We start from the raw sequence: 82,941 nt of genomic DNA, 5'->3' as shown, positions 1-82,941 counted from the left end.
CCCGCTTCTTTTTATAAGGTTGTTAGCTATTCATGACATAACACATCCCCAAAATACTTGAAATAATGAAAAAACATCCGGGAATAAATAAACGAACAAACAATCTTGTCAATTGCATTTTTTGCTCGACAAACATTGCATCATTATCCAAATTATACCAAACCGTAACTTTATCACCTATATGAAAATCTTTCGGGTAATATGAAAATTGTGTGATATCCTCCACAATAATATTGGGATTGATAGACCGACAGCATTTTTCACCCTCTCCTTCTAATGTAAATTCAACAGACGGGCGCATAAGAAGCTTTCCATCCTTCACATAAGTATCAACATCCACTACTATTCCATCTATCTTCTTAATGTATTTCGTTTCGACTCTCTTGATTAAAAGACAAAACATTCTCATCTTAATGATCAAACCAAGTCCATGGCCAGCCAGCAAAAGTGCTAGTATACAAACAATTGTTCCCATTTATTTTTTATGTCGGTTAGCTCTCTTTTTCCGAATATCCGCTTTCATCTTCGCGGCTCCGGAACCATGTTGTCCACGAATATAAGTCGCTTTCTTCGCTTTCGTCTTCACTTTCTCCTCCTCCTGGGGCTTATCTTTCTTACCTTTAAAGACGATTCCACCCATGATTGCATCTTCTATACTCATATATATTATATTGTTAGCATTCACATTTCTGATGCAAAGATAAGCCTTTTCTACGGAATTGTTTATCTTTGGCGGATAAAACAATACATAATCACCAAAATGGCAACAATAACCCTTTCCGCAGAAAAGGACCCGATGGGAGCTGCAATCTCCGATTATTTCAATCATCACAGGGCTGACCGCTTGCGAGTATTCTCTTCTCAATTCGAAGAAGATGAAATCCCCGTTAAGGAATTATTCCGAAGTATACAGTCCATGCCAGTCCTCGAACGCACTGCTCTGCAAATGGCTACGGGAAGAATATTAGATGTAGGAGCCGGAAGCGGCTGCCACGCATTGGCACTTCAAGAAATGGGAAAAGAAGTTTGCGCCATTGACATCTCTCCGCTTTCCAACGAAGTAATGAAACAACGCGGCGTAAAAGATTCCCGCCTCATCAATCTCTTTGACGAAACATTCACCGAAACATTCGATACGGTTCTGATGCTGATGAATGGTTCGGGCATCATAGGAACACTAAATAATATGCCTGCCTTCTTCCAACGGATGAAACGTATCCTACGCCCTGGCGGATGTATTCTGATGGATTCAAGTGATCTGCGCTATCTTTTCGAAGAAGAAGACGGCAGCATGCTTATCGACCTGGCAGGCGATTATTATGGGGAAGTAGATTTCCAGATGCAATACAAGGATGTAAAAGGAGATACATTCGATTGGCTATATATCGATTTTCAGACTCTTAGCCTGTACGCCTCCGAATGTGGATTCAAAGCGGAATTAATCAAAGAAGGAAAACATTATGACTATCTGGCAAAGCTGAGCCTTGCCTGACAGCGTATTATTTTAATCAGAAAAAGCCCTATTCAGGATAGTGACACTATCACATCGGAATAGTGTAACCATACTAACGATATAGTGTCACCATCCCAGTGTGATAGTGACACTATATCTATTGTGCCCGCATCCGGTTCAGAGACCGGCAATAAGCACTTATTTCAGCATTTCATTGATCTGCTGAACCAGTGAAGCAAACTCTTCTTCATTATACAGACGAGTCAGTTTTACAATCTTTCCTTCCCGGTCTATCAGCACATTCCGTGTGATTCCGGCATCACGCAATGCATATTTTGCAAAAATATCAGCTCCCGGATCCAGTCCCAGCGGGTAAGTCACTCCGGTAGACTTTGCGAAGGCAAGCACTTTTTCAAGCGGTTCGTCACGGTCTATTCCAATCAGTGCAAAGTCTGCATTATCCTTATGCTTCAGCCAAATGTCTTTTTCTATAAAAGGCATTTCCTTACGGCATACTCCGCACCAACTTGCTGTAAACTGCAACATGACAACCTTCCCACGAAGAGAAGACAAAGTCACTTGTTTACCATCCGTCAATGTAATCGTAAAATCAGGGGCCATTTCCCCTATTCTGACAATATATCCTGTACTATCAGCTTGTGCCGACATCGCTTCAGTAGCCACTTTCACTGTGTCTGAAGCGCTCTCAGCAGCTTCTGCTCCTTTCTTCTGACCGGAACAAGCCAGTAAACTAACGGCTAATAAAGCCACACCACATACATTCATAATTTTCTTTTTCATCTTCTTGCAATCATTAGTGAGACTGCAAATATAAAAAAAGAACATGATGTATTTGCATTTTTAAAATAAATTCATACCTTTGCACCCGCAAAACAGAAAACGCCTCTTTAGCTCAGTTGGCCAGAGCACGTGATTTGTAATCTCGGGGTCGTTGGTTCGAATCCGACAAGAGGCTCTCCTCAAAATTCAAATGCCGCTATATGCGGCATTTTTTATATCCTTTTCATTCGATGTTCACGAAACACAACCATGCTTACACCCTCAACAGGCTCAAAGCAAACACAACTGCCAAATCCTTTCTTTTCAACCGAAAGTCACAGCCGGAAAATAATCCGAATATGATTAACACTACCGAAGCTGTCCCCCAACGATAAGAAAGTACTTCGAAAGCTGAAAAACCGATCAGCAATAAAGTGATGAAAAAAACGGAGCCAGCCCAAAAGTGAAAGAGGAAACCGACGCATATAGTATGCCTTTGATACGATTCATGAATATATTCGACTAAAATCCGATATTTATGACTGCAAAGATATAAATATAAATCCAAGAAGATATCAAACAAGAAGAATAATAGATTTGCAGATAAAAAACCTTCCATTTATTATTTGTTTTTAAATAAAAGAATGTATTTTTGAATCCAAATATATAGCTAATATTATTATATATATCATTAATATACTATGCATCAATATTTTAATATTAAATTTTATATATAAATTTATATCTTATAAAACAAACACTATTTTCAAGAAGCAATAAATAACCAATTAAAAGACAAAGATTATGGCATTATTTGTAAATCCCGGCAAAGATTGGGAAAAGAACATGAGTGAAGAAGACATCGCACAAATGGAATCACAAGGTTATGATGTAACAGAACTACGCGCCAAACGCGCAAAATCTGCAGAGGAAGAAGAAAAAGAGCGCCTCCGCGAAAAAGAAGAGCGGGAAAACTTCAAGAATCCAACTAACCTGAACAAACTCGCCCCTTACCTGCAGACACCACGTGACATGAGCACTTCTTTTTTCAAAGCTATGGCAGGCAGCGCCCCCTGGCTATTCAAAGATCGTTGGAAAAGAAAATATACCGAGGCTCCTATTGTTTATGCCGCGGTAGTGCAAGCTAATACCGCCCTATGGATGCCCGGTAATAACGATTATTATCCTGCCGTATTTGTTTTTGCACTTGATCAAAAACACATTCACGACACCGAATGGCTAAAACAAATAGCAGAAGAAATAAATGTATTGCAAGATGCCGACCAAATCCCCGGTGATTGCCGCAAACTAATACAGACATTACGCGATGATACCAGCGAATTCTGTTTTCGTATCGGCAAAAGTGTATGTGGTGATGCCAACGCATGGTGTGCCACCTATAAATTCGACAAACAGACAGCACTGCCACGCAAGGCTTTACCATCCGATGGAATCGTCCCTTTTCTATTAAAGTCCGCCCCGGTAGAAAATCAATTTGTTGATTTCAAACTAATCCCGACTGAATTTTATATCGGCTAAAAATAGATAAGCAGAAATAGGCAAACCGAAAGTAAACAATATTTTTTTTCATCATTTATAATTATATCTCACATAAGGAATATGCATGCATACATTATCCAACAACTAACAAGAATTATATTGTTTATCACTATCGGTTTGCCTATAGGACTAAAAAGTTTTGCCCAAGAAACAAAACGTTTCTATATGGAACTGGACACTCCCCGCAATGGAGCCAAAGCAGGACAAGAGCTTGAATTAAAATACATCAGCACAGCCGATTTCGATTCTGTATCTCCACCCGACTTCGGAACGCTTATAGAAACAGTTGAAGGAGCAACACCACACAAAGCCGGTCATACAGTAAAAAACGGCATATTGACAGATATCTACGAGCAGGGATTCAGCTACCGCATACGTTTCAAGAAGCCAGGAAACACCAAACTACCTCTGGCATCCATCAAGGCAAACGGAAAGGAATACGAAACACCTCTGACCAGTGTATGGGTACATCCGGTCGATACCAATATCGACAGTGTAAAATGCAGCATTCAGCTGGAGGATTCTTATCGCAAAGGAGTTTTCACTGCCATCGGGATCTGTCTCTTAATCGCCTGGTTATTGATCCGCTTATCGTTTCAGAAACAAAAAAATAAAGAGACAGGATAAATAAAACAGAGAATAACCCTATCTCATTAATCCATCATTATCTGCATCTGCTTATTTATTTTTTAAGTATTCTCTTTAAATGTTCGACATCTAAAAGTAAGTTCACTGTTTCAAAATTTCCTTTATAAAAAACGCCCCAGTTATTGAAAACACAAGGCAGGTCTTTCGCTTTTTGGAGTGTATCCACTTGAATTAAAGATACAGGAACGTTATTTGTATCACAATACTGTTTTACCATTTCAATCTTTTGATAAATATAAGGGCATTGCATATCATAATAAATAGTCAGATCTTCGCTTTCAATTTTCATTTTTTTCGCGTTTTGCGCAAATTTCGGCATTGTCCCGTCAAAAGAAAGTGCAAGCAGTTCATATCCATTATCAGTCGCATCAACAACTTCAAAACCGAATTTCTTCGCAAACGATTGGTCAGAAAGCCAGTTCTTCTGCTTCTTTGAGCCAAGCATACAAACACCGGATTTGCCTTTTTCTTTGGCGTCTGTCAGGCAATATTCCATCAAAGCTCTTCCATACCCATTCCCCTTAGGACTTCCTAAGACCCATAAGCAATACAGATAATAATAGTTATCACCAATGATGGGAACCCAAGCTGTCTCAAGAGGTGCATACTCAATAAAAACCGTAGCTTTTGCATTTAGCTTTCTAAAAACATGACCTTCATTTAGTCTGTCGGAAAGCCATTGCCGCTTCGCGTCAATACCTGCATGAGGCTTTTTACTGCGAATAATGCAGCATAGATGCTCATCACTGAGGTTTTCCTTTGTTAAGTTTACAAAATCTGTATTCATATACGCATTCGTTTTAAATTAGATATCATCAATCAACCGATCTTAACGGTGCACTCTGCCATTTTGGCTGAATATAATAGTTATAGTTTCATAAGAGATAGTGATTTAGTATTAAAATCCTCTTTAAATCTTTCTCTCTGCCAAAAAGAGATAAGATTCTTTTTTGCTCTTCTATAGTTGGTATCTTGATAATTAAATTCCCAATGAATATTTCCTCATATTCTTTTACACAAACAGACTGCCAAATATCGTTTTTCTTAATTTGAAGATCCCCCATGACCTCAATATCCATTAAAGGAAGTTTGAATCTGGCAAAATTAGAACGAAACAAATCATCCTCTTTTGTTTCCGGAGATATTTCCATATATGTTTTTAGCAAGTGTTGCAATTTGCATGAATTCATTTCGGTAGTCAAAATATCGATATCAGCAGTTTCTCCGACCTCTATACCTGATAAAATCATAGCAGATGCACCTATAACATAAAAATCAGGACTTATTTCCTGTAATTCAACAGTTATACTTGCAAGACTCTGAGTTATCTTATCTTTAATTTTCATATCTCCAATAATATATAACAAAAATACAAAATATATTTCAGAAAGGTAAAAGAGCAGGCTTTAATAATACCATTAATGAATGTAATGAGAGCAACTATCGACAAAATTCCTCTTTTTCTATGTAGCTCTAACCTCCTGCAAATTTCATCAATCGCCTTATTATAACAACTACAAGGTTCAGTACTACGATATTCCAATGTCAGGGTTTGATAAAAAATATTAAGAGATTGGTCGCTTCCTATCCTTGGTTGCATAATCTTTACGCATTTTAATTCTAAATATTGCCTCCATATTAGCAAATCCTTATTTTGCCCTAGCAAACTTTTGACACCTCAACAGCATAAACAGTATTTATGGGATAATTTTAGAAAAGCTGAAACGAGTAAGCAAAGAATTATTCTATTTCCTTAATTCGTTCAATCTGTCTATCCAGAAAATAATCAGTATATAGGCTGTAGTCTTCCATTTCATAAAACGCTATCAGTCCTTTTCTGTAATTCAGTATATCCGAATCTTTGACAGGATATACGGGAATGATGCCAACATTCATCAAAGAAATACTTTCTATCATTCTTGCAGTCCGTTTGTTCCCGTTTGAAAATCTCATCAAACGACAACTGAAAGGCCATGACATACATCAAACATCATCCCGGCCGGATTGCACTCATTTTGCTAAATACAGGAAGCGATCTATAGCTTATTGTCGAAGATATGTTACAAGAGAATGTATATATCCTGCGATCTGGTGAAGCGGAAGCCCAGGAACCGGGTTATAGTAGACAGAGTGGAACTAAAGCTATGTACACACTGCGAGAAAACTCTTCCGTTACACCGGTTTTACGCTGGCAGGATATATATGGTCAATTTTAAACATTATAGTAATGCCATGAGGAATAAATATGGATACAATAAGAGCAATTGAAGGAGAGTTACCGATACAAAACTTCAAGAAGATATTAAACATATATAAATAAGACAGGATTATTTTTTTTACGTCATTTTTTTATCTATATTAAAGGTCAGAGAATAAACCAACAATTTTAAATACTTTAAAGAGATCCAAGCAAATAACAAAAACATATTTTACACAACGCCTTAAAGTCTGAAAAATAGTAACATTATTTAAAATCCAGTAGTTATGAAAACAATTAATTATTTTTCCGACTCATTGCTTGCATTATTATTTTATGCACTATTTGCTGCATGTAATAATGATTTGCAAACTATTGCTGTCACTGAAATAAAAGGAATAGAACAAACTCTCTTAAACGAAAGCAATACTTTAATAAGTTCAGATGTAGCAACAGATAGTACTATGCTTGGTAAAGACAACACAATATCCAACTCAACGTCTGCTACTAATACATTCTTCACTAAACAAGAATATGAAGAGGGGATGGATTGGTGGAAAGATAGAGAAGGTGCGCTACCTGCTCTATATGAATATCAGGTATCCTGTCGTGATTTTCCTTCTGGACATGGTCCTGATACTTGCATATATTATATGACCATTATTTGGACTTGTTATCCTCCTATTACAGAAGCTAATTGGATGGATTATCAATATATGCAAGTACAACATAGGCTAATAAGTGGTACTACTGCATTTCCTTGGCGTTATTTAGGTGAAGGGGGCCCGGGGAATTATAATTATGGAATAGTGAAAGTCAATGGATTTCAAGATCCTATGGATTTAAATGCTACACATTTGCCTACTAGAGTTCAGCTTAGATATAGATTGTTGCATAAAGATTTCCCAGGGAAAGCAGATAAAAGTATTAATGATAAAGAAAAATGGTACAATAAAAACCTTGCAACTGGATGGTATTATAAAGATTACAATCAGCCAACTTATAATAACCCTTATGGTTATAATTCACAGGATTTCAACAATATGGAATCACTAAAATTCATAATTAATGATCCTAAGTGTGGCTCATCTTTTTCTGTAAGAGTGCTTGTTGATGGATATTTAGTTTTTCCCCAATTAGTAGGCGGAAGATATGAAGTTACTGTTCCAAAATTTAGGAAGACTGGAGAATATCTCATAACAGCTGAATACGCAGGCAATGTTTCGGAAGAATTTAAAACTGCAGTGCGACACGGTATCTATCAAGAATATACAAGCAAAGAAATTTATATCATGTTTAGTTGCAATGAGTTTAGCTATGATTAACAACCTTACATATCACAATAATGAAACGAATACTTTTAATTCTATTTTGCAGTCTACATAGCATTTTGTTTCTCCGTTCACAAAACGCTAGCAGCGACATCATCTTCAAACAGTTCTTCGATAATGCCGTTGCTTTTGCTGACACATACCCACGTGAGAAGGTATACTTGCATTTTGATAATAGTAGTTATTATGTAGGAGATACTATATGGTTTAAAGCCTACACGGTATATGCTAAGAACAATATGCCAAGCACCATCAGCAAACCCCTTTATGTAGAAATGCTCGACCAGACAGGGCATATTACCCAACGCCAAATCATTGAATTGAATAGCGGTGAAGGACATGGACAGATAATCCTGAATGAAAGTACCATGTCCGGCTATTATGAAATCAGAGCTTACACCCGTTGGATGCTCGCATTCAGCGAACCTTCTTACTTCTCACGTACATTCCCGATCTATCAGTCTGCACAAGGAGAAAGACCAGAACGGAGGATTTCGACCTATAATCTGAATCCTTCCATGAAACAGCGACCGAAAAATGTGACAGATAAACTTGCTATCCAATTCTTTCCCGAAGGAGGAACACTCGTGAAAGGCATCTCTTCTCGTGTGGCATTTAAAGCTGAAAGTAGAGAAGATGGTAATGTTATCCTTGAAGGTGCCATTTATACGAAAGACGGGGAAAAGCTGACAGAAATAAAAACCCTACATGACGGAATGGGAATATTCACTTATACACCCGAAGAAAAACCAGCAGTAGCTAAAGTAACTTATAAAGAAAAAGAATATAAATTCAATCTACCGGACGCCCTTTCCGCCGGATATGTATTGAACGTGAATAATTCAAGCGGAGCTATTGTAGGTAACGTATTGAGCAATGAGAATACCCCGGATGCAGACATTGTAGCATTCATAAGTCATGAAGGTCGCCCCTATTCGTATTGGATACTACGAATGAGATCAGGTGGAAATCAAACTTTCTTACTTAAAACGCGCGATCTTCCCGGAGGCATATACCAAGTCAGTCTACTAGACAAAACCGGGAATATGCTGTGCGAACGATTTACATTTGTGCAACCCAATAAATTGAATTCAATACAATTAAATGGAATTAAAGACATTTACCGGCCTTTCGAACCAATTCGCTGCGAAATACAAGTAACAGATCAAAAAGGAAATCCTTTACAAGGTTCTTTATCCATATCAGTAAGAGATGCTATACGTTCGGATTATGCAGAATATGATAATAATATATTTACAGATATGTTATTAACATCCGGTTTAAAAGGATATATTGATAAACCGGGGTATTATTTTGCAGATATTACACTTCGCAAATTGCAAGAACTTGATGTTTTGCTCATGGTTCACGGTTGGCGTCAATATGACTTATCACAACTTATTTCCGGTAAAAATGAAAAGCTACTTCAACAGTCAGCTGAAAAAGAGTTGTTACTACAAGGACAGATTCGTTCTTATCTATTAAAAAAAGAAATGAAAGATATGGAGGTAAGCGTCATGGCTAAAGTGGACAATACATTTGTAGCAGGAAATACGTTTACAGATGAAAACGGCAAATTTCAACTTCCGGTTACTAGTTTTGAAGGAGAAGTAGAAGCGGTATTCCAGATACGCCGTAGGGGATCTAAACATAAGAAAGATGCTTCTGTTATGCTCGACCGTAACTTCGCCCCTACCCCACGCGCCTTCAGCTATGAAGAAGAACATCCACAGTGGATGGACAAAAACTCATGGATCACCCTTTCCAACCGTATAGACTCGCTATATGTAGATTCTATTAGCAAAACTAACAACACCTATTTATTGAGCGAAGTGGAAATAGCAAAAAAAAGAAAAAATAAGAACATCACTACTCAAGTATTCGAGAAAAGCGTAGACGCATACTATGATGTAACGCGATTGGTTGATGAATTACGCGATCAGGGAATAGTAATTAATACTATACCCGACTTGCTTAGTAAAGTGAATCCTAACTTTTCATACGATGTGCAAGACGGAAGCTCACGATATAAAGAGAAAACAATCTGTCTCATTGTTGGCAAACAAGTACTTGATACTTTAACTGCTTGGACATTGTGGAATGAGATAGATGGTATAAAACAGATTATGATATGCGAAGGAAGCAATTCGTATACTAATGAAGTGCTTAATTCAATACACGGTTCAAATATGACAAAAGGACAAAATGTAAAAGACATGATGACAGCAATGAATCCCCCACGTACCTTTGATGACAGTTTCTATCTTTATGGAGATGCTGCAAAGAAAAAAATATCGTTAGACGATACTGAAAAGGCCAAATCAGAACCCCTTTTTAGAAAGAAATCATCAGGAATCAACAATAATGTAAACGTCAATATCGATTTTTCAAGATTCGGACAATATGCTTTATTCTACATAACTCCGCATTTTGACTCCAATTATAGCAGATTAACGCAAAAGTCAATGAAGGCTGCCCATGGAACACGTCGTACAATAATCCAAGGATATTCTCGCCCATTAGCTTTCTATTCTCCTGTCTACAAAGACAAAATACCGACTGCAAATGTCAACCATCGTCGCCGTACACTTTATTGGAATCCTACTATACAAACTGACAAAAATGGTAAAATTAGCATAGAATGTCAGAACGGTATGTATGCCAATCCGGTCATTATCCACGCAGAAATGCTGAAAGGTGGAATCCCATGCAGTATTACGATTATTGGAGAGAAGAAAAAAAATAAACCAGTAAATATCTCCAAAGTCCCTTTTAGGATTTCAATTTAGATGAAATACCGCCATTTCCGACAAATTCCCCTAATGATGTCAAGGGTCGGTCAAGGATAAAAACAATAGTGAGACAATTGGAATACATGAAACAGATATTTAATGAAGAACAAATAAATAAAGCTGCATTCATCATCGAAAGCCCTTTATCAAAGCTTTCTGAGCTTTATCATAGCGAAGTTAAGAATCTTGCTATTTTAATGTCTTGAACTACAAGAAAGGATTAATATCTTTTTGCGAAACTGGAGAATATTCTCTTTATACTGATTACTTCTTGAATAAACAAATCGAAAGAATAAAAGAAATAGAAGAATAAAAAACAGCCTTCCTCTCAAAACACCATCCTTATATCATGGTATTAACCAAAAGCTGGGAACAAAGTGGGAACATTTTGGATTAAGAGAAAAGAAAAACCCTCTCAGAAATCATCTGAAGGGTTTTATGAGGTTCCTGGCGGATTCGAACCGCCGTACACGGTTTTGCAGACCGCTGACTAAGCCACTCATCCAAGGAACCATTTTTTTCTCGTTTGCGGTTGCAAAGGTAGTACAAATTTTGAAACTACCAACTATCCGCAGCAATTTTTCTTTGTACTTTTTTTCTTTACACCGCACTCTTGACGTTTCTTCTCCATCATATCCTTTAAATCACAGCCACTTACGCAGCTATCACAAGGATTCTCACTTTCTCGCGTACGACGAAAAAAAAGATAAATTCCATATATTACACGGGCAATGCAGAGTACAATCAGTACTCCGACTACCCATTCCTGCCAATTATTCATACAAACATTCCTCCAATCTGATAAACTGAAAATGCCACCAGCCAGGCCAGCCCTGTGGTATAGCAAGCTGCAAAGAGCGCCCACTTCCAACTGCCGGACTCTTGCTTAATAGCCGCCAATGCCGCAATACAAGGGAAGTAAATCAGCACAAACAGCATATAACAGAACGCCACTAAAGGAGTTATCGGAATCCGTTCCGCCAGGCTAGCCTCATCGACCTCCGGATCATCCACATACAAAACACCCAGCGTACTAACGACCAGCTCTTTTGCCCCTACTCCGGAAATCAAACCGATACCCAACTTCCAGTCAAAGCCCATCGGCTTTATCACCGGCTCTATAGCCCGTCCTAACTGACCGATATAAGAATTTTCCTGTTGTTCAGCTACTGTCTCATACGCCTCATGGTTCGGATAATATCCGAGGAACCAGATGATAATAGAAGCAATCATAATAATCCCTCCCATTTTTTTCAGATACTGCGCTCCCTTCTCCCATGTATGACGGAATATGGATTTTGCCGTCGGCATTCGATAAGGAGGAAGCTCCATCACAAAAGGAGTATCATCACCCTTTACCAAAAACTTGCTGAACAGACGCGCCAACAGCACAGCCAGAAAAATTCCGATCGCATAAATACTTAACAACACCAAACTCGCATTGTTCGGGAAAAAAGCCCCTACCAACAAAAGATAAATGGGCAGACGCGCGCTACAAGACATCAACGGGTTAATCAACATCGTAATCAAACGGCTTTTCCGGTTCTCAATAGTACGGGAAGCCATGATAGCAGGCACATTACAACCGAATCCCATAATCAACGGAATAAACGATTTTCCGTGCAAGCCCATCTTATGCATAATTTTATCCATTATAAACGCTGCACGGGCCATATAACCGGAGTCTTCCATCAGCGAAATACAGAAATACAGAATCAGAATATTGGGCAGAAAGACGATAACACCGCCTACACCGCCTACGATACCGTCAACCAGCATATCCTTCAACGGCCCCTCCGACATATTATTGCGAATCAGGTCACCGATTTGCCCCACCAGCCATTCAATTCCCATCATCGGATATTCGCCGAGAACAAACGTCCCCTCAAACATCAGGTACATGAAAAGGAAAAAGATAGGATACCCCCAGATACGATGGGTAACGATAGCATCCAGCACCTTCGTCGTCTGCGCCTGCTCCAGATGATTGTCAGTAAATGTCTCTTTCAGCGCACCACTGATAAAACCGTATTTGGCATCCGTTATGGCGGATTCGCAATCCTCGTTCATCGTTTCCTGAACGCGCTTGGCCATCTTGTCGCGGATACGGAAAATCTCTCCCGCATTGGGCAGCGTCCGCACAAAGTTCTCTATATCGGGATCGTTTTCCAGCAACTTGATAGACAGAAAGCGGGTAGAATATTTATGGCGGATAAATTCATTCTTGGATACTTCCTCTTTTACAGCGTCAATCGCTTTTTCCAGATCGGGACCATGATTGATATGGATATGACGGAATACACGCCCTTTCCTTTTATGTTCGCGCACGTAATCCTCCAGATGTTCTTCCTCATGATTCTTCCGGTCTTCCAGAGAATCATGCCATTCGGTCAAGTCTTTCAGAACTTCCGGATTCATATTTCCCTGCTTGTCAAAGAAATCGACCCCTTCATAAAGGTTGATTACTACATGAAACAAGGTATCCAGTCCACGATTCTTCTTGCTGACAGTAGGCACCATCGGCACTCCGAACAATTTACTCAACAAATGATAATCCAATGTATTACCGCTAGATTCCAGCTCATCGTAAATATTCAAAGCCACTACCATGCGGACATTCATGTCAATCAGTTGGGTAGTCAGATACAGATTTCGTTCCAGATTTGAAGAATCGACTACATTGATAATTACGTCCGGTGTTTCATCAACAATATGACGGCGGACATAAATTTCTTCCGGTGTATAAGCTGACAGTGAATACGTTCCCGGCAAATCGACAATACGGAAATGATAACCTTCGAAATCGAAATATCCTTCTTTGGCATCTACAGTTACACCGCTATAGTTTCCTACATGCTCATGGGCACCGGAAGCCAGATTGAAAAGAGAAGTCTTGCCTGAGTTCGGATTCCCGACCAGAGCAACGTTGATGGTACGGCGCTTACCTAACGCCAACCGTTTCATTTCTTCTTCTTTTACAGAAACATCTTCGGGCAGACCTTCGTGATATACAGCTTTTTCGGCTTGTTTTTTTGCTTCTTCCTCGCTGACTACTTCAATCATTTCCGCTTCCTGACGACGAAGAGATATTTCATAACCTAAGACTTTATATTTAATCGGGTCTTTCAGTGGAGCATTCAACAATACTTCAACAGTTTTACCTTTGATAAAACCCATCTCCACAATACGTTTACGAAAGCCTCCGTGTCCCAAGACCTTAACGATGACACCTTTTTCACCTGTTCCTAATTCGGATAAACGCATAACTATCTAAATTTTCGGCAAAGATAATTCATAACTTCCGAGCACGCAAATTATTTAGAATGTTTTTAAATAGCAGGATTTTCGTATACTGACGGTATCTAAATAAACCCATCAAAAGTCCAAGTCACAACAGGTAACTAATTCCCTGCCTACATCTATTGAATTTACATGCAACAATTAGTTCGTGCCACTATAGTGGTACGCAAGAAGTACTATAGTTCCCCTTACGTCCTACTATAGTGGCACGAAAGAGGAACTATAATAGGACGAATTAGAAATCGCTAAAGAAAAAAATAATTTATGGGAGTTTTTTCCTTAGTCAGTCCGATAAAAACAATTAGCATTCACTTGAGATACCTCAATAAACTATTATCTTTGCAGATATGATACAACAACGGGTTATACGATATATAGAGAAAGAGCATTTATTCTCGCCGAACGATAAACTTCTGATTGCCCTGAGTGGCGGAGCCGACTCGGTGGCCTTGCTACGTGTACTCCACACAGCAGGTTATCAATGCGAAGCTGCCCACTGCAATTTCCATTTACGCGGTGAAGAATCAAACCGTGACGAACAGTTTGTCCGGCAACTTTGCCAAAAATACGGCATCCGCCTGCATACCATCGACTTCAACACGACTCAGTACGCAACTGAAAAACGGATCTCGATAGAAATGGCAGCCAGGGAACTCCGCTATAACTGGTTCGAAAAGATAAAAGAAGAGTGCGGAGCCCATGTAATCGCCGTAGCTCACCACCAGGACGACAGTGTAGAAACGATGCTGCTCAACCTCATTCGGGGTACAGGCATCACCGGCTTATTAGGAATCCGCCCCCGAAACGGGGCAATCGTACGTCCGCTGCTCTGCATCAACCGGGAAGAAATTATCCGCTACCTGCAACAGATCGGACAAAACTTCGTAACAGACAGTACCAATCTGGAAGACGAATATACCCGCAATAAAATCCGCCTCAACCTACTCCCACTGATGCAGGAAATAAATCCATCGGTCAAAAACAGTCTGATAGAAACAAGCAATCACCTGAATGATGTCGCTGTTATATATAATAAGGTAATAACCGAAGCCAAAACACGGATTATCACTCCGGAAGGTATCCGAATCAATGCTTTACTAGAAGAACCCGCTCCCGAAGCTTTCTTGTTTGAAACATTGCATCCACTGGGATTCAATTCGGCACAAATCAAAGATATAGCCAATTCGCTTCATGGGCAGTCGGGGAAACAATTCGTCAGCAAAGAATGGCGAGTCATTAAAGACCGGAATTTGCTGCTATTGGAAACCATCCGGCCGGAAGACGAATCTACCCTTCCCTATCAATTAATAAAAGAGGAAAGAGAATTCACACCCGATTTCCGGATTCCACGGGAAAAAGAAACCGCCTGTTTCGATGCAGACAAATTAAATGAGGAAATTCACTGCCGCAAATGGCAAGCGGGAGATACATTCATCCCCTTCGGCATGACGGGCAAGAAAAAAATAAGCGATTATCTGACCGACCGCAAATTCTCCATCAGCCAAAAAGAACGCCAATGGGTTCTCTGCTGCGGTGAACGCATTGCATGGCTGATAGGCGAACGGACAGATAACCGCTTCCGGATAGACGAAACGACTAAACGAGTGATTATCTACAAGATAGTCTGAGGCAATTTCTGTTTCTTGAAACACTCGGACAGCAAAGAAGCGAAAGGAGTATCATATTTCCTTGCCTTGTTTGCACATGCTTTCACACAGGCGCAGCATTTGATGCATTTTTCAGCATTCGTGTTCAGTTCATCCCCTTTGGTGATCGCTCCTGCCGGACAACGAGCCGCACAGATACCACAATGAGTACACAAGCTCTCATCTTCTATCCAAGGGGTACGGGGAAGCGGAGTACCACTTTTGCGCAGCTTGATTACCTTCCTCAAAAAGCGGAATAAGGGGAAAAACGGCTGACTGGGGCGTTTAATGGCACGCACATCCACCTGGTAAAGAGTATCGGGTCCGTCAGCTGCCTGAATTTTCTCCATTATCTTTTTTCCGAAATCTTCCGCATAATCCAAATCAGATTCATTCGGACGACCGTCTGCGATGGGACATTTATCGGTGCTATATGAATGTTCACCTATGAAGGTTGCTCCGGCAATCACCTTCAATCCGTGAGGGATGGCAAAAGCGTCCAGTTCCATCAACGCCTTCTCGTAGGCACGGTTTCCGTAAACCACGACCAATACGGCAGGAGTATCCAGACCGCGAATACTTTCCAGACGTTCCATAGCCAAAGGAGCCACATGACCTCCATATACAGGCACTACGATAACAGCTAATGCAGACGTAGGAATAACAGTTTCCTCGACAGTCTGCAATGTGAGATTCATCGAAACGACATTTTTTATACCGGTTCCGTGAACAATTGCTTCGGCTACTTGTTTTGATGTGTGTGTAGGCGAAAAATAAATTAAACGAGCTTCATTTACTGTCATACTATTTTCTTTTATACAGCAAAGATACGTTTTTACGCTGAAAAAAGTGTTTGATTGTTCATGAAACCAAAAATATTTATTATCTTTGCCCCGTTGAAACATTCTACGATTCAACACATACATCCCTAATTCATAATTAAAAACAAAACATATGCTCGCATATCTGCGGTTATTACGCTGTAGTAATGCTGTCCATATTTCATCAAGACAGAAATTTTAATAACTTACCATACTATATGTATAACATTATCCAATTGAACGACAAAAATCTGTCGGAACTTCAAGTTATTGCCAAAGAGCTAGGCATCAAAAAAGCAGACTCATTTAAGAAAGAAGAACTTGTTTACAAGATTCTTGATGAGCAAGCCATAGCCGGAGCCACTAAGAGAGTTGCCGCAGAGAAATTAAAAGAAGAACGCAAAGGAGATAAAAACAAGCGTTCGCGCACAGCCGCACCTAAAAAAGAAGAGAAAGTAGCACCTGCAGCCAAAAATGCGGAAGTTACTAAAAATAAAGAAAATGCTCCTGCAGCCAAACCTCAGCAACAGCCTAAAGAAGAGGCTGCCAACAAAGCCAAAGAAGCTCCCGTTGCTGAACCGAAGGCAGAGAAAGCTGCTCCTAAGCGCAAAGTAGGCCGTCCACGCAAAGACGCCAATATCGCTGAAAAAGCAGAAAACAAGGAGGTGGAAAATGCAAAACCGATAGTGAAACCAGCAGAAGAAAAAGCTGTTGCGGAAAAACCGGTAGTTGCACCGGCGACTGAAAAAGCGGCTCCGACACAAGAGACGGAAAAGAAAGTAAAAGAAAACAAGCCTGCCGTTGCGGAAAAACCGGTAATAGCCAAACCGCAAAAGAAATCGGCACCGGTGATCGACGAAGAAAGCAACATCTTGTCCAGCGATGACGATGATGACTTTATCCCAATCGAAGACCTGCCTTCTGAAAAAATAGAGCTTCCGACCGAACTCTTCGGCAAATTCGAAGCGACCAAGGCAGAAACAGCACAAGCCGCCCCCGAGCAAGCTCCACAACCACAGCAACAACAGCATTCACAACCGCAACAACGCCAGCGCATTGTCCGCCCGCGCGACAACAACAATAACAACGCCGGCAATAACAATGTAAATGCTAACAACAATAATAATTTCCAGCGTAATAATAACAACAACCAGCGTCCTCCGATGCAACAACGTCCTGCACAACAGCAGAACAACGCTGCCGAGAACCTTCCGCCTGTACAACAACAGCCGGAACGCAAAGTGATCGAGCGTGAAAAGCCTTACGAATTCGACGATATTCTCAGCGGAGTAGGCGTACTGGAAATCATGCAGGACGGATACGGATTCCTCCGTTCTTCCGATTACAATTATCTCTCTTCTCCGGACGATATTTATGTATCACAGTCACAAATTAAGTTGTTTGGTCTTAAGACCGGTGACGTGGTAGAAGGCATCATCCGTCCGCCAAAGGAAGGAGAAAAATATTTCCCGTTAGTAAAGGTGTCAAAGATCAACGGACGTGACGCAGCTTTCGTTCGCGACCGTGTTCCTTTCGAACACTTGACTCCGCTCTTCCCGGACGAGAAATTCAGACTCTGCAAAGGCGGTTATTCAGACTCCATGTCTGCCCGTGTTGTAGACCTTTTCGCTCCTATCGGTAAGGGACAGCGTGCACTGATCGTAGCACAGCCGAAGACAGGTAAGACCATCTTGATGAAAGATATCGCCAACGCCATCGCAGCCAATCATCCGGAAGTATATATGATTATGCTGCTGATCGACGAACGCCCGGAGGAAGTAACCGACATGGCACGCAGCGTCAACGCAGAAGTAATCGCTTCTACTTTTGACGAACCGGCAGAACGCCACGTAAAAATCGCAGGTATCGTACTTGAGAAAGCAAAAAGACTGGTAGAATGCGGACACGACGTAGTGATCTTCCTTGACTCTATCACTCGTCTGGCACGTGCTTACAATACTGTATCTCCCGCATCCGGTAAAGTACTTTCCGGTGGTGTGGACGCCAATGCACTTCACAAGCCCAAACGCTTCTTCGGTGCTGCCCGTAACATCGAAAACGGCGGTTCGCTGACTATCATCGCTACCGCACTGATCGACACCGGTTCCAAAATGGACGAAGTTATCTTCGAAGAATTCAAAGGTACAGGTAACATGGAGTTGCAGCTTGACCGCAACCTGTCCAACAAGCGTATCTTCCCTGCTGTCAACATCACCGCATCCAGTACTCGTCGCGACGATCTGCTGCTTGACAAGACAACACTCGACCGCATGTGGATATTACGCAAATACCTTGCAGATATGAATCCTATCGAAGCAATGGATTTCGTAAAAGACCGTCTGGAAAAAACAAGAGACAACGACGAATTCCTGATGAGCATGAATAGCTGATCAAGAATAAACGATCATAAATAAGGAACGGTGAATATACTGGACGATGAATAATCGCAGTTTATTCACCGTTCTTTTTATGATTTCCATTAATTCTTTTCATTTATTATTCATCGCGGTCTTCGCTGTTCCTCATGAATCGTTCATCGCATATTTCATTTTTGTACAAATTACTTTCATTTACGTCCAAAACCACTCCCCCGCCCTTTTTTGCTTTTTGTTTTTTCCTACTTTTGCTACCCAATCAATTACTTAATTCTAGCCAAGAATGAAAACAATTTATCCATTCATGGGATTAGCCCTTTGTGGCGCAGCAGCCCAGGCACAAGAAAAGCCGAACTTCCTGATTATCCAGTGCGACCATCTCACACAACGTGTCGTAGGCGCTTACGGACATACACAAGGCTGCACACTTCCCATTGACGAAGTAGCATCAAGAGGAGTAATCTTCTCTAACGCTTATGTAGGCTGCCCCCTCAGCCAACCTTCACGCGCAGCATTATGGAGCGGCATGATGCCTCACCAGACCAATGTACGTTCAAACTCCAGCGAACCCGTCAACACCCGCCTGCCGGAAAACGTGCAGACACTGGGTAGTCTCTTCTCCGAAAGCGGTTATGAGGCCGTACACTTCGGCAAGACTCACGACATGGGCTCACTGAGAGGCTTCAAACATAAAGAACCGGTAGCCAAGCCATTCACCGATCCCGAATTTCCGGTCAACAATGACAGTTTCCTGGATGTAGGAACCTGCGAGGATGCCGTTGCCTACCTCAGCAATCCTCCGAAAGAACCTTTTATTTGCATTGCAGATTTTCAGAACCCGCATAATATCTGCGGATTCATCGGCGAAAACGCAGGAGTACACACCGACCGGCCGATCAGCGGACCACTGCCCGAATTGCCGGACAACTTTGACGTGGAAGACTGGAGCAATATTCCGACTCCCGTACAATATATATGTTGTAGTCACCGCCGCATGACACAGGCTGCCCATTGGAACGAAGAAAACTATCGTCACTACATCGCCGCCTTCCAGCATTACACCAAAATGGTGTCCAAGCAAGTAGACAGCGTACTGAAAGCCCTCTACTCCACCCCTGCCGGAAGAAACACGATTGTCGTAATCATGGCGGACCACGGCGACGGCATGGCATCCCACCGCATGGTGACCAAACATATCAGCTTCTATGATGAAATGACCAACGTTCCGTTTATCTTCGCCGGTCCCGGCATCAAACAGCAAAAGAAACCTGTAGACCATCTGCTGACACAGCCGACATTAGACCTCCTGCCCACCCTTTGCGATCTGGCAGGCATCGCCGTTCCGGCAGAAAAAGCCGGTATCAGTCTTGCACCGACTCTAAGGGGAGAGAAACAAAAGAAAAGCCACCCTTACGTTGTCTCCGAATGGCACAGCGAATATGAGTACGTTACCACTCCCGGACGCATGGTGCGCGGGCCGAGATATAAATACACCCATTATCTGGAAGGCAACGGAGAAGAACTGTACGATATGAAAAAAGATCCGGGTGAAAGAAAAAATCTTGCCAAAGACCCTAAATACTCCAAAATACTCGCCGAGCATCGTGCTTTGCTGGACGATTACATCACACGTTCCAAAGATGATTACCGCAGTTTGAAGGTAGATGCCGATCCCCGGTGCAGAAATCATACTCCCGGCTACCCCAGCCACGAAGGCCCTGGGGCACGGGAGATCCTCAAAAGAAAATAATTCTATAAAAAAGAGTGAAGATTGCTTGCCAGTCTTCGCTCTTTTTATTTCTTTTGCACATCACCATACGAGCAAACAAAATAGTGAATAGTAATTTACAGCATATAATAGCACTCATTGCAGCCATATTCATATCGGCGGCTCTCCATGCAACAAACCTAAACAAAGAACGACTTACCTTACTCCAGCCACTTGTCGAGCATGATCTTTCTTTCAATACAAATATCGATATTACAACGGACAGCATCATCTTATGGGAAAAGCTCTTAAGCCCCGAACTGGAAAAACAGCAAGAATATCATATTCTGTTTCCACTGAAAATGATGGCAGTTCAGGCATTAATTACGGAAGGAAATATCAGTCTGGCAATCAACAACGCCAACTCAATGTATCAGCAGGCCAAAGCTATAGATTATCCTTTCGGAACAGCACTGGCATTGCGTGCCCTTGCAGACACCTACCAAAGTTCGGGAAATCCCCAGTCTGCTATGGAGTCTTATGAGGAATCTCTGAAAATAATGAAAAAAATTCCGGCAAGTATTCCGTATCTTAAGACGAGCATGTTTTATTTGATCCTGAGCAAACTCAAATCCAGGCAAATGACAGATATCGAAAAAGATTTTGCCTATCTGGAGTCTCTTTACCATAAAGAATCAGGTTTGCCCGATGACTTCTATCTGCCTTGCAGCTATGCCTATTATTATATACAGACAAACGATCTTCCCAAAGCACTGGAGTACCTGAAACAGCTGGACTCCATCTACGAAAAATATCCGTATCCCTACTATTCTTCAATCAGCAACTATATGTATGCCGGCTATCATATTGAGTCAAAAGAATATGATAAAGCGCTGAAAGAATATGAAGAATTACTCACCATAACAAAGAAAACGGCTTTATTCAGACATGTTCAGTTATTGCAGGAACGCGCCAAAGTGCTGGCACTTATGGGTGAAAAACAAGAGGCATGCAAGGTTTACGAAGAGATTAATCATCTCAAAGATTCATTAGACGCCCAAAGCTATCTCAGCCAGATAAACGAACTACATACCCTGTATCAGATAGATAAAAGCGAACTTAATTATATCAACATACAAAAAAATCTCTATTATTGGAGTCTGTCTGTTATCCTAGTGATCGTAGTACTGATCATCATTGCCATTTTCCGCATCAAGCGCACCAACAATCGTCTTCTGCAATCACAACAGGAACAGGAAAAAGCCAAGAAACAGGCTGAAAAGTCTATCCACACCAAAAGCCTTTTTCTTTCCAATATGAGCCATGAGATTCGTACTCCGCTCAATGCTTTATCGGGTTTCTCAGCCATTCTGACAGAAGAATCCATCGACAACGAAACGAAACAACAGTGCAACGATATCATCCAGCAGAACTCGGAGCTACTGCTCAAACTGATTAATGATGTAATTGACTTATCCAGCCTTGAAATTGGAAAAATGCAATTCAAATTCAACGAGTGTGATATTGTAGCGCTATGCAGAAATGTCATCGACATGGTAGAGAAAATAAAGCAGACTCAAGCGGAAGTACGGTTTTCCACCTCTCTCAGTTCACTGAAGCTGACCACGGACAGTGCCCGCCTGCAACAAGTACTGATCAATCTGCTTATCAACGCCACAAAGTTTACTGCACAAGGCACTATCACCCTGGAACTGGTGAAACAAACGGAAGATACGGCCCTTTTCTCCGTTAGTGATACCGGTTGCGGAATCTCCAAGGAGAACCAGAACAAGATATTCAACCGCTTCGAAAAGCTAGATGAAAACGCTCAAGGCACAGGACTCGGATTATCTATCTGCCAGCTTATCATCGAGCAACTGGGAGGCAAAATATGGATCGACCCGGACTATGACAAAGGAGCACGTTTTCTGTTCACACACCCGATTTGCCATGCGCAGATAAAGAAGGAGGAAACACGATGAAACGACTGATATTACTGATCATCACCTGCTATGGCCTACTGTCGGGCTATGCAAACACCGATACAGCCTCAGACAGTCTGCTGCAAGTGTTGCAAACGCTGCCGCATGACACCACACGCCTCTCTACCCTGAACGACATTATCAAGATAGAGCAGAACAACTACAAATGTATCCAGTATTCGGATTCGCTGATGCAGGAAGCGTTAAAACTGAAAAATGACAAGTATGCCAGTTTAGCCGCTTATTATCATTTGTTGTATTATTACAACCGTTGCGAACAAGATAGTGTAGCCAAATGGATAGTCAAGATGGAACCGTTGGTACAAAAATCCGGTTTATGGGATTATTTCTTCGACGCCCGACGCTTTCAGATTGACCTATACACCTTTACCGAACAATATGAGCTTGCCATCAGCGAAGCAAACAAGATGAAACAGAAAGCCCTTGATATTGACAATAACCGTGGAACGGTAGCTGCTTATCAGTGCCTGTCCAACGCATATATCGGCAGCCAGCGCTGGGACGAGGGGCTCAAAGCATTGGAAGAAGCCTACAGGCTGCTTCCAAAGAATGGCAATGCGGTAGTCCATATCTCCGTCCTGTCACAGCTCATATCCGTAACCAAAGAAATGAAGGACAATAACAGACAACTGAAATACCTGCAAGAGTTGGAAAATGTACTCCGTAAATTCATCATTGACAATCCATCTCTAAAAGACGGATTTGCAGACGTATTCATTTTCAATGAGATTTTCTATGCGCATTATTATCTGAATACCAATCAGCCCCAAATTGCTTATTCACATATAGAAAAGTCTAAAAAGTATCTGACTGAAAATACCTATTTCATGTATAAGGTGCTCTACTACGACATCTATGCGAAATACTATCAGAGTATCAAACAATATCAGCAGGCATCAGCCTACATCGACACGACATTAACTATGCTCAAGAAAGATTTCACCAGCGACTATGCCGAACAACTGCTGAAACAGGCTAAAAATATGGGTGGAAGCCGGAGATAATAACAGAGCGACAACTCTCTACCAACAGGCACTGGCCATCAAGGACTCAGCTGCCATGGCACTCTCCAACACCCAAATGGAGCAAATCAAAAAAAGCTATAATCTGGACAAGATAGAACTGGAACAACAAAAGCAGACCAACCAAATACGTCTGATCAGCCTGATCGTAATCAGTGCCATTCTGATCGTATTATTTATTTCCCTATTCCGGCTCTCCAAAATCCGCAAAGCCCTAAAATATTCCGAGAGCGAAATACGCAAAGCAGCGGAAACGGTACGGGTAACCAACGAAATAAAAAATCGCTTCCTGTCAAACATGAGTTATAACATCCGGACCCCGCTCAACAACGTGGTAGGTTTCTCCCAACTCATAGCCAGCGAACCGAATATAGATGAAAAAACAAGAGAAGAATACTCGGCGATCATCCACCAAAGCTCAGAAAGATTAATGAGACTGGTCAATGATGTACTCGACCTGTCTCGTCTGGAAGCCAAAATGATGAAGTTCCAGATACAAGACTATGATGCCGTCGCACTTTGTAACGAAGTATGCTACATGGCACGCATGAATAATGAAAAGACAGGCATTCAAGTCCGCTTCACTCCGGAAGTCGAGTCACTGTCCCTTCGCACAGATACCACCCGATTGGGATACGCTCTGCTCAGTACCCTGACCTATCCGCATGAACATGAAACGGAGGGACAACAGGAGGAACGGATTATCCGCTTTACATTAAGCCGGAAAGGCGAAATGCTTTATTTCCGCATTCTCAACTCTCCATTGGCGGACGAGGCTTTCACCTCACAGGAGACCGGCATCAGGCATGAGATCAACCAGTTATTGCTGGCTTACTTCGGAGGAAGCTATCAGGTAAACGCCCGGGGAACGGAAGGTCCGGAAATTGTTTTCACCTATCCCATTGCTTCAGAATCGGAATAAAGCGCTATCTTTGCAAACTGTAAACTTAAACGCTTAATTATGTATACCAACAAACAGATTTGGAGTGTCAGTTACCCGATACTACTCAGCTTGCTGGCGCAAAATGTCATCAATGTCACCGATACCGCATTCTTAGGACACGTTAGTGAAGTGGCCCTGGGAGCTTCGGCTATGGGCGGACTATTTTATATATGTATATTCACCATCGCTTTCGGATTCAGCACAGGATCACAGATTGTCATTGCACGACGCAATGGAGAAGGACGTTACAGTGATGTAGGTCCTGTAATGATTCAGGGAGTCATGTTTCTCTTGTTGATAGCTATATTGATGTTCGGCTTCACCAAAGCGTTCGGAGGAAATATCATGCGGTTGCTGGTTTCTTCCGAATCCATCTACGAAGGCACTATGGAGTTTCTGGACTGGCGTATTTACGGGTTCTTCTTCTCGTTTGTCAATGTCATGTTCCGTGCCCTGTACATCGGTATCACACGTACAAAGGTATTGACCATCAATGCTGTCGTTATGGCATTAACCAACGTCATACTGGACTATGCACTGATTTTCGGTAAATTCGGTCTGCCGGAAATGGGAATCAAGGGAGCTGCCATCGCCTCTGTGCTGGCGGAAGCCTCTTCCATTCTTTTCTTCCTGATCTATACATATATCAGTGTTGATTTGAAAAAGTATGGCCTGAATCGTCTGCGCTCGTTCGATCCGGCATTGCTGATGCGTATTCTCAGCATCTCTTGCTTCACGATGCTTCAATATTTCTTATCAATGGCGACCTGGTTCGTATTCTTTGTTGCCGTAGAACGGTTGGGACAACGGGAACTGGCCATTGCCAACATTGTCCGTAGTATCTACGTCGTACTGCTGATTCCGGTGAATGCACTGGCAACAACGACCAACAGCCTTGTCAGCAATGCTATCGGTGCAGGAGGTATCCAGTACGTCATGCCGCTTATCAATAAAATAGCCCGGTTCTCGTTCTTCATCATGCTGGGACTGGTGGGATTGTCGGTTTTGTTTCCTCAGTTCCTCCTCTCCGTTTATACCAGCGAAGCAGCGTTAATCACCGAGTCCGTGCCTTCGGTATACGTCATCTGCTGCGCCATGCTCATTGCGTCGGTAGCCAATGTCGTATTCAACGGTATCTCCGGAACAGGAAATACACAGGCAGCCCTGTTGCTCGAAACCATCACGATTGCCATTTACGGTTCCTACATCGTTTTCGTCGGAATGTGGCTCAAGGCACCGATTGAAATCTGCTTTACGATTGAGATTCTGTACTATACCTTGCTGTTGATAACAAGCTATATTTACCTCAAAAAAGCAAAATGGCAGAATAAAAAGATATAAATACAAGAGATTTTTGTACATTTGCAGGCTCAAATAATTAATTCGTAATTAAACAACTATGTTCGATAATTTAAGTGAAAGACTAGAACGGTCATTCAAGATTCTGAAAGGTGAAGGCAAAATCACCGAAATTAACGTGGCGGAGACGCTGAAAGATGTACGTAAGGCATTGCTTGATGCCGACGTTAACTACAAGGTTGCAAAAACTTTCACTGACACGGTGAAGGAAAAAGCCATCGGTCAGAATGTACTTACGGCTGTGAAGCCAAGCCAGTTGATGGTGAAGATTGTGCACGACGAACTAACCCAGTTGATGGGTGGCGAGACGGTAGAAATCAACCTCGAATCCCGTCCGGCAGTAATCCTGATGTCAGGTCTGCAAGGTTCGGGTAAGACTACTTTCTCCGGTAAGTTGGCACGCATGCTGAAAACGAAGAAGAATCGCAAACCATTATTGGTAGCCTGTGACGTTTACCGTCCGGCAGCTATCGAACAGTTGCGTGTACTGGCAGAACAAATTGAAGTGCCGATGTACTCAGAACTGGACAGCAAAAATCCGGTAGAGATTGCACAACACGCCATTCAGGAAGCCAAAGCCAAAGGATATGACCTCGTAATCGTCGATACAGCCGGACGTCTGGCCGTAGACGAACAGATGATGAACGAGATCACCGCTATCAAAGAAGCGATCAATCCGGACGAAATTCTGTTCGTGGTAGACTCCATGACAGGACAGGATGCCGTCAATACAGCCAAAGAATTTAACGTACGTCTGGACTTCAACGGTGTGGTACTGACCAAATTGGATGGTGACACCCGTGGTGGTGCGGCTCTTTCTATCCGTTCGGTAGTCAACAAACCGATTAAGTTTGTGGGTACAGGTGAAAAGCTGGATGCTATCGACCAGTTCCACCCGGCACGTATGGCAGACCGTATCCTCGGTATGGGTGACATCGTTTCGCTGGTAGAACGTGCTCAGGAACAGTATGACGAAGAAGAGGCCAAACGTCTGCAAAAGAAGATTGCCAAGAATCAGTTCGACTTCAACGACTTCCTCAGCCAGATTGCCCAGATCAAGAAGATGGGTAATCTGAAAGAACTTGCATCCATGATCCCGGGCGTAGGCAAAGCTATCAAAGATATCGATATCGACGACAATGCTTTCAAAAGTATCGAAGCGATCATCTATTCCATGACTCCGGCAGAACGTTCTAATCCGGAAATATTGAACGGCTCACGCCGTACACGTATCGCTAAAGGTAGCGGAACAACGATTCAGGAAGTAAACCGTTTGCTGAAACAGTTCGACCAGACTCGCAAAATGATGAAGATGGTAACCAGCAGCAAAATGGGAAAGATGATGCCGAAAATGAAAAAATAAAAAGAATTTTATTCTGTTTCAGATAGAAGGAGGAGGCTTAGGCTTCCTCTTTTATTTTTGGTATTACAGATTTCACTTTCCTATACCAATCAGCCTTTTACCTGGCAACTTCAACTTTTCAAGTTTTCACTTTCCACAGACTCTTGTAGTGATTACTCCCGCCATGATAAACCCAATATAAAACACTGCGTTTTACAAGGTATAAAGCTATGCTTTAGGGAGTGAAAAGCGCAGCTTTAGCTTCCATATCCCCGCTCCTTTCGCCAACAACTACACTGAAAGATTATCCTAAAACCATATTAATATCACTATTCACTTGTAATGATTACAATTTTATAAAGGTTTTATATGAATATTCATTTTTATTTCTTTACTTTGCAAAAGATAACAAAACAGAAGCACGAATATGTACTATGTATATGTAGCAGGTTACATTTTATTAGCAGCAGCCATGCAGCTGTTCACAGGAAACTTTCCTGTTTCTTTTCTCGCCTTTCCGCTGAATATCATCTTTGCAGCGATCTGGCTTTTCCTGTTATGGATACTATATAAAGAATATAATAATCTAAGAATCACCCGTTTTCTCGGTTCATCCAAAGCCAGCGTTTTATCTATCAGTCTGTTTATCGGTGGTTGCCTGATCATAGGACTTTTCCCCCAGCTATCTGAACCGGAAGCCAAAATGCGCAATGGAATATCAGCCTCATTGGGATGTTACAATTTCATGACTTCATGGATATTCATTTCTATACTCTTATTATTATTAAGCAATCTGGCAATGATCACCATCCACGCCTGTCGGCATCGCAAACAAGCACGCTGGCGCTTTATTCTGAATCATGCAGGTTTATGGCTGGCTCTGTTTGCCGGATTTCTAGGTAGCAGTGACACACGGACACTACGCGTACCTTTATATAAAGGTGAACCAACGCATGAGGCATTCGACATGAATGGCACATCTTACTATTTAGATTATGATATGGAACTCAATTCGTTCGCTGTAGAATATTACCCGAACGGACGTCCTTCCCGCTTTTCCGCCAATGTACGTTTGGGGAATGAGAACGTTCTGCTGGAAGTAAACCATCCCTATTCCTACCGACTGGGGGAAGACGTCTACCTCACCGGATACGACATAACAAAAGGCAACGAAAGCAACTACTGCATTCTACAGGTCGTAAAACAGCCCTGGAAATATGTGATGGTAACGGGTATTCTGATGATGCTTGCAGGAGCAGTTCTTTTATTTATAAACGGAGCTAAAGCGTATGATAAACTGGGATAACTTCTATGTATTTGCAGCAGTATCCATCTGCTTATGGTTGGCAGGAGCTGTATTTGCCCTTCGTTCATCATCGAAGAGTAAGGTGGCAATCGTTTTTACTTCCGGCGGCATTATTATATTGGGAATATTTATTGCCGGATTATGGATATTCCTCCAGCGCCCTCCATTACGCACTATGGGAGAAACCCGATTGTGGTATTCATTCTTTATGGGAATAGCAGGATTGCTAACCTATATCAGATGGAAGTATCGCTGGATTCTCTCTTTCTCGACGTTACTTTCTACAGTTTTTGTGATCATTAATTTGATGAAGCCCGAGATACACGATCAGTCATTGATGCCGGCGCTGCAAAGTGTATGGTTCATCCCGCATGTAACCGTATATATGTTCTCTTATTCCGTTCTGGGATGTGCTTTCATCATCGCCCTGACCGGATTGTTCCGTCATAAAGAAGAATACCTGCATACAGCAGACAATCTGGTCTACGCAGGCGTCGCTTTTCTTTCCATCGGTATGCTGCTAGGTTCTCTCTGGGCAAAGGAGGCTTGGGGAAACTACTGGAGCTGGGACCCCAAAGAAACTTGGGCAGCCATCACCTGGATGGGATATTTGCTCTACATCCACCTCCGCCTGTTCAGAAGAACCGGACGGAAAACACTCTATGCCCTGCTCATAGTCTCCTTCCTTGCTTTACAAATGTGCTGGTATGGAGTCAATTACCTGCCGGCGGCCCAACAAAGCGTACATTTATATAATCGTAATAACTAACCTCAAAAAACAAATGTGAAATGAAGAGAAGTACAAAACTAATCGTAGCATTATTGGTAGTCGTGGCGGCATTGGCAGTCATTTACCGACTGATGCATCGGGTGCCTTCTGCCGATTTGGAAGCAAACGTGCAGATGCAACAGATTATTACGGATGCAGGATGCCTGAGATGCCATACCTCGACGCCGGAACTACCGTTCTATGCAAATATGCCTGTAGCCGGAAAAATTGTAATGGAAGACGTGAGCAAAGCCTATCGCGCTTTCGACATGACTCAGATGGAGAAAGACATGAAGGAAGGACGCCCTCTCAATCCGGTTGATCTGGCTAAAGTAGAAAAAGTAATCCTCGACGGAAAGATGCCGCAGGCAAAGTATTACCTTGTACATTGGGGAGCTTCTTTCAATGATGCAAAGAAAGAGGTAGCACTGAGCTGGGTAAAACATCACCGCATGGGACTGTATACCGATGTGGCAGTAGCACCTGATTTCATTAACGAACCGATTCGTCCTATTGCCGACTCGATCTCAGTCGATGTACGCAAAGTGGTCTTAGGAAATCTGTTGTATCACGACACCCGCTTATCGGCAGACAACACCGTTTCATGTGCCAGCTGTCATGGTCTGGATACCGGTGGCGTTGACAACAAGCAGTATTCTGAAGGAGTAGGCGGTCAGTTGGGCGGCGTCAATGCCCCGACCGTATACAATGCTGCCTATAACTTTGTTCAATTCTGGGACGGACGTGCCGGAACTCTGGCAGAACAAGCTGCCGGCCCTCCATTGAATCCGGTAGAAATGGCTTGCGAGTCATTCGATCAGATCATCAGCAAACTGGCAGAAGACAAGAATTTCGTAGTGGCATTCAACGAAGTATATCCCGACGGATTGAACGAAAAGAATATCACAAATGCTATTCAGGAGTTCGAAAAGACATTGCTGACTCCTAATTCACGTTTCGACCGTTATCTGAAAGGACAGAAAGATGCCATCACCGCAGATGAAATCGCCGGATACGACCTTTTCAAGAAATATGACTGTGCGACTTGTCATGTGGGAGAAATCCTCGGAGGACAATCTTATGAACTGATCGGTGTACAGCATGATTATTTCGCAGACCGTCAGGCAGAAATGACTGAAGAAGACAACGGACGATTCAAGCAGACAAAAGCAGAGCGTGACCGTCACCGCTTCAAAGTGCCGGGATTGAGAAATATTGAACTGACCGCTCCTTATTTCCACGACGGCAGCATGGCTACTATGGATGATGCGGTTCGCGCCATGGCCAAATATCAGTTAGGCATCGAACTGCCACAACCGGAAGTAGATAAGATTGTCGCCTTCCTCCGTACATTGACCGGAGAGTATAAAGGCAAATTGCTGACAAATAAGAACATGATCTGACAAGACCAAACAGAGGCTCCATTTCACCCGAACAGAGCCTCTGATTGATGTAAACAGAGCCTCCGTTTCACCTAAACAGAGGCTCTGTTTTTCTTACCTGAAAATCAGAGCTTTCCCTTGTTCTTTTTGCCTTCTTTCCTACTCGCATTCCAATATGTTCCGCTGTCCCCTCTCCACAAAAAGTCCATTCCTTTTGGAGAGTTCAGTTATTTATTTTACTTTTGTCCATCACCAATAAATACTCTGAAAATATGACTCTGATAGACGGAAAAGCCATTTCCGAACAAGTGAAACAAGAGATTGCAGCCGAAGTAGCCGAAATTGTTGCTCGTGGCGGCAAACGCCCGCATCTGGCAGCAATCCTTGTAGGACATGATGGTGGCAGCGAAACGTATGTAGCCGCCAAAGTAAAAGCCTGCGAAGTATGTGGATTCAAATCTTCCCTCATCCGTTACGAAAGTGACGTGACCGAAGAAGAACTACTCGCCAAAGTATGCGAACTGAATAATGACGACGATGTAGACGGATTTATCGTACAGCTCCCGTTACCGAAACATATCTCCGAACAGAAAGTTATCGAAACGATCGACTATCGTAAAGATGTAGACGGATTCCACCCTATCAATGTGGGGCGTATGTCTATCGGACTTCCCTGCTATGTATCTGCCACCCCGAACGGTATTCTCGAACTGCTGAAACGTTATGAGATAGAGACGTCGGGAAAGAAATGCGTAGTACTCGGTCGCAGCAATATTGTAGGCAAACCGATGGCTGCCCTGATGATGCAGAAAGCGTATCCGGGGGATGCAACCGTCACTGTATGCCATAGCCGCAGCAAAGACCTGGTAAAAGAATGTCAGGAAGCAGATATTATTATCGCTGCTTTGGGACAACCCAACTTTGTGAAAGAAGAAATGGTCAAAGAAGGTGCAGTGCTAATCGACGTAGGTACTACCCGTGTGCCGGATGCCAGCAAAAAATCCGGCTTCAAGCTGACAGGCGATGTGAAGTTTGATGAGGTAGCGCCTAAGTGCTCATTCATCACTCCCGTACCGGGCGGCGTGGGTCCGATGACGATTGTATCATTAATGAAAAATACACTTTTAGCCGGTAAAAAAGCTATTTACAAGTAGAATATTGAAGGACAGTGAAATGTGTTTCACTGTCCTTTTCCTTCCCTTAATCTGACAGTTATGAAAACAATTACGACTCTCCCTCTCTTATTATGTCCGTTTCCTGCCTAAGTAACAATCATTCTCGAAAAGACATTATAATCCTCTTGAACGTATGAAAGAACTATTAGTATCCCTTCTTCTGGTTACACAATTCTCTTGTATCAGCAAAGCGCAAGAAAATGATACTACCACACAGATACTGACAACTGACAGCCTGCAAACAGACACCCTTTCGCTTCTTTTTGCAGGGGACCTTATGCAGCATCAAGGACAAATTAACGCTGCACGTACTGCGACAGGAGGCTACGATTATTCCAGCTATTTTGAATATGTCAAAGACGAAATTCAAAGTGCTGACTTTGCCATAGCTAATCTGGAAGTTACTCTCGGAGGAAAACCGTACAAAGGCTATCCCGCTTTCAGCGCTCCCGATGAATATCTGACCGCTATCCATAATGCCGGATTCAATGTACTGATAACCGCCAATAACCATAGTCTCGACCGTGGCAGAAAAGGCTTGGAACGCACTATACAATTAATAGACTCCTTAAAAATTCCACACGCCGGAACGTACCTCAACGCTGAAGAGCGTGAAAATAAATACCCTCTTTTATTAGAAAAAAAAGGCTTCCGCATTGCCATACTCAACTATACATACGGAACAAACGGAATCCCTGTCACTCCGCCCAACATCGTCAATTATACTGATACGACCATTATATCCAAAGATATCGAAGCAAGTAAAACAATGAATCCCGATGCAATTATTGCTTGTATGCATTGGGGAATCGAATACCAGTCACTCCCTGACAAAGAACAGAAGTTTCTGACCGATTGGCTGCTTCGAAAAGGAGTAAATCACATAATCGGTTGTCATCCTCATGTTGTGCAGCCTATCGAAGTTCGCGAAGACAGTCTGACAAACGGGAAGCATCTGGTAGTATATTCACTGGGGAATTATATTTCCAATATGTCCGCCCGTCGCACGGATGGCGGCCTGATGGTAAAAATGAAATTAGTAAAAGATAGTACCACCCGACTCAACCATTGCGAATATAGCCTGGTATGGACAGCCCGTCCCGCTCAATCAGGAAAAAAGAATCATCAATTACTACCAATTAATTTCCCCACTGACTCCATTTCCGTAAATGCACGTAACTCTCTGAGAATCTTTGCAAATGATGCGCGATCCCTCTTCAGCAAGCATAATCGGGGAATAAAAGAATATCTTTTTTATAAAAAAAAGTAGCAGAATCTTTTGGAGATTTAAAGATAATATCTATCTTTGCACCGCGTTAGAGAAACGCAGACATGGTGGATGTAGTTCAGTTGGTTAGAGCGTCAGATTGTGGTTCTGAATGTCGCCGGTTCGAGTCCGGTCTTCCACCCCAAGAAATTTTAAAAGACAAGTCCTGTAAAGCGAAAGATTTACAGGACTTATTTTTTATTAATACAATCGCTTTATGGAAAACAACAAAAAACTGACTCGTTCCAGAAAGGAACGAATGATAGCCGGAGTATGCGGAGGTTTAGCCGAATACTTCGGATGGGACCCTACTTTAGTAAGAATAGTCTATGCACTAGCCACCATCTTCACTGCTTTTGCAGGAATTATTATTTATCTTATTCTATGGATCATTATGCCGGAAGAAAGGTATAGCGACGGATACGGTGACAGAATGAATCAACGTTTGCATTAGTATTGCTTTCATAGCCATCCGGAGCATTTACTTTAAAGATCCGGATGGAAATCTTATAGAAATCAGTACATTAATATAATTCGAGTCCGAACTCATCTTTCAGTTGCATCAGCGCCTGATTCTTCTGTGCCATCATCTGGAACTTCTCGACACGACCAACCGCCCGAACAGTTTCTGCAGGTTCACTTACCCGCACTGTCATCGCCACTTTGCTGTTCTTCAATCTTCCACGAAGATAAGTCTGTAATTCCGGAATCAAAGCTGTAAAATCTTTAGCAGCAATCTCATTATCGACCACTACTTCAAAAGTAGTCGAATTATTCAACAATACCGGACGTATCACTTGCATACGCTTTGCAATGGCCACCTGTTCTTTGGGTAACTGTCCCGCATATTCCTGCCAGTAATAATTCAAATCTCTGTCATTGAAAATAAAGTCTTCTTCCGGCTGTGTTTGCACCTGAGCAACATTGGTTTTGGCTGTATTCTGAGCAGCCTGATCACGTTGCGGATTTTTGATAGATACTCCCAAACTAGACATCTTCATCACAGGAATCTTCCGTTCCTCTTTGGAAATCGAAGAGATTCCAACACTCTGTGACGGCGCGGAAGCAGTATTTGCCGGAGCAGCAGCCCCCGAAGCAACAGATACCTGCGGTTGACGCACAGCAGTATTAGCGGCAGACGGCGCAATAGCCGGAGACGGAGCAGTATGAACAGTAGTCTGTTGAGCAGACGGTGCAGAAGCGACCTGCGGCTGCTGAGCTGCGGCAGGTTGGGTGAATACGGGTTTTATGGTCTGCTTAGGGCCACGCCCACCACTTACGTCATCCCCCTCGGTGGTAAGCTGGGCAACCTGTATCAAGGTCAGTTCCACCAGTAAGCGCTTGTTCTTGCTGGCACGGTAATTCAAATCACAATCATTGCAAAGCTTCATCGCACGGTAAAGAAACTGCAACGGGCATTTCTGCGCCTGTTCCTGATAACGCTGACGTATGCTCGCCCCTACTTCCAGTAATGGCAAGGTAGCTGCATCCTTACTGACCAGCAAATCCCGGCAATGAGAAGATAATCCGGTGATGAAGTGACTACCGTCAAATCCCTTATTCAGCACATCATTGAAAAGCAACAAGGCATCACTTACCCTGTTTTCTAGAAAACAATCCGTCAGACGGAAATAATATTCGTAATCGAGAACGTTCAAGTTCTCAATAACACTCTTATAAGTAATATTCCCTCCCGTAAAACTCACTACCTGATCGAAGATAGACAATGCGTCACGCATACCTCCATCCGCTTTCATTGCAATAACATTCAGCGCTTCGGGTTCTGCCGTAATATTTTCTTTTGCAGCAACGTACGACAAATGATTCACCGTATCTTCGACACTGATCCGGTTAAAATCATAAATCTGGCAACGGGAAAGGATAGTCGGAAGAATCTTATGCTTCTCCGTCGTAGCCAGAATAAAGATAGCGTGGCGGGGAGGTTCTTCCAATGTTTTCAGGAATGCGTTGAAAGCGGAAGCCGAGAGCATGTGCACCTCATCGATAATATATACCTTATATTTACCGATCTGTGGCGGGATGCGCACCTGTTCCACCAATTGACGGATATCATCCACCGAATTGTTGGAAGCGGCATCAAGTTCATGGATATTATACGACCGCTGTTCGTTGAAAGCCACACACGATTCGCATTCGTTACAGGCTTCACCATCGGCAGTAGGCGTCATACAGTTGATGGTTTTGGCGAAGATACGTGCACAAGTAGTCTTTCCCACCCCGCGCGGTCCGCAAAACAAATAAGCATGAGCCAATTTCTGGGTAGCGATTGCATTCTTTAATGTAGTAGTCAGCGCTCGTTGTCCCACCACCGATTCGAATGTGGACGGACGGTACTTACGAGCTGATACAATATAGTTCTCCATATCCGGGATTCTCTCTGTTTTTTTTGATTTTTCGCTTTCAGTGCAAATGTACACAAAAAAGTGATAAGTAATAAAGGATAGAGAAAGAAGTTTTGAACCTAAAGCGGTAAGTTTTTAAGTTATTAGTTTTATCTTTGCGGATATAAAAAAGAGAAGTTATGGATAAACTGATCACTATCTGGAGTTTCATATGCCGACGTAAGTATCTTATCACCGTCGTTGCATTTGCTGTTATCATTGGTTTTCTGGACGAGAACAGCCTGTTCCGCCGTCTGGGATACGAACGCGAAATCAGCCAGCTGAAAGAAGAGATAGAAAAATACCGAGCGGACTACGAAGAGAACACCAAACGTCTCAACGAGTTGAACAGCAATCCGGATGCTATCGAACAGGTGGCACGTGAAAAGTATCTGATGAAGAAGCCCAACGAAGATATTTACGTTTTTGAAGATAATAAATGAAACAATTAGTACCCGCACTTTTCGCCGTAGGCGCAATCATGGCTCTCACAGGGGCTGCTGTATATATCACCGGATGGAACTATGCTCCTTATATTTATACCATCGGAGCCGGATTCATTGCTCTGGCACAAGTAAACACACCGGTTAAAGGAAAAAGCAAAATATTAAAGCGTCTGCGCATCCAGCAGATATTCGGAGCACTTGCGCTGATACTGACGGGAGCTTTCATGTTTACCACCCATGGAAATGAATGGATTGCCTGTCTGACTATCGCTGCCGTACTTGAACTTTACACCGCTTTCCGCATTCCACAGGAAGAAGCAAAAGAAGAGAAATAAAAAAACCTGTTCAAAGCTTCTCAGTCTTGAACAGGCATCAATTTATTAAAATCATGAATGCCCTTAGGAAACCCAAGGGCCTAAAAAAGACGTTTTTTATTTCTTAGCAGATGAATATCTGGCATTCAATCCATCTACAATTTCTTTTGTGATATTATATGCACTATCAGCATAAAGCAGATTATCGAAACCTGTGTTGCTGAAGATCAGGCTATATCCACGAGTCTTATTATATTCTTTCAGGAAAGCGTTGATAGAATCACGGAAAAGCAAACTGTTAGCATTATTGTCTTCCATCAGACCATTTTGAAGTTTGTTGCTCAATTCCTGCAAATCCTGTTCCATTTTAGCCAAACGATTGTATTCCTGCTGAGCTCTTTCCGGTGACAGGAAAGCATTGCTTTCATATTTCTTTTGGAATTCCTGTTTTTCTTTGTTCAAAGCTGTCATCTTCTGGTTCAGCGTCATGCGAACATTTTCGCTCTTCTTTACCATAGCCTCATTCAAGTCAATACAGAAATTGTATTTAGCCAACAAGGTATCTATTTCAACATAAGCTATTTTCATTCCAGACAATTCTGCATTAGCCGAAGCCGGAGTAGTTGCAACTTGATTATCAGCTTTGCCGGCGCATTGTGAGAATAAAACGATAAACGCAAGTGCAGCTAAACCGTTCATGAGGTAGTTTATTCTATTCATAACTCTAAAATATTGTTTTTAATTAATTAGTTCATACTATCGTTCAAGGCTTTTTCCAACTCATCAATAGAAAAACGTGATTTCTTTTGTGCTTCACGATCCTGCGACTGCGCACAACCGATTCCTTTCTTACGCAACTCTTTATTACCGCTCACATGACCATTCGGGAACTTTCCCCCCTTCGTAAAGAATACTTTTACCCCCAATAATAGCAGGGAAATAGCAACTATTAACAAAGTTATCAGTATAGTCTCAACCATTTCTATTAATTTTGTGAGTGCAAAGATAGGCTTTAATGAGAAATGAGTTCAGATAAGTCAAGCAAATTAACCATATTTAGCAATAAGAGGAACCAAAATGAACCTCCTATTCCTATTATAAAAGAAAAAAGCATGGAAAAAAAAGACCTTAAGCCGGCTGGCGTATTCAAGTATTTTGAGGAAATCTGCCAAGTGCCGCGTCCTTCCAAGAAGGAAGAGAAAATAATTGCCTACCTAAAGGCATTCGGAGTAAAACATAACCTGGAGACCAATGTAGATGAAGCAGGAAACGTACTGATCAAAAAGCCCGCCACTCCGGGCAAAGAAAACCTTCAGACTGTCATATTGCAATCGCACATCGACATGGTGTGCGAAAAGAACAATGATGTACAGCACGACTTCCTTACCGACCCTATCGAAACAGAAATAGACGAAGAATGGCTGAAAGCCAAAGGAACTACCCTCGGAGCTGATAACGGTATCGGTGTAGCTACCGAACTGGCTATTCTGGCGGATGACAGCATCGAGCACGGCCCGCTGGAATGCCTGTTTACCGTAGATGAAGAAACCGGTCTGACCGGAGCTTTCGAGCTGAAAGAAGGTTTCATGAGCGGTGATATTCTGCTGAACCTCGACTCCGAAGATGAAGGAGAAATCTTTATCGGATGTGCCGGAGGTATCGACTCCGTTGCAGAGTTTAGTTATAAAGAAGTAGAAGTCCCCGCAGGATACTTTTTCTTTAAAGTAGAAGTAAAAGGACTGAAAGGCGGTCACTCCGGTGGTGATATTCACTTGGGACGGGGCAATGCAAACAAGATACTGAACCGATTCCTGTCCCGAATGGCTAACCGACAGGACCTGTATCTCTGCGAAATCAACGGAGGTAACCTGCGCAATGCCATCCCCCGCGAAGCATACGCCATCTGTGCAGTTCCCGAAGATGCCAAACATGACGTCCGCACGGAACTGAATATCTTCACCAGTGAAGTAGAAAACGAACTGGCCGTCACCGAACCGGACCTGAAACTGGTTCTTGAATCGGAAACTCCCCGCAAAATGGCTATCGACCAGGATACTACTACCCGCTTGCTGAAAGCATTGTATGCTGCTCCTCACGGTGTATATGCCATGAGTCAGGATATCCCCGGACTGGTAGAGACTTCAACCAACCTTGCTTCTGTCAAAATGAAACCGAATCATATTATCCGCATCGAAACCAGCCAACGCAGCTCTATCTTATCTGCACGCAATGACATGGCGAATACGGTGCGTGCCGTCTTCCAGCTGGCAGGCGCTGATGTGACCTTCGGTGAAGGTTATCCGGGATGGAAGCCGAATCCTCATTCAGCTATCCTCGAAGTGGCAGCAGAATCTTACAAACGACTTTTCGGTGTAGAGGCGAAAGTGAAAGCAATTCACGCAGGACTGGAATGCGGTCTGTTCCTCGACAAGTATCCGACTTTAGATATGATCTCTTTCGGACCTACTCTCACCGGAGTACACTCTCCCGACGAACGGATGCACATCCCTTCCGTTGAGAAGTTCTGGAAGCACCTGTTGGATATTCTGGCACATGTTCCTGCCAAGAAATAACAGTCAGGTAAGACATCATAGAAAAGATGATGGTGATAGCAGAAAAAGATTTGCTATGACCGTCATCTTTATTATAATGCTCTTTTTCGTGCCCTCTTATATCATAGGGCAAACTTCTTTTGCAAAGCAAACTTCCCTTACCGAAAAAGAATCGTTCAGCAATAAACAATCTGTTTCCCAGAAGAAGTCTTCCGCCGAAGAACGAATTCCCTTTCGTGTCATGAGCTGGAATGTAGAAAACCTCTTTGACACTCACCACGACACACTAAAGAACGATAATGAATTTCTCCCCGACGCTATCCGTCACTGGAACTACACCAAGTACAAGAAGAAACTGGCTGATATGGCCCGTGTCATCACTGCCGTCGGTGAATGGAATCCACCCGCCCTTGTAGGTCTTTGTGAAGTAGAAAACGACAGTGTACTACGTGATCTCACACGACGTTCTCCTTTAAAGGAACTGAGTTACCGGTATGTTATGACAAGTTCTCCCGATCTGAGAGGGATTGATGTTGCTTTATTATATCAACGTGACCTATTCAAATTATTATCTTTTCGGTCTATCCCCATCCCCTCATTCAAGCATCATCGCCCCACAAGAGATTTACTGCACGTCAGCGGACTATTATTAACCGGAGATACACTTGATGTAATCGTCTGCCATCTGCCTTCCCGGTCCGGTGGAGCCAAGGAATCCGAACCTTACCGGCTACACGCTGCCCGAATACTACGCACAGAAGCCGACAGTCTGCTGAATATCCGCCTTCATCCACAACTGGTCATCATGGGAGATTTTAATGACTACCCAACCAATAAATCCATCAAAGAAATATTAGAAGCTACTGATCCCCAACAGTCAGTCACCTTCCCCAATCCCCGGAAACTCTACCATCTGCTTGCCCGAAAAGCAACATCCCGCCATTTTGGCTCCTATAAATACCACGGAAAATGGGGATTGCTCGACCATTTGATCGTATCCGGCAATTTACTCGATACTTCCTCTAAATTCTTCACCGGTGAAGACAAAGCAACTGTTGCCCGCCTCCCCTTTCTATTGACAGAAGACAAGAAATACGGTGATGATGAACCTTTCCGTACCTATAAAGGAATGAAATATCAGGGAGGAATCAGTGACCATCTTCCTGTTTACGCAGATTTTGAACTCATTTTATACTAGCCGAAATACAAGGAGGATATAAATCCACTGTCAACCACTCCGCCGGACATAGCCGGAAAGAAAAAAAAGAGTTTTTTATGTTAATAAACGGGGTTCGATACAAAATTTACTTATTTTTGCAGGGTTTACAGCATTTACAAAAAATACCCCCAATGGAAACCTTTGACGAAAAACAACTTCTGAAGGCTATTAGCGAAGGAGATGAGAAAGCCTTTAAAACTTTCTTCCTATACTACTATCCCCGCATCAAAGGGTTTATCAACGGACTACTGCAATCGCAAGAAGAGGCCGAAGATTTATCGCAGGACATCTTTCTTACGTTATGGAACAACCGCTCATCTCTCCATACCATCAATAACCTTAAACCTTATCTTTTCCGCATTTCCAAAAATGCGGTGTATCGGCACATCGAACGCGCACTACTGTTCAGGAACTATCAGCAGAAAGAAACTGAAAAGTATAGCCCGCCACAGGAAAGCAACGAAACAGATGACACCATCCATCTCAAAGAACTCGAACTATTGGTGACAATGGTTGTAGAAAAAATGCCTCCGCAACGACAGAAAATATATAAGATGAGCCGGGAATCAGGAATGAACAACGAAGAAATAGCCCGCGAACTAGGCATCAACAAACGAACAGTAGAGAACCACCTTTCACAAGCACTTACCGACATCCGAAAAGCATTATTCATAACCTTTATTCTATTTTTCTAAAAAAAAGTAGAATAGAGGCTGTGCGTTATTAATCTGTTACGTATCTTATATATGTAACCACACCTAAAATGCGCTAATATGTCGAACGCTCATAAAATAATTAAAAACTTTACTTCCGATAAGTTCAGTCCGGAACTTAAAGAGAAGTTATGGAAATGGCTTGTCGACTCCAGTGAACAGGCGGAAAAAGATGAAGCATTGATGGAATTATGGGAAGACCAGAATTTCAAAGCCGATGCAAGTACTGAACGTTCCTATCAGAACTTCCGCAGGAAAATTGCGCCCCGACAGCGGAAGGCAACTGCAAGGTATACCTTGCGCAAATGGCTGCAGGTGGCGGCTGTATTACTGGTTCCCCTGCTCTCTATGATAGCATCCTACCTATATATACAATCGAATGAAGAGCATACAGAACTTGTCGAGTACTATGTGCCCAGAGGCGAACAAAAACAGGTTACCTTGCCCGATGGCACCACAGCATACCTCAACTCAGGAACTTTACTGGTATATCCGCAAAAGTTCACCGGGGATATCCGTTCGGTATATCTGATAGGAGAAGCTAATTTTGACGTAAAGAAAGACAAGCAACATCCATTTATCGTCAAGACCAACCATCTGAAAGTAAAAGTATTGGGAACTAAATTCAACGTACACGCTTATGCAGAAGACGAGAAGACAACCACTACTTTGGAATCGGGTTCCGTAGTCGTTCAGAAAGCAAACAATGAAGATATCATCACCCTTACACCGAACGAGCAACTGGAATATGACAACCCGTCCGGAGAATTTAATAAAAAGATTATCGACGCCTCTGTCTACTCCGGCTGGACCAGAGGCGAGCTGAACTTTGCGGCAATGACTCTCAGTGATATTTTCATTACGATAGAGAGAATATACGACATACACATCATCGTCCCTCCGCATCTGGCTACCACCGATGTATATACCATCAAGTTCAAACAAAAAGCTCCTATCAAGGAGATCATGAATATCGTGACCAAAACCATAGGAAACATAGACTATAAAGTCGAAGACGAGAACATTCTCTTAATTTATTCACCCCTAAATAAGAAAGGAGGCCGATAGACAGAAAAAAGGGAGTCGATATTTCGCGGATACCAACTCCCCCAAATCAAAATTACTTCATTTAAATTAGTTGTGTACACTTAAATTAGTATTAATGATTAACTCACAAAAGTATGAAATTTTATAAATTGTCGGGCATAGGTTATCCCGTAAAAATTCATAAATTTTATATATTGTTATTCGCTTTATGTTTTTATAACATAGCCTATGGGCAAAATCAGCCAATAACGGTATCTATGAAAAACCAACCTCTATTAAAAGTATTCGAAATCATTGAAGATCAGACCGATTTTAGTATCGCTTATAATCAGACGAAACTGGACGTGAAACAAAAGGTCAGCGCCAATTTTGTCAGAGAAGCAGTCTCTTCCGTTCTGAACTCCGTACTCAAAGGAACAGGATTCACTTACAGACAGGAAGGTAAGCATATTATTATCATTCCTGTCCCGGCAAAGGCAGAAGCAGCCCCCAACAACACTACTTCTACCCAGCAGTCCATAAAAATACGGGGAACCGTAACAGATGCGCAAGGTGAACCTCTGATTGGAGCAAACGTTCTGGTCGACGGCAGCAAACAGGCGACCATTACCGACATGAATGGGGAATTCTCACTGGAAGTACCTGCCAACAGTAAGTTACGGGTTACTTATATCGGTTACGTCACACAAGAAGTAACAGTCAAAAACAAGACACTTTTCAACATACAGCTACAGGAAGATACCCAGACTATGGATGAAGTGGTAGTCATCGGATTCGGAACACAAAAAAAAGTGAATATGACCGGCGCTGTAGCCTCTGTAAATATCAAAGAGTCGTTGGGCGACCGCCCGATTACCAACGTTTCGGCTGCCCTGCAAGGAGTCGTGCCGGGACTAAAAATTGAATCGACAACGGGAACTCCGGGAGACGACATGACGTACAATATCCGTGGAACAACCTCCATCAACGGTGGTGAGCCTCTCGTATTGGTAAACAACGTACCGATGGATATCAATATGATTGACCCGCAGGATATTGAATCTGTCTCTATTTTGAAAGATGCCGCTTCCGCAGCTATCTACGGTGCCCGCGCAGCTTTTGGTGTGATTCTGATTACAACGAAGCAAGGTAAAAAGGACATGGCTCCCAGATTCAATTACAACAACAACTTCTCTTTCTCGAAAGCATCAGAGCTTCCGCAGAAAGCAAGTCCGCTGGAATCGGTACTGGCGTACAAGGAAATGGGATGGGCAAACGATACCTATGTAGACGGAAAAAACATCACCCAATGGGAAGGCTACATACGAGACTATCAGGCGAATCCTTCCAATTATCCGAACGGATATATTTTCGACGATCAGGGCAACCTGTTCCTTATGCGGGAGAATGATATGTTCGCCGATATGATGGATAACTTCGGATTCATGCAGAACCACAGCTTCTCCGTATCGGGAGGCAGCCAGCGTACCAGCTACCGACTAAGCCTGGGATATACCGGTGAGGACGGCATTCTGGTAACGGACAAAGACAAATTTGACCGTATCAATATGTCCAGCTTCCTGAGTGTCGACGTAAACAAGTGGCTGACCACCCAACTGGATATCAGATACGCGAACTCCACCCAGAACAAAGTGGAGCAAGGCGGACGAAACGGTGTCTGGGGAAGTGCCATGTACTTGCCGTCCTACCACAACATCCTGCCGTACGAACAAGACGGCATCGAATATCCTGCCGAAACGTCCGCTACTTTCGTACGCTACGGAGAACCGAGGGTGATCAAGAAGACCAACCTGCGTACTTTGGGACGTGTCATCATCTCTCCGCTGAAAGGACTGAAAATAACAGGTGAATATACCTACAACCGGATCACCGAGTACAACCGGATGTACGTCAACAAATACAAGTATATAGGATTCAACTTTACAGGGCTGCTGAACAATGTAGAGAACTCACGTTATGCCCTGACGCAAGGTTTCACCAATTACAACGCTATTAACGCATTCGCCAATTACGACTTTTCAATAGGTAAACATGATATCTCTATTATGGGTGGTTACAATCAGGAAGAGAGTCATAAGGAATCGCAATGGTCGCAGCGCACGGACGTATTACTGGAAAATCTGCCGTCGCTCTCCGGTTCTACCGGAACGGCATCCGTCACCGACAGTTTCGATGAATATGCTATCAGAGGTTTGTTCTACCGTGTCAATTACACTTACGACGGTAAATACATGTTCGAAGCCAACGGACGCTACGACGGTACATCCCGTTTCCCGAAAGACAGCCGTTTCGGTTTCTTCCCTTCCTTCTCCGCCGGATGGCGCATTTCGGAAGAAGCATTCATGAAGAATACCAAAAGCTTCCTGTCTAACTTGAAACTACGTGCCTCATGGGGCTCTATCGGCAACCAGATCATACTGAAGCCGGACAACACTCCGGAAAACTATCCCTACATCCCTTCTATGTCACCTTACCTGACGGAATGGCTGATGGACGGACAAAAGACGACTACACTGAATGCACCGGCAATGGTCAGCAGCAGTTTCTCGTGGGAAAAGGTATATACACTGGACTTCGGAGTCGATTTCGGATTCTTCGACAACCGCTTTAACGGTACTTTCGACTGGTATCGCCGCGACACCAAAGGGATGCTGGCACCCGGTATGGACCTACCGTGGGTAGTGGGAGCCACCGCCGCCAAACAGAACGCCGCTGACCTGAAGACGTACGGCTGGGAACTGGAACTGAACTGGAGAGACCGCATCAACAAGGACTGGAGCTACCGGATCGGATTCAACCTGTACGACTCACAAAGTGAAATCACGAAATACAATAATGAGACCAACCTGCTAGGCGACAAGATTTACCGCAAAGGCATGAAAATGGGAGAAATCTGGGGATATGTCACCGACCGCTTCTACACGGAAGACGACTTCAACGCAGACGGTACACTAAAACCGGGAATCCCCATTCCGAAAGGAGCAGGAAAAGTTTTTCCGGGAGACGTGCTGTATAAGAACTTCGATGACGATACCGAAACCATCTGGAGCGGCGAAGGAACCGCCGACAATCCCGGCGACCAGCGTATCATCGGTAACTCGACTCCGCGTTTCCACTACGGCATCACCGCAGGAATCAGCTGGAAAGGACTCGACCTCTCTATTTTCCTCCGAGGCGTAGGCAAACGGGATTATTGGCGCACCGACCAGATCGCATGGCCTACCGGAGGCTGGGGAAGCCTGTTCAAAGAAACTCTCGACTTCTGGACTCCGACTAACACCAATGCCTATTATCCGCGTGTGTATTCCAACGACGGGGTAAACACAAGCTACAACCACTGGAAACAGTCGAAGTATCTCGCCAACGCCTCTTACCTGAAACTGCAAAACATCACGCTTTCCTATACCTTGCCCAAAGTATGGTCCCAGCGTCTCTACTTCGACGATGTGAAAGTATTCTTCAGCGGAGAGAACCTCTACACGTGGGATCACCTGCCGGAAGGACTGGAAACCGATATGCTGTCAAAAGGTGCCTGGGAATATCCGTTCATGAGAAAATTCTCTTTCGGTATCAATGTTACATTCTAATAACTAATGTATTATGAGAAAATATTTAATCTTTATATGTACAGTTTTGTTAGCAAGCTGTCTCAATAACGATTTTCTGGAAAGGTATCCTTTGGGAGACCCGACTGCCGAAACGGCTTTTGAAACATACGACAATTTCAAGGCATACGCCTGGGGATTGTATGAAACCCTGCCTTCATTGGGCTATGGCTCGGAAAATTCTACGGACGATATCTCGTACAACCAGACAAGAGGAACCAGCGAAAGCAACTGGATCAGAAAACTGGTGACCATCCCCGACAAGAAAGACAATACTTCCTGGAACTATTACAGCTATATCCGAAGGGTCAACCTGATGCTCGACCGCATTGACGGTTCGAAAATGACGGATGTAGAAAAGGCGAACTGGCGTTCCGTCGGTTACTTTTTCCGTAGTTACCGCTACCTGTCTCTCCTGTCGGCTTACGGTGGCGTACCCTGGATTGATCATGTGCTGAGCGACGACGAAACAGAACTGATCAAAGGCCCTCGTGCCTCCAGAGATGAAATAGCCGGTCACATTCTGGAAGACCTGCAATTTGCCGAAAAGAATATCAACGTGAACGGAGAAGGCAGAAACACCATCAACAAGGCTTGTGTACAGGCTTTACTCTCCCGCTTCTGCCTTTTCGAAGGTACCTGGCGCAAATATCACGGACTCAACAACGCCGAAACTTATCTGCGGGAATGCAAACGGGTATCCGCTGAACTGATGCAGACTTATCCGAACGTGGCGGACTGCTACGACGATCTGTTCTGTTCACTGGAACTGAAAGATGTTACCGGCGTCATTCTGTACAGAGAATATTCGGATGCTGTCGGTGTAGTGCACGCTGTCAGCATCGGGGGAACGACCGCCACCTCCTTTTACAATCCGACCCGCGACTTAGTGGACAGTTACCTGTGCACGGACGGAAAGCCACGCTGGACGAGTGACGCCTATCTGGGTGACAAGGATATATACGACGAGTTCAGCAACCGTGACCATCGTTTGTGGCTGCACGTCACTCCTCCTTACCGGGTAGACCGTTCGGCTTCCAGCACAGCCTGGGACAATAAATGGAAATTTACGGATAACTCCAAAGACCGCAGTTTTATCGACAGCCTCACCGTCCGCATGGGAATCGGGTACGGTACCAGCAAGGAACGACAGAAGTTATTGCCATTCCGTCAAGGATATGACGGTGGTATTTTGGGTGCATCGCCTCACTTTGACTTCTATCTGGAGAACCAGCCGTGGTACAAGTCTGCCTTCGGATATAACAACTGGAAATACTATTGCTGCTATCTGAGCATGGGCAGCCAACGAAATGAAGAGACAGATATGCCTATCTTCCGCATCGAAGAAGTCATGCTGAACTATGCGGAAGCCATGTGCGAACTCGGCGAGTTCGACCAGACAGTTGCCGACGCCACAATCAACAAACTGCGTCCGCGTGCCAATGTAAAACTCATGAAAGTCTCGGAAATTAACTCAGCCTTCGACCCGAAACGTGATCTCGGAAACCCGGATTATCCCAACGACTACGAAGTGAGTCCGCTATTATGGGAAATACGACGGGAACGACGCATCGAACTGTTCTCCGAAGGATTCCGTTTCGACGACCTGAGAAGATGGAAGAAATGTCACTATGCACTGAAGAAGAAACTCGGACAATACGTACGTACATCCGACTTCACGGCAGGAACCAACGTGACTATCGACGGCGGCGGCTCCGAAGGATATCTCGAATTCCATCCGAAACAGAATCATCTATGGCCGGATTACTATTACCTCAACCCTATTCCACGCAACGAACGGGTACTGAATCCCCAACTCGAACAGAATCCGGGATGGGAGGAAGGAAATTAACCGGTAATCCATCACCAACCGGATAATCCGGAACTAACTGGAAGAGGCTGTGGTAAATATTGTTTTTTCTTGACAGTCATCCCAATGACAGGACAAGCATTTCGTCATTATCGTAGCTGAATGACCTTGATATTTGACACCGCCTCTTCCTTCTTTAACTGTACTGATTTCGTAAGTTTACTCAAAAGAATAATTGAGTACTTGAAATTTATTCGTATTTTTGAGACATCAGACTAATACGGGTAATCCTTTTGCCGACTCTTACAAAATCTAAATAAACACACTGTACCCCATGAAGCACCTAATTTTTACAACTCTCTTCCTTCTATCGTACACAGTCGCCGCCCGCGCCCAAATCGTATTTCCTACCCCCAATCAAGTAGAAATGCAGACAGGCAACCTGATTTTAGGTAAAAAGGTTTCTATGTACGCCGAAGACACTACCGCTTTTTATCTGAACCTTTTCCGGAAAGAGGTACTCTCCCACACTCCCGTCAAATGGCAAAAGAAAGAATCCAAAGCCAATATTTGCTGGATAACCGACTCATCCCTGCCCCCCGAAGGCTACCGGATCAAGATTCATCCGCGACAGATGGTAATCAGCGCCTCCGACAAAGGAGGATTCACCTACGCCGTACAAACGCTACGCCAATGGGCAGCCGGTTCAGCAGGATCTATCACCTTTGCCTGCGCAAGCGTGACGGACTATCCCCGCACACAATGGCGCTGCTTCTTACTGGACTCCGGACGTCAGTTCCAAAAGACTGCCACCATCAGAAAGTATATCGACATGGCTTCACTGCTCAAAATGAACTACTTCCACTGGCATCTGACAGAAGGACTGGGATGGCGCATCGAAATCAAGCAATATCCGCACCTCACCCGGACTGGCAGTTCGGTAGGCAAAGGAGAAGAACAGCAGGGATTCTATACACAGGAAGAAATACGGGATATCATCGAATATGCCCGTCAACGGAATATCACCATCGTCCCCGAAATAGATATGCCGGGCCATGCCGAAGCTGCTCTCTCTGCCTATCCGGAGCTCGGTTGTTTCGGATTGCCGGTAGAGATACCGCAAAGCGGATTTACCCAGAACATATTTTGTGCAGGAAAAGACGGAACTCTCCGTTTCCTGAAAAACGTACTGGATGAAGTATGCGCCCTCTTTCCTTCTCCCTACATACATCTGGGCGGAGACGAAGCCCCGAAAGGCAACTGGGATCAATGCCCGGATTGCCGGAAAAGGATTACCACAGAAGGACTCAAAGACAGTCACGACCTCCAGCTATGGTTCTCTGCGCAAATGGCAAACTATCTGAAGTCGAAAGGACGGAAAGCCATCTTCTGGGGCGACGTAGTCTATCATGACGGCTACCCGTTGCCGGACAATACCGTTATCCAGTGGTGGAACTATCGGGGACACAAAGACCTCGCGCTCAGAAACGCCGTCAAACACCATTATCCGGTCATTTGCAGTTCCAACTACTATACGTATCTGAACTTCCCCGTCACCCCGTGGAAAGGATATACGGAAGCACGTACGTTCGACTTGAAAGATGTCTATCTGAACAACCCTTCCGACAAAGCCATCAGCGAGAAAAATCCTCTGATACTTGGTATGAGCTGCGCATTATGGACCGACGACGGAGTCACGGAACGAATGATAGACCGACGACTTTTCCCCCGCATCCTCGCTCTGTCCGAACAGATGTGGCACGAGGGGGAAGCGCTTGACTTCGACCGGTTCTACCGGAACATCCTTCACCGCAAAGCATGGTTCGAAGAAGCTGGATTCGAATTCGGACCGGCTCTGAAAGAAGAAGTAACGAAAGATTATAAATGGGATTAAAAAAAAGAACATCATGAACAAAAGAAATTTATTGATCGCAATACCCGCCCTGTGCAGCGGTTACCTGCACGGACAAACCCAACCCGCATCTCCCAACGTTATCTATATTTTAATGGACGATCTGGGATATGGAGATATCGGTTGCTTCGGACAAGACAAAATAGAAACACCCCATATCGACCGTTTATGCAGCGAAGGCATCAAACTGACACAACATTATTCCGGTTCCCCCGTATCAGCTCCGGCACGCTGCGTACTGATGACAGGTATGCACTCCGGTCATGCGCAAATCCGCTTCAACAATGAGTTAGCCGAACGCGGAGCAGTAAACAACTACGACTCGGTGTACGTTCATAAAGAGCTGGAAGGGCAATTCCCCCTACAGGCGAACACGATGACTATCGGGCGAATGATGCAACAAGCGGGATATACCACCGGATGTTTCGGCAAGTGGGGACTGGGGTATCCGGGTTCCGAAGGAACTCCCAACAAACAGGGGTTCGACCGGTTCTACGGATACAATTGCCAGCGCCAGTCGCACACATACTATCCTCCTTTTCTGTATAATGACGAAGAACGTGTCTACCTGTCCAACAAAGTGACAGACCCTCACCGAAGCCCTCTGGATAAAGGTGCCGATCCGAACGATCCAGCCAGCTACGCTAAATATACGCAAAAGGAATATGCCAACGATCTGATCTTTGATGAACTGATGGGATTTGTCGATGCCAATAAACGCAAACCGTTTTTCCTGATGTGGACCACTCCCCTGCCGCACGTCTCGCTTCAGGCACCCGAACGCTGGGTACAGCATTATGTAGAGAAATTCGGGGACGAAAAGCCTTACACCGGACAAGCGGGATATCTGCCCTGCCGGTATCCGCATGCTACCTATGCGGCTATGATCAGTTATTTCGACGAGCAGATCGGCCAACTGATCGAAAAACTGAAAGCGGAACATCTGTACGAAAATACCTTGATTGTGTTTACTTCAGATAATGGTCCTACGTTCAACGGAGGCAGCGATTCTCCCTGGTTCAACAGCGGGGGACCTTTCAATTCAGCATACGGATGGGGCAAATGTTTCTTGCATGAAGGAGGTATCCGTGTCCCCGCCATTATCACATGGCCCGGCAAAATAAAACCCGGTACGCAAAGTGACCACATCTGCGCTTTTCAGGACGTAATGCCTACGCTGGCAGAACTGGCAGGCATCACTTGTCCGCCAACGGACGGAATCAGCTTTCTGCCCACATTGCTCGGCAAAAAAGGGAAACAAAAAGAACACACTTATTTATATTGGGAATATCCTGACCCAAGGATTGGCAACAAAGCAATCCGCATGGGAAAATGGAAAGGAATCATCACGGACATCCGGAAAGGCAATACGCAAATGCAGCTTTATAATCTGGAAACGGACATCAGAGAAGAACACGATGTGGCTACGCAACATCCCGATATCGTAAAACGCTTCGAACGATTGATGAAAGAAGCAAGAAACGGTCCGGACTTTTAACAACCTTCCTTGCTAACTAACGGGACATACCAGAGCATCATCCGTAACATCCCTGCGAAAGACTTGTGCCAACGCTTTGGCACAACTATGCCAACGGCTTGGCACGGCCGTGCCACAGGCGTGGCACAGTTGTGCAAAGCCGTTGGCAAAGATGTCCCCTAGGGAGTTAGTCAGAATACTGATATACCTTCAAGTCGAACTTCGGCACCATCGCCAGCAAATGGTCGAAGATATCCGACTGAATCCGCTCGTACTCTTTCCACACCTTATTGCGGGAAAAGAAATAAACCTGAATAGGAACTCCGTACATGGTAGCCTCTTTCTGACTGATAATCAAATCCAAATCCTGATTCACCACCGGCAGACTGCAAAGATACCGCTCGATATACACCCGATAAACCTGTGAATTGGTGGGCACCACTCCTTCCTCCGGCTGATAATCCGCCATGAGTGGAATCTCTTTCCGATAACGGTCGAGCATCTCCGGCGTACAAAACTGGAGTGTCGTCAGGTCCAGTGTAATATTCTTCATCACCCGCCGCCCACCGGAATCCTTCATGCCACGCCAGTTCTGAAAAGGACTGCTGACCAGCGTATAAGGCGGAACCGTAGAAATCGTATTATCAAAGTTCTGAATCTTGACCGTGTTAAGCGTAATCTCCTGCACCGTACCATTCGCGGCACCGGAAGGAAGCGTGATCCAGTCTCCCGGACGCACCATATCATTGGCAGAAAGCTGAATACCTGCCACAAATCCCAAAATGGAATCCTTAAATACCAGCATCAGGATGGCTGCCGAAGCACCCAGTCCCGCAAACAGACTGGCAGGCGATTTATTTACAAGGATAGAGATAATCACAATCCCCCCGATAAAAAACAAAAGTACCTGAAGTACTTGAATGAATCCTTTCATCGGTCGGTTCTTCATTGTCTCCTTTCCATCGTAAATATCCATGATCATCAGCAGAATCCCATTGATAGCCAGCAGCAAAGAAAAGATGATATAAATGGCACAAGCCTTCTGCGAAATAACCAGCAGTTCCTTGCCACGCATGAAAGCCATCGGCAACAGGGCATAGACAAGGATGGCGGGAATCGTATGAATCAGATTATGAAACACTTTACGTTTCATCAGCAATGTATTCCAAAGATGCGGTTTCCTGCGGGTATACTGCCTCATTCCTCCCACTAGAATTGCCTGACAAAGATAGTCCACCCCTACAGCAATGGCTATCATCAGTATAGCAATAATTGTTTCATCAAAACGATCGGCAACCTTCGCATCTATCCCCCAATCTATCAGGATTTTGTTCATCCATTTTCCTAAATCGACTACTAACATAAGCTCTTTCTTTATATATCATTTATATAGAAAGATAACAGTGAAAACCCACGTTTGGTTTAAAAAAAAGACTGGCGTCCGATTTACTACAAATCAAGACCGCCAGTCCCACTGCTACTCTCTAAGCATTTCTTTTATAGTGGCAGACCGTAGCGTCCATCTACAATTTTCTCCAACTGTGCTGCCATCTTCTTTACCAGTTCCGGATTCTGACCCGCCACATTATTCTTTCTTTCGGATCTTTCTTCAGATCGTAAAGCTGCGGTTCCTTACTGTTTCCCAACTCGATATTCACTGCTTTCAGATATGCCGGTCCATTTCCCGGACGGAGATATTTCCATCTTCCGTCTGTCACCGACAGGTTATTCTGTGCATTCTGAAGTACCAGCCATTCGCGTCCCTTCTTTTGCTTGCCTGTCCACGCTTTCAGCATCGGTTCACTATCCGGTGCCGCACCTTCCGGCAAGCGGACATTCAGCATCTCGGCAAAAGTAGCAAACCAGTCTATCTGACAGAGCAATGCATCCGAAACTGTTCCCGGACGGATCACACCCTGCCAGCTCCAGATACAAGGAATACGTGTACCCGCTTCGAACGAACTGTACTTTCCTCCGCGATAAATGCCGCCCGGAGTATGATCGCCCAGCAATTCCACTGCCTGATCCTTATATCCGTCGTCCACTACCGGCCCGTTATCACTGGAAAGAATCACCAGTGTATTCTTATCCAATCCCAGTCGTTCGAGTGCATTCAGAATCTCGCCTACCGACCAGTCAAATTCGAGCAGACAATCGCCGCGAGGTCCCATGCCGCTCTTTCCTGCGAACTGTGGAGACGGAACACGGGGAACATGCGCATCCTGCGTGGCAAAATACAGGAAGAAAGGAGCAGACTTGTGTCCTTCAATAAAGGAAACAGCTTTTCCTGTCAGCGTCTCCGCAATCTTCTCATCCTGCCAGAGAGCCGACTTTCCGCCCTTCATATATCCGATACGGGAAATACCGTTCACGATACTCTGGTCGTGTCCGTGAGAAGGATGCATTTTCAGCAACTCCGGATTGTCCTTCCCGGTAGGTTCTCCCGGAAAGTTCGCTTTGTAACTCACCTGAATCGGGTCATTCGGATCAAGGTTGATCACCTGATCATTCTCTACAAATACACAAGGCACGCGGTCGCCCGTAGCTGCCATGATAAAGGAATATTCGAAGCCGATATCATTCGTTCCCGGCTGCAAAGGCTTGTTCCAGTCTTGTTCTCCGCCCTTGTCGCCCAGTCCCAGATGCCATTTGCCTACGACTCCGGTGTTGTATCCGGCATCCTTGAACAGGTTCGCCATTGTATAGCGTTCCGGACGGATAATAGCCGCAGCGTCTCCGGCAGCAATACCTGTTCCGGCTTTGCGCCATGCATATTCGCCGGTCAGCATCGCATAGCGGGAAGGCGTACTGGTGGCAGCTGCACTGTGCGCATTGGTAAAACGTACTCCCATTTTGGCAAGACGTTCCACATTAGGAGTATGAATAGTCTTGGCTCCGTTACAACTCAAATCGCCGTAACCGATATCATCCGCATAGATAAAAACAACATTCGGACGCTGGGTTTGTTTCTCCTGAGCAGTGGCCTGAGAAGCCAGACAGGAAGTTAACGCTAAAGGTAATATACCATAAAATTCTTTTCTCATTTTGTCTTTTGATAATTATTAGGTTAGAATGAATAAGTATCTATTCTTAAAGTGATGTACTTATTAAGTTAAAATTCAATGTTTCTTCAAGGAGCAACGGTCACTCCGATTTCATTCATTTCTACTTGCGCCGTTGTAGCCGTAGGGGTGGTAGCTTCCAGCTTGATAAAGCGTGCCTTTTCCTTCTGATCGAAAGTGACAGTCTGCGGCAACGGATTATGCATGATATTGCTGAACTCACCGTTGGCAGGCACTTCCTTCCAGTTCTTGCCATCTGCGCTCACGTAGAATTTGTAACGGAAAGCCATCGTCGGTTTCGCTTCCGCTTTCAGAGGTGCATAAGTAAATGCGGAGAGTTCGACTTCTTTGCCCAGATCAATGGTCAACGGAGAAGCAGCCACCTGTTTCCATGAAGCACGAGGCAGATTGTTCCAATTTTCCGTCCGGTTCTCTTCTTCCAAAGGGTCTGCATAGTAGGCTGCCACCTGACTGATGTGAGCCGTCAGACGACATTCGTTGATCTTCACCCGAAGCTGGGTAGCCTTTACTGCCGGAAAACGAACCATACGCTTATAGCCTACAGTCGTTCCTTTCGCCACTTCCTGCCAGCCTTGTTCCGTCAATGCCTCTACGGTGAAAGACTCTACACGTTGCCCTTTCGTGATATCTTCCTGCAACATCACAACGTTGATTTCCGACTCCGGTTTCAAGGAATAAACAGTTTCACTGCCGGAAACAGCCTCCCAGTCTTTTCTTCCTTTCTCTACCCGGTTGTTCGTAAATATCTTCTCCCGATAAGCAGCAAATTCGTTCAACCGCTGCACATCCGCTTCATTAATCAATCCTCTGCGGTCGGGAGGAATATTCAGCAAGAGCACCGAGTTATAGCCTACCGATTGGAAATAGATATCAGCCAGATGTTTTAAGGATTTCACTTTGCTGTCTTCTTCCGCATGATAAAACCATCCCGGACGGATAGACACGTCTACTTCCGAAGGATACCAGAATAACTCCGTTGCCTTTTCCAGCATCGCACGGCTTCCTAAATCTTCGGCTTTGCTAAAGACGCCCAGTCGTTTGTTGTTTTCTTCGGAACGAGCATAAATGCCCGGAGTCAGCACCGTTGCACTCCATTCCGTTTCGCGTCCCAATCCTTTTTCATTACCTACCCAACGGACATCATCGCCCATAATTGCCATCACCGCTTTCGGCTGCAACTGTTGGATAGTCTTGTAGAACGCATCCCAGTCATAGATTTGTTTCTTTCCGTTCGGTCCTTCTCCGTTTGCGCCGTCGAACCACACTTCGTGCACTTCGCCGTAATTAGTAAGTAATTCCGTTAATTGCCGAATAAAGAATTCGTTGTATTTAGGAGAATCTCCGTAGCATTCCGCATTCCGGTCCCACGGAGAGAGGTAGACTCCGAATTTCATATCATATTTATCGCAAGCGTTACGCAGTTCTTTCACTACGTCGCCCTGACCGTTTTTCCAAGGGGAAGAGGCTACCGAATGTTTCGTGGTAGCTGTAGGCCACAGACAAAAGCCGTCATGATGCTTTGCCGTGAGAAGTACCATTTTAAATCCGGCGTCTTTCAAGGTGCGCACCCATTGTTCTGCATCCAGCTCTGTAGGGTTAAAGATAGCAGGGTCTTCCTGACCATCGCCCCATTCGCGTCTGGTGAATGTGTTGATACCGAAATGCAGAAAAGCAGTTAGCTCCATTTGTTGCCACGCAGCCTGCTGGGGGGTAGGAACCAGCCTTGCTGCCATATCGATTTTTTGTTCGAGGGTTGCATCCTGTGGAAATTCAACATGCTTCACATAGTAGTTTTCTTTCGTCAGTCCACATCCGCCCAACGTTATCACAGAAGATAAAAAGAGAGAAGTAAGTAGTTTGTTCATCATAATAAATATTGATTTAATGCTAATGAGACAAAGATAAATATAAAGGAGCAAATTTCATGGCTTTCCCGAAGCGCTTTTCATTAAACTTCGCTAAATCCATGCCATTCGCTCCCCTATATTCTATCTCAATGCAATATTTCTATCCAAATGCAATCAGTTTCAGGCTATTTTACCGGATAAAGCGTAAATTCAAAACTCTGCTTTTTCACCGGTACCAGATATTGCGGCAATACACCCGGTCCGCAGGTAGCCGTACCTACTCCTGCCTGTTCGGCATCCAGATGTATGGTCATCATTCCGTCACGCTCCAGTTCATTAATATGGTGCGCCTTCTCTAATAATACATCCGAGAAAGGAATGATACTAAACTGGAAAGGACGATTCGATTCCATAAAGACACCTTCGCCTGCCTGATCCGTCAGTTTCGCCCAGCGTACATCTGTCCGGTTAGCTGTAGATTGTGGGGTAGCGTAATAGTGGAACATCCGTTCTACCGTCGTATCATATAGTCCTATCCTACCGGACTGGTTGCGGTCGATATACGTTTCATGATCGCCACGTCCCAGATAAGATACTTGATTATAAGCATCTGCCATGCGGAAGGTCAGCCCCAGACGAGCCATCGACTTCACAATCGCCGTATCCGGCTGGAAGGTGGTGCGAACCTTCAATGCCCCGTTCTTGTCGAGTGCATAAACAAAATCCGCCATTCCTACTTTCTGTCCTTTCCCATTAAGAATCTCAGCACGGACCGTTGCCGATGTCTTTTCTTCTTTCAGTGATACCACTTTCTGTGTCAGGTTATTCAAACCGGCCTTGCGCCACAGACGGGCTCCGTTCCTATCCCGGTTATCATTATCCGTAGCCGGACGGAACAGGCTCAAAGTGATTGGTGCAGCCAGCAATTCCTTTCCATCCAAAGTCAGGGAAGAAAGTGCCCCGGTATTCTTGTCCACAACAAAAGCTGTTTCTCCCGCCTTCTGCGGACGATAAGCCGTCGTATTCTTATTACCGGCAAGTACAAACTGGTCGTATGCCACTTCCCAGTCGGTATCCACTAGCGGAGTGGCCTCTTTACGGCTCCAGCTTAGGTTCAGATAGGCTTCCCGAACGGTATTCGGAAGTTTGACGGCACCCAAAGTGACATCTACCGTAGCGTGCGGCTCGCAGTCTACTTCCTTCGTGCCTTCGGCAAGTACGGTTCCATCCTCCCCTTTCACATTCCAACGCAGGATATATTCATTCAGATTAGAAAAGTCATACCAGTTCTTTATGCAGACTTTCAGATTCTTCCGGTCTGACAAAGTCGCTTTGATGTTCTGATATATTTTCTTCACTTCGAGTAGATGCGGATGCGGTTCACGAACAGCATTCACCAGACCGTTGCCACAGAAATTACCGAAGCTGGGGATTCCTTCCGGTCCGTAATCGCCTCCATAAGTCCAGTACCATTTTCCGTCTTTGTCTATTTCACGGAAGTTCTGATCCACCCAGTCCCAAATGCAGCCACCTTGTGCCATCGGTTCATTTTCAAAGACATCCCAGTATTCTTTCATTCCACCGCAACTATTGCCCATTGCGTGCAGATATTCGCAGAGTATGAAAGGACGATAAATATCCTTCTTACCCACGTATGCCTTAATTTCGTCCACACTGCGGTACATACGGCAGTAGATGTCCGTGTTGTAATTCAGTTCGGCACGTTCATATTGCACGGGACGGCCTTTCTCTACCGATTTCAGCCAGTCGTAAGTACGCTCGAAGTTGATACCGTTGCCGGCTTCATTGCCCAGTGACCAGATCACGATAGCCGGATGATTCTTGGAACGTTCGTACATACGGTGTGTACGGTCCATGTGAGCGGTCAGCCAAGTACTGTCTTTGGCAAGGGAGGCAGGCCCGTATCCCATGCCATGCGATTCGATATTCGCCTCATCAATCATATACAGCCCGTAGCGGTCGCAAAGCTGATACCAATACGGATGAGTCGGATAATGTGAGTTACGCACCATGTTGATATTATGCTGTTTCATCAGGCGGATATCCTGTTCCATCAGTTCTTTGCTTACGGTACGTCCCAGTTGCGAATGTTCGTGACGGTTCGTCCCTTTCACCAGCACCGGAACACCGTTAATACAGAAACGTCCGTCCTTGATTTCCGAAGTACGGAAACCGACTTCACAACCGGTCAGTTCGGTTACTTTTCCTTGCGCATCTTTTAATTCGAGTACCAAGGTATAAAGGTTAGGATGCTCCGCATTCCATGCTTTTACTTCTGCAATCTTCTTCTCATCGAAAGCGATAAAGTTACTCAGTCCACGGGACTTGATGTTAATGGCATCCTGCAATACTGCCTTTCCGGAAGCATCCTTCAGTGTATAAGCGATGGAGCTGGCAGTAGCAGAAGGACCTTCCACCGTCACTTCCAGATTGAAGATACCTTCTTTGTATTTCTCTTTATCAAGGGAAGCACTTACTTTATAGTCAGCAATATACTGTTTGGGAGTGCTATACAGATAAACATCCCGTTCGATGCCACTCAGACGCCACATATCCTGACATTCCAGATAAGCACCCGAACTCCAGCGATATACTTCCAGAGCTATCACATTCTCTCCTTCACTCAGTACATCGGTAATGTCCCATTCGGCAGCCGTCTTCGATCCCTGATTATAGCCAAGCAACTTTCCGTTCACCCATACATAATAGAAAGAGATCACTCCTTCGCAGCAAAGCACTACCCGACGTCCTTTCCAGTCGGCAGGCACCTTAAACGTGCGACGATAGGAACCTACTTCATTCTCAGCAGATGGAACCAATGGCGGATTCTTCTTGAAGTTGAACATCTTGTCGTCAAACTCATAAGTTTCGTTGACATAGATAGCTGTTCCGTAGCCTTGCCGTTCCCAGTTGCCGGGAACATTAATATCCGCCCACCCTCCGGTATAATAAGAGGGCTGGTAAAAGTCCTTCGGACGGTTGTCCGGGTTCTTCACCCAGTTAAATTTCCACTTCCCGTTCAGACTCATATAATAAGGAGACTGTTCATATCCTCCCGGCTTTTCAATATCGGAAGCGTCGGCGTAAGGCCATACATAGGTATGAGGAGCGAGTTTATTCAGTCCTACCGCATACTGGCTCTGCCACTCCGGCAAAGGCTGTTTCTGAGCCGAAGCGAAGGTAGCAGTCAGTGCTGCCATCAAGATTAAAAACGTTCGTTTCTTTAATTTCATCATTATTATATTGTTTTTTGGTGACTGGTTATTCAATGATCAGTTCATCGAAACATACTCTTGATTCTTGTCCGGGACGTACATGATTTGCCGGACATTCTCCCGCTCCTTCCGTTGTCACCCGCACATAACGGGCAACGGTTCCTCTCATATCTATCGACAGGTCTTCGATGAAAGTTCCTTCACGGAATATCTCTTCGGGAGTATATTCCAATTCGTTGATATCCCGATAAGTCGCATTATCGTCCGACACGGCTACCCGGATTGATTTCGGTTTGTGCACTCCCATTCCATAGTTAGTGATACAACCGATTGTCAGCGTATTCATTTTCTCCTTTTGCAACAGATCGACGGTGAAGGAAATACGGTCGCTACTTCCCCAACTACACCATTCAAAGTCCGTTTGCTTCAGACTTCCTCTGACTCCGTTGTTCAGGACAGCTTCATTCACTTTATTACCCAGCAACGGTTTTGCCGTAGCCTTGTTCCAGTGTACCGGAAGCGTCAGTCTTTTCCCCATCTGCTGTCCATCGGCAAACGTTGCGGCATTGACTGTTTGAGCTTCTTTTACCAACAATGGTTGTTCATAGAGCGGTGAAGCGGCGGTCGGCTCGCTTCCATCCATTGTATAACGGATTTCCACATCCGGACGGACACATTCCAGTTTTACTTTCAGTGCTCCGTCTTCCGGTCTCACGGTATGCTGTATATTGTACATCGAACGGGCATACACTATCCCTTTGGCTGCGAGATGTTCATTAAACGAATCCATTCCTTTCAGGAACGAAGTCCAGTCTTTCTTTTCCGGTTGTGTCCATGCCACTTCCGCCAATGCCGCCAGGCGTGGGAATACCAGATAATCCACATCCTCCGGCTTATTACAGAACTCTGTCCACATACAAGCCTGTACGCCCATCAGCAAATCCGCATATTCCGGTTTCCAGTCTTTCTGAACCGGCTCATAGTCATACACATCTTTCAGCGTATTATTGCCGAAATACGTCAGCGGCTCAAACCACTGCGGTCCTTGATAACGAATCAGGTACATGATGCGTGCGGGAGTCATGATGAAGCGATGTCCCTTCTCGGCAGCCTTCAGTGCAGCCTGTCCGTATCCCTGCCAACCCAGAATAATGGCATCGTCCGGCAAAAAGCTACTGTTCGTCAGCTCATCCCAGCCTATCACCTCGCGCCCTTTGCTACGTACATATTCGCTCATCCGATTCATGAAATAACCTTGCAAATCCTCTTCATTGGCAAGCTTCTCCCTTTTCATCCGTGCCTGACACAGCGGGCATTTCTCCCAATAAGTCTTACGGGCTTCATCACCGCCGATATGGATATATCGGGAAGGGAACAATTCCAGAATCTCATCCATCACATCCTGAAGAAAGGCATAGACACTGTCATTTCCGGCACAATAGATGATCTCGGAATTTCGTCCTCCCAAACCGGGGAGCACTCCGATATATTCCTTCACTACCGGACAAGCTAAATGAGGATAAGCTGCCAATGCCGAATTACTGTGTGCCGGCATATCGATTTCCGGTACCACTTCAATCTGACGTTCAGCCGCATAAGCCACCATTTCCTTTATTTCTTCCTGTGTGTAGAAACCTCCTACCGGAGTGGGTTCTCCGGGTTCCGGATTCCGCCGGGCAGGAAAAGGCAGGTCCGTACGATCTACTCTCCATGCACCTACTTCCGTTAAACGGGGATATTTCTTGATTTCCACACGCCAGCCGTTATCATCTGTCAGATGAAAGTGAAGCGTGTTTATTTTGAGCATTGCCATACAATCGATAATGCGCAATACATTCTCTTTGGGAATAAAGAAGCGTGACGCATCCAGCAATAACGCACGGTAACCAAAACGCGGTTCGTCCTGAATACTCACTGCCGGAATACTCCATTTTACTTTTTTATCCGACACTTCCTCTTTTTCAATGGATGCCGGAAGTAACTGGCGAATGGTCTGCAAAGCATAAAAGAATCCTTTTGCATCCGATGCTTCGATAATAATTTCTTTCGGAGACACTTGCAGCGTATATGCCTCACTTTTCAAGGTTGCATCCGTCTGGAAACGAACATTTCCCTTTTCCGCATCGCCTACCGTCAACTTCGGAGTAAAGCCTGCCGCACGGGTAAACAAAGCTATAAAGCTGCGTGCCACTTCCGCCTGCTCCTCGTTCTCTACGGCAAATACCGTTTTACCGGAGAAAAGGTAGTTCCCGCTGCCCGGCACTATTTGCGCCGGGCGTGGAACCAAGGGTATGTCATGTGTCAAGTTAGTATCGCTACATCCGGCTATTATCGAAGATAGAAAGCCTATCAGTAATATTAAAATCGTTCTTGTCATTGTATTATTCGGGGGTTATTCCTTGTCCCTTTCCGGAGAAAAGCGGACGGGATCATTATATTGTTCCTGTAATTTCAGCAATTCGTCTTTCAGTTCCTTTACTACCGGTTCATACTCAGCCTCACCGTAGAGGTTGTGCATTTCCGACGGGTCTGCCTGCATATCATACAGTTCCCACCAGTTGATATCATTATAGAAATGAATCAGTTTATAGCGTTCCGTACGTACGCCATAGTGACGTTTCACCATGTGTTCGGCAGGATATTCATAGAAGTGGTAATACAGAGACTTTCTCCAGTCCTTCGGATGCTCACCTTTCAACAGAGGCAGCAGTGATACTCCGTGGATATCTGCGGGAATTTCCGCTCCTGCCAGTTCAAGGAAAGTAGGTGCATAGTCGATGTTCTGTACCATTTCGGTGATATCTCCCCTGCGGTCGAAACCTTTCGGCAGACGCATGATAAGTGGTGTGCGCATAGATTCTTCATACATGAAACGCTTGTCGAACCAACCGTGTTCGCCCATGTAGAAACCCTGATCGGAAGTATAAACTACCAGTGTATTGTCCAGCAACCCTTTTTCCTTCAGATAGTCGAGCACACGTCCTACGTTATCATCAAGAGACTTCACGGTTTTCATGTAGTCACGCATATAACGCTGGAACTTCCAGTTGGCCAGTTCTTTTCCTGTCAGATTCTGTTTGTAGAAATCATCGATAATCGGAGCATAGAACTTGTCCCATGCGGCACGCTGTCCTTCGTCCATGCGTCCGAGGAATCTTTCATAAAGTGATCTCAGGCGTGATTTCTCATTCGGACGAAGCATCTTCAGGTCGTAAATCATATCCATGTCCTTCACGATACTCATTTCCTGAGCAGCCGCAGCAGGGCGACCTTCATAGTCGTCAAAGAAATTATCCGGCAACGGGAATGTCTTGTCCTCGTAGAGAGCAAGGTTACATGTATCCGCCATCCAGTTACGGTGAATCGCCTTGTGATGAATCAGCAGGCAGAACGGTTTCTCCGGATCTCGCTTGTTTTCCATCCAGTCGATAGCGTCATCGGTAATCAGATTCGTGATATATCCGTGTTTCTGGATGGTATCATTATCTTGTGTAATAAAGGCAGGATTATAGTAATCCCCCTGTCCGGGTACTATCTGCCAGTAATTAAATCCGGATGGCAAACTTTCCAGATGCCATTTGCCGACCAGCGCAGTCTGATAACCTACCTTTTGCAGCAGCTTCGGGAATGTCTGTTGAGAACTGTCGAATACGCAAGTCGTATTATCGTAGAATTTATTGGCACAGCTATGCTTACCCGTAATCATACAGGCACGGCTGGGACCGCTTAATGAATTGGCAACAAAGCTTTGAGTAAAACGTACACCATCCGCCGCAATGCGGTCAAGATTCGGAGTTTCCATGTAGCGGGTGTCATAGCAGCTCATCATCTGGGCTGTATGGTCGTCTGTCATAATATAGACGATGTTCAGCGGCTTTTGTTCTGTCGTTTTCTGCTTGTTTGTACAAGATGCAAGGGAGGCAACGGCGGCTACTCCTGCCAAAGAATAGAACAAGTTTGATTGCAGGTTTTCCATAATGATTAATTTATTTAGATTACATGGCAAAGATAGGGAAGATATGTAAAAAGTATGTCTACAAATAGCTAATGTATTTACAATATTCTCTATTTCCACCCGAATTAGCAGTAAATGCCGGAAGTAAATCGCTGTTGCACGATGGCCTTCCGGCATTGAACTTATTTCATACTATTGAAAACGGTTCGTCATATTTTAATAGTAGGTATGCGCATTAGGATTGTGCAGATTAATACCGGCAGGCTTACTATAATTATCGTTTGAGTAAAATCTGATCCAATCGATTTCCATACGAGGTGACTCCTGACTCGTTTTACTAGCCTCATAACTGATAGAAGCAAATCCCGAATCCCAACCGACCGGAGGAATATCGTTATACCCCAATCCCCACGCACTTGGAGCACCTAACGTCAGCAAATAATGGAAGCCTAAAGGATTCTTTTCCAGATTGAACGGCCATTCGCCGGAAGCACTACCCAAATCCGCAGATGTGATTACTTTGGTTGTTTTACCGTTAATACCCATTTTGATTGTATGATCATCAACAATTTCCACCCAATAAATATTCCATTGATCCATTTTGCTGATAGCATTCTGAGTCGTCGGATTTTTATAAGTACCGGTTGCCTGATTACCCATATGCACTGTTTGATGAGCATTATTCTGTCCTGTAATATTTCCCACCGGATTTTCCATCACATCAATCTCACCATATCGCGGCCATGCGCTATATGGATCCGACGCCTGACTTTGTGTATTTCCCTGCAGCCAGATAGCGGCATTAAACCCATTCTTATTACCACGGATACGAGCACGAGTCTCGATTCGGGTTCCCACTCCTATCCAGGTATGTTGCGGAGCATATCCTTGATTCATATTAAATTTACCGGAGAAACAAGCAGAGAATCCATAATCTTTTTGTCCGGCCCCTCCTCCTGTAGCATTAATTTTCTCTTTCACTGCCCACATTTTCAAGTAACCTTCATCTGTTACATCTGTATACCGATCATTATTAACGGCCATATATTTCTGTACCATCGCTGTATTCTGAGCCCCAAATCCTAGTACTGGACATACTCCGTTAGCATTTTTAGCCGTACGGCATTGACCATTGATTGCATGGAATTCCATTGAATTCACAAACTTCCACCCTTCAGCAGCCAGCGCTTCATTGGGATGAGGGGTTCCTGCCTTCATAGCCAGCGCCTTTTTATCTCCCCACCATGTTTTAAAGGCTTTTGCATTCTTCTCCGAATAGAATGGTTCATCAGGTGATGTATACACGTAACGTTCATCTTCCAGCTCCGAACCAAGAGGAGTATCAATATCCTGTTTCGTAATCTCCATCTTCTCTGCCAACAAAGGATGATGCTCGGAATCGGTTGCAAATGTTAAAGTCAGTTTGGTATCTCCAAAAGGATAACCATCTGTCAGCATTGTTACCGGATCACTATCTACTGAGAGTTCCCCTGCAGAAATAGTCAGAGTAGACGGAAGGTTTTCATAAAGGTCGGCCTCACCTGCTCCCGGAGTAATAGTAACTACTATATCTTCTTTAGCAGGTACATCTACTTTCATTTGCAGAATAAATGTATCCCCCTCTTTCACCACCAAGTCCGAGTTACCTTTGATAGAAACTGCTGTGCGATAATAATCAGAAACCTTAATAGCCTGTTCAGATCCATCCATCTTATACCCACGGGCAAAAGCTGTGAGCTTCATTAAGACAGATTCCGTAATACCTGAAGATTTTACCGGGACAGAAACTTCCAATGTTTTCTCTCCTTCCGGGAAAGTTACCATTTCCGGAAAGTTATTGAATAAAGTTTTTGATACATCCGTGGAACCATCAGTTGCCGTCAGATAAATATCAAATTCTTCATTGGTAGCTATCCCTGCTCCCTGTTCGTCTTTTACACTGAAAGTCATAGTCAGTGTTTCGCCCATTACCAGTGTGTTACTCTCCAATGCCAGCGTCAATGGCACTGGTTTGGGAAGCGGAGCTACCTGATCGTCGTCTTTACACCCGGTCAGAGCTATAGCCCATATTCCCAAGGGTAAACATGCATATAGTATATTTCTTATCTTCATTGTTTTATACTTTAATATGTCCTACTATTATTACTTCGTTTTTGTCCATCCCGGGTTTTGTTTCAACTGCTTATTCAGTTCCAGTTCATCCGGCGGTATAGGCAATAAATAATCACGGTCCGGCTGGAATTGATATCCTTGTGGCAAATAATCTTTCAACGGATCCATCCAACCACTATCATTGGTAGAAACCAGTCCCAACGATTCTTGTGCTTTGGGTGAGAAACTCTTATAAAGAACTCCATCAGTTCCCAGATAAGCTCCCAAGCCTCGTTGCCCTTTTATCAGCTTATGACCGGCCCAACGCATCAAGTCATCCTGACGAAAGCCCTGGAAAGCCAGTTCGGCACGTCTTTCCCGACGGATTTCCTGCATAACAGGAGTCAGAGAGTAACCAAAGGAAGTAAAGTTAGGATCAATCTGAGTAGGACGTATATAAGTAACACCCGCACGTTCACGCAAAGGTTTTAATGTCTTATTCAAGACATCATCGTTACAAAGATTCAATTCTTCCGCAGCTTCCGCATAAGCTAGTAGCGCCTCCGAATAGCGAAATAATATAATTGCCATATGGCTGCCTCCTTCTACAAACGTAGTGTCAATACCCAAGCGAATATGAAATCCGGTAATATTCTTACCGTTACCGTCTCCATTCAGATTAGGAGAAGAAATATCCTTATTCTTCTCTTTTATTTCCTCGTCTGTTCCTGTATTATCATAGGCTCTCACATTCATCGGTTTAGAGCCTTTCGCTGTAGAACGGAACTTCGCTCCTGTATTCATGACCGACTGAATCAAACGAGGATCACGTTTTTCAAAAGTCGCATTAAAGTCCTTATACTTCTCATCATTCGGATTGATAAACGTACCATCCGCATTCAGATAATTATCAACCAGCGATTTTGATACACCTGCCGGGCCATCGTTATCTACAACTCCGCCACCAAGCAATCCACCTAAACCGTGGAACACACCATCGCCGGCATATTTCTTCCAGAATACAGCTTCCGTAATCTTAGAAAGATCATCCTTATTGAACAAATGAGCAAATGCATCACCTGGATTTACAGCTTCATTATCCGTAGCATCCGTATTCAGGCTCAACCCTGCTTTGAAAAGTTCGTCTCCCCATCTCATTACTTCCTTAAAGAAGTAGTCTGAGTTATCAGTTTCAGAAAATTCCGTCCCTTTATGATACTTTTCCCAGGACCCTTCATACAAAGCTACCCGCATTGCCAATATCATGGCTGCTTCTTTGCTGATACGCAAGCCACTGTATTTACTTCGCGACTGAAGCATTCCTTCTGAAGCTGTCTTCAAATCTTCCAATATAAATTTCGCCACATCCGAACGTGATGCAGGAGGAATCTGCAAACCAGCTACTGTTGCATTCTCATCCCACAACCGGTCCATCAAAGGGATATCCCCAAAACGAGTCAACAAGTAAAAATGCCAGTACGCACGCAGGAAATATGCTTCCCCTTTCAAAGAAAGAACATCTTCTGTTTCCTCATTCTCCGGAACACAATAATAATAAAAGAAGTAATTTACATTACGCAAATTCTGATATCCCTTCTGCCATTCAGACGAACCACTGAAAGCATTGTATTCTCCATTCAGACGCAGGTCATACTTTTCGGCAAGAATATTGTCACTGTTCTTTTCTTCACCTCTCACTCCCATACCATATTGAGAAGGAGCAGGAAGCGCCATATACAAGCCGTTAATGTAATTTTCCACCTGAGCACGGCTACATAAGTATTCTTCATTATTAGGTTCCGTCAATGGTTTTCTGTCCAGGAAGTCCGAACAAGCAGACAACATTACCCCAATGAAGGCTGTTAACAATATATATTTCTTTTTCATGTCTTTTCCTCTCTAATTAAAATGTAAAATCAAGTCCAAATACAAAGTTCCGGTTCATCGGATACACTTTACCGTTACCATTTTCTTTAGCCGGAGAAGTCAGTCCCGGTGCAGATTCATTGCTACCGCCTGCCCAGGTATTCACCTGATTCAAGGTTTCAGGATCAAACTGCTTGGGCAACTTTGTTATCGTAAATAAGTTGTCACACGTGAAATATACTTTTAGATTTTCCAGCCCTATGTTACGAAGCATTCTCTTATTAAAAGTATAAGATACCATCAGATTCTTCATACGCATATAAGCCGCATTCACCAAATATCGGGAAGTATTATAAGCAGAGTTGGCCTGAAAATCCGGTTTATTGAACTCAGTAAGTCTAGGCAGATAACCATTCGGTTGATCAGCACTAAAATAATCAAGATGTTCTTTAAAGAAGTTCTTTCCTCCAAAAAGGTAAGTACTTCCAGCCAGCGGGAAATCTCTTTTGGCAACCCCCTGGAACAAGGTGGACACTTCAAATCCTTTATAACCCACATTCAAATTAATACCGAAAGAATATTTAGGAGTTGCATTACCAATAACCCGCAAGTCACCATGATCGCTTAATGTTCCTTTACCCGGATCTACTTTACCATCGCCATCTACATCAAGATATTTCAAATCACCGCGTTGCCACTGGCTATCCGGTTTGAAGAAGCTAAGATCCACTGTTCTTAGATAATCATCAATTTCGCGGTTGCTCATAAATAAGTCATCAGCACGATATCCCCAGATTTCACCAATATCCATACCTTCATAATATCCTTTGTTTGATGGCAACCCAGTATGGTTATTAAAGATGAGTCCTTCCGGGTTGTTATATTTGGTAACAACAGCTTTGTAATTGAATAGATTAAAACCTACACCATAGCTGAAACCACACTTCAACTGGTCATGCCAATTGACAGAAAGCTCCCAACCACGATTTCGTAAAGTTGCATTGTTTACTTTGGCACGATCAGCATTTGCAATACCCCCGATAGATGGAATAGCCTCTGCCGGTCCGATCATATCACGTGTGGTACGCTGATAGATATCCGCCGTGATAGAAAGACGGTTATCCAGCAACATCAAATCGAAACCTAAGTTGGCATTATCCACCTTTTCCCAAGTAATATAAGGACTGACCATTTTCGGAGTTTTGGCTATCGTACCTTGAGTAGGTGTAGAACTGATACCCGGAAGCAACCATGCATTAGGGTCAGCCGCCACAAGTGGCATCACTCCGATATAGTCATAATATCCGGCTCCGTTCTGATTGCCCAGACGACCATAAGAGACACGTACTTTCAACTGAGAGAATGGTAATTCCAATTTTTGGAAGTAATCGGTACGTGCAATATCATAACCAGCAGAGAAAGAAGGGAAAAATCCCCAACGATGTCCCGGAGCAAAACGAGAAGAACCGTCATAGCGCCCACTAACCTCAAGGAAATACACATTCTGATAATTCCAATTCATACGGGCATAAGCACCCATTGTAGCCCAATGTGTACGATTATCACCGGCATAAAGAGTTCCATTGGCATTGGCAAATGAAAATATATCATCACTTAACATTCCATCTTTATAGGTATATCCATCAGAATTTTCCTGCACTTCCATCTGGAAACCTGCCATTGCCTTGAAAAAATGTTCTCCCCATTGATGCGTATAAGAAGAAGATACGTTCGGGGAAAGATAATAATTGAAGGCATCCCCGCGGGTATATGAACCCCATGTAGAGTTTTTCCAGTGCATTCCCGGATATTGATAGCCCTGCGTATTGCCAGTCACGGTGTACAATTGTTTATTGGGGTTTTCATAAATAGGAGTTCCCCGTTCGAAGCTGTTCTTCTCCACATCCAGACGGACTTTCATTTCACCGACAATATCCCATCCCTCCAATGGAGTAATAACAGCAGAAAAAGACATAGCATCCGAAATACGATTCTGATTGTAACGGGATTGCTTCATACGCAAGAATTCATTCCAATCCGGAAGATTATATTCCGAATCAACAGGAAGAACTGTCGGACGATTAGGAAAAGCATTACCTACTGTACCATAAAAAATAGTCTGATTAGCCAACGGACGCTTGATTATGTTCAGAGTCATATTATTATTGAAATTGAATTTCAACCATTCATTCGCTGTTATCTGAAATTTAGTATTTATATTATATTTACTCAAATTATCCTCTACCTGATCCAGCAAACCTTCCTGATAGGTATATCCCATACCAACGTAATAGTTGAATTTATCCGAACCTCCTGTTATATTCAGGTTATGAGAATGGCGGATAGCAGACTTCTTAAAATAATAATCAAACCAATCAGTATTGGCATATACCGCATCCTGAGAACCGGCCCATCCTGTTCCCTGCTGATTAGGTTCTACACCCGGAAATTCTGCTGAATAAGGATTAGCCATAAAACCTTTCATCTTCTCGATCAGCTGATCAGAAAAAAGACGCTTCACCCCCATGTTATCATTACGTTCATTTACATAATGAGCAAACTCCAGGGAGTTCATCATTTCAGGCATATTAATAGGAGAACTGAAGCCGACTGTTCCACGGTAAGTAATACGTGTCTTTTCCTTCTTACCGCTTTTCGTTGTCACCAATACCACACCATAAGCTGCACGAGCACCGTAAACAGCAGACGCAGAAGCATCCTTCAGTACACTGATACTGGCAATATCGGCAGGATTCACATTCTGCATACTCTGTTCTACACCGTCCACCAGTACATAAGGTTCACCACCATTAATAGAACCGATACCACGAATATTAAATTTAATCTCTGCTCCCGTTTCACCACCGACACCACTCGCCGTAGCATCAGAAGCGAAATTCAAACCTGCCACATTACCTTGTAGCGCACTGGTCAAATCGGTTACAGGACGGTTAACAATAGCTTTCTCATTGACAGTAGCTACAGCAGCCGTAATGGTATTACGTTTTTGCTTATCCATACCTACTACAACGACTTCATCAAGTACTTTTGAATCTTCTTTCAGCACAAAACGATTACCTTCCAGTTTTGTCACCTTTACTTCGAGCGGAGAAAAACCGACATAAGAGATAGTCAATGTGTTTCCAACTTTTCCTTTTATAGAGAAATTCCCGTCAATGTCGGTTATAGCACCTTCTTGCGTTCCTTTCAACATGACCGTGGCTCCGATAACTGTGTCGCCTTTATCATCCACCACTTGTCCTTTAATCATTTGTTGCTGCGCAAACGCTCCTGAAGGAAATAAAAGGAGGAGCATCAGAAGAACAACAAAGTAGCTTTGTTTTTTCATAAGCTTCTTTTTTTTCATAATACTACAATTTAATAATTAAAGATACTAATTTATTAGCTAACAAAAATAAATCCCAATACAATTAAGATTCGAAAGTTCTCACCAACTCATTTAAATAGGTAGGACTTTCGGCAACAAAAATAGGCACAAGCCCGAAAAGCGATGTTCTAAATTCACTATTTCACCTCCAATTTTGTCTAAAATAGTCCATTTCACCGCATTTTTCATGGTGACAGACATTATCAGACAACTTTCGAGACAAAAGAAGAAAGGCGGTAATATTCATTTCCGAATATCTCCGCCTTTCTTCTTTGTAAATTATATACCTAAATATATTGGCTATCGTTTTGAATTAAATTTTCTTTACTTCATCAACTGTCAAGCCGGAAGATTTAACGATCACCTCTACAGGGATTCCTGCCTTTTTCAAATTACGGGCAATCTGGATCCGGGCCTCTCTTTCTCCTTCTGCACGACCTTCCGCAATACCCTCAGCACGTCCTTCCGCACGACCTTCGGCACGTTCTGTGAAAATGTTATCTCTCAAAATCACAATATTATCCAAATGCCGGTAATACGCATTCAATTCTTCCTTCGTCATCCGGTCAAGTTTCAGCCTTTGGCGGGCTTCATTCAGTCCAGGAGCTGTAGCAGTATCCGGAATATCTCCTGTATTCAAATAATAAATCCATTCTTCAAGAGGACTTTTGGCTACCTGGTTAAAATCATTCACCTTCAATATATAGTACTCCGGATATAACTGGCTTACGCTATCCACTTTGAAGGTCTGTTTTTGAAAAGGAGTCAGTTCCAGAATATCCCCTTGATGGATGCCACGAAACTCCGTTTTACCATGATAAACAAGATCCTTGCCGCAGCCTAAAGAGAAATATACGATATTGACACTGTATACTTTACGGACTTGGTCATACCCTTCTCCACGATTGATATATTCGGTTACTAACTTAGAAGCTCCGAAAAGCATACGTTGAAAATAGGCGTATTCATTATTATTCTGAACTTCAATCAAAATCAGTTCACCTTTAGAATTCTCAGCAAGCATATCCACACGGTTATACTTATCGAACTCATCTTCCTGATTACTTTCACTTTCCAATAACTTCTGAATCAAGATTGTTTCACCCAGAAGAGTAGTCAAAAGGCCTTCGAATACGGCGAAATTGGCTTTATTACGCAAAAGGCGTTTCATCGCCCAATCGAAACGAATATAATTACTTGGCATAGGTTCGTCTCCTTTCTCTGTTTCTATTTTCATAATAACAAAGGTACACGAAATATGTTAGATTCCAAAGCAATATGTTTATATTCACAAGCGTTTCTTTTCTATCATCCTAATCTTTTCACAAACTCTTCCGCCCGTGCCAACGTCTCCGGCTTGCCGATATCAATCAGTTCCAACTTTTCCGTAAGATAACCGCAATAATCCGTTTGCCCGCAGGTAGCCAGATAAAAGTCCATAATAGAGAACTTGCCTTCCCAGCACGGCACTTCCATCAACTGGAAGACAGCAGGCGAAAAAACATGGATACCGCTAAAGGCATACTCTCTATACAGCGATTCATCATATAGGAAACCTTCGGGCCTCACCTGTCCCGTATCTTTGTTGATCCATCCTCGCAATCTTTGTTCCACATCAAAAAGCAGATAACGGGAAGTTTTACGCCGACTGGCGAGTAAGGTAGCTACACTTCCGTTCCGCAAATGAAAGTCATACAGTTCTTTCAGATTCATATCCGAAAGAATATCCACATTATGCACAAGGAAGGGTTCATCGGAATTTTCAAAGAATCGACGGGCTTTTCTGATTCCTCCCCCCGTATCGAGCAGCAGGTCCCGTTCGTCGGAAATATGCAACGTCAGTCCGAAATCATTGTTAGCTTTCAGAAAATCAATAATCTGCTCACCGAAATGATGGATATTAATCACTATTTCGGTAAAACCGGAAGCTTTCAGTTTCAAAATCACATGCTCCAGCATCGGACGTCCGGCCACGGGAACAAGGGCTTTGGGCATCGTATCGGTCAGTGGTTTCAGCCGGCTGCCCAACCCGGCTGCAAATATCATTGCTTTCATTACACAGTTGCCTCAAAAGTACGTTCTATATTCTGTTCGCGGTGCACCAGCTCCACTTTCACGCCAAATTTGCGGTTCAGGTGCTCTGCCAGATGCTGCGCCGAATAAACCGAACGATGTTGCCCTCCGGTACAGCCGAAGCAAACGGACAAATTACTGAAGCCACGTTCCATATATCGCTTCACCGAAGCATCTACCAACGCATAGACAGAGTCGAGGAAACGGAGAATTTCACCATCTTCTTCGAGAAAACTGATCACCGGTTCGTCCAGTCCCGTGAAAGGTTTGTAGCGTTCGTACTTACCGGGATTGTTCACGGCACGGCAGTCAAAGACATAACCGCCGCCATTACCGGTAGGATCATCGGGAATCCCTTTCTTATAAGCAAAACTCATCACTTTGACGGTAAGCTGCCGTTTCTTGAGATCGTCGGTGAATTGCTTGAGTTCGGTAAGTTCGCGTAGCACATTGCAAAGATACGGGTATTCAGGGTACGCTTCTTTGAGCAAGTCACGCAGGTTCTGGATAGCAAAAGGAACACTCTGGATAAAATGAGGTTTCTTCTCAAAATACCCCCTGAAACCGTAAGCTCCGAGCACTTGCAACGTGCGGAAAAGAACAAAATGACGAAGCTGACTATAGAAATAGGGCTCGTCGATAGGCTGATATTTGCGCAGGGCATCGATATACTCCTTCAGCAATTCCTGACGGAGACTATCGGGATACTTCGCCTTTGCCTGCCACAGGAAAGAAGCGACATCATAATAGAACGGCCCTTTTCGTCCCCCCTGAAAGTCGATAAACCACGGCTCACCGTCTTTGATCATCACATTGCGGCTCTGAAAATCGCGGTACATAAAAGTAGCGGAAGAACTGCGCAGCAGCACATCACTCATCTTCTGAAAGTCGTCCTCCAGTTTATCTTCCTGAAATTCCATGCCGGTAGCCTTAAGGAAACAATATTTGAAGTAATTCAAATCCCAAAGGATAGAACGCTGATTGAACTCCGGCTGCGGATAGCAACGGGAAAAGTCGAAGCCGTCGGCTCCGGCAAACTGTATGGCAGGAAGCAAACGGACCGTCTTACGGAGCAACTCTTTTTCCTCTTCGGAAAATACGCTGGTAGCACGTCCTTTCTCGATTGCATGAAACAAAAGGGTATCTCCCAAATCCTCCTGAAGATAGTAACTCTTATTTTCGGAAACGATATGAACTTCGGGTACAGGCAGGCCGGACTTGCGGAAATGGGCTGCCATATAAAGGAAAGCATCATTCTCCTCGACAGACGTGCCACATACGCCGATCAGGGTTTTCGCACCTGTCAGCCGGAAGTAGCGGCGGTTGGAACCGGAAGATGGTAATTCTGTTATATTCTCTGCGGGAACTCCCGTATATTCCTGATATAGTTTCTGTAGTTCTTCGGTAATCATAGTCGTACATTTTCGAGCAAAGATAAAGATTATAGATAAATTAATATCATCTTTGCTCAAAACTCTATATCATTTTATTCAATATTCATCCGAATGTATTATCTTTGCTTCTGTTTACTCGACCTAATTCAATGAAAGCAAGACTCTATATCGTCCTATGCATCGCATTTATCACACAAATGGCCGGTGTCCTTCCTTTACAGGCGGGGCATTACTATTACAAGCAGATTTCTCTGAAAGAAGGACTACCTTCCACCGTCCGGTGCATCCTTACGGATGAACAGGGATTCGTGTGGATAGGCACCCGCTCCGGTCTGGGACGGTTTGACGGCCACGAACTGAAGAAATACATCCATCATGCAGACGATCCGCATTCGTTGCCTCACGACCTCGTCCTTCAGATTGCAGAAGACGAACAATACAATATCTGGATCTTGACTGATAAAGGGGTGGCACGCTACCAACGGCAAAGTGACGACTTCTACCTGCCAACCGACGAAAAAGGAAAGAACATCACCGCATATTCCACCTGCCCTACCCCAGAGGGGTTATTATTCGGAGCCAAAAACAAAATTTACTTTTACAGCTACCGGGACGGTTCTTTCCGCCTGCTGCAGGAATTCGACCAGACACCGGATTTCAGAAACTTCAATATCACGATACTCAGCCTTTGGGATGAAGAAACTGTACTCTGTTGCAGCCGCTGGCAAGGGCTACTCCTGCTCAACCTGAAAACCGGAGCATACAGCCGCCCGCCTTTCGACTGCGGAAAGGAGATTATGAGCATGATCATCGACTCGAAGAACCGGATATGGATTGCCCCCTACAATAACGGGCTCTACTGTTTCGACCGGAACGGAAAACAACTGGCATCATACACCACCCGCAACTCCTCGCTGAGCAACAATGTCATACTCAGTCTTGCCGAACGGGAGAACAAACTATGGATCGGAACGGACGGAGGCGGTATCAACATCCTCGAACCGGAAACCGGACAGCTTTCCCTGCTGGAACACATCCCCGGCAGAGACAACTATTCGCTCCCCGCCAACTCCATCCTCAGCCTCTACAACGACCGTAACAACAATATATGGGCAGGAAGTATCCGGAACGGACTGATCAGCATCCGCGAAGTGTCAATGGTGACCTACACGGACGTAGTGCCCGGCAACGACCGTGGACTGAGCAACAACACCATCCTCAGCCTCTATCAGCAGTCCGACGATAAAATATGGATCGGAACAGACGGAGGCGGAGTCAACCTTTTCAATCCTCTCACGGAGAAGTTCACCCATTATCTCTCTACGTGGGAAGACAAAGTGGCATCTATCTGTCAGTTCACTCCCGACAAACTACTGATCTCGCTCTTCTCACAGGGAGTATTCGTCTTCAATCCGTCTACCGGAGAGAAACAACCGTTCACAATCATTGACGACGAAACGACCACCCGCCTCTGCAATCGGGGAAAAGCGGTCAACCTGTATCAAAACACCCCCGACAACGTGCTGCTGCTCGGCGACCACGTCTATCAATACGACCTGAACAAACGCACTTTCCGGATTGCCACCGAACAGGAGGGACAGGACATCATCGGCGCTCTTCTGCCCATCACCAATCACGAAGACTATACCTATCTCAACGATACGAAACGTATCTACCAACTGGACAAACGGAACAACCGCCTGACGTCTCTGTTCCGTTGCTTCAACGATACGGTCATCAATTCCGTGGCGCGTGACGAATACGGAGACTTCTGGATAGGGAGCAACTATGGACTGATCCACTATAATCCCGCTACCAAAGTACGTACTCCCTTTACCACCACGCTATTCACGGAAGTAACGCTCATCGTGTGCGACCAACAGGGAAAAGTATGGTTCGGAACGAATGACATGCTTTTCGCATGGCTCATCAAAGAAAAGAAATTCGTACTGTTCGGCGAACCGGATGGTGCCATTCAAAACGAATATCTTTCCAAACCCCGTCTGCTGAGCAGTCACGGAGATGTCTACATGGGCGGCGTCAAAGGACTGCTGCATATCAACAGCAATCTGCCGCCGGCTACTTCCGAGCTGCCCAAACTGCAATTATCGGATGTCATCGTCAACGGAGAATCCGTCAACAATGAACTGTGCGGTGACCCGACCGGAATTTCCGTTCCCTGGAACAGTAATATAAGTATCCGTATCATGTCCAAAGAAGAGGATATCTTCCGGCAGAAAGTGTATCGGTATCAGATAGAAGGGCTGAACGACCAGCAGATCGAATCGTACAACCCGGAACTGGTCATCCGCTCGCTTCCGCCCGGCGATTATCAGATTATGGCTTCCTGCACAGCAAAGGACGGCAGCTGGATTCCCAGTCAGCAGATACTGGAACTGACCGTACTCCCTCCCTGGTACCGCACATGGTGGTTCACGCTGGGCTGTGCCTTGTTAGTAACCGGAATGATTGTCGAAACTTTCCGGAGAACACTGAAACGAAAAGAAGATAAGTTGAAATGGGCCATGAAGGAGCACGAGCAACAGGTGTACGAAGAAAAAGTACGTTTCCTGATCAATATCAGCCACGAACTGCGTACTCCACTGACACTGATCCACGCTCCGCTCAGCCGCATATTGAAGTCCTTATCCCCGGCAGATACCCAATACCTGCCGCTGAAAGCGATTTACCGGCAGTCTCAGCGAATGAAGAATCTGATCAACATGGTGCTCGATGTGCGCAAGATGGAAGTGGGAGAAAGCAAACTGCTCATACAGCCTCACCCGCTCAACGAATGGATCGAACATGTATCGCAAGATTTCGTCAGCGAAGGGGAAGCAAAGAATATACAGATTCATTACCGGCTCGATCCACGCATCAAAATAGTGAGTTTCGATAAGGACAAATGTGAAATCATTCTGAGTAATCTGCTGATCAATGCACTGAAACACAGCCCGCAAGACACGGAAATCACCATCACTTCAGAACTGCTGCCCGAAGAAAAAGAGTACGCATCTCCATTACCGACCAAGGTTGCGGATTGCAGCAGGTAGATACACAGAAGCTCTTCACCCGTTTTTATCAGGGCATGGGCGAACAGAGCGGAACGGGCATCGGCTTGTCTTACTCCAAGATTCTGGTGGAACTGCACGGCGGCTCCATCGGCGCACGGGACAATTCGGAATCGGGAGCCACCTTCTTCTTCGAACTACCGCTGAAACTGGAATCGGAAGAGATCATCTGCCAGCCCAAAGCATATCTGAATGAATTGATGAGCGACGACAGCGGCAAGCAGTCACAAGAGGAAGACAGCTTCGCCACCGCCCCCTACAGCATTCTGATGGTAGACGACAATCCCGACCTGACAGACTTCTTAAAGAAAGCACTGGGAGAATACTTCAAACGTATATTGACTGCCTCTGATGGTGTAGAGGCACTTCAGCTTATCAAAAGCCATACTCCCGACATCATCGTAAGTGACGTCATGATGCCCCGCATGAACGGATATGAGCTTTGCAAAAACATAAAGGAAGACATTGCGATCAGTCACATCCCCGTTATCCTGCTGACGGCAAGAGACGACAAACAAAGTCAGATGAGCGGCTACAAAAACGGTGCGGACGCCTATCTGACCAAACCGTTCGAAGTGGAAATGCTGATGGAACTGATCCGTAACCGACTAAAAAACCGTGAACATACCAAGAAGAGATATCTGAACGCAGGACTGATCCCCGCTCCGGAAGAAAGCACCTTCAGCCAGGCAGATGAAACGTTCTTGCTCAAACTGAACAAGATCATTCAAGAGAATTTGGACAGTAGCCGATTGGATATTCCTTTTATCTGCAAAGAAATCGGCATGAGCCGGGCCTCTCTTTACAACAAACTGAAGGCACTGACGGACATGGGAGCCAATGACTATATCAATAAGTTCCGGATGGAGCAGGCAATTCTACTGATCACCGGCACGGAAATGTCATTTACGGAAATTGCGGAGAAAGTGGGATTCACTACTTCCCGTTATTTCAGCACGACTTTCAAGCAGTACACGGGCGAAACACCGACTCAATATAAAGAGAAACATAAGAGAGAGACATCAAAAACAATTAATCAATAAAACCCCTAATATATAAATTTCTTAACACATTATTTTTATGAACTACAAATTATTTTCTTTAGTAAGCGGTACGCTTATTCTTTCCAGTCTGTCTGCCAGCGGACAGAAAAACAACACAAAGCCGAATATCCTCTTCATCCTCTGCGATGACATGGGATATGGCGATCTGGGATGCTACGGTCAGCCATTCATCCGCACCCCCCATCTGGATGCGATGGCAAGCGAGGGTATGCGCTTCACACAGGCATACGCAGGAAGTCCCGTCAGTGCTCCTTCCCGAGCTTCATTTATGACAGGGCAGCATACAGGACATTGCGAAGTACGGGGCAACAAGGAATATTGGACGAACGCCCCCACAGTAATGTATGGCAACAACAAGGAGTATGCAGTAGTCGGTCAGCATCCTTACGACCCCGATCACGTTATCCTGCCCGAGATAATGAAAGAGAACGGATATACCACCGGTATGTTCGGCAAATGGGCGGGAGGTTATGAAGGTTCCTGCTCCACTCCGGACAAACGCGGGATAGACGAATATTTCGGCTACATCTGTCAGTTCCAGGCCCACCTTTACTATCCTAATTTCCTCAATCGCTACAGCAAGGCATTAGGCGACACAGGCGTAGTACGTGTCATCATGGACGAGAACATCAAGTATCCGATGTATGGTGCCGATTATCAAAAACGCCCGCAATATTCGGCGGATATGATTCACCAGAAAGCAATGGAATGGCTGGATGAGCAGGACGGCAAACAACCGTTCTTCGGAGTGCTGACTTATACCCTGCCCCATGCGGAACTGGTTCAGCCGGAAGACTCTATCTTAAATGAATATAAAGAGAAATTCAATCCTGACAAGAGCTACAAAGGCAGCGAAGGATCGCGATACAACGCGATCACGCATGTACACGCACAATTTGCAGGAATGATTACGCGACTGGACTACTACGTCGGAGAAGTACTGAAAAAGCTGAAAGAGAAAGGACTGGACGAGAATACACTGGTCATTTTCTCCAGCGACAACGGCCCTCACGAAGAAGGCGGAGCTGATCCTACATTCTTCGGCAGAGACGGTAAACTGCGTGGCTTGAAACGCCAATGCTATGAAGGAGGTATCCGTATCCCATTTATCGCCCGCTGGCCGGGACGTGTACCTGCAGGTACAGTGAACGACCACATCTGCGCTTTCTACGACCTGATGCCTACTTTCTGCGAGATCATCGGCGAAAAGAATTACGTAAAGAAATATGCGAACAAAGACAAAGAAGTAGATTACTTCGACGGCATTTCCTTCGCCCCGACATTACTGGGAAAGAAAAAGCAGAAGGAACATGACTTCCTTTACTGGGAATTTAATGAAACAAATCAGATTGGCGTACGCATGGGAGACTGGAAGATGGTAGTAAAGAAAGGGATACCTTTCCTTTATAATCTGGCAACGGACATTCATGAAGACAACAATGTGGCCGACCAGCATCCGGAGATTGTAGAAAAGATGAAGGCAGTAATCTTTGCACAGCACACGCCTAACCCAAACTTCTCCGTTACACTACCGGAGAAGAAATAAGGTAATAAAAGTTTATCATTTAGGCACAGATTTCGCGGATTACACGGTTTTCAGAGTTGAGTAATTAAAAACCGTGTAGTTCCGCGAAATCCGTGCCTGACTGTTATCAATAGCCGAATAATCCGCTATTGATCCGAGAATTTCCGTGCGGATTCTTTTTCTTCCTCCTGTCTCTTCCTATACCGGATATACCGCAGTGACCACTCATGCATTTTCTTCAGAAACTCCTCTTCTGTGAGCGTATCATAGTAATAATTAAATATACGCTCGTAATAGTTCAAACACTTATCATCCCTTTTTTTAGCATTTCGTAAGTTCCCTTACTCATGCCTATAGCTTGACACATGGCTGAAATACCCACTTTCTCGCATTTAAGTACCTCTTCGATAAAAAGGCCGAATGCAAAATGATGATACTCTTTTTTCATTTTTTCTTGTTTTAAACGTTAATAATAATTTAGTTGTTATAAAAATATTCACATTAGTTCGGATATGTCCGAACTGCCGTTATATCATTTTTGTCCTAATTTTGCGCTGCGTTTCAAAAACAGAACCGCATTATTAAAAGAATTAACGATAAATGTTATGACAAACAATTTCAGAATGTCTTATTTCATGCCCCCGATTGCTCCCATCAGGAACGAACAAGGACAAACCGTTACACCCGCCACACTCACTCCCTTCTGCGAAGTTTCGGTCGAACAGGTATATCAGATGATCACCTGCAACGAAAACCTCAAAGCACTGACCGAACAAGTGCGAAGTGCCGGAGACCTGCGAATGGCAAAAACCTCTTTACTCCCCTACGTAACCCCATGCGGCATATTCATCCGCCGGAGTAGTAAATTCTTCGCATCGCCTTCCGGGCTCGTAGTGGTAGATATAGATAACCTCGACTCCTATCATAAAGCCGTGGAAATGCGTCGTACACTGTTCGACGACCCTTTCCTCTGTCCCATACTTACATTCATCAGTCCCAGCGGCCGGGGCGTGAAAGCATTCGTACCTTATAGCAAACTTTACGCAGACGATCAGACACGGAACGTAAAAGAAAGTATAAACTGGGCAATGCAATACATAGAAATAACCTACGGAGCAGAAATGAACGACTCCACAGAAACTCCGCCAAAAGCCGTAGACACCTCCGGCAAAGACATCGTAAGAGCCTGTTTCCTCAGCCACGACCCACAAGCACTATTCAGAGAATATTAAATTATAATCACGAATGATCAACTTCAATTGTCAATTATCATTTGTCAATTGTCAATTCCCAAAAAATGACCAATATTGAATCTTTACGCCTCATCACTGAGGCAGTCGAAACGGCAGGTGCCGACATTGCACCCTCTTACACCGAGTACGTACAATTAGCATTCGCCATCGCAACAGACTGTGGCGAAGCAGGACGCGAGTTTTTTCACCGCCTGTGCCGGATATCCGCCAAATATCAGCGTGAGCATGCCGAACGAATGTTCTCCAACGCCCTTATAAAGCAGCATGGAGAAATACATCTGGGAACGGCTTTTCATCTCGCAGAATCGACAGGAGTGAAAATCTGCCGGGAGGAAGTTATGAACAGCCGGAAAAATGCAGAAAATGCACTAAATGCACCCTACAATTTTCCCACACACAGGCGCGCGTATAATAAGGTGGAAGAGGAAGAAAACGACAACGACGAAAACACCAATGCTCCAGAAGAACTCTCGACAGACAGTGATCCTCTACAACCCCTGCCTACTTTCCCCGAAGCAGACTGGCCTAAAATCCTAATGCTCATTATGAGCTATGCCACTTCTCCCACACAACGGGACATACTCTTGCTCGGAGCACTGACCGCACTAGGAGCTACGATGGAACGCTATGTGAGATGTTCCTATTCCGGAAAATACCAGTCTCCTTGTCTGCAAACCTTCTTTGTAGCCCCTCCTGCTTCGGGAAAAAGCGGACTTTCACTTATCCGCTTGCTCGTGGAACCTATTCATGACAAAATTCGCCAACAAGTGGACGAAGAAATGAAAGCCTACCGGAAAGAAAAGAAAAACTATGAGTTGCTGGGCAAAGAGCGTGTCAATACAGAAGCACCTCAGATGCCTCCCAACAAAATGTTTCTTATCTCGGGCAACAACAGCGGCACCGGCATTCTGCAAAATATCATGGACGCCAACGGAACAGGACTCATCTGCGAAACCGAAGCGGACACCATCGCCTCCGCCATCAGTTCCGAATACGGCCATTGGAGCGACACGCTCCGCAAAGCCTTCGACCATGACAGACTGTCCTACAACCGACGTACCGATCAGGAATACCGGGAAGTGAAGAGAATCTTTCTTGCCGTCCTGCTTTCGGGGACACCCGCACAGGTGAGAGCCCTCATCCCGTCGGCGGAGAACGGACTTTTCTCCCGCCAACTGTTCTACTACATGCATGGCATCTATACATGGGCTGACCAATTTGCGTGCGGAGAGATAGATCTGGACGAAATCTTCAGGTCCATAGGCAGGGATTGGCAACTAAAGCTGGATATACTGAAAGAACACGGTATCCATACGCTTCGCCTCACCGACGAGCAGAAAAAGGAATTCAACGCTCTCTTCTCCGATTTGTTTTTCCGTTCGGACATTGCCAACGGCAACGAGATGAGAAGTTTCATAGCCCGTCTGGCTGTCAATATCTGCCGCATCATGTCAACGATAGCCATGTTACGGGTGTTGGAAATCCCCCAACCCTATCAGCTTAAGAGTTCTGACAGATACGCTCCTGTTCCGGACAAGGAAATTCCCACAGATAACGTCAAGGACGGCATTATTACCCGTTGGGATATAACTATCACTCCTGAAGACTTTAAAGCTGTTCTTGGGCTTGTAAAGCCTCTCTATCGGCATGCCACGCATATATTATCTTTCCTGCCATCTTCGGAAATCCCCCACAGGGCTAACGCCGACCGTGACGCCTTCTTCGATGCGCTGGGTGACGAGTTCACCCGTACACAGTTGACGGAACAGGCTACAGCTATGGGAATCAAACCAAACACCGCACTCTCCTGGCTGAGACGTCTCGTAAAAAAGGGCCTCTTTGTCATGAAAGAAAAAGGGACTTACGTACGCGCACGTGTGTGCGTGTGTTAGGGATGCTCCGTAAAAGTGCATTTTTGCATCGGTTGATAACTTTGCGTCATAGGGAAATAACGTTTTGTAGAAGCTAAAGCACCGCTTTAGATACCGTAAAGCTAAGCTTTAGAAGTCGTAAAGCATAGCTTTAGCTAGGGTTCTCCCAGCGCATCCACGATCGCCCTCACCTCCAACGGAGTGTAAGAACGGTGCTGCGGCTGATAGCCCAGATCGAGCAGGCGTTCCTGAAGACCGGGACAGCGGACAATCCATTTATTCATTTTGCGGTAAGCGGCAATGCCGGTAAGTTCGGGAGAATAAAGCTGTGCCAGTTCCATACGACCATAAGCACGTATTTTGAATTCTATCATGACAAATAAGTTTCTGTTTTACTGTCACAAAAGTAACAAAATATATTCACATTACCTACATTTTATCAGGGAATAACAGACTATAACCGACAACAATTGCACATTACCGACTGTCACTGTACACAACCGATTCTTCCGAGTTACAGCATACTATCTTTGTGTCATCGAAAGGGA

The 82,941-nt window shown here is 44.3% G+C and carries 55 protein-coding genes, 3 tRNA genes and 5 pseudogenes; 35 read left to right on the top strand and 28 right to left on the bottom strand.

Annotated elements, in window-relative coordinates; genetic code table 11:
• Positions 1-22 precede the first annotated feature (22 nt).
• On the bottom strand, positions 23-475 hold the full coding sequence (locus tag HMPREF9007_RS09825) for a hypothetical protein (protein WP_008762147.1): 453 nt from the start codon (positions 473-475) through the stop codon (positions 23-25).
• Positions 476-661 (bottom strand): hypothetical protein, encoded by a 186-nt coding sequence (locus HMPREF9007_RS27240; protein ID WP_008762146.1) that lies wholly within the window; start codon positions 659-661, stop codon positions 476-478. It abuts the gene before it with no gap.
• 99 nt (positions 662-760) lie between these two features.
• Here HMPREF9007_RS27240 and HMPREF9007_RS09835 point away from each other — a divergent pair, with 99 nt between their 5' ends.
• Positions 761-1,492: a class I SAM-dependent methyltransferase gene (locus tag HMPREF9007_RS09835; RefSeq protein WP_008762145.1), complete on the top strand. Its 732-nt coding sequence runs from the start codon at positions 761-763 to the stop codon at positions 1,490-1,492.
• Between the two features lie 159 nt (positions 1,493-1,651).
• Here the strand turns inward: HMPREF9007_RS09835 and HMPREF9007_RS09840 are convergent, their stop codons facing one another.
• Positions 1,652-2,254, bottom strand: coding sequence for a TlpA disulfide reductase family protein (locus tag HMPREF9007_RS09840; RefSeq protein ID WP_008762144.1), 603 nt, complete (start codon positions 2,252-2,254; stop codon positions 1,652-1,654).
• Positions 2,255-2,355: 101 nt separating this feature from the next.
• Between HMPREF9007_RS09840 and HMPREF9007_RS09845 the strand changes: the two genes are divergently transcribed.
• A tRNA-Thr gene (locus tag HMPREF9007_RS09845) sits at positions 2,356-2,429 on the top strand.
• Between the two features lie 84 nt (positions 2,430-2,513).
• Here the strand turns inward: HMPREF9007_RS09845 and HMPREF9007_RS09850 are convergent.
• A pseudogene (locus HMPREF9007_RS09850) lies at positions 2,514-2,743 on the bottom strand (EamA/RhaT family transporter); the annotation flags it as partial.
• Positions 2,744-3,037: 294 nt separating this feature from the next.
• Between HMPREF9007_RS09850 and HMPREF9007_RS09855 the strand changes: the two are divergent.
• Both HMPREF9007_RS09855 and HMPREF9007_RS09860 read left to right on the top strand, forming a co-directional pair.
• Positions 3,038-3,772: a hypothetical protein gene (locus tag HMPREF9007_RS09855; RefSeq protein WP_008762142.1), complete on the top strand. Its 735-nt coding sequence runs from the start codon at positions 3,038-3,040 to the stop codon at positions 3,770-3,772.
• 186 nt (positions 3,773-3,958) lie between these two features.
• Entirely contained in the window at positions 3,959-4,420 is a 462-nt protein-coding gene (locus HMPREF9007_RS09860; protein WP_229094207.1) for a hypothetical protein, read from the top strand.
• A 55-nt stretch (positions 4,421-4,475) separates the two neighbouring features.
• On the opposite strand, the gene HMPREF9007_RS09865 is transcribed toward HMPREF9007_RS09860, so the two are convergent.
• From HMPREF9007_RS09865 to HMPREF9007_RS09875, 3 genes and pseudogenes are all read right to left on the bottom strand, one after another.
• On the bottom strand, positions 4,476-5,228 hold the full coding sequence (locus tag HMPREF9007_RS09865; RefSeq protein WP_008762140.1) for a GNAT family N-acetyltransferase: 753 nt from the start codon (positions 5,226-5,228) through the stop codon (positions 4,476-4,478).
• Between the two features lie 88 nt (positions 5,229-5,316).
• A complete protein-coding gene (locus tag HMPREF9007_RS09870) occupies positions 5,317-5,787 on the bottom strand; it encodes a hypothetical protein (RefSeq protein WP_008762139.1) in 471 nt (156 codons plus the stop codon).
• A gap of 394 nt (positions 5,788-6,181) precedes the next feature.
• Positions 6,182-6,400, bottom strand: a pseudogene (locus HMPREF9007_RS09875) (hypothetical protein); the annotation flags it as partial.
• A gap of 525 nt (positions 6,401-6,925) precedes the next feature.
• Here HMPREF9007_RS09875 and HMPREF9007_RS09880 point away from each other — a divergent pair.
• From HMPREF9007_RS09880 to HMPREF9007_RS27235, 3 genes are all read left to right on the top strand, one after another.
• Complete coding sequence (locus HMPREF9007_RS09880; RefSeq protein WP_008762137.1) at positions 6,926-7,963, top strand: hypothetical protein; 1,038 nt, start codon at positions 6,926-6,928, stop codon at positions 7,961-7,963.
• 524 nt (positions 7,964-8,487) lie between these two features.
• A complete protein-coding gene (locus HMPREF9007_RS0125205) occupies positions 8,488-10,758 on the top strand; it encodes a hypothetical protein (protein ID WP_277754679.1) in 2,271 nt (756 codons plus the stop codon).
• 86 nt (positions 10,759-10,844) lie between these two features.
• Entirely contained in the window at positions 10,845-10,967 is a 123-nt protein-coding gene (locus HMPREF9007_RS27235) for a hypothetical protein (protein WP_255420950.1), read from the top strand.
• Positions 10,968-11,202: 235 nt separating this feature from the next.
• Here the strand turns inward: HMPREF9007_RS27235 and HMPREF9007_RS09885 are convergent.
• The 3 genes from HMPREF9007_RS09885 to feoB all read right to left on the bottom strand — a co-directional run bounded on the left by HMPREF9007_RS09885 (position 11,203) and on the right by feoB (position 14,025).
• Positions 11,203-11,274: transfer RNA gene (locus HMPREF9007_RS09885), tRNA-Cys, on the bottom strand.
• Positions 11,275-11,326: 52 nt separating this feature from the next.
• A complete protein-coding gene (locus tag HMPREF9007_RS09890; protein ID WP_008762135.1) occupies positions 11,327-11,542 on the bottom strand; it encodes a hypothetical protein in 216 nt (71 codons plus the stop codon).
• A complete protein-coding gene (gene feoB, locus HMPREF9007_RS09895) occupies positions 11,539-14,025 on the bottom strand; it encodes a ferrous iron transport protein B (RefSeq protein ID WP_008762134.1) in 2,487 nt (828 codons plus the stop codon). Before feoB ends, HMPREF9007_RS09890 begins: the two co-directional genes overlap by 4 nt.
• Before the next feature lie 383 nt (positions 14,026-14,408).
• On the opposite strand from feoB, the gene tilS reads away from it, so the two are divergent.
• Positions 14,409-15,689, top strand: a complete 1,281-nt coding sequence (gene tilS, locus HMPREF9007_RS09900) for a tRNA lysidine(34) synthetase TilS (RefSeq protein ID WP_008762133.1) — start codon at positions 14,409-14,411, stop codon at positions 15,687-15,689.
• Here tilS and HMPREF9007_RS09905 read toward each other — a convergent pair.
• Entirely contained in the window at positions 15,674-16,510 is an 837-nt protein-coding gene (locus tag HMPREF9007_RS09905; RefSeq protein ID WP_032841465.1) for a 4Fe-4S binding protein, read from the bottom strand. The genes tilS and HMPREF9007_RS09905 overlap by 16 nt on opposite strands.
• A 236-nt stretch (positions 16,511-16,746) precedes the next feature.
• On the opposite strand from HMPREF9007_RS09905, the gene rho reads away from it, so the two are divergent.
• The 13 genes and pseudogenes from rho (at position 16,747) to HMPREF9007_RS09970 (ending at position 33,633) form a co-directional block, all read left to right on the top strand.
• Positions 16,747-18,918 carry a transcription termination factor Rho gene (gene rho / locus HMPREF9007_RS09910; protein WP_032850515.1) on the top strand — a complete coding sequence of 724 codons (2,172 nt, stop codon included), beginning with the start codon at positions 16,747-16,749 and terminating at the stop codon, positions 18,916-18,918.
• Positions 18,919-19,186: 268 nt separating this feature from the next.
• Positions 19,187-20,653 carry a sulfatase-like hydrolase/transferase gene (locus tag HMPREF9007_RS09915; RefSeq protein WP_008762130.1) on the top strand — a complete coding sequence of 489 codons (1,467 nt, stop codon included), beginning with the start codon at positions 19,187-19,189 and terminating at the stop codon, positions 20,651-20,653.
• Positions 20,654-20,736: 83 nt separating this feature from the next.
• Positions 20,737-22,593, top strand: a complete 1,857-nt coding sequence (locus HMPREF9007_RS09920) for a HAMP domain-containing sensor histidine kinase (RefSeq protein WP_032850514.1) — start codon at positions 20,737-20,739, stop codon at positions 22,591-22,593.
• A pseudogene (locus tag HMPREF9007_RS09925) lies at positions 22,590-24,558 on the top strand (HAMP domain-containing sensor histidine kinase). Before HMPREF9007_RS09920 ends, HMPREF9007_RS09925 begins: the two are co-directional and overlap by 4 nt.
• A gap of 39 nt (positions 24,559-24,597) precedes the next feature.
• Entirely contained in the window at positions 24,598-25,920 is a 1,323-nt protein-coding gene (locus HMPREF9007_RS09930; protein WP_008762128.1) for an MATE family efflux transporter, read from the top strand.
• 58 nt (positions 25,921-25,978) lie between these two features.
• Entirely contained in the window at positions 25,979-27,301 is a 1,323-nt protein-coding gene (gene ffh / locus HMPREF9007_RS09935) for a signal recognition particle protein (protein WP_008762127.1), read from the top strand.
• A gap of 406 nt (positions 27,302-27,707) precedes the next feature.
• Positions 27,708-28,586 (top strand): cytochrome c biogenesis protein ResB, encoded by an 879-nt coding sequence (locus HMPREF9007_RS09940; protein ID WP_008762126.1) that lies wholly within the window; start codon positions 27,708-27,710, stop codon positions 28,584-28,586.
• On the top strand, positions 28,570-29,355 hold the full coding sequence (gene ccsA / locus HMPREF9007_RS09945) for a cytochrome c biogenesis protein CcsA (protein ID WP_008762125.1): 786 nt from the start codon (positions 28,570-28,572) through the stop codon (positions 29,353-29,355). Before HMPREF9007_RS09940 ends, ccsA begins: the two co-directional genes overlap by 17 nt.
• Before the next feature lie 20 nt (positions 29,356-29,375).
• Complete coding sequence (locus HMPREF9007_RS09950) at positions 29,376-30,758, top strand: cytochrome c peroxidase (protein ID WP_008762124.1); 1,383 nt, start codon at positions 29,376-29,378, stop codon at positions 30,756-30,758.
• 251 nt (positions 30,759-31,009) lie between these two features.
• A complete protein-coding gene (gene folD / locus HMPREF9007_RS09955) occupies positions 31,010-31,891 on the top strand; it encodes a bifunctional methylenetetrahydrofolate dehydrogenase/methenyltetrahydrofolate cyclohydrolase FolD (protein ID WP_008762123.1) in 882 nt (293 codons plus the stop codon).
• A gap of 154 nt (positions 31,892-32,045) precedes the next feature.
• On the top strand, positions 32,046-33,182 hold the full coding sequence (locus HMPREF9007_RS09960) for a CapA family protein (RefSeq protein ID WP_008762122.1): 1,137 nt from the start codon (positions 32,046-32,048) through the stop codon (positions 33,180-33,182).
• Between the two features lie 65 nt (positions 33,183-33,247).
• Positions 33,248-33,324 (top strand) — tRNA-His (locus HMPREF9007_RS09965).
• 72 nt (positions 33,325-33,396) lie between these two features.
• Positions 33,397-33,633, top strand: a complete 237-nt coding sequence (locus tag HMPREF9007_RS09970) for a PspC domain-containing protein (RefSeq protein ID WP_008762121.1) — start codon at positions 33,397-33,399, stop codon at positions 33,631-33,633.
• Positions 33,634-33,703: 70 nt separating this feature from the next.
• On the opposite strand, the gene HMPREF9007_RS09975 is transcribed toward HMPREF9007_RS09970, so the two are convergent.
• Complete coding sequence (locus tag HMPREF9007_RS09975; RefSeq protein WP_008762120.1) at positions 33,704-35,563, bottom strand: DNA polymerase III subunit gamma/tau; 1,860 nt, start codon at positions 35,561-35,563, stop codon at positions 33,704-33,706.
• 158 nt (positions 35,564-35,721) lie between these two features.
• Here HMPREF9007_RS09975 and HMPREF9007_RS09980 point away from each other — a divergent pair, with 158 nt between their 5' ends.
• Positions 35,722-36,024, top strand: coding sequence for a septum formation initiator family protein (locus tag HMPREF9007_RS09980; protein ID WP_008762119.1), 303 nt, complete (start codon positions 35,722-35,724; stop codon positions 36,022-36,024).
• Positions 36,021-36,362: a hypothetical protein gene (locus HMPREF9007_RS09985; RefSeq protein WP_008762118.1), complete on the top strand. Its 342-nt coding sequence runs from the start codon at positions 36,021-36,023 to the stop codon at positions 36,360-36,362. Before HMPREF9007_RS09980 ends, HMPREF9007_RS09985 begins: the two co-directional genes overlap by 4 nt.
• A gap of 96 nt (positions 36,363-36,458) precedes the next feature.
• Here the strand turns inward: HMPREF9007_RS09985 and HMPREF9007_RS09990 are convergent, their stop codons facing one another.
• Together HMPREF9007_RS09990 and HMPREF9007_RS09995 are read right to left on the bottom strand one after the other, a co-directional pair.
• Positions 36,459-37,061 carry an OmpH family outer membrane protein gene (locus HMPREF9007_RS09990; RefSeq protein WP_008762117.1) on the bottom strand — a complete coding sequence of 201 codons (603 nt, stop codon included), beginning with the start codon at positions 37,059-37,061 and terminating at the stop codon, positions 36,459-36,461.
• Between the two features lie 26 nt (positions 37,062-37,087).
• Positions 37,088-37,321 carry a hypothetical protein gene (locus HMPREF9007_RS09995; RefSeq protein ID WP_008762116.1) on the bottom strand — a complete coding sequence of 78 codons (234 nt, stop codon included), beginning with the start codon at positions 37,319-37,321 and terminating at the stop codon, positions 37,088-37,090.
• Between the two features lie 132 nt (positions 37,322-37,453).
• Between HMPREF9007_RS09995 and HMPREF9007_RS10000 the strand changes: the two genes are divergently transcribed.
• The 8 genes from HMPREF9007_RS10000 to HMPREF9007_RS10035 all read left to right on the top strand — a co-directional run bounded on the left by HMPREF9007_RS10000 (position 37,454) and on the right by HMPREF9007_RS10035 (position 50,697).
• The gene (locus HMPREF9007_RS10000; protein WP_008762115.1) at positions 37,454-38,914 is read left to right on the top strand and encodes an aminoacyl-histidine dipeptidase; all 1,461 of its coding nucleotides are present in this window, start codon (positions 37,454-37,456) and stop codon (positions 38,912-38,914) included.
• A complete protein-coding gene (locus tag HMPREF9007_RS10005; protein WP_032850513.1) occupies positions 38,895-40,091 on the top strand; it encodes an endonuclease/exonuclease/phosphatase family protein in 1,197 nt (398 codons plus the stop codon). The genes HMPREF9007_RS10000 and HMPREF9007_RS10005 overlap by 20 nt, the downstream gene beginning before the upstream one ends.
• A gap of 152 nt (positions 40,092-40,243) precedes the next feature.
• On the top strand, positions 40,244-40,807 hold the full coding sequence (locus HMPREF9007_RS10010; RefSeq protein WP_008762113.1) for an RNA polymerase sigma-70 factor: 564 nt from the start codon (positions 40,244-40,246) through the stop codon (positions 40,805-40,807).
• Between the two features lie 78 nt (positions 40,808-40,885).
• Positions 40,886-41,893 carry a FecR family protein gene (locus HMPREF9007_RS10015; protein ID WP_008762112.1) on the top strand — a complete coding sequence of 336 codons (1,008 nt, stop codon included), beginning with the start codon at positions 40,886-40,888 and terminating at the stop codon, positions 41,891-41,893.
• 113 nt (positions 41,894-42,006) lie between these two features.
• Positions 42,007-45,459 carry a TonB-dependent receptor gene (locus tag HMPREF9007_RS10020; protein ID WP_032850512.1) on the top strand — a complete coding sequence of 1,151 codons (3,453 nt, stop codon included), beginning with the start codon at positions 42,007-42,009 and terminating at the stop codon, positions 45,457-45,459.
• 13 nt (positions 45,460-45,472) lie between these two features.
• On the top strand, positions 45,473-47,329 hold the full coding sequence (locus HMPREF9007_RS10025) for a RagB/SusD family nutrient uptake outer membrane protein (protein WP_008762110.1): 1,857 nt from the start codon (positions 45,473-45,475) through the stop codon (positions 47,327-47,329).
• 292 nt (positions 47,330-47,621) lie between these two features.
• Positions 47,622-49,181: a beta-N-acetylhexosaminidase gene (locus tag HMPREF9007_RS10030; RefSeq protein WP_008762109.1), complete on the top strand. Its 1,560-nt coding sequence runs from the start codon at positions 47,622-47,624 to the stop codon at positions 49,179-49,181.
• Positions 49,182-49,194: 13 nt separating this feature from the next.
• On the top strand, positions 49,195-50,697 hold the full coding sequence (locus tag HMPREF9007_RS10035; protein ID WP_008762108.1) for an arylsulfatase: 1,503 nt from the start codon (positions 49,195-49,197) through the stop codon (positions 50,695-50,697).
• Between the two features lie 166 nt (positions 50,698-50,863).
• Here the strand turns inward: HMPREF9007_RS10035 and HMPREF9007_RS10040 are convergent, their stop codons facing one another.
• From HMPREF9007_RS10040 to HMPREF9007_RS10095, 12 genes and pseudogenes are all read right to left on the bottom strand, one after another.
• Positions 50,864-52,039, bottom strand: coding sequence for a mechanosensitive ion channel family protein (locus HMPREF9007_RS10040; protein WP_008762107.1), 1,176 nt, complete (start codon positions 52,037-52,039; stop codon positions 50,864-50,866).
• 134 nt (positions 52,040-52,173) lie between these two features.
• Positions 52,174-53,720, bottom strand: a pseudogene (locus HMPREF9007_RS10045) (sulfatase-like hydrolase/transferase).
• Between the two features lie 86 nt (positions 53,721-53,806).
• The gene (locus HMPREF9007_RS10050; RefSeq protein WP_032850553.1) at positions 53,807-55,624 is read right to left on the bottom strand and encodes an alpha-L-fucosidase; all 1,818 of its coding nucleotides are present in this window, start codon (positions 55,622-55,624) and stop codon (positions 53,807-53,809) included.
• A gap of 167 nt (positions 55,625-55,791) precedes the next feature.
• Positions 55,792-58,863: a glycoside hydrolase family 2 TIM barrel-domain containing protein gene (locus HMPREF9007_RS10055; protein WP_008762104.1), complete on the bottom strand. Its 3,072-nt coding sequence runs from the start codon at positions 58,861-58,863 to the stop codon at positions 55,792-55,794.
• Positions 58,864-58,888: 25 nt separating this feature from the next.
• Positions 58,889-61,219, bottom strand: a complete 2,331-nt coding sequence (locus HMPREF9007_RS10060) for a glycoside hydrolase family 20 protein (RefSeq protein WP_008762103.1) — start codon at positions 61,217-61,219, stop codon at positions 58,889-58,891.
• Between the two features lie 15 nt (positions 61,220-61,234).
• Positions 61,235-62,818, bottom strand: coding sequence for a sulfatase (locus HMPREF9007_RS10065; RefSeq protein WP_008762102.1), 1,584 nt, complete (start codon positions 62,816-62,818; stop codon positions 61,235-61,237).
• Positions 62,819-63,013: 195 nt separating this feature from the next.
• Positions 63,014-64,909, bottom strand: a complete 1,896-nt coding sequence (locus HMPREF9007_RS10070) for a DUF5006 domain-containing protein (protein WP_008762101.1) — start codon at positions 64,907-64,909, stop codon at positions 63,014-63,016.
• A 30-nt stretch (positions 64,910-64,939) separates the two neighbouring features.
• Complete coding sequence (locus HMPREF9007_RS10075; protein ID WP_008762100.1) at positions 64,940-66,775, bottom strand: RagB/SusD family nutrient uptake outer membrane protein; 1,836 nt, start codon at positions 66,773-66,775, stop codon at positions 64,940-64,942.
• Between the two features lie 16 nt (positions 66,776-66,791).
• Positions 66,792-70,121 (bottom strand): TonB-dependent receptor, encoded by a 3,330-nt coding sequence (locus HMPREF9007_RS10080; RefSeq protein WP_008762099.1) that lies wholly within the window; start codon positions 70,119-70,121, stop codon positions 66,792-66,794.
• Between the two features lie 334 nt (positions 70,122-70,455).
• Positions 70,456-71,379 carry a PD-(D/E)XK nuclease family transposase gene (locus tag HMPREF9007_RS10085; RefSeq protein ID WP_032850511.1) on the bottom strand — a complete coding sequence of 308 codons (924 nt, stop codon included), beginning with the start codon at positions 71,377-71,379 and terminating at the stop codon, positions 70,456-70,458.
• A 71-nt stretch (positions 71,380-71,450) separates the two neighbouring features.
• On the bottom strand, positions 71,451-72,197 hold the full coding sequence (locus HMPREF9007_RS10090) for a nucleotidyltransferase family protein (RefSeq protein ID WP_008762097.1): 747 nt from the start codon (positions 72,195-72,197) through the stop codon (positions 71,451-71,453).
• Positions 72,197-73,627 (bottom strand): RNase adapter RapZ, encoded by a 1,431-nt coding sequence (locus tag HMPREF9007_RS10095; RefSeq protein ID WP_008762096.1) that lies wholly within the window; start codon positions 73,625-73,627, stop codon positions 72,197-72,199. The genes HMPREF9007_RS10090 and HMPREF9007_RS10095 overlap by 1 nt, the downstream gene beginning before the upstream one ends.
• 131 nt (positions 73,628-73,758) lie before the next feature.
• On the opposite strand from HMPREF9007_RS10095, the pseudogene HMPREF9007_RS10100 reads away from it, so the two are divergent.
• Together HMPREF9007_RS10100 and HMPREF9007_RS10105 are read left to right on the top strand one after the other, a co-directional pair.
• Positions 73,759-77,723: pseudogene (locus HMPREF9007_RS10100) on the top strand (two-component regulator propeller domain-containing protein).
• Positions 77,724-77,760: 37 nt separating this feature from the next.
• Entirely contained in the window at positions 77,761-79,290 is a 1,530-nt protein-coding gene (locus HMPREF9007_RS10105) for an arylsulfatase (RefSeq protein WP_008762095.1), read from the top strand.
• Between the two features lie 277 nt (positions 79,291-79,567).
• Here the strand turns inward: HMPREF9007_RS10105 and HMPREF9007_RS27230 are convergent, their stop codons facing one another.
• The gene (locus HMPREF9007_RS27230; RefSeq protein WP_008762094.1) at positions 79,568-79,717 is read right to left on the bottom strand and encodes a hypothetical protein; all 150 of its coding nucleotides are present in this window, start codon (positions 79,715-79,717) and stop codon (positions 79,568-79,570) included.
• Between the two features lie 157 nt (positions 79,718-79,874).
• On the opposite strand from HMPREF9007_RS27230, the gene HMPREF9007_RS10110 reads away from it, so the two are divergent.
• Together HMPREF9007_RS10110 and HMPREF9007_RS10115 are read left to right on the top strand one after the other, a co-directional pair.
• Positions 79,875-80,501: a BT4734/BF3469 family protein gene (locus tag HMPREF9007_RS10110; RefSeq protein ID WP_008762093.1), complete on the top strand. Its 627-nt coding sequence runs from the start codon at positions 79,875-79,877 to the stop codon at positions 80,499-80,501.
• A 65-nt stretch (positions 80,502-80,566) separates the two neighbouring features.
• Positions 80,567-82,414, top strand: a complete 1,848-nt coding sequence (locus tag HMPREF9007_RS10115) for a DUF3987 domain-containing protein (protein WP_008762092.1) — start codon at positions 80,567-80,569, stop codon at positions 82,412-82,414.
• 134 nt (positions 82,415-82,548) lie between these two features.
• Here HMPREF9007_RS10115 and HMPREF9007_RS10120 read toward each other — a convergent pair whose 3' ends face one another.
• Positions 82,549-82,767 carry a DUF4248 domain-containing protein gene (locus tag HMPREF9007_RS10120; protein ID WP_008762091.1) on the bottom strand — a complete coding sequence of 73 codons (219 nt, stop codon included), beginning with the start codon at positions 82,765-82,767 and terminating at the stop codon, positions 82,549-82,551.
• Between the last annotated feature and the right edge of the window lie 174 nt (positions 82,768-82,941).

The sequence above is a fragment of the Bacteroides sp. 1_1_14 genome (assembly GCF_000162515.1).
Classification (GTDB): Bacteria; Bacteroidota; Bacteroidia; order Bacteroidales; family Bacteroidaceae; genus Bacteroides; species Bacteroides thetaiotaomicron.
Note: the sequence above shows the minus strand (reverse complement) of the source record. Positions and strands in the feature narration are given on the sequence as shown.

Bases quoted from the DNA above. Each gene is read 5' to 3' on its own strand.
- HMPREF9007_RS10000 (WP_008762115.1), top strand. From the start codon at position 37,454: ATGGAAAAAAAAGACCTTAAGCCGGCTGGCGTATTCAAGTATTTTGAG.
- HMPREF9007_RS27235 (WP_255420950.1), top strand. From the start codon at position 10,845: ATGAAACAGATATTTAATGAAGAACAAATAAATAAAGCTGCATTCATC.
- HMPREF9007_RS10110 (WP_008762093.1), top strand. From the start codon at position 79,875: ATGACAAACAATTTCAGAATGTCTTATTTCATGCCCCCGATTGCTCCC.
- folD (WP_008762123.1), top strand. From the start codon at position 31,010: ATGACTCTGATAGACGGAAAAGCCATTTCCGAACAAGTGAAACAAGAG.
- HMPREF9007_RS09880 (WP_008762137.1), top strand. From the start codon at position 6,926: ATGAAAACAATTAATTATTTTTCCGACTCATTGCTTGCATTATTATTT.
- rho (WP_032850515.1), top strand. From the start codon at position 16,747: ATGTATAACATTATCCAATTGAACGACAAAAATCTGTCGGAACTTCAA.
- HMPREF9007_RS09995 (WP_008762116.1), bottom strand. From the start codon at position 37,321: ATGGTTGAGACTATACTGATAACTTTGTTAATAGTTGCTATTTCCCTG.
- HMPREF9007_RS10050 (WP_032850553.1), bottom strand. From the start codon at position 55,624: ATGAACAAACTACTTACTTCTCTCTTTTTATCTTCTGTGATAACGTTG.
- HMPREF9007_RS10060 (WP_008762103.1), bottom strand. From the start codon at position 61,219: ATGACAAGAACGATTTTAATATTACTGATAGGCTTTCTATCTTCGATA.
- HMPREF9007_RS09860 (WP_229094207.1), top strand. From the start codon at position 3,959: ATGGAACTGGACACTCCCCGCAATGGAGCCAAAGCAGGACAAGAGCTT.
- HMPREF9007_RS09950 (WP_008762124.1), top strand. From the start codon at position 29,376: ATGAAGAGAAGTACAAAACTAATCGTAGCATTATTGGTAGTCGTGGCG.
- HMPREF9007_RS10055 (WP_008762104.1), bottom strand. From the start codon at position 58,863: ATGATGAAATTAAAGAAACGAACGTTTTTAATCTTGATGGCAGCACTG.
- ccsA (WP_008762125.1), top strand. From the start codon at position 28,570: ATGATAAACTGGGATAACTTCTATGTATTTGCAGCAGTATCCATCTGC.
- HMPREF9007_RS09905 (WP_032841465.1), bottom strand. From the start codon at position 16,510: ATGACAGTAAATGAAGCTCGTTTAATTTATTTTTCGCCTACACACACA.
- HMPREF9007_RS09855 (WP_008762142.1), top strand. From the start codon at position 3,038: ATGGCATTATTTGTAAATCCCGGCAAAGATTGGGAAAAGAACATGAGT.
- HMPREF9007_RS09970 (WP_008762121.1), top strand. From the start codon at position 33,397: ATGGAAAACAACAAAAAACTGACTCGTTCCAGAAAGGAACGAATGATA.
- HMPREF9007_RS27230 (WP_008762094.1), bottom strand. From the start codon at position 79,717: ATGAAAAAAGAGTATCATCATTTTGCATTCGGCCTTTTTATCGAAGAG.
- HMPREF9007_RS09980 (WP_008762119.1), top strand. From the start codon at position 35,722: ATGGATAAACTGATCACTATCTGGAGTTTCATATGCCGACGTAAGTAT.
- HMPREF9007_RS09940 (WP_008762126.1), top strand. From the start codon at position 27,708: ATGTACTATGTATATGTAGCAGGTTACATTTTATTAGCAGCAGCCATG.
- HMPREF9007_RS10005 (WP_032850513.1), top strand. From the start codon at position 38,895: ATGTTCCTGCCAAGAAATAACAGTCAGGTAAGACATCATAGAAAAGAT.
- HMPREF9007_RS10035 (WP_008762108.1), top strand. From the start codon at position 49,195: ATGAACAAAAGAAATTTATTGATCGCAATACCCGCCCTGTGCAGCGGT.
- HMPREF9007_RS10025 (WP_008762110.1), top strand. From the start codon at position 45,473: ATGAGAAAATATTTAATCTTTATATGTACAGTTTTGTTAGCAAGCTGT.
- HMPREF9007_RS27240 (WP_008762146.1), bottom strand. From the start codon at position 661: ATGAGTATAGAAGATGCAATCATGGGTGGAATCGTCTTTAAAGGTAAG.
- HMPREF9007_RS10075 (WP_008762100.1), bottom strand. From the start codon at position 66,775: ATGAAAAAGAAATATATATTGTTAACAGCCTTCATTGGGGTAATGTTG.
- HMPREF9007_RS10105 (WP_008762095.1), top strand. From the start codon at position 77,761: ATGAACTACAAATTATTTTCTTTAGTAAGCGGTACGCTTATTCTTTCC.
- HMPREF9007_RS09865 (WP_008762140.1), bottom strand. From the start codon at position 5,228: ATGAATACAGATTTTGTAAACTTAACAAAGGAAAACCTCAGTGATGAG.
- HMPREF9007_RS09890 (WP_008762135.1), bottom strand. From the start codon at position 11,542: ATGAATAATTGGCAGGAATGGGTAGTCGGAGTACTGATTGTACTCTGC.
- HMPREF9007_RS10030 (WP_008762109.1), top strand. From the start codon at position 47,622: ATGAAGCACCTAATTTTTACAACTCTCTTCCTTCTATCGTACACAGTC.
- HMPREF9007_RS09825 (WP_008762147.1), bottom strand. From the start codon at position 475: ATGGGAACAATTGTTTGTATACTAGCACTTTTGCTGGCTGGCCATGGA.
- HMPREF9007_RS09960 (WP_008762122.1), top strand. From the start codon at position 32,046: ATGAAAGAACTATTAGTATCCCTTCTTCTGGTTACACAATTCTCTTGT.
- HMPREF9007_RS10080 (WP_008762099.1), bottom strand. From the start codon at position 70,121: ATGAAAAAAAAGAAGCTTATGAAAAAACAAAGCTACTTTGTTGTTCTT.
- HMPREF9007_RS10115 (WP_008762092.1), top strand. From the start codon at position 80,567: ATGACCAATATTGAATCTTTACGCCTCATCACTGAGGCAGTCGAAACG.
- HMPREF9007_RS10095 (WP_008762096.1), bottom strand. From the start codon at position 73,627: ATGATTACCGAAGAACTACAGAAACTATATCAGGAATATACGGGAGTT.
- HMPREF9007_RS09985 (WP_008762118.1), top strand. From the start codon at position 36,021: ATGAAACAATTAGTACCCGCACTTTTCGCCGTAGGCGCAATCATGGCT.
- HMPREF9007_RS10090 (WP_008762097.1), bottom strand. From the start codon at position 72,197: ATGAAAGCAATGATATTTGCAGCCGGGTTGGGCAGCCGGCTGAAACCA.
- feoB (WP_008762134.1), bottom strand. From the start codon at position 14,025: ATGCGTTTATCCGAATTAGGAACAGGTGAAAAAGGTGTCATCGTTAAG.
- HMPREF9007_RS09930 (WP_008762128.1), top strand. From the start codon at position 24,598: ATGTATACCAACAAACAGATTTGGAGTGTCAGTTACCCGATACTACTC.
- HMPREF9007_RS10065 (WP_008762102.1), bottom strand. From the start codon at position 62,818: ATGGAAAACCTGCAATCAAACTTGTTCTATTCTTTGGCAGGAGTAGCC.
- tilS (WP_008762133.1), top strand. From the start codon at position 14,409: ATGATACAACAACGGGTTATACGATATATAGAGAAAGAGCATTTATTC.
- HMPREF9007_RS10015 (WP_008762112.1), top strand. From the start codon at position 40,886: ATGTCGAACGCTCATAAAATAATTAAAAACTTTACTTCCGATAAGTTC.
- HMPREF9007_RS09975 (WP_008762120.1), bottom strand. From the start codon at position 35,563: ATGGAGAACTATATTGTATCAGCTCGTAAGTACCGTCCGTCCACATTC.
- HMPREF9007_RS10120 (WP_008762091.1), bottom strand. From the start codon at position 82,767: ATGATAGAATTCAAAATACGTGCTTATGGTCGTATGGAACTGGCACAG.
- HMPREF9007_RS10085 (WP_032850511.1), bottom strand. From the start codon at position 71,379: ATGAAAATAGAAACAGAGAAAGGAGACGAACCTATGCCAAGTAATTAT.
- HMPREF9007_RS10010 (WP_008762113.1), top strand. From the start codon at position 40,244: ATGGAAACCTTTGACGAAAAACAACTTCTGAAGGCTATTAGCGAAGGA.
- HMPREF9007_RS09840 (WP_008762144.1), bottom strand. From the start codon at position 2,254: ATGAAAAAGAAAATTATGAATGTATGTGGTGTGGCTTTATTAGCCGTT.
- HMPREF9007_RS10070 (WP_008762101.1), bottom strand. From the start codon at position 64,909: ATGAAGATAAGAAATATACTATATGCATGTTTACCCTTGGGAATATGG.
- HMPREF9007_RS09835 (WP_008762145.1), top strand. From the start codon at position 761: ATGGCAACAATAACCCTTTCCGCAGAAAAGGACCCGATGGGAGCTGCA.
- HMPREF9007_RS09870 (WP_008762139.1), bottom strand. From the start codon at position 5,787: ATGAAAATTAAAGATAAGATAACTCAGAGTCTTGCAAGTATAACTGTT.
- HMPREF9007_RS0125205 (WP_277754679.1), top strand. From the start codon at position 8,488: ATGAAACAGCGACCGAAAAATGTGACAGATAAACTTGCTATCCAATTC.
- ffh (WP_008762127.1), top strand. From the start codon at position 25,979: ATGTTCGATAATTTAAGTGAAAGACTAGAACGGTCATTCAAGATTCTG.
- HMPREF9007_RS10040 (WP_008762107.1), bottom strand. From the start codon at position 52,039: ATGTTAGTAGTCGATTTAGGAAAATGGATGAACAAAATCCTGATAGAT.
- HMPREF9007_RS10020 (WP_032850512.1), top strand. From the start codon at position 42,007: ATGAAATTTTATAAATTGTCGGGCATAGGTTATCCCGTAAAAATTCAT.
- HMPREF9007_RS09990 (WP_008762117.1), bottom strand. From the start codon at position 37,061: ATGAATAGAATAAACTACCTCATGAACGGTTTAGCTGCACTTGCGTTT.
- HMPREF9007_RS09915 (WP_008762130.1), top strand. From the start codon at position 19,187: ATGAAAACAATTTATCCATTCATGGGATTAGCCCTTTGTGGCGCAGCA.